Raw genomic sequence first — 101,971 nt, forward strand, 5'->3', positions numbered from 1 at the left:
ACGGTGCCGGTGCGCACCCAGACCACCGTCGCGACCAGGCTGGGCGCGTTGCCCGAGTGGGCCCTGGCCCTGATGGGAGTGGTGGCGGCCGGTGCCGCGTGGAGAGGCAGGCGGCAGGACGACCCGATGAGGAATGACTGATCATGGAGACTCTCGGCCGGGTGCTCGTCATCGTCCCGACCTACAACGAGCGTGACAATCTGCCGGCGATCGCCGAGCGGTTGCGGGCCGCGCTGCCGGAGGCCCACCTGCTGGTGGCCGACGACGCCAGCCCCGACGGCACCGGCGACGTCGCCGACGAGCTGGCCGCCAAGGACGACCACGTCCACGTGCTGCACCGGCCGGCCAAGCAGGGGCTGGGCGCCGCCTACATCGCGGGCTTCCGATGGGGCCTCGACGAGGGCTACACCGTGCTGGTGGAGATGGACGCCGACGGCTCCCACCAGCCCGAGGAGCTGCCCGGCCTGCTGCGGGCGCTGGAGGAGGGGGCCGACCTGGCGATCGGGTCGCGCTGGGTGCCCGGCGGCAAGGTGGTCAACTGGCCGGCCTCGCGCGAGCTGCTGTCCAGGGGCGCCAACATCTACACACGGATCATGCTCGGCCTGCCGGTGCGCGACGCGACCGCGGGTTTTCGCGCCTACCGGGCGGCGACCCTGGAGAAGGTGGGCCTGGCCGACGTCCAGTCGCAGGGTTACTGCTTCCAGGTCGACCTCACGCTGCGCACCTCCCAGCACGGGTTGCGGGTGGTGGAGGTGCCGATCACGTTCGTGGAGCGGACGGTCGGCACCAGCAAGATGAACGGCCGCATCATGGCCGAGGCGTTCTGGCGGATCTTCGTGTGGGGGGTCACCGGCCTGCCCGGCCGGTTGCGGGGCAGCAGGGCCTGATCCGGAACGGTTCGGCCGCGCCGGGCGTTGTTCCTGCTGTACGCACGTGTGCGGAATCGAGGGAAACGATGCGGCTGCTGCTCTTTCTGGCCTTCCTGGCCATCCCGGTGCTGGAGATCTGGCTGCTGATCCAGGTCGGCTCGGCCATCGGCGGCTGGACGACCGTGGCGGTGCTGATGGCCGTCGCCGCGTTGGGCGCGTGGCTGGTGCGCCGCGAGGGGCGCCGGGCGTGGCGGGTGCTGCAGGAGGCGCTGCAGACGGGCCGGATGTCGGACCGGGAGCTGTCCGAGGGCGGTCTCGTCCTGGTGGGCGGCATGCTGCTGATCCTGCCGGGCTTCCTCAGCGACCTCGTCGGGCTGGCGTTCGTGCTGCCGTTCACCCGGCCGGCGATGCGCCGCCTGGGCGCCTGGTTCTTCGAGCGCCGGGTCAAGCGGATGGCGGCCGCCTCGCCGTACACCCATCTGTTCCCGCCGCAGGGCGGCGGCGCGCCGGACCACGGGCCGCGGGGCGGCCGGGTGGTGCACGGTGAGGTGATCCGCGACGACCGTGACCCCGGCGGTGACCCCGGTCGTGACTCCGGCCGCGAGGAGCGCGCCTCGGGACCGGCGGCGATCCGGTCCGACCACGGATCCGGCGACCCTCGGTAAGCGGGCGGAGCCTCGGTCGCGGCACTTCAGGCACAGCGAAACCCCCGGGCGACCGCCCGGGGGTTTCGTACCGTGAGATGTGTCAGGCGCTCTTGCGACGCTGGGCCCGCAGGACGGCCAGCCTCTCGTTGAGCACCTCTTCCAGGTCCTCGATGGACCTCCGCTCCAGGAGCATGTCCCAGTGTGTCCGCGGGGGCTTGGTCTTCTTCGACTCCGGTTGCTCGCCGTCGACGCGTACGGCGGTGACGCCGCACATCCGGCACTCCCAGGTCGAGGGAATCTCGGCCTCGGCGGCAAGCGGAACCTCGAAGCGATGGCCCTTAGGACAGGTGTAGGGCACCTCCTGGCGTGGGGCCAGATCCGTGTTACGGTCGTTCTCGTAGCTGGTTGCCCCGAGCCGGGTGCCACGAAGTGCGCGCTCGCCCATGTCTAAATGCCTCCTACAGGGCCCCCATGCGTAGGGGGTCTGTCTCCCACGGTGTCTAACGCTTGGTACCGTGATGGGATTCCCACCCGCGGCGTGATCCAATCGCTTCGGCCCCCAGGAGTTGACGCGGAAGCGGCGCCACCCTGGTAGGCGGGTCGCGAGCGCCGAAGGTTCAGGCGGCGCGTGAGCGCCACACCCCGTAGGCCAGCCACAGACCGCCGGCGGCGATCAGCGCGCCGTGCGCGATCCGCAGCGGATACGGCCCGAAGAACTGCGGAACGAACAGCACGAAGCCGAGCGCGAGCGGGGCCGCGCTCCACGCGGGCAGTACGCCGGAGCGCCCGACCGCCACCGCGGCCATGACCGTCCCCACGCCGAGCAGCACGAGCCCGGCGGCGAACATGGACACGGCCACCGGCCCGTAGCGGAACTCCTGGGCCAGCTCCATCAGCGCCGGAGCGTCGTCGCGCAGGGACCGGCGGGCGATGACACTGAGCCCGAAGTCCTCCGCGCCGTAGTAGGGCAGGGTCAGCCCCGCGCCGATCCAGGTGACCACGGCCGCCCGGAGGGACAGCCGGTCGCCGAGCAGCCCGTGCAGGCCCAGCAGGCCGAGGGCGAGCAGGATGAAACCGATCATGGCGGCCAGATGGCCGGTGATCCAGGCCGTGGAGGCCATGGCGGCGGCGTCGTCGCCGGAGGGCCGCACGGCCGGGTAGACGAGGAACAGCACGCCGCCGGCCGCGAGGGCCAGGGAGGTGAGTCGGGGGTTCATGGCGCTCCATCGGATGGGAATCATCGCTCTGATATGTGAGCAATGCTCTCGCCAGAGAGTGCCGATGTCAAGAGCGGTGCTCTCTCTTTAGAGCTGCGACCACTCGACCCGGGCGTCCTCCGAGTCGTCAGGCGTCGAAGCGGCGGCGGGCGCCCTCGATGTGACCGAAGTGCTGGTGGGTCCAGTCGCAGATCAGATCGACCGTCGCTCGCAGGGCCCGGCCCGGCTCCGTGAGGGTGTACTCGACCCGCGGCGGCACGGTGGGGTACACCTTTCGCTCGGCCAGGCCGTTGCGCTCCAGCATGCGCAGGTTCTGGGTGAGCATCTTGTGGCTGATGCCCTCGACCTCGTTTCGCAGCTCACTGAAGCGCAGGGTGCGCTCACCGAGGACCTCGATGATCAGCAACGCCCACTTGTTGGCGACATCCGAGAAGATCTCCCGCGCCAGGGAGTCGGCGCGCCTCAGGTCCGCTTCGTCGGACGAGCCGGTGAACTGCTTGATCGCCATCGCGTTCCCCCCTCACTGAAAGTGCGTTCTGCCACGTCAGCGAACACTCTTCTATGGTTTCTGAGTCACCACAAGAGAGTAGTGGTCTCTCCGGGGCCCGGATCGGACAGTGCGCGGCCGGGCCCCCTCCGGCGGTGAGTCAGATGCGCTCGGGCACCTCGTTGCCGGCGGCGCGGATCGCCTTGGGCAGGTTGACCAGCGCCAGCAGCACGAACCCCAGGACGAAGAAAATGATCATGGAGACGATGGCGATGCGGTAGCTGTTGGTCAGCTGCAGCGCGATCGTCACCGTCAGCGCGCCGATGAAGGCCGAGCCCTTGTCGCTGATCTGCAGCAGGCTGAAGTACTCCGCCTCCCGGCCCTTCGGGATCACCTGCGAGAACAGTGAGCGCGACAGCGCCTGGGTGCCGCCCAGCACGATGGCGATCGCCAGCGCCAGCAGGTAGAACTGGACCGGCTCGCCCTCCTCGACGAACAGGGCGCTGACCACGATCACCGTCCACACGACCAGGCTGCCGAGCACGGTGCGCTTGGTGCCGAACCGGCGGGCCAGCAGGCCGAGCAGCAGCGCGCCGAAGAACGCCACGAACTGCACCATCAGGATCGCGCTGATCTGCACGGTCCGGTCCAGCTTGAGGGCCTCGGAGGCGAAGGCCGCGCTGTTGCCGATGACCGTCTGGATGCCGTCGTTGTAGACCAGGTACGCCACCAGGAACAGCAGCGTCAGCGGATAGCGGCGCAGCTCCCTCAGTGTGCGGCCGAGCTGGCGGAAGCTGCCGCCGACCGAGCGCAGCGCGGTGGTCTCGTGCGGCGGGACCGGCCGGTTGCGCAGGCGCAGCAGCGGGATCAGGGTGAACGTCGCCCACCACAGCCCGGCCGACATCATGCAGATCCGCACCGCCATGCCCTCGGACAGGCCCAGGCTCTCGTGCTGCAGGTAGAGCACCAGATTGAGGGCCAGCAGCAGCCCGCCGCCCAGATAGCCGATCGCCCATCCGCGCGAGGAGACGCCGTCGCGCTCGTCGGGCGTGGAGATCTGCGGCAGGAACGAGTCGTAGACCACGACCGACGACCCATAGGCCAGGTTGGCCAGCACGAACAGCACGCCGCCCAGCAGGTAGCGGTCGCCCTCGACGAAGAACAGGCCGAGCGTGGCCAGCGCGCCGAGGTAGGCGAACCCGCCGAGCAGCTCGCGCTTGCGGCCGGTGTGGTCGGCCAGCGCGCCGACGATCGGCAGGAAGACGATCTGTAGGAACACCGCCACGGTCAGCGTGAGCCCGAAGAACGCGGCGGGCCGGATGTCGGCGCCGAGCACGTCGACGTAGCCGAGCCCCGGGTTGGCGGCGACCAGCGCGTCGAAGTCGTCCGCACAGGTGGCGGCGGCGACCGAGGGGAAGTCGGTGGCGCACGCGGAGGTCTTGGCCACGGCGATCAGGTAGGGGCCGAGGAAGACCGAGACGATCGTGGTGTAGAAGGCGGAGTTGGCCCAGTCGTAGAAGTACCAGGCCCGTTGCTCGCGCCTGCGGGCGACGGGGGAGTCGTGGGCGGGGTCGTCAGGAACCGCGGGGGGTGCGGGTACGGGCATGGTGTCCAGTCGCTCCTAGGCGGCCAGGTGGCCGGGATGCCACAGCCCGCGACGGTCGAGGACGTCGCGCAGGCCGGTGACGTTGTCGGTCATGATGCCGTCGACGCCGAGATCGAGCAGGTGCTCCATGCGGGTGGCGTCGTTGATGGTCCAGACGTGCACCTGCATGCCGATGGCGTGGGCGGTGCGGATCAGGCTGCGGGTGGTGACGCGCAGCCCGCGAAACCCCACCGGCACCTGGGCGCACGGGACGCCGGCGCGCGACAGGCGGGTGAGCAGCCGGCCGTAGCCGGAGGTGGAGGCGGCGGCGCGCAGCGTGGCGACGCCGCGCGGGCCGAGCGCGGAGCAGACCTCCCGGCCGACCGCGGCCCTGGCCAGCATCAGCCGCTCCTCGGAGAAGGAGGTCAGGCACACGCGGTCGTGGGCGCCCGTGCGCCTGATCGCGTCGGCCAGCGGGGCGATGGCGCCCGCCTCCTTCACGTCGATGTTGAAGCGGTGCTCCGGCCAGGTGCCGAGCAGGTCCTCCAGCAGCGGGATCTCGTGGACGCCGCCGATGCGGGCCCGCCTGACGGCGCTGTAGGGCAGCTCGGAGATCCGGCCGCGCCCGTCGGTGACGCGGTCGAGCGTGTGGTCGTGGAAGGCGAGCAGCACGCCGTCGCAGGTGGCGTGGGCGTCGGTCTCCAGGTAGGTGTAGCCCAGCCGCACGGATCGCTCGAAGGCCTCGGCGGAGTTCTCGGCGCCCTCGGCGGAGCCTCCGCGATGGGCGAAGGCCAGCGGGCCCGGATGGTCGAGGAACGCGAAGCGGCGGCTCAGCACGTCCTGAAGTATGCCTTTCGTGGATGCACGATGAGGTTACGAATCGGGGAGATTCTGCCATTCCTGGCGTCGGGCCTCGGCCAGCGCGATCGCGGCGGCCACCGAGACGTTGAACGAGCCGACCCGTCCGACCTGGGGGATGTAACAGACCCCGTCGGCCGCGTCGAGCAGGGCCGGTGAGCAGCCGTGGTCCTCGCTGCCGACCACCAGGCACACGTCACGGCCGAGGTCGGCCCGGTGCAGCGGCACCGCCTCGGAGGTCAGCTCGATGGCCAGCACGGTGTAGCCGTCGGCCTTGGCGGCCTTGACCGCCTCGCCGGCGGGCACCGCTTCGTGCCAGGTGACCAGGCGTTCGGTGCCGAGCGCGGTCTTGCCCGCCTTGGGATTGGTCGGCGGGGTGGCGTTGCCGGCCAGCCAGATCTGGTCGACGCCGAAGGCGGCGGCGGTGCGGAAGATCGAGCCCACGTTGAAGGGGCCGGTCACCGACTCCAGGATCAGGGCCAGCCGGTTGCCGGTCTGGCGGCGCCAGGTGCGGTTGAGGCGCTTGACATCGGTGGGGCGCAGCTGCCGTCTCATCGCTTCACTCTCAGAATCCGGTAGGCGGCCCGGGAGGCCTCGCGGGAGGCTTGCCAGCCCTGCTCGCCGAGCCAGCGCTGCAGGGAGTCGGAGCCGAGGTGTTTCTGCACGACCAGGTAGGCGACCCCGCCGGGCGCCAGCCGCGTCAGCCAGCGGGTGAGCATCTCGTGCAGCGCCGGCTTGCCGATGCGGATGGCCGGGTTGGACCAGATGGCGTCGAACGTCACCTCGTCGGGGACCTCGTCGGCGTGCATCGCTCTTACTTTGTAAAGGCCCGCGGCCTGGGCGTTGCGCTCCGTGAGCTCCACGCTGCGCCGGTTGACGTCGACGGCCCACACGGTCGCCTCCGGGGCGCGCGAGGCCATGGTGAGCGCGATCGGGCCGTAGCCGCAGCCGAGGTCGAGCAGGTCGCCCTCGGCGGGCGGCGGCGGGACCGTCTCCAGCAGGACGCGGGTGCCGAGGTCGATCCGGTCGGGGCTGAACACGCCCCTGTCGGTCTCCAGCCGAAGGTGCAGGTCGGGCAGCACGAGGTCGACGACGCCCGGCCGGCTCGACGCCCCCGGTCGCTCGGAGAAGTAGTGGGCCACGGGCCGCAACGTTACGGGATCCGGGCACCGAACAGGACCGCGGCACCGGCCACCAGCAGCCCGCACAGGATCGCGGCCACGATGAACCACTGGGTGATCTCCTGGTCGACCAGCTTGAAACCGAGCGAGGTGCCGATCTGCTCGTAGACGTCGCGCAGCTCGTTGCCGGACTCCGCCGAGTAGGCCCGGCCGCTGGTGCCGTCGGACAGCGACTGCAGGGTCTGCTTGTTGACCGGCACGTTGACCGGGCGGCCGTCGATGGAGACCGTGCCCTCCTGCGTGCCGTACGCGATCGTGGAGACCGGCACCGCCGCCTGCTTTGCGGCGTCGATGGCCTCGTTGACCGAGCGGCCGGAGGTGTTGTCGCCGTCGGACAGCAGCACGATCGCCGCGGGCGGCGGGTCGGTGGCGGCGTCCTGGTCGAAGGAGCGCACCGAGTCGAGCGCGTTGAACACCGCCTCGCCGATCGCGGTGCCGGGGCGGGTCGACAGGTTGCCGATGGCGGTGACCACGGCCTGGTGGTCGGTCGTGGGGGAGATGACGACGTTGGCCGAGCGGGCGAAGGAGACCACGCCCACGTTGAACCGGTCGGGCAGCTCGCTGACGAACGCCTGGGCGGCGGCCTTGGCGGCGGTGATGCGATCGGGCTGGACGTCGTCGGCGTCCATCGACAGCGACACGTCCAGCGCGACCATGATGGTGGCGCGGTCGCGCGGCACCTTGACCTGGTCGGCGGGTTTGGCCGCGCCGATGACCAGCAGCGACATCATGGCCAGGAACAGCAGCGGGGCCACGTGCCGCCGCCAGCCGGGCCCGGCGGGGGCGACCAGGTCGAGCAGGGCCAGGTTGGTGAAGCGGACGGTGTAGCGGCGCCGCGCCAGCTGCGCGGCCACGTAGCCCGCGATCAGCAGGGCCAGCAGGAGGAACAACCACAGCCAGGCGGGGGCGAGGAACGTCATGACGCCTCCTTCGTGGCCACGTCGCCGGGTCCGGTGGTCGCCTCGGCGCCCTCGGTCACGTCACCCTCCGGCGGGCGAGGTGGCCGATGCGGCGCTGGCGTAGCACGAACTGTGCCACATCGAACACCCAGTCCCGGTCGGTGCGCAGCACGAGGTGCGCCACGCCGGCCCGGCGCAGCGCGGCCCTGGTGCCCTCCCGCTGCAGGGCGGCCGCCTCGGCGTAGTCACGGCGGACTTTGGGCGAAAGATGCACTTCGCGTACTTTCCCGGTCTCGGGGTCGGCGAACGCGACCCGGCCAACGTCCGGCAGTTCGAGCTCGCGGGGGTCGATCACCTCGACCGCCAGCACCTGGTGGCGGGACGCGAGCCGGCGGATCGGCCGCTCCCACGGGCGTTCGGCGTCGGGGTCGAGCTCCGGCCGGGCGTCGAGGAAGTCCGACACGATCACCCGCATGCCGCGCCTGCGCCGGGTCGCCGCCAGCACCTCGATGCCCTCGGCCAGGTCGGGAGGGTCGGGCACGGGCCGGCCGCGCGGCGCGTCCATCAACGAGTGGAGCAGCCCGTACAGCGCGGGACGGCCGGTGCGCGCGGGCATCCGGTGCAGGAACTCGTCGTGGATCACCAGCGCGCCGAACCGGTCGGCCATCCGGCTGGACAGGAACCCGATCGCGCCGACCGCCGACACCACCAGATCGCGCTTGTCGGTGTCGGCGGTGCCGAAGTCCATGCTCGGCGACAGGTCCGCCAGCGCCCACGTCTCCAGCTCCCGGTCGGCGATCAGATCCCGCACGTGCGGCACGGTCGTGCGCGCGGTCACCGCCCAGTCCATCCGGCGCACGTCGTCCTCGCCCGGCACGTACACGCGGCTGTCGCCCGACTCGCTGCCCGTCCCGGGCAGCAACCCCTGGTGCGCGCCGTGCAGCAGGCCGTCCAGCTTCCTGGTGACCAGCAGCTCCAGCCGGCGCAGCGCCTGCTCCGCGGTGGCCGTCAACGGCTCTGGTTCCAGACGACGAGAGGCGGCGGCACGGCCTGCAGGATCTGCCGGACGACCTGCTCGGGATCGACGCCGTCGGCCAGCGCGTCGAAGGTGAGCATCAGACGGTGCCCCATCACGTCGACGGCCACGTCCCGTACGTCGTCGGGCAGCAGGTAGTCGCGGCCGCGCAGCAGCGCCAGCGCCCGCCCGGCGGCGACCAGGCCGAGCGTCGCGCGCGGGCTGACGCCGATCTCGATGGTCTCGGCCAGGTCGGGCACGCCGTACTCGGCCGGGGCCCGGGTGGACATCACCAGCCGCACCACGTAGTCGGCGACCAGCTGGTGGATCGAGACCTGCTCGGCGGCCTCCTGCAGGGCCATCAGCCGCTGCGGGTCGAGCACCCGCTCCGGCGAGGGCGGGGTGACGCTCATCCGGTGCAGGATCTCCAGCTCCTCGTGGGCGCTGGGATGCGGCACCCGGACGCGGAACAGGAACCGGTCGCGCTGCACCTCGGGCAGCGGGTAGACGCCCTCGGACTCGATCGGGTTCTGGGTGGCCAGCACGATGAACGGCCTGGGCAGCTCGTGCGTCACGCCCGCCAGCGTGACCTGGCGCTCGGCCATGACCTCCAGCAGCGCCGACTGCACCTTGGCCGGGGCGCGGTTGATCTCGTCGGCGAGCAGGAAGTTCACGAACACCGGGCCCAGCTCGACGTCGAACTTCTCGTTGGACGGGTGGAACACCCTGGTGCCGACGATGTCGCTCGGCACCAGGTCGGGGGTGAACTGGATGCGGGCGAACGTGCCGCCCACCACGGTGGCCAGGGTGGAGGCGGCAAGGGTCTTGGCGACGCCCGGGACTCCCTCCAGCAGGCAGTGCCCGCGCGCGAGCAGGGCCACGATCAGCCTCTCGACCATGTGGTCCTGCCCGACGATGACCCGCCGGACCTCGTCGAGGGTCTGACGCAGCACGGCCGCGTCGGTTCCGCCTGGCAACTCTTCGGCGACGCTCATGACGCCCATTCCACCAAACGTGCCGCAAACGTGCACGACGCCACGTCTGTGCTTTCATGGCAAACGTGGCAGTTCCGCTGCAGTACGGCGATCCGCCCCGGCTGGGGCCCTTCCTGGTGCAGGCGCGTCTGCACACCGGCTCGGCCGGCTTCGTGTACCTCGCCCATGCGGCCGACGGGCGCGCGGTCTCGCTGGCGGTGCTCACCCGGGGGGCGGCGCTGGACGCGGCGGCGCGCGAGCGGTTCGTCACCGCGATCCGGGAGGCCACCGCGCACGGCGGCGTGCGGGGCTGGCTCGAACGGGCCACCCGGTCACGGGCCGCCGTGCTCGACGGGGCGCCCCAGGTGCTCGCCATGGACACCGGCCGGGCGCCCTGGGTGGCGGTGCCGTACGTGCCGGGCCGGCCGGGAGCCGAGTGGTTCCTGGAGCCGGTCATGGTCGGCGGGACGTTCATCGGCCTGGCGCACGGCCCCGACTTCGTCCCCTACTGGCTGACCGACCGCTCGCCCGCGCTGCCCGCCCCGCCGCCGGGCCGGCGCCCGCTGACCGAGACCGCGCGGCGGGTGCTGTTCGCCGCGCTGGCGCTCGCCGTGCTGGTGCTCCTGCTCGTGACGATCCTGCTGTTGCTGCTGCTGGGCCGGCAGGACGCCGACCCGATGCCCAGGCCGCTGCCGCCGACCAACTTCGAGCCGTCGCCGCCGCCGAGCCCCGCCAGCCCGGAGCCGCGCCAGCCCTCGCCCAGCCCCACGCCGTCGCCCACCGACAGTGGCGGGGGCACCCCCGGCCGCTCTCCCGGCGACGATCAGGGCGACGAGCCGCCGCTCTGACCCTCACCCTTTTCGATGGGCGCCTTTCTCACATTCGTCTTCGCCTGTCGACGGTTATTCGCTCACGGAAGAATGCGCCTTTAGAGAAATGCGCCCCCAGCGAAAAGGCGGGGTCACGCGTACGGCCCGGGTCTAGCGTCGGAGAAATAGTCCGGGAGAAAGGCGATCCGTGAGCGAAACCACCCGCACCCAGTGGCCCGACCAGCTCAGTCAGCGGCTCATGAGGGAACGAATCCTCGTTCTCGGCCAGGAGGTCGACGACGACATTTGCAACCGGCTCTGCGGCGAGCTGCTATTGCTCGCGGCCGAGGATCCCAAGCGTGACATAACGCTTTACATCAATTCGCCGGGCGGTTCGGTGTCGGCCGGCCTGGCACTGTACGACATGATGCAGTTCGTCCCGTGCGACGTGGCGACGGTGGCGATGGGCTTCGCCGCCTCCATGGGCCAGATGCTGCTGTGCGCCGGCGCGCCGGGCAAGCGCTACGCCCTGCCCAACTCCCGGATCGTCATGCACCAGCCGCTCGGCGGCATCGGCGGCTCGGCGGCCGACATCCAGATCCAGGCCGAGAATCTGCTCTACACCAAGCGCCGGCTGGCCGAGCTGATCGCCCATCACACCGGCCAGCCGCTGGAGCGCATCCAGGCCGACTCCGACCGCGACCGCTGGTTCACCGCCCAGGAGGCGCTGGAGTACGGCTTCGTCGACCACATCGCCGAAGGGCTCAACTGAGATGAGCGGACGTTACGTGCTGCCCTCCTTCACGGAGCGCACCTCCTACGGGATCAAGGAGATGAACCCGTACAACAAGCTGTTCGAGGACCGGGTCATCTTCCTCGGCACCCCGATCGACGACACGTCCGCCAACGACGTGATGGCGCAGCTGCTCACGCTGGAGTCGATCGACCCCGACCAGGACATCAACATCTACATCAACTCGCCGGGCGGGTCGTTCACCGCGATGGCCGCCATCTACGACACGATGCAGTTCGTCCGGCCGGAGATCCACACCGTCTGCATCGGGGAGGCCGCCTCGGCGGCGGCGGTTCTGCTGGCGGCGGGCACCCCGGGCAAGCGGGCCGCGCTGCCGCACGCGCGGGTGCTGCTCCACCAGCCGGCCACCGAGGGCGCGCGCGGCCAGTCGAGCGACCTGGAGATCCACGCCCGCGAGATCCTGCGCATGCGCGACCAGCAGGAGGAGATCCTGGCCCGGCACACCGGGCGCACGACGCTGGAGATCAGGCACGACCTTGAGCGCGACCGCATCTTCACCGCCGAGCAGGCCCGCTCCTACCGGCTGATCGACGACATCTACGCGTCGAGAAAGCGCACCCTGGTCCCGGCCCGCTGACGACCTGAGGTGGCGCGCCGGGGTTCCACCGGCGCGCCACCGCCGGCCGGCCGGCTGACCGAGGGATCCCCACGGTCGCCGGCCGTTCGGCTGACGGACGAATCCCCGTGACCGCCGGCCGTTCGGCTGACCGCGGGATCCCTACAATGGCGGCATGCGCGCCAGCCGCCTGCTCTCGCTCCTGCTGCTCCTGCAGACGCGCGGCCGCATGACGGCACCCGACCTGGCCGAGGAGCTGGAGGTGTCGGTCCGCACCGTCTACCGCGACGTGGAGGCGCTGTCGGCGGCCGGGGTGCCCGTCTACGCCGACCGCGGTCCGGCCGGCGGCTACCGGCTGCTCGACGGCTACCGCACCCGGCTCAACGGGCTGACGGCCGAGGAGGCGTCCTCGCTGTTCCTGGCCGCGCTGCCCGGCCCGGCCGCCGAGCTGGGGCTGGCCGAGGTGGCGGCCAACGCCGAGCTGAAGCTGCTGGCCGCGCTGCCGCCCGAGCCGCGCTCCCACGTCTCCCGGCTGCGCGAGCGGTTCCTGCTGGACGTGCCGGGCTGGTATCGCGAGGCCGACGACGTGCCGCGCCTCGGCGAGGTCTCCGAGGCGGTGTGGGAGCGGCGGCCGCTCCGGATGACCTACCGCCGCTGGGGCGGCAAGGAGGTCGAGCGGGTGGTCCACCCCTACGGCCTGGTCCTCAAGGGCGGCTCGTGGTATCTGGTCGCCGCGCCCGAGGGACAGAACCCGCGCACCTACCGGGTCTCGCGCGTCCTGACGCTCGAGACGCTGCCCGGCCGCTTCGACCGGCCCGAGGGCTTCGACCTGGCCCGGTTCTGGCGCTCCTACTCCCAGGAGTTCCGCGAGCGCATGTACACCGCCGAAGCCGTCATCAGGCTGGCCCCCGGCCGCGACGGCCTGCTCGCCTACACCATGGGCAACGACGTGGTGGCCGCGGCTCTGGCCGCCGCCGGCGAGGCCGACGCCGAGGGGTGGCGCACGCTGACCGTGCCGATCGAGTCGGTCACCCACGCCCGCTGGCTGCTGCTGCGCATGGGGGCCGGCGTGGAGGTGCTCGGGCCGCCCGAGCTGCGCGAGGCGATGGCGGAGACGGTCGCCGAGCTCGGGAAAATGTACGGGTGATCGCGGCAGACTTCTGCCACCATTCCGGTCATGTACCTCATAGCGTTCATCGGGGCCTGCGTCCTGGTGGCCATGGCCCCGGGCGTGAGCACCGCGGTCATCCTGCGCCAGACCGTCCGCGCGGGCAGGGGCTCCGGCATGGCGGCCACGCTCGGCAACGAGACCGGCATCCTGGCATGGGCACTGGCGGCCGCCTTCGGGCTGTCCGCGATGGTGCTGGCCTCGCAGCTGGCCTACGACGTGATGCGGATCGCCGGCGCGGTCGTCCTGGTGGTGATGGGCGCGCAGTCGCTCTGGCAGTCCCGCCAGAGCGCGCCCCGGATCGAGCCGGCGGACGCGGGCGTCGACGGGTGGCGCCGCTCCTACCTCACCGGGCTCGGCACCTGCCTGGCCAACCCGAAAGCCGCGGTGTTCGCGATGTCCTTCCTGCCGCAGTTCGTGCCGCCCGGGCAGAACATTCCGCTGACGCTGGTCGTGCTCGCCGTCGTCTGGGTGCTGGTCGACACGCTCTGGTACGGCCTGCTCGTCTGGGCGGCCGGCGCGGCCAAGGCGTTCCTGGCGAGGCCACGGGTGCGGAGACGGCTGGAGCGGTTCTCCGGCGTCGTCCTCATCGGCCTGGGCGTCCGGCTGGCGGTGGAGTCCCGATGACGATCTGGTACGAAGAGGCGGGCTCGGGCGATCCGGTGGTGCTGCTGGCGTCGAGCGCGGCCGACGCCGGCATGTGGGACGGCCAGTGGGAGGCGCTGGCCGGGCGGTTCCGGGTCATCCGGGCCGACTACCGGGGCTTCGGCCGCACCCCGTACGAGGCGGCGGAGCCGTACAGTGACGCGGGCGACGTGCGGGAGGTGCTCCGCCTGCTGGGCGTGCGCCGGGCGGCGCTGGTCGGCTCCTCCTACGGGTGCCAGGTCGCGCTGCAGCTGTCGAGTCTGGCCAGCCGGCTGGTGCTGCTCAACCCCGGTTCGGACCTGCCGGCGACGTCCGACCTGAAGGAGTTCGGGGCGGAGGAGAACCGGCTGCTGGAGGCGGGTGACGTGGCCGCCGCCGCCGAGCTCAACGCCCGCACCTGGCTCGGGCCCGAGGCCGACGCGGCCACCCGGGAGCGGCTGGTGGCCATGCAGGCCCACGCGTTCGCCATGCAGCTGGCCGCCGACCCGGAGCCGTCGCAGTTCGAGCCCGACTACACCCTGGCCGCCGTCGAGGCGCCCGCGCTGGTCGTCGGCGGCGCGCACGACCTGCCGTACTTCCAGCGCAGCGCCCGCCACGTCGCCGCCGGACTGCCACGGGCCGAGCTGCTGGAGCTCGGCTGGGCCGGGCACCTGCCGGCCCTCGAACGTCCGAGGGAGATCGCCGCCCTGCTGCTGGACTACCTTTGACCTATGACGAACGACCTGGCGACCCTCATGAGGCAGGCTCAGGACGACGATCCGCTGCGGGCTCTGGAGGCCACCACGGCGCTGCGCCGCGAGCTGGAGCGGATGGAAGCGGTACAGGTGCGCCGGGCCCGGGTGGCGGGGCTGCCCTGGGCGCAGATCGCCCACGCCATCGGAGTGAGCAAGCAGGCCGTGCACAAGAAGTACGGGCGGGGCTGAGCGAGGCTCAGGACCACTGGCGGGCGTACCATCCGAGCGCGATGTTCCACGAGTAGCCGCGCCTGATCCGCCCGGCCACGCCGGGCGGCAGCGTGTCGAGGCCGCGGTGCTCCAGCAGCACCTCGGTGCCGTCGCCGACGGGCGCGAAGGCCACCTCGATCTCCATCCGGCCGGTCGGGTTGAGCAGGTCGGCCCAGACGAGGCGACGCGGCGGGTCCCAGATGAGGATCCGGCCGGTGTCGACGTGACCGCCGTCGGACCACAGCTCGCGCAGGTAGCCGTCCTGGAACCGGATGCCGGACGCGCGGGCGGGGTCGACCCAGCTGTGCGGTCCGCGCACGTACCAGCTGTCGATCTCGTCGGTGAAGATCCGGAACGCGGTGGCGGGGTCGACCGGCACCGTGACGCCGGCCCGCACGGAGGAGCTCACCGGCCGCGCTCCACGTGGTCCTTGAACGAGCCGAGCTGCTCGGCCCAGAACGCCTGCACCTGGTCGAGCCAGGCCTGAAGGGCGGTGAACGGCTCGGGGCGCAGGGTGTAGAGCCGCAGGCGGGCGTCCTCGCCGCCCGCCTCGGCCTGAACCAGCCCGCCGGCCCTCAGCACCCGGAGATGCCTGCTCAGCGCGGGCGGGCTCATCTGGACGGCCTGGGCCAGCTCGCCGGCCGGCCGGGGCCCGTCGCGCAGCAGGTCGATCACCTTGCGCCGGGTGGGGTCGGCGAGCGCGGCCAGTGTCGCGTCCACATCGTTCATGTTGGCGTTAATCTTTAACCGCTTTCGTTATACTCTGACTCGTTAACGATAGCGCTGATTATTGCGGAGGTTCGCCGATGGTTGTCCAGCTGGGTTACTACACGCTGTCCGTCCGGGACCTCGACCGCGCGGCCGCCTTCTACGGTGCGCTGTTCGGCTGGGAGTTCAGGCGCGAGCACGAGAGCTCCCTGCACGTCACCAACACCGCCGTGCCGATGGGCCTCACCTCGACCGGGCCGTCGTCGCAGCCCAACCTCTACTACCGCGTCGACGACATCGGCGCCGCCGTCAAGCAGGTGCGCGAGCTGGGCGGCACGACCGGGGAGGTGATGGACAGCAAGTCGGGACGCAGTTGTGCCTGCGTCGACGACCAGGGCACCGAGCTCAGCCTGTGGGAGCCCGCTCCCGGCTTCGACTGACCGCGTTCGCCGAGGCCTGACCGTGGCGGTGCCGTCGCCTCCCTTCCGGCGGGCGCCCGTCAGTCGGGAGCCTTGACGGTGGCGATGCCGAGGGTGCTGGTCATCGGCAGCAGGCCCGCCTCGAAGACCGCGCCCATGAACGGCAGGACGAGCCGCGCCAGCAGCTCCGCGCGCTCCTCGCCCAGCTTCCGCCACGGCTCGGCGGCCAGTTCGTCGGTCATCCGCTCCACCTGGTCGCGCAGCTCGCGGCCCGCCTGTGTGGCCTGGCCGTCGGCGCCGACCAGGCCGCGCGAGGCCAACCGGTCCCGGGCGGCCGCCCACTCCTGCTCACTCCACTCGCGTCCGGCGAAGCTCGCCACGGGAGCGGCGCCGACGGCGGCGAACGACACCAGCGACTCGCACGGGTCGAGCCCCGCGGCGAGCAGCGCCGTCAGGTGCCCGTCGCCGCGGTGCTCGCGCAGCACGGTGGCGGCCTGCCAGAGCGCCAGGTGCGGCTCGTCGGGCCAGGGCAGGTCGAGGTTGGCGGCGGCGAACGGCCGGTGCGCCACGGTCACGCTCTCCGCGGCGCGCTTGGCGAGCTCGGCCGCCTCGCTCACCTCGGGGGCCGCCACCTTCTCCCCGAGCAGGTCGCGATAGGTCCGGTCGACCGCCCGCGACCGGGCCGCCAGCACCTGCTCGGGGGAGGCGGTGTCCCAGATCGCCGGAATGTGCTCGGCGATCATTCCGGGCGCGAAGCTGTAGTAGGTGGCGGTGGCCAGGCGTGAGCCCACCGCCCCCAGCGGGGCGGTGCGGTAGGCGAAGTAGCTCGGCCAGCGTGACTCCACGTCGTAGCCGAGCGCCGCGGCCTCCTCGAACCCCTGGGGTGAGAAGTACAGCGCGGCGTGGACGGGCTCAAGGTGGTGCCACAGGTGACGGGCAAGCTTGCGATAGGTGGACATGTCGTCGAGATCCTCACTGTCTAGATAAGGTACGACGGTGACGATAGACCCATGGCGCATCACTGGTCAATCTCAAATAGACAGTTATGTCGGGCGGTGGGTGGAGATCGCCGTGCTGCTGGTGAACACACTGGCCGTGGACCGTGCCCACGGCCGTCCCGTATCTCCGCCCGCGGACGGCGCCGACCGGCTCAGCCACCTGCTCGCCGCCCTCCCCCCACCCGCCGGGCCGCTGACCGCCGACGACGCCGACCGGCTGGCCGAGGTGGCGGCCGAGCTCCGGCCGCTGTTCGCCGACGGTCCGCCGCCGGTCACCGGCCTGAACGAGTCGCTGGTACGGCACGGCGCGGTCCCCACCCTGTACGGCGATCCGCCCAAGCTGGGCTTCCATCGGCCGGAGGCCGGCCTGGTCGACGCCTGGGCGGCCGACGCCGGCACGGCCCTGGCCATGGTGATCGGGGTGGGGCAGGGGACGCGGCTCCGGTCCTGCCAGGCGGACGGCTGTGACCTGGTGTTCTTCGACGTCACCCGCAACGCCTCGCGCAGGTTCTGCGGGCTGTCGTGCCAGAACCGCGCCAAGGCCAGCGCCTACCGCGCCCGCCGCCGCGGCTGACCCCCGGGTCACAGGGTGACGGTCACCTCAAGGCCGCCCTCCGGGAGAGGACGGACGTTCAGAGCGCCGTCGTGGGCCTGGACGATGGCGGCCACGATCGACAGGCCCAGCCCCAGACCGTCGCCGTCGGCCCTGCGGCGCGTTTCCAGGCGCTGGAAGGGCTGCAGGAGCGTGCCGGCCCGGTCGGGCGGGATCACCGGGCCGCTGTTGGCGACCCTGAGAGTGGGACGGCCGGACCGCACGGCGGTCGACACCGAGATCCAGCCGCCGGGCACGTTGTGCCGCACGGCGTTGTCCAGCAGGTTCGAGACCAGCCGCTCCAGCAGGGCGCGATCTCCCGAGGCGGGGGCGGGGCCGAGTGCGCGCTCGACGTTCGGGTCCTGGTTCGGGTCCTCGGGCGGGGGCTCTCGTTGATCGAGGGCCTGCGCTGTGATCAGTGCCAGGTCCAGGGGCTCCCGGTGCTGGAGGCCCTGCTGGCTCCGGGCCAGGGTGAGCAGCGCCTCGATCAGCCGTTCCTGGTGCCGCCCGGCGGCCAGCAGCCGTTCCAGGACGGCCCGCAGCGCTCCGGCGTCGGCCTCCGGATCGCCGAGCGCGACCTCGGCCATGGCCCGCTGCAACGTCAGCGGCGTGCGCAGCTCGTGGGAGGCGTTGGCGACGAACCGCCGCTGCGCCGTGAACGCGGCCTCCAGCCGGTCCAGCAGCTCGTCGAAGGTGTCGGCCAGCTCCTTCAGCTCGTCGTCCGGCCCCGGCGCGGCCAGCCGCCGGTCGAGCCGGTCGGCCGTGATGCGCCGTACGGTGGCGGTCATGTCGCCCAGCGGCCGCAGCACCCGCCCGGCCATCAGCCAGCCCAGGAGCATCGACGCGAAGGCCATGACCACCAGGGCGATCAGGGAGTTGACCAGCAGCCGGCGCAGGCTCGCGGCCTGCTCCGCCTCGATCCCCGGCGTCGTGACCGGAGGTTCGAGCCCGTCGGGCGGGCTGAGCGGGCTGAGCGGGCTGGGCGGGTCGGGCGGGTCGGGGGCGGTCGGCGGGCCGGGGAAGGGGGAGTGCTCGACGAGGAGATAGATGAGGGCGACCAGCAGCGCCCCGGCGACCAGGAACAGCCCGCTGTAGAGCAGGGTCAGCCGCAGCCGGACCGTCCACCTCATGCAGACTCCTTGACCGGGGCGGCCATCAGATCCGGTATCCGGCCTGGGGGACCGTCTCGATCAGCGGCGGGTCGCCGAGTTTGCGGCGTAACCGGCTGACCGTCACCTTCACGGTCTGCGTGAACGGGTCGGCGAACTCGTCCCAGCCCCGTTCCAGGAGCTGTTCGGCGGAGACCACGGCCCCCCGGGCGGACAGCAGCAACTCCAGCACGGCGAACTCCTTGGGGCTCAACGGCAGCCGCTGCCCGTCGCGGGTGGCGATCCGGGTGGCCGGGTCGAGCCGCAGATCGCCGTGGACCAGCACCGGAGGCAGGGCCGGCCGTGAGCGCCTGGCCAGCGCCCGGATCCGGGCGACCAGCTCGGCGAACGCGAACGGCTTGGGCAGGTAGTCGTCGGCGCCCATGCCCAGCCCGGTCACCTTGTCGTCGATGGTCGCGGCGGCGGTGAGCATGAGCACCCGCGCCGGGTAGCCCGCCCTGGTCAGCGCCCCGCACACGTCGTCACCGTGCAGGCCCGGCAGGTCGCGGTCGAGGACGACGACGTCGTAGTCGTTGACCGCCGTGCGATCGAGCGCGGCCTCACCGTCCAGCGCCACGTCCACGGCCATGCCCTCGCGGCGCAGCCCCGTGGCCACGGTCAGGGCCAGCTCCTCGTGGTCCTCGACCACCAGCACTCTCACGATCCCCCAGGATGCCCCGCGCCCGGTAACAGCGGGGTAACCACCGCCGTTCCCGCCCCGTAACCGGCTCCCGGCTTGTCTGGCTGCCACGACGACCTGTCGGCAGAGAAGGAGAATCACCATGGCAACCGGAAAGATCAGCAGGGCGATTCTCGCCGCCACGGTGCTCATCGTGGCGGTGGGGGCGGCCGGATCGGCGGACGTGCAGGTTCCGCTTCCGGTGCCGCCCCCGGCTCCGGCGGCGCCCCCCGCCCCGGAGGCGCCACCGGCTCCAGAGCTCCCGTCCTGACGCGCGTCAGCGGGTCAGGACGACTTTGAGCGCTCCCGTCGCCGCCGGGTCGGAGAAGGTGTCATAGGCGGCGGACATCTCGTCCAGGGGGAAGCGGTGCGTGACGAACTTCCCCGGGTCCAGCCGCCTGGCGGTGATCATGTCGAGCAGCGCCGGCGTGGAGTAGGTGTCGACCAGGCCGGTGGTGATCGTGACATTGCGGATCCACAGATCCTGCAGACGCAGGGGCACCGACTCGCCGTGCACGCCGACGTTGGCGACGTGGCCGCCGGCCCGGATCAGCCGGGTGCACTGCTCGAAGGTCTCGGGCACGCCCACCGCCTCGATGGCGACGTCGGCGCCCAGCCCGCCGGTCAGCTCGGCCACTGCGGCGGACGCGTCGTCACCGGCGCCGGCCACCACGTCCGCGCCGAACTGCTTGGCGGCCTCCAGCCGCGACTGCGCGAGGTCCACGGCCACGATGTGGCTGGGCGTGAACAACTGGGCGGTGGCGATCGCGGCCAGGCCGATGGGGCCGGCGCCCACGACGACGACCGTGTCGCCGGGGCGCACCCGGCCGTTGAGCACGCCGACCTCGTAGGCGGTCGGCAGGATGTCGGCCAGCATCAGCGCGGCCTCGTCCTCCACCCCTTCGGGCAGCAGGTAGGTCGAGGTGTCGGCGAACGGCACGCGTACGTACTCGGCCTGGGTGCCGTCGATCAGGTGCCCCAGGATCCAGCCGCCGCCGCCCAGGCACTGCCCGTACATGCTCTCGCGGCAGTAGCGGCAGCGCCCGCACGCCGAGACGCACGAGACCAGCACCCGGTCGCCCTCCTTGACGGTGGTGACGGCGTCGCCGGTCGCCGTCACGGTGCCGACCGCCTCGTGGCCGAGGATCCGGCCCGGGGTCACGGCCGGCACGTCGCCCTTGAGGATGTGCAGGTCGGTTCCGCAGATGGTGACCGCGTCCACGCGAACGACCGCGTCCGTCGGCGCGGTGAGCCGCGGCTCGGGAACCTCTTCCCAGGAGCGTCGCCCTGGTCCGTGATAGATGAGTGCCTTCATCGTGGCCTCCTCGTGGTTCTCCTCCTTCCCACGCTCTCCGCTGCCGGCCGGGGCCGGGTAGGGGCGAAGGTCCCACCGCACGGGTACCTTCGCCTCGGGGCGGGCGGGCCCGAGCCGCGGCGACCGAGGACTTTGGTCCCACCGATCACGGACTTTGCGCCCCTGCGCGGGGCGGGAGGCGGGGCCTAGCCTGTCGTGGCCGTTCCGTCCACGAGCGGGCTGTCACATGCCCGCCGGACCAAGCCAGGCCGGACGAGATTCGCCGGGCCGGAAGTGAGGCGCTGGATGCCACCCGTCGAGGTGATGATCGGAGCCAGACCGGAGAACCGGCCGCCCGTCCCGCCCGCGCGTTCCCGTGCCTCGTGGCACGTCCGGGCGAACGCCGTCGTGCTCGCCTGGCTGGCCCTGACCATCGTGGCCGCGCTCGCCCAGGGCGAGCTGCCCGCGCCCCGCTGGCTGGTGGTCCACGTCTTCCTGCTCGGCGCGATCAGCACCGCGATCCTCATCTGGAGCGAGCACTTCGCCACGGTGCTGCTCCGCGCCCGGACCCCGGAGCCGCGGGGCGGCGTCGCCCGGCTCGGCGCCCTCAACGCCGGGACCGTGGCCGTGCTGTACGGCGTGGCCGCGGGGCCGTGGCCGGTGGCGGCGGCCGGGGCCGCCCTGGTCGTGGCCGCCGTGACCTGGCACGCGGTCGTGCTCGCCGGAATGGTCAGGCGGGCGCTGCCCGGCCGGTTCGGTCATGTCGTCGGCTGGTACCTCGCCGCGGCTGGCGCGCTGGTGGCGGGCGGCGTGCTGGGCGGCCTGCTCGCGGCGCAGCCCGGTGGCGGCGCCCTGCACGAGCGGGCGCAGGCCGCGCACGCCCAGGCGAACCTGCTCGGCTGGGTGGGGCTGACCGTGCTCGGCACGTTGTTCACGCTGTGGCCGACGGTGCTGCGCACGCGGATCTCCGAGTTGACCCGGCGCTGGTCGCGCGCCGCGCTGTGGCTGTCGGTGGCGGGGCTCGCGGTGACGGTGGCCGGACTCCTTCCCGGCCTGCGCTGGGTCGCCGTCGCCGGGCTCGTGACGTACGCCGTGGCCGTGGCCGTGGCGCTGGCCCCGCCGGTCGAGACCCTGCGGCGGCGCCGTCCGCACACGGCGGCGTCCTGGACGCTGGCGGCCGGCGTGGTCTGGTTCGAGGTCGCGCTCGTGGCCGAGGTGGTCGTGGTCGCCACGCGTCCCGTCGAGCGGGTGGCGGCCGGGCTGGAGCCGCTGCTGCCGCTGATCCTCGCCGGGTTCGCCGGCCAGGTGCTGGTCGGCTCGCTCACGCACCTGCTGCCGGCGGTGCTCGGCGGCGGGCCGCCCCGGTTCAAGCGCAACGCCGCCCTGGTCGAGCGCGGCTGGGCGTACCGGCTGGCGGCGACCAACCTCGGCGTCCCGCTGCTGGCGCTGCCGGTGCCCGGACCGCTGCGCCTGCTCGGCTGGGCGCTCGTCCTCGCCCCGGCGGCGGCCTTCGTCGTCCTGGCCGTGACCGCGCTCGCCAGCACGGTGTCAGCCGGGAGGAGCGCCGCCGACGCGGGCCCGTCCGGGACCGGAGCAGCCCGAACGGGGCCGGCCGCGCGCGGAGCGGACGCGGGCCCGCCGAGCGACGGCCGCCGGTCGCGGGTGTCGCCCGCCCACGTCGGCGTGCTGATCGGGTGCCTGCTGACCGCGCTGGCCGTGGTGGGCGCGATGTCCGGCGCGGGCGGCCCGGCGCGCACGCGGGTCGCGCCCGGCGCCGAGCGGACGGTGGAGGTCACGCTCAGGGGCATGCGCGTGCAACCCGGGGTGATCGAGGCCGAGCCGGGCACCGTGCTGACCCTGAAGGTCGTCAACGCCGACGCCCAGCGGCACGACCTGAGGCTGTCCACCGGAGAGCGCACCCCGGAGCTGGCGCCCGGCGAGAGCGCCGTGCTCAAGCTGGCCCCGCTCGCCGGGCCGGTGGACGGCTGGTGCACGCTCGCCGGGCACCGGGCCGCGGGCATGACCATGCGGATCGTGCCCACGACCGCGGCGGCGGCAGCGCATTCCGCACAGTCCTCGCCGCCCGGCGGCGACCACGCGCACACCCCGGGCGCGCGGCTGGATCCGGCCGCGCCGATGCCCTCGGGCTGGAAGCCGTTCGAGGCCGCCCTGGCACCCGCGCCCTCCGGGGCCGAGCACCACGTCGAGATCCGGGCGCAGGAGACCGACCTGGACGTGGCCCCCGGGGTCCGGCAGCGGATGTGGACGTTCAACGGCACGCTCCCCGGCCCGGTCCTGCGCGGCCGGGTGGGCGACCTGTTCGTGGTGACGTTCGTCAACGACGGGGCGATGGGGCACGGCGTCGACTTCCACGCGGGCGCCCTCGCCCCCGACGAGCCGATGCGCACGATCGACCCGGGGGAGCGGCTCACCTACCGCTTCCGCGCCGCCCACGCCGGAGCGTGGCTCTACCACTGCTCGACGATGCCGATGAGCCAGCACATCGCCAACGGCATGTACGGCGCGGTGATCATCGATCCGCCGGGCCTGCCGCCCGTGGACCGCGAGTACGTGCTCGTCCAGGGCGAGCTCTACCTCGGCACGCCGGACGCCAGGGCCGCCGCGGTCACCGAGGGCCGCCCGGACGGCTGGATGTTCAACGGCGCCGTGGCGGGCTACAGGCACGCCCCGCTCACCGCCGAAGCCGGTGAGCGGGCCCGGATCTGGGTGGTGACCGCCGGGCCGGGCACGGGCACCGCGTTCCACGTGGTGGGCGCCCCGTTCGACACCGTCTACAAGGAGGGCGCCTACCTGCTGCGGGAGGACGACCCGGGCGGCGCCCAGGTGCTGGACCTGGCGCCCGCGCAGGGCGGCTTCGCCGAGCTGGTGTTCCCCGAGGCCGGGCACTATCCGTTCGTGGACCACCACATGCGCAGAGCGGAGACGGGCGCCTCCGGGATCTTCAAGGTGAGCGCGCCATGACGTGGTGGTCGGTCGTCAGGTTCCTGCACGTGCTGTCGGCGGCCCTGTGGGTCGGCGGGCAGCTCACGGTGTCGCTCGTGGTGCTGCCGCTGGCCCGCCGGATGCTCGACACCGACCGGCGCGCGGACGTGCTGCGGGCGGTCGGCAGGCGGTTCGGCATGTTCACCGGCGCGGTGTTCCTGCCGGTGCAACTCGCCACCGGGGTCGCCATCGCCGTCCACAAGGGCGTCACCTGGGCGTCGCTGGCCGAGCCCGGCTACGGCCGGACCCTCGCCGCCAAGCTGCTGCTGTTCTGCGTGGTCATGGCCGCCGCCGCGCTGCACGGGTGGGCCACGGGGCGGCGGCCTGGTGTCGCCCGGGCACTGGCCGTGATCTCCCTGGTGGGGTCCGTGGGGATCGTCCTGCTGGCGACCGCTCTGCCCGCCACCTGAGCCCGATCTTCGGGCGCCCGGCGGTTCAGGGCTCCGAGGGAACGGTTTAGGGCCCAGAAAGAGGGGACCAAAGACCCTTAAAGGATCACCCTGATCCCCACAAAGCTGGCAGGGCCCACGTACGGCACGAAGGGATAGGACCTGACGATGGCTGCCGTTCCCCTGACCCGCGAGCAGACCCGTGGCCGGACCACGGCACTCGCCCTGGCGACCGCGGCTTTCGCGGTGAACTTCTGGGCCTGGGCGCTGCTGAGCCCCCTGGGCCCGGTCTACAAGGAACTGCTGGGGTTGAGCGCGTTCGCCGTCTCCCTCCTGGTCGCGGTCCCGGTGATCGTCGGCTCGCTCGGCCGGATGGTGCTCGGCGCGCTGACCGACAGGTACGGCGGACGGCTGGTGTTCGGCGTCTGCAGCCTGATCGGCGTGCTGCCCGTGCTCTTCCTGGCCTTCGCCGAGAGCTACCCGGCGCTGCTGGCCGGCGGCCTGCTGCTGGGCATCACCGGCGCGACCTTCGCCATCGGCGTGCCGTACGTCAACGGCTGGTTCCCGCCGGAGCGGCGCGGCCTGGCGCTGGGCATCTTCGGGATGGGCAACATCGGCACGGCCGTCTCCGGGTTCGCCACCCCGTGGCTGGCCACCGAGTTCGGCCGGCCCGCCCCCTTCTTCGCGGTCGCGGTGGCCCTGGTGGCCGTTGGGCTGGCCTTCCTCACGATGGGCCGCAATGCCCCCGGCACGCAGGCGGCCACGGAGCCGTTCCTGACCAGGTTCACCGCCGCCGCCCGGCTGCGCGTCACCCGCGAACTGGCCGCGATGTACGCGCTGACCTTCGGCGGTTTCGTCGCGTTCGGCGTCTATCTGCCGTTGTATCTGGGCGCCGTCTACGACCTGACCGTCGCCGACGCGGCGGCCCGGACCGCCGGATTCGTGGTGCTGGCCACCCTGGCCCGCCCGGCCGGCGGCTGGCTGGCCGACCGGGTGGGCGGGCCGCTGGTGCTGAGCTGGGTGCTCGCCGCGGTCTTCGGCTGCGCGATCGTCGTCTCGTTCGCCCCGGGCATGCTCCTGGCCACGGTCGGCTTCCTGGCCATGGCCGCCGCGCTCGGCCTCGGCAACGGCGCGGTCTTCGCCATCCTGGGCCGGTCCGTGCCCGGCACGATGGTGGGCAGCGCCACCGGCGTGGTGGGAGCCGCCGGCGGCCTGGGCGGGTTCCTGCCGCCCATCGTGATGGGGCTCATCTTCCAGGCCACCGGCTCCTACTCCATCGGCCTGATGCTGCTGGCGGCCATGGCGCTCGGCGCCTTCGTTTACTGCTGGTTCGTCCTGCGCGCACGCGACTGAACCACCGATCGAGAAAGAAGGACCCTACATGTCGGGTATGGATGGACCTGTCAGTGACGCACTGCTCCAACTGGGCAGGCACCTGCGTCCCGGCCGGGTCTCGGACGACCTGCGCACCCTGCACCAGATCGGCGGCCGGCAGGGCGACGCCTTCTACCGCGACCGGTGGAGCCACGACAAGGTGGTGCGCTCCACCCACGGCGTCAACTGCACCGGCTCCTGCTCCTGGAAGGTGTACGTCAAGGACGGCGTGATCACCTGGGAGGCGCAGCAGACCGACTATCCCAGCGTGGGCGGTGACCGGCCGGAGTACGAGCCGCGCGGCTGCCCGCGAGGGGCCGCCTTCTCCTGGTACACCTACTCGCCCACCCGGGTGCGTTTCCCCTACGCGCGCGGCGTGCTGGTGGAGATGTACCGGGAGGCCAAGGCCAGGCTGCGTGACCCGGTCGCGGCTTGGGCGGAGATCACCTCCGACCCGGTCAGGCGGCGGCGCTACCAGTCGGCCCGAGGCAAGGGCGGGCTGGTCCGGATCACCTGGGACGAGGCGACCGAGATCATCGCGGCGGCGCACGTGCACACCATCAAGGAGTACGGGCCCGACCGGGTGGCGGGCTTCTCGCCGATCCCGGCCATGTCGATGGCCTCGCACGCCGCCGGCTCCCGCTTCGTCTCGCTGATCGGCGGGGCGATGCTGTCGTTCTACGACTGGTACGCCGACCTGCCGGTGGCCTCCCCGCAGGTGTTCGGCGACCAGACCGACGTCCCGGAGTCGGCCGACTGGTGGGACGCGTCCTACCTCATGCTGTGGGGCTCGAACGTGCCGGTCACCCGCACCCCCGACGCGCACTTCATGGCCGAGGCCCGCTACCGGGGCCAGAAGGTCGTGGTGCTCTCGCCCGACTACAGCGACGCGGCCAAGTTCGCCGACGAGTGGCTGGCCCCGCGTCCGGGCACCGACGGCGCGCTGGCCATGGCGATGGGCCAGGTGATCCTCAAGGAGTTCTTCACCGACCGCCCGACGCCCTACTTCACCGACTACGTCAAGCGTCACACCGACCTGCCGTTCCTGGTGCGGCTGCGCGAGCACGAGGGCGGCTCGTACCTGCCGGACAAGTTCCTCACCGCGGCCGACCTGGGGCAGGAGGGCAAGGAGGAGGCGTTCAAGACGGTCGTGCTGGACTCACGGACCGGCGAGGCGGCGGTGCCCAACGGCTCGCTCGGCTTCCGCTTCGCCGAGCAGGGGCAGGGCCGCTGGAACCTCGACCTGGGCGACCTCGACCCGGCCCTGACCGTCTACGGCGGCGAGGCCGTCACGGTCGCGCTGCCCCGCTTCGACACCGGCGACGACGGCGGCGTGCTGGAGCGCGGCGTCCCGGTCCGGCGGATCGGCGGCCATCTGGTCACCACCGTGTACGACCTGATGCTCGCCCAGTACGGCGTGGCCCGCGAGGGCCTGCCCGGCAGGTGGCCGGCCGGCTACGACGACGCGGACGAGCCGTACACCCCGGCCTGGCAGGAGCGCGTCACCTCGGTCCCGGCGGCCCAGGCGATCCGCATCGCGCGCGAGTGGGCCCGCAACGCCGAGGAGTCCAACGGCCGCTCCATGATCATCATGGGGGCGGGGACCAACCACTGGTTCCACTCCGACACGATCTACCGCTCCTTCCTGGCGCTGACCACGCTGACCGGCTGCCAGGGCGTCAACGGCGGCGGCTGGGCCCACTACGTCGGCCAGGAGAAGTGCCGGCCGGTCACCGGCTGGGCGCAGCTGGCCGGCGGCCTCGACTGGTCGCGCCCGCCCCGGCAGATGATCGGCACCGCCTACTGGTACCTGCACACCGACCAGTGGCGCTACGACACCTACTCCGCCGACGTCGTCTCCTCCCCGCTCGGCGGCGGCGCGTTCGCCGGCAAGGCCACCGCGGACCTGCTGTCGCAGTCGGCGCGGATGGGCTGGATGCCGTCCTACCCCACGTTCGACCGCAACCCGCTCGACCTGGCCGACGAGGCCGCCGCCGCGGGGCGCGAGGCCGGGCCGTACATCACCGAGCAGGTCGCCTCCGGCGGCCTCGGCTGGGCCTGCGAGGATCCCGACGCGCCCGCCAACTGGCCGCGCGTGCTGACCGTGTGGCGGGCCAACCTGCTGGGCTCGTCGGCCAAGGGCAACGAGTACTTCCTGCGCCACCTGCTGGGCACCGACTCGTCGGTGCGGGCCGAGGAGGCGGGGCCGGAGCAGCGGCCCGAGAGCCTCGCCTGGCCGGAGGAGGCGCCGAGGGGCAAGCTCGACCTGCTGCTGTCGCTGGACTTCCGGATGACCTCCACCACGCTGTTCTCCGACATCGTGCTGCCCGCCGCCACCTGGTACGAGAAGCACGACCTGTCGTCCACCGACATGCACCCGTTCGTGCACGCCTTCTCCCCGGCCATCGACCCGCCCTGGCAGACCCGCACCGACTTCGCCGCGTTCCACGCCATCGCCGCGTCCTTCAGCGCGCTGGCCGAGACGCACCTCGGCACCCGCACGGACGTCGTGGCCGTGCCGCTGCTGCACGACACGCCCGACGAGCTGGCCACCCCGCACGGGCGGGTGCGCGACTGGCGGACCACGGGCACGCGGCCGACCCCCGGCGTCGACTTCCCCAAGCTCGTCACCGTCGAACGCGACTACGGCGCCGTCGCGGCGAAGATGGCCTCGCTCGGGCCGCTGACCGAACGGCTCGGCGCCACCACCAAGGGCCTCACCTTCGACTTGGCCGCCGAGGTCGAACGGCTGGGCCGGACCAACGGCACGACGGCGGACGGGCGGCCGTCGCTGGCCACCGACATCGCGATGTGCGAGGCCATCCTGGCCCTGTCGGGCACGACCAACGGCCGGCTGGCCGCCCAGGGCTTCGCCACGCTGGGCCGCCGTACCGGGACGTCCTTCGACGGCCTGGCCGATGAGCACCGGCGCATCACGTTCGCCGACACCCAGGCGCGGCCGGTGCCGGTGATCACCTCGCCCGAGTGGTCGGGCAGCGAGACGGGCGGGCGGCGCTACTCGGCGTTCACCACCAACGTCGAGCATCGCAAACCCTGGCACACCCTCACCGGCCGCCAGCACTTCTACCTCGACCACGACTGGATGCAGGAGGCGGGTGAGGCGCTGCCGGTCTACCGGCCGCCGTTGAACATGACCGCGATGTTCGGCGAGCCGGGCGTCGGCGAGTCGGGGGCGGACGGGATCACGGTGCGCTACCTCACCCCGCACTCCAAGTGGTCCATCCACTCTGAATACCAGGACAACCTGCTCATGCTCACCCTGTCACGCGGCGGGCCGACCATCTGGATGAGCCCGGCGGACGCGGCCAAGGCGGGCATCGACGACAACGACTGGATCGAGGCGGTCAACCGCAACGGGGTCGTCGTCGCCCGCGCCGTCGTCTCGCACCGCATGCCCGAGGGCACCGTGTACATGTACCACGCGCAGGAACGCGTGGTGGACGTGCCCAAGACCGAGGCGTCCGGGCGGCGCGGCGGCATCCACAACTCGCTCACCCGCCTGCTGGTCAAACCCACCCACCTGATCGGCGGCTACGCCCAGCTGTCGTTCGCCTTCAACTACCTCGGGCCCACGGGAAACCAGCGCGACGAGGTCACCGTCATCCGGCGCCGTTCCCAGGAGGTCGACTACTGATGAGAGTCATGGGCCAGCTGGCCATGGTGATGAACCTGGACAAGTGCATCGGCTGCCACACCTGCTCGGTCACCTGCAAGCAGGCCTGGACCAACCGGGCCGGCACCGAGTACGTCTGGTTCAACAACGTCGAGACCCGTCCCGGGCAGGGCTATCCCCGCACCTACCAGGACCAGAAGAAGTGGAAGGGCGGCTGGGAGCTGAACGGGCGCGGCCGGCTGAAGCTGCGTGCCGGAGGCCGGCTGCACAAGCTCCTCACCATCTTCGCCAACCCGCTCATGCCGTCCATCGGCGACTACTACGAGCCGTGGACCTACGACTACGACCGGCTCTTCTCCGCCCCCGCCACCGAGGACACGCCGGTCGCCCGGCCCAGATCGCTCATCAGCGGCCTGCCGACGAAGATCACCTGGAGTGCCAACTGGGACGACAACCTGGCCGGCGCCCCGCAGCTGGCCTCCGCCGACCCGGTGCTGCGCAAGCTGTCGGACCAGGTGAAGCTGGAGTTCGAGCAGGCGTTCATGTTCTACCTGCCGCGCATCTGCGAGCACTGCCTCAACCCGTCATGCGTGGCCTCCTGTCCGTCCGGCGCGATGTACAAGCGCGCGGAGGACGGCATCGTGCTGGTCGACCAGGACCGCTGCCGGGGCTGGCGGATGTGCGTGACCGGCTGCCCGTACAAGAAGGTGTACTTCAACCACCGCACCGGTAAGGCCGAGAAGTGCACCTTCTGCTATCCCCGGGTCGAGGTGGGCATCCCGACCGTCTGCTCCGAGACGTGCGTGGGCCGGCTGCGCTACATCGGCCTCATCCTCTACGACGCCGACCGCGTCATGGACGCGGCCTCGGTGCCCGACGAGAAGGACCTGTACGAGGCGCAGAAGAGCGTGCTGCTGGACCCGGACGACCCCGAGGTGATCGCGGGCGCGCGCGCCTCCGGCATCCCCGAGGACTGGCTGGACGCGGCGCGCCGCTCGCCCATCCACAAACTGATCTTCGAGTACGGCGTCGCGCTCCCGCTGCATCCCGAATACCGCACGATGCCGATGGTCTGGTACATCCCGCCCCTGTCGCCGATGGTCGACGCGCTGGCCGGCACCGGCCACGACGGCGAGGACGCGGGCAACCTGTTCGGCGCGATCGACTCCCTGCGCATCCCGGTCGAGTACCTGGCCGAGCTGTTCACGGCCGGCGACCCCGAGCCGGTGCGGGCCTCGCTCCGCCGCCTGGCCGCCATGCGCTCCTACATGCGCCGCCTCAACCTCGGCCAGAGCCCCGACGAGAGCATCGCCGCGTCGGCCGGCCTGACCGGCGAGCAGGTCGAGGGCATGCACCGGCTGCTCGCCCTGGCTCCCTACGCCGAGCGTTACGTGATCCCCAAGGCGCACGCCGAGCAGGCCGGGGAGCTGGAGGAGTCGTTCGCCGGGTGCAGCCTCGACTACGAGGGCGGCCCCGGCATGGGCGGCCCGTTCGGCGAGGGGAGCGGCGTGCCCGCGCCGGTGGCGGTGGAGAACTTCCACGCGCTCAAGGACCGCCAGGGGAGCGGCGCCCTGGTCGATCCGGCCGACCGTTCCGGCCGCGTCAACCTGCTCAACTGGGACGGCAAGGGGATGCCCGACGGCCTGTTCCCCAAGCGCGAGGAGAAGTCATGAGCGACCGCGCGGTGCACCTGACGGCCTCGGTGCTGCTCGGCTACCCCGACGAGCGGCTGGCCGGGGCGGTGCCGCTGCTGGCCGAGACCGTGGCCGGGCTGCCTTCGGGCGAGCCGGCCAGGCGGCTGACCGCCTTCCTCGACCACCTGGCGGTCACCCCGGTGGCCGAGCTGGCCGAGCACTACGTGGCGACGTTCGATCTCAAGCGCCGCTGCTGCCTGTACCTCAGCTACTACGCCTACGGCGACACCCGCAAGCGCGGGATGGCGCTGCTGCGGTTCAAGCACGCCTTCCGGGAGGCCGGGTTCGAGCTCGCCGACGGCGAGCTGCCCGACCACCTGGCCGCCGTCTGCGAGCTGTCCGGCCGGGGCGCGACCGAGCAGGCGACCCGGCTGCTCCGCGAGCACCGGGCGGGCCTGGAGACGCTGCTGGCCGCCCTGCGGGACGAACGCTCGCCCTACCAGGACGTGGTCGCCGCCGTCCTGGCCACCCTGCCGCCGCCGACCGCGCGCGAGCGCGCCGCCGTGGCCCGGCTGGCGGCCGAGGGGCCGCCGGTCGAAGAGGTCGGCCTGCAACCCTTCACGATCCCCGGAGACTCCCGATGAACGCGCTGGACCTGCTCCTGTGGGTGGCCGCCCCGTACGTGGCCCTCACCGTGTTCGTGCTCGGCCACGTGTGGCGCTACCGCTACGACAAGTTCGGCTGGACGACGCGCTCCTCCCAGATGTACGAGTCGCGGCTGCTGCGCGTCGGCAGCCCGTTGTTCCACTTCGGTCTCCTGGTGGTGATCCTCGGCCACGTCGGCGGCCTGGTGATCCCGAAGTCCTGGACGGAGGCGGTGGGCGTCACCGAGGAGGCCTACCATCTGGCGGCCGTCGCGCTCGGCACCGTGGCGGGCGTGTGCACGCTGGCCGGCCTCGCCATCCTCGTCTATCGCCGCCGCACCGTGGGCCCCGTCTTCACCGCCACCACCCGCAACGACAAGCTCATGTACGCCGTCCTGGTCCTGGTGATCGTGCTGGGCCTGGCCGCGACCGTCGCCGCCAACGTCATCGGCGGCGGCTACGACTACCGTTCCACCATCTCGCCCTGGTTCCGGTCGGTCTTCGCCTTCCAGCCGAAGGCGGAGCTCATGGCCGGGGCGCCGCCGCTCTTCCAGGCCCACGCGCTCAGCGCGCTCCTGCTCTTCGCGATCTGGCCGTTCACCCGGCTGGTGCACATGCTGACCGCGCCGATCGGCTACCTCACGCGCCCGTACATCGTCTACCGCTCCCGCGACGACCGGCCGGGCCGCCCGGCGCGAGGCTGGGAGCCGAGCAACCGGCCCTGAGCCCCGCCGCACTCCGCGCCCCCGCCGCCCACCCCGCGCGGTCAGGCCGGCGCGGGCGCGGCCGGCAGCAGCCCGGCCCGCCGCAGGTGCGCGCGGGCGTGCTCGATGGCCTCCGGGGTGCCGGGGTGCCTGCCGCCCGCCTGGTCCAGGGCGCCGACCGAGTCGAACACCGGCACCTGGCCGGGCCGCAGGCCGGAGACCAGCACGAGGATGCCCCGCCGGTGCAGCCGGTCGACGGCGTCCTTGAGCACGAGCGCCCCCGTGGCGTCCACGGTGGTCACGCGGGACATCCGCAGGATGACCACGCGCACGTCGGCGACCTCGGACAGCTCCAGCAGGAACCGGTGGGCGGCGGCGAAGAACAGCGGGCCGTCGATCCGGTAGGCGACGATGTGCTCGGCGAGCAGGGCGTGCTCCTCGTCGCCGTGCTCGCCGGGCAGGTCGGGCTTGAAGTCGACCTGGTCCAGCCGGGCCTGACGGGCCACGGCCCGCAGCGCCAGCGCCCCGGCGATGACGAGGCCGATGATGACCGCGTAGACCAGGTCGAGGACCACCGTGGCCACGGCGGTCAGCACCAGCACGAGAGCGTCTGAGCGGGTGGCTCGGACGATCGCGCGCAGCGAGCCGACCTCGACCATCCGGATCGCGGTGGCCAGCAGGACCCCCGCCAGCGCGGCCAGCGGGATGTGCGAGACCAGCGGCGCGGCGGTGTAGACGATGGCGGCCAGCACGGCGGCGTGGGTCAGCGAGGCCAGCCGGGAGGAGGCGCCGCTGCGGACGTTGACGGCGGTGCGGGCGATGGCCGCGGTCGCCGGGACGCCGCCGAACAGCGGCGCGGCGATGTTGGCCAGGCCCTGCCCGAACAGCTCGCGGTCGGGGTCGTGCCGCTCGCCCACGGTCATGCCGTCGGCCACCGACGCCGACAGCAGCGACTCCAGCGCGGCCAGCGCCGCCACCGCGATGGCGGGCGTCAGCAGCGAGCCGATCGCGGACAGGTCCAGGAAGGCCAGCGAGGGGGCGGCCAGACCCGCCGGCAGGGCGCCGATCGGGGTCGCGTCCAGGTCGAGCAGCGTCGCCGCGACGGTCGCCGCGACCACGGCGACGATGGAGAACGGGACGGCCGGCCGCAGCCGGGCTCCGCCCAGCATGATCACGGCCACCCCGGCGGCCAGCGCGATCGCCGTCCAGTCGGGCGCCGCGGCGAAGTCCAGCACGGCCTGCCAGGCCACGGCCACCGCCTTGTCGCCCTCGGGTGGGGGCACGCCCAGAGCGGAGGGGACCTGCTGCAGGGCGATCACGCAGGCGATGCCCAGGGTGAAGCCCTCCACCACGGGCGCGGGGACATAACGCATGTATCGCCCGACCCGGGCCACAGCCAGGGCCAGCAGGATGACGCCGGCCATCAGGCCGACCGTCAGCACGCCCCCGGGACCGTACTGGGCGACGATCGGCACCAGCACCACGGTCATGGCCCCGGTGGGGCCGGAGACCTGCAGGTTGGAGCCGCCGAACACGGCGGCGACGGCGCCCGCGACGACCGCGGTGGCCAGCCCCGCCTCCGCGCCCAGCCCCGAGGAGACGCCGAAACCGAGCGCCAGCGGCAGCGCCACGATCGCGACCGTGAGCCCGGCCAGCAGGTCGCGGCGCGGGTGACGGCGCATCGCGGCCAGGTCGCTCCGGGCGGGCAGCAGCGAGCCGGCCGAGCCCCAGGCCCGGTGGAGCCACCGGCTCACGGGGTGCCGACCTCCGACGAGCGCAGCTCCTCGAGCAGGTCGTGCTGGTCGGTGAGCATGGCGGTCAGGATCCGGCGCGCGGCGCGCATCAGGTCGGCCACGTCGCCGCCGGCCAGCTGGTAGACCACGCTGGAGCCCTCGCGGGCCGACGTGACGATGCCCGAGCGCCGCAGCACCGCCAGATGCTGCGACAGGTTGGGCGGCTCGACGTCGATCGCCGCCAGCAGGTCGCGCACCGGCACCGGGCCGTCCTGCAGCAGCTCCAGCACGCGGATGCGGACCGGGTGCCCCAGCATCCGGAAGAACTCGGCTTTCGCCTGGTACAGGGGGACCGGCACGCCGTCTCCGCCTTTCCGTGAGAGCCCGTCGCGGCCGGCCGGCCGGCTTCCCGCGAGCTGATGGCTCAACTATGTAGGCAATTGCGAATATTCGCAAATCCATAGGGACCAACGGCACCCGGATCGGGGACTTCGTCCTCCGGATTCCGGCCGCCCATTTCGGAAAGGTGGAGGTGGAAGGGCCCATCGTGGAGGAGAGCGTGATGGCCGGACGGATCGTGGTGGGGGTGGACGGCTCCGCGCCGGCGACGGCGGCGGTGGAGTGGGCCGCCGCCGACGCGCGGCACCGGGCGCTGGGACTGCGGATCGTGCACGTGTGCGAGCCCTGGCACGCCGACGGCGCGACCGAGCACTGCGCCCGCACCCTGGAGACGGCCGCCGCCCACGCCGGCGACCTGGCGCCGGACGTCGAGCTGAGCACCGAGTTGCTGCACGGGGGAGTGGCCGGCGCGCTCGTCGCCGAGTCCGCGACCGCCGACAGCGTGGTGCTCGGCAGCAGAGGACACGGCGGGTTCGCCGGAATGGTGCTCGGGTCGATCGGCATGGCCGTCGCCGGGCACGCCGCCGGACCGGTCGTGATCGTGCGCGGACCCGCCGTGGTGACGCATGGCCGGATCGTCGTCGGCTATGACGGCTCCGAGCCGTCCGTGGCGGCCATGGCGTACGCCATCGAGCAGGCCCGCAGCCGCGACGCGCAACTGCACGTCGTCTACGCCTGGCAGTTGCCGGTCTACTCGCCGTACGCCGTCGCCTTCAGCGACCTGCTGCAGGAGGCCTTCCAGCAGCAGGCCCAGGCGGCCCGCGAACGGCTGATCCCCTGGCGGGAGGCGAACCCCGACGTCCTGATCACCGACGAACAGCTCTGCGAACACCCCGTGTCCGCGCTCATCAAGGCCGCCGCGACCGCCGACCTCGTGGTGGTCGGCTCGCGCGGCCTGGGCGGGTTCGCCTCGGCGGTGCTCGGCTCGGTCAGCCACGGTGTGCTGCACCACGTGAGCCGCCCGGTCGCGGTGGTGCGGCCGCGAGAGGAGGCGTCATGAAGATCGAGGACCTGACCGCCCGGCACGTGATGAGCCGGGTCCTGGTGGCGATCAGGGCGGACGAGTCGCCGCTGATGGCCTGGGAGCTGATGCGCCGGTCCGATGTCCACCACCTGCCGGTCGTCGAGGGGAGACACGTCGTGGGCGTCCTCACCCGCGAGGACGTGGCCGTCACCTGGTCCGGCGGGCCGCAGGAGCAGTCCGACCGCCAGGTCGGCTCCCTGCTGGGGCGCGAGCCCCGGCCGCGCGTGGGGCCCGACACCCCGCTCACCCGCGTCGCGGCCGTCATGGTCGACAGCGGCTGCGACGCCGTGCCCGTGGTGTCCCGCGGTGGCCTCGTCGGGCTGGTCACGGCCCGCGACGTCCTGTCCGCCGTGGCCGGCCGCACCGATCTCCGGGAGGAGGGGCCGGGCGAGATCGTCACCGGGATGTTCCACCTGGAGCCCATCCTGCCCGGCCACGGCTGACCCGCCCCAGAAAGAGGTGTGTGATGTACGCGCTGATCGTCTACGAGTCCATGTACGGCAACACCGGGCAGATCGCGCAGGCCGTGGCGGAGGGACTCGCCAGGGCGATGAGGACCGAGGTCGTCGAGGTCGCCGCCGCGCCGGTGTCACCACCGGAGGAGGTCGCGCTGCTGGTGGTCGGCGGCCCCACCCACGCCTTCAGCATGAGCCGGGAGTCCACCCGCAGGTCCGCCGCCGAGCAGGCCCGGGAACCTCTGGTGTCGCAGGGGCCCGGCATCCGCGAATGGCTGGCCGCCCTGCGGGTGGCGCGCGGCACGCCCGTCGCCGCCTTCGACACCCGCGTCGCCAAGCCGCACCTGCCGGGCTCGGCCGCCCGCGCCGCCGCCAAACGGCTGCGCCGCCTCGGCCTGCGGCTCGTCGCCCCCGCCCAGAGCTTCTTCGTCACCGACTCCCGGGGCCCGCTGGCGGGCGGCGAGCTGGACCGCGCCCGCCGCTGGGGCGAAACCCTCGCCGGTCGCTTCGCCATCCCCACGAGCTGACACCCGCGCGGCAGCCCTCGCACGCCACAGGTGACGATCGGTGCGGTCCCGTCACACCCCGCAGGTGACGGTCGGCGCGGGCCTCCTGTCGCCCCCAGGGGACGATCGGCGCCATCGCCGATCGGAGTGGGACGAAGGTCACAGCGGACAACGGCCTTTCGGCTCCCGCGACGCGGGTGTCTTGGATGATCTGATGGGGCCATGGACGCGATCACGGATGCCCGGCGGGGGCTCGGCGACGACGAGGCGGCCCGCCTGCTGACCGAGCACGGGCCGAACCGGTTACCAGAGCCCCGGCAGCCGTCGATCCCGCTCAGAGCGGTCCGCCAGCTGGCCGATCCGCTGTCGATCCTGCTGCTGGTCGCCGGCCTGGTCACCCTGGTCGTGCTGGGCGAGGCGCCCGAGGGCGCGGCCATCATGGCGATCCTGGCGGTCAACGTGGTGATCGGCGTCACCCAGGAGGTCAAGGCCGAGCGGGCCGTCCGCGCCCTGCGGACGCTGTCGGCGCCGATGGCCAAGGTCCGCCGCGACGGCGTGGTCCGGCGGATCGCGGCCGCGGAGGTGGTGCCCGGCGACCTGATCGAGGTGGCGGCCGGAGACCGGGTGCCCGCCGACGCCCGCGTGCTGGAGGCGGTCTCGCTGGCCGTGAACGAGTCCATGCTGACGGGCGAGTCGAACTCGGCCGGCAAGCGGGCGGAGGGCACGACGCGGGGGCCCCTGGGAGACCGTGACGGGCAGCTGTTCTCCGGCAGCATGGTGGTGCGCGGCTCGGGCGTGGCGGTGGTGGAGAGCACCGGTGCCGGCACCGAGATGGGCCACATCGCCTCCGCTCTGCAGGGCAAGGTCAGGGGGCCGCTGGAGGTGGAGCTCGCCACCGTCTCCAAGCGCATCGGCCTGCTGGCCCTCGCCGCGGGCGTGGTGATGGTGGCGCTCGGGCTGGCCCGGGGCGGCATCGAGCCGCTCGACCTGGCGCTCGCCGGGGTGGCGCTGGCCATCGCGGCGGTGCCCGAGAGCATGGCGGCCGCCGTCACCACCGCCCTGGCGCTCGGCTCGCAGCGGATGGCCCGGCGCGGGGTCATCGTGCGGCGGTTGCCGGCCATCCAGGCGCTCGGCGCCACCACCGTGATCGCCTCGGACAAGACCGGCACCCTGACCACCGGGCGGCTGACCGTCGCCGACCACGTCGCGGTGCCGGGCGCGGACGTCTGGCGGGCCGCCGTACGCTGCAACGACGCCCACGACGGCGTGGGCGACGCGGTGGACGTGGCGCTGCTGGCCGCCGCCGCCCGCCACGGGACGACGCCCCACGACGGCGGGGCCAGGCTGTCGACCAGGCCCTTCGACGCCGACGTACGCTCGATGGCGGTCGTCACCGAGGGGCCGGTGCTGACCGTGAAGGGCGCGCCGGAGGTGGTACTGGCCCGGTGCGCCCCCGGCCCGGAGGTCGACCGGCTGGAGCGGGCCGTGCCCGAGCTGGCCGGCCGGGGGCTGCGCGTGCTGGCGCTGGCCGAGCGCGACACCGACGACCTCGACGCGACCGGGCTGCGGCCGGTCGCGCTGCTCGCGCTGAGCGACGAGATCCGCGAGTCGGCGCGGCAGGCCGTCGCCGACTGCCGGCGGGGCGGCATCCGGGTGATCATGGTGACCGGCGACCACGCCGGCACCGCCCGGGCCGTGGCCGAGCAGGTCGGCATCGAGCCCGACCCGGTGGTGACCGGGGCCGCGCTGGACGGCGAGGACCGCGAGGAGCGGCTGCGCGAGGCGAACGTGCTGGCCCGCGTCGATCCGGCGACCAAGCTGGACCTGGTCCGCGCGCTGCGCGCGGGCGGCGAGGTCGTCGCGATGACCGGCGACGGCGTCAACGACGCGCCCGCGCTGCGGCACGCCGACGTCGGCATCGCCATGGCCGGCGACGAGGGCACCGACGTGGCCAGGGAGGCCGCCGCCGTGGTGGTCACCAACGGCGAGCTGGGCACCATCGTCACCGGGGTGCGGCAGGGCCGCCGCCTGCACCACAACGTCGAATCCATGATCGGCTACCTGCTGGCCGGCAACCTGGCCGAGATCTTCCTCGTGCTCGTGGGCCTGTTCGCCTGGCCCGACCTGGTCATCCCGCTGCTGCCGGTGCAACTGCTCTGGATCAATCTGGTGCTCGACGGCATCCCGGCCATCGCCCTGGGCGTCGACCGGCCGGCCGGCGACCCGCTGACGGCCAGACCGCGCCGCGACGGGCTGCTGTCCGGCGCCGTGCTGGCCCGCATCGGGATCCGCTCGCTCATCGTCGGGCTGCTGGTCTTCGCCACGGTGGAGGTCGCCCGGCGGCTCGGCTGGGACGAGGCGCAGGTGCGCACCCAGGCCGTGCTCGCCCTCGTCTTCGCCCGGCTGACCCTGGCCTACGTCGCCCGGGCCCGGCGCTGGACCTTCGAGCGCGGCTGGTGGCACGGCCGGGCGGTGCTGCTCGCCGTCGTGGCCGCGGCCGCGCTGCAGGTGCTGGTGACGCTGGTGCCGGCCCTCGGCACGTTCCTCGCGCTCGCGCCGGTCCCGCCGCTGGGCTGGGCGATGGCCGTGGGCGCCGCGCTGCTCACGCCGGTGCTCTGTGACGCGGCGCGGGCCCTGCTCCGGCTCGGCGCGGGGCGTGCTCGCCGGGAGCGGGAGTGACCTCGCGCGCGGATCGTCAGAGCCCGTGGACGCGGCGGCCGGTGATCCGCTGCGGCACGATGCGGATGTACAGCTCGCGCTCACCGCCCGCCCAGGGGGTCACGCCGGAGCCGATCACCCGCTCGATCTCGTCGGGTGGCACATGGTGGGCCGGCCCCTGGATGAGCACGCTCCAGCCCTCGCGCCTGGCCTCGTCGATCCGGTCGACCTCGAAGCCGATCTTGATGTCCATGCCCTCCACGCCGGTGCGCAGGTCGCGGTCCATCGGGCCGCCGTGGGCCGTGCGGAAGACGATCGCGCCCTCGTGCAGCCGGTAGTTGACGGGCAGCACGGTGGGCCCGTACAGGCCGCTGAAGGCGACCCGGCCGACGCCGCCGGGCGCGACCAGGCGCAGGCACTCGTCACGGTCGAGGGTCTCAAGCATCGGATGGGCGGCCGCCGGGCCGCGTCCCGGCGGCCGGTCGAGGCCGCCGCCGAGCAGGCTCTCGACGGTCGTCTCCAGGGCGGCCGCGAGCCGCCCCAGCGCGCCCGTGGCGAGCGTCTCGGGGTTCTCCTCCAGGTACTTGACGTAGCCGGCGGCCATGCCGGTGCGCTCGGCGAGCTGCTCGCGGGTCAGCCCGAGGCGTTCGCGGTGGTAGATGATGCGGCGTCCGAGGTCGCCCGTCGCGGCCATGCTGGTCCCCCCTTGATCGCTCGTGAACGTACGGCTGGCGCCGCACCTGAGCATGTTGTCGTTGATCCACGCGCTCTCGCGGTCGGCGTCGATGAAGAACCGCGCGCCCCGGTAGCGGATCGTCAGCGACATCGTGCCCAGCCGGTCGGGCAGCACCGGGTTGAGACGCAGCCCGTCGCGGCGCAGCTCCATCCCCAGGTAGCAGCGCTGCAGCAGGTCGAGCGTGCCCGCCATGGCGCCGAGGTGGATGCCTTCGGCGGTGGTGCCGTGCTGGACGTCCTGGATGTCGCTGATCAAGGCCTCGTGGAAGAACCGCCAGGAGCCGGCCCGGTCCGATCGGGCGAGCACCCAGGCGTGCACCACGGCGCTCAGGGTCGAGCCGTGGCTGGTGCGCGCGAGGTAGTAGTGGATCGTGCGGTGGATGAGGCCGGGCTCGCACGGATAGCCGAGCCGCAGGAGCAGCGCCAGCAGCTCGTCGGCCGTCAGCAGGTAGAAGAGCATCAGCGTGTCGGCCTGCTTGGACGCCCGGTAGCGGTTGACGTCGTCGCCGGCGGCCTCCAGCGCCCGGTCGAGCCGCCGCACGCCGCGATAGCGCTCCCAGTCGAGCTCCTCCAGGCCGGCGTAGCCGGTGAACTGGCTGATCACGCCGTCGTGGAAGTCGACCCGCATCCGCCGGGTGATGTCGTGCCAGCGATCCGCCTCCTCGGCCGTGCCCTGGAATTCGGGGAACAGCTCCAGCGTGTCGGCGGCGCGCAGCAGCAGCCAGACGGTCATCACGTTGGTGTAGGCGTTGTTGTCCAGGCCGGGGGACTCGGCCCCGGGGTAGCCGTCGTGATACTCGTCGGGGCCCATGACGCCCCGGATCTCGTAGCGGCCCGACTCCGGGTCCGCCTCGGCCAGCGAGGCGAAGAACCTGGCGATGTCGATCAGCAGCTCCGCGCACCACGGCCGCATCGTGCCGGTCGCCAGGTAGTGCTGCCAGATGTTGTAGGCGATGGCCAGGCCGGCGTGCCGCTGCAGGTGGGAGTGGTCGGGCAGCCAGCGGCCGGACTCGGGGTTGAGATGCAGGGTCTGGGTCTGCTCAGTGCCGTCGCTCGCGCTCTGCCACGGGAACATCGCGCCGGCGAACCCCGCGGCGCGGGCCGCCGCCCTGGCCTCGGGCAGCCGCCGCCACCGGTAGCGCAGCAGGCCGAGGGAGATGTCGGGAAAGCGGAGGTTCAGCCATGGCATCACGAACAGCTCGTCCCAGAACACGTGCCCCCGGTACGCCTCGCCGTGCAGGCCCCGCGCGGGCACGCCCGCGTCGATGTCGGCCGTGTGCGGGGAGAGCGTCTGCAACAGGTGGAAGACGTGCAGGTGGACGATCTGTGAGGTCTCCGGCCCGTCGACGTCGAGCCGGGCGCGCTCCCACAGGCGGTCCCAGGCGGCCCGGTGCCGGGCCAGCAGCGTGTCGAAGCCCGGCGCCAGCCGCACGGCCCGCACCGCGGCGGAGCGGGCGTCGCTGATCGCGGGGTCGCGCGAGGTCACCAGGGCGACGACCTTGGACAGCGTCACCGGCTCGCCTTCGATCAGGTCGAGCCGGTACTCCGCGGTGATCCGGTCGGGTTCGCGGGTCGCCTCGCGGGCGGGGAAGGCGCAGTCGGTGCGGGCCGCGAAGGCGACGGTGATGCCGGAGGAGCGGGTGGTGGCGGTCAGCCAGGCCAGGTCGTCCTCGATGCCGGTGGCGTGGCCGGTCAGATGGTCGCCACGCAGCTCGCGGTAGCGGGCGACCCCCCGGTTGGCCACCCGGCCGTCGAGTACGGTCCGCACCCGCATCGGGCCCGACCAGTTCTCCGGGACGAACTCGGTCTCCAGCGCGGCCAGGCGCGGGTCGGCCATGGACACCAGGCGGCGCTGCCGCACCCGCGTGACGCGGCCCGCCGCGTCACGCCAGCGCAGCAGCCGCAGCAGCACCCCGTGACGCAGGTCCAGCTCGTGGCGGTAGTCGAGCAGGCCGTCCGTCGCCGGGTCGAACCAGTCGGAGCCGGGCGTGGCGAAGGCCACCGGCAGCCAGTCGGGCAGGTTGACCATGTCCTCGTTGGACACCACGCGCCCGGCGACCGTGGAGTCGAGGCGGTTGAAGCAGCCCGCCGCGTAGGTGCCGGGTGTCCGGCCGGCGCCGTCGGGCGTCGCCCCCCGGGTGGCGAACCGGCCGTTGCCCAGCGTGCACAGCGCCTCCCGGAGCCCTTCGGCCGCCGGGTCGAAGCCCTCGAAGTCCAGGGTCCACGGGTTCACCGGCGGCTCACCGGGACGGCTCGCGCGCTGCGGCGCGTACTCCGGGCGGGTCCAGGGATCGATGACGGCCATGCGCACGAGCTACCCCCAGGTCACCAGGGCAGACATGGCCCTTGGCCCTGCCCGGACGGGACCTACGGCCCTGCAGGCGACCCGGTGCGAAGAGGTCCCATAGAGGTGACGAAGGAGGAGGAGACATCATGATCATCGTGGGTGTGGACGGCTCGGTGGCCTCGCGGGCGGCGGTGGAGTGGGCGGCGAACGACGCGTTCCGCGCGCACCAGCCGTTGCGGATCGTGCACGCGGTGGACCACTCGCCCTATCAGATCGCCAGGTTCCCCAGCGACGACTGGCCGGACGCGCTCGTGCGCACCGGGCACCGGTTCCTGGCCGAGGCGGTCGCGCTGGCCCACGAGCGCCAGCCGGACGTCGAGGTGACGACCGAGCTGGTCGAGGGTCCCGCCGCCGTGGTGCTGCGCGAGCAGTCCAAGGACGCCACGGAGGTCGTGGTCGGCAGCCGCGGGCTGGGCGGATTCGCCGGCGCGCTGCTGGGCTCGGTCAGCGTGAACGTCGCCGGGCACACGCGGTGCCCCGTCGTGGTCGTGCGCGGCGAGCGCCGTGAGACCTTCGGCGAGGTCACCGTGGGCGTCGACGACTCTCCCGAGTGCGAACCGGCCCTGGCCTACGCCTTCGAGCAGGCCAGGCTGCGGGGCGGCACGCTGCGGGTGGTGCACGCCTGGCAGCTGCCGGTGCACGCCTTCGCGCCCGACATCCCGTACGACATGGACGAGGTCCGTAGGGCACAGCACCAGCTCGTCACGGACCGGCTGGCGGCGTTCCGCGAGGAGTACCCGCAGGTGACGGTCGTCGAGGACGTGCGGTCCGCGCACCCCGTGAACGCGCTCGCCGACGCCTCGGACCGGTCCGACCTGGTCGTGGTGGGCTCACACGGCCGCGGCGTCATGGGTTCGGTGCTGCTCGGCTCGGTCAGCCGGGGCATCCTCCACCATGCCCGCTGCGCGGTCGCCGTCGTCCGCTCGGGCCCCGCGTAGCCGGCTCGCCCGCCCGGAGACCGGACGAAGATCCGGAACCGGGCGGGCGAACCGCCAACCTGGGTGGGCAAGTGGTCTCCGCTGATGCGAGACTGCTCGTATGACGGAAGGCGAGCGCAACCCGTTGATGCCCAACATGCGGCTGGACGAGTTGCTGGCTGAGCTCCAGGTCCGCCTGAACGCCGTGCTCGCCACGCGGGACCGGGTGCACGCGCTGCTCGAGGCCGTGGTCTTGGTGGGCAGCGACCTCGATCTGGAGACGGTGCTCGGCCGCATCGTGGAGACCGCCACCAAGCTGGTCGACGCCAGCTACGGCGCGCTCGGCGTGATCGGCCAGGAGCGCACTCTCATCCAGTTCATCCCGGTCGGGCTGACCGAGGAGGAGATCGCCAAGATCGAGCACTGGCCGCACGGTCTCGGCCTGCTCGGCCTGCTCATCAAGGACGCCCGGCCACTGCGCCTCGGCCGCATCGCCGACCATCCCGAGTCCTACGGCTTCCCGCCGGGGCACCCGCCCATGGGCACCTTCCTCGGCGTCCCGCTCCGGGTGCGCGACGAGGTGTTCGGCAACCTCTACCTGACCGAGAAACGCGGCGGCGGCGAGTTCGACGAGGAGGACGAGGCGATCGTCATCGCGCTGGCCACCGCCGCCGGCGTGGCCATCGAGAACGCCCGCCTGTTCGAGGAGTCACGACGGCGCGAGACCTGGCTGCACGCCTCCTCCGAGGTGACCACGAGCCTGCTGTCCGGCGCCGACCGGAGCGAGGTGCTCACCATGATGGCCGGGCGGGCCCGGCAGATGGCCGACGCCGACCTGGCCAAGGTCCTGCTGCCCGACCGGTCGGGTGAGTGGCTGACGGTGGAGTTCGCCGAGGGCGAGCACGCCGACGACGTGAGCGGCCTGGTCTTCCAGGTGGGCGCCACCGCCGTCGGGCAGGTGTTCAGCCGGGGTGAGGCGATGTCCGAGCGTGACCTGCCGGCCGCCGACTCCCCGCTGCGCGAGCTGGGCTTCGGCCCCGAGCTGCTGCTGCCGCTGGGCGCCGGGCATTCCGTGCGCGGCGTGCTGGCCCTGGCCAAGAGATCGGGCCGGCTCCCGTTCAGCCTGGCCGACATGCGGATGCTGGAGTCGTTCGCCGGCCAGGCCGCGATCGCGCTGGAGCTGGCCGACACCCGCAAGGACGCCGAACGCCTCGGCCTGCTCGAAGACCGCGACCGGATCGCCAAGGACCTGCACGACGTCGTCATCCAGCGGTTGTTCGCCATCGCGATGACGCTGATGAGCACGGTCCGGCTGGTCGAGCATCCCGAGGCCTCGGGGCGGCTGCAGCACGCGATCGACGAGCTCGACGAGACGATCCGGCAGATCCGCTCGACCATCTTCGCCCTGCAGGGCGCCCACCAGGCCAGCGGCCCCAGCCTGCGCGCCCAGGTCGTCGAGCTGGTCGAGGGCGCCCGCGGCCACCTCGGCTTCATGCCCGGCCTGCGGATGGAGGGGCAGCTCGACAACCGCGTCCCTGAGGCCATCGCCGAGCACCTGCTGGCGGTCCTGCGCGAGGCCCTGTCCAACGTGGTGCGTCACGCCAGGGCGTCCAAGTCCGAGGTGTCGGTCGAGGTGGCCGGCGAGATCCTCACCCTCATCGTCCGCGACGACGGCGTGGGACTGTCCGCCGACGGGCGCCGCAGCGGGCTGCGCAACCTGGAGGAACGCGCCACCGGGCTCGGCGGGTCCTTTGAGATCACCACTCCCGACACCGGCGGCACCACGCTCCGCTGGCAGGTGCCCATCTGATCACGCGGCCCCGCCCACGCGCGGAACTCCCCGGCGGAGGAACCGGCCGGGCATGTGCTGGACCGGCTGCTGGCCCAGGCCGTCCCGGGTCTGTGGGAGCGCCGCTCATGTGGCGAGGGCACCAAGGGGCGACGCGCCTACGACTGGGCGACGGTCGCGGCGGCACCCGCGGGGCAACTCCCCGCTGACGGCCACACGCATACCCTGCTGATCCGCCGCAGCGTCAGCGATCCCGCCGACGTCGAGTTCTTCCTGGCCCACGCCCCGGCCGGCACGCCCGTCACCGAACTCATCACCATCGCCGGGCTACGCTGGAAGATCAAGGAGAACAACGAGACCGGCAAGGACCTGCTCGGCCTGACCGAGAACCAGGTCCGCAAATGGGACGGCTGGCACCGCCACGTCACCACGGCCATGCTCGCCCTGGCCTTCCTCGCCGTCAGCCGCGCCCACCTGGACGGCCAGAGCGCCCCCGAGCCGGTCCCACCCGCCGCCGATCAGGGAAAGACCCGCATCACCAGGAGATTCTCAGCTGAATGCAGGCCGGCTGATCCGGCCATCGATGGCTGAGATCCGCCGTGTCTTCGCCCGCCTCATCGTGCCCGCCGCCAGCACCATCGAGCACGTCCTGGCCTGGTCCAGATTCCGGCAAACCCACCAAACCCGCGCCCTGATCAGCAACTACCGACGAGGCGACCCATTACCGCGCGATCTACGATGTATAGTGCCTGAAAGGCATAGACGGCAAAGTTCATTACGGTTGATTCTCGCACTAGTCCCCCACGGGACCCCTTATCGAAATCGGCGACCAATACACCTGTCGGAGTTCCGACCCGAGACCAGTCATGCCGTCAATCAAACAGAAGGGGAGCTACAAAATGAGGCGACTGACCAATTCGCTCGCGGTCGCAGCACTCGCTGCCGTCTTCTCTCTCACGGGCGCTTCCGCGGCCCAGGCCGGCACCCTCGCCTGGGACTGCCCCGCAGGCTACTCCTGCTACTACGACAACAAGGAAGGAGGAAACAGGATCTGGATCGCGCCCAGTGCGGGCTGCTTCGACCTCGGACGCATGAACCCGCCCCTCAACGACCGGATCTCCTCCGTCAACAACGGCGGCAACGGACAGGTTCATCTCTACAACTGGGAGGGCCATTGGGCGTATCTGGAGAACATCTCGCGCGGCGCCAAGTGGAACACGCGCTACCAGAACGTGGCGGACATGGTCTGCATCGATCAGCGTTGAGAGCTGTTTCTTAGATCTGCTGACTAATCGTGGTGATGTTGTCACGATTGGTTTATGGGCCGTGGTGATCTGACCAACGCGGAGTGGGAAACGACTCGAGCCGCTGCTGCCTGAGGGTGGCCGGCGGGGTGGGCGGTGGAATGACCATCGAAGGACGATCGACGGCGTGTTGTACCGAGCCCGTACCGGGCTGCCATGGCGTGACCTGCCCGAACGGTTCGGCTCCTGGATCACGGTTACAAACGGCACCGCCGCTGGTCGGCTGATGGCACCTGGCAGATGCTGCTGACCGCGATCCAGGCCGAGCAGGACGCCGAGGGCCGGGTGGAGTGGGACATCGCCGTGGACTCCACCACGGTCCGGGCGCACCAGCACGCCGTAGGCGCCCCCCGCACACCACCCCCGCCCGCGCAGGAGCGGCAAAAGAGGGACGCCGCCAGGACAAACCGGGGCGATCCGGTGCTGGCCGCGCTGGCCGCCCGGCTGGCGGAGGCGGTCAGACTGGGGAGTGCTTAGGCCGTTCCCGCGGCGGGTTCACCACCAAGATCCACCTGTCGGCGGACGGCCGCTACCGGGTGTTGTCGCTGGTGCTGACACCGGGCCAGTACGGCGACAGCCCGCAGTTCCGGCGAGTGCTGGAGGCCATCCGGATCCCCCGGCTAGGGCCGGGACGTCCCCGCACCCGGCCCGACAGTCTGGCCGCGGACAAGGCGTACTCCTCCCGTGCCAACCGTGTCTACCCGCACCGCCGCAAGATCCGCCGTACCATCCCCGAACCCCGCGATCAACGCGCCCACCGCCGCAGGCGCGGCTCGAGCGGCGGACGGCCCACCGGCTTCGACACCGAACGCTACAAAGCGCGCAACGTTGTCGAACGGGCAATCAACCGGCTGAAGAACTTCCGGGCCGTGGCCACGCGCTACGACAAACGCGCCTACATCTTCTCGGCACCGTCACCCTGGCCGCCCTGGTCATCTGGCTCCGCACCTGATCCAAGAAACAGCTCTTAGGTCGTCGACCTCCTGAGGTGGCGGCGTCGCAGCCGGATCAGCTTTCCGCGGAATGTCGCCGCAGTGCCTGCCTGACCTCGGCGAACAGGTCACTCGCGGTGTCGGTGACGACCACCCCGTACGCGGAGATCTCCTCGTACGCGGTGAACAGCACGGAATTGGAGGTGTAGAAGACCGGTGGGGGCCGCCGGCGACCCGAACGCATCTCGCGCAGCAGCTTCAGGCCCGCCCGTGGCTCCTCGGTGCCGTCCTCGACCCGGTGCATGTCGGAGATGACGAGGTCGAATCTCTGCGAGTCCAGGGCCTTCACCGCCTCGCGGAGACGCTGCGTCTCCAGAAGACGATCATGATGGAGGGCGGCTCCCTTCCCGGCGCGGGTGTACTGCTTCGCCCATGCGGGAGGCGACAACGACAGCGTGGCGCGGGTCGGCGCCGTCTCCCGGATGCTGCCAACGGATGGCCTGTGGCAGGGGGCCATGTACGCCTTCCAGGACCAGGGCCTGGCTCCGGATTCGGGGCCTCCCCGTTCCTGAGCCAGGCCCCGCTCACCACCACCTACCTCGCCTGGGCCGGCCTCTGGGTCGTCCTCGTACTAGGGCTCGCGGGGATGGCCTTCCAGCGCCGCGACCTGTGAGCTCAGCCCTGCCGACCACGATCACGTTGAGGGATCCGGCCAACCTCTCGGGTCATGACCGGTTGTGCGGTCATGAGGCGGGCTCTGGCTCCGGACACGACGTCACTCACCGGCTATCTGCACGCTTCGGCGGCGGGCACGCGGGTGATCATGCGGCCGGTCAGTTGCTCGGCCTCGACCACGATGTAGTGGTCGCGGCTGCCGGGCGCCCACGCGGCCAGCGGCAGCTCGGACAGCCGGCCGATCTCGGCCGGGTCCTGCACCGCCCGCGCCTTGCCCACCGCGGTCACCGACCAGCCGGTGCGCAGCTCGGTGTCGAACTCGTCCACCTCGAACGCCACCACCGCGTGCCGGGTGGCCGCCGCCAGTTTGGACCCGACGCCGGTGCGGATCACGATGGTCTCGCCGTCGAGGGCGAACGTGACCGGCTGCACCGCGGGCAGTGCCCGGTCGGTGAAGACGATCCGCCCGATCGGCGTGACTGACAGCAGGCGCAGGCACTCCTCACGATTGAGAACCCGCAGGCCAGACGAATCCAGTTGCATACGTCCAGCATCGCGGCTCGGCCGGTGGGCCACCCAGGGCCGAAGGTCCCGACTATTCGCGCCGATCTGCCCTCAGCCGCGCCGACAGGGCCGCCGCCTGGGTGCGCCGCTGCATGTTGAGCTTGGCCAGCAGATTGGACACGTAGTTCTTGACCGTCTTCTCCGCCAGGAACAGCCGCTCGCCGATCTGCCGGTTGGTCAGCCCCTCGCCGATCAGCTCGAGAATGTGCCGCTCCTGGTCGGACAGCGCCGCCAGAGGGTCCTGCCGGGCCGCCTGGTCGCGCAGCCGCTGCAACATGGCGGCCGTGGTCTGCGGATCGAGCAGCGACTGGCCCGAGGCGACCGTGCGCACCGCGCCCACCAGGTCGGAGCCGTGGATCTGCTTGAGCACGTAGCCCGAGGCACCCGCCATCACCGCGTCGAACAGCGCGTCGTCGTCGGCGAACGAGGTCAGCATCAGGCACGCCAGGCCCGGCAGCTTGGAGCGCACCTCCCGGCAGACGTCCACGCCGTTGCCGTCGGGCAACCGTACGTCGAGCACCGCCACGTCCGGCTTGAGCGCCGGAATGCGGGCGATCGCGGACTCGGCGGTGCCCGCCTCGCCGATCACCTCGATGTCGTCCTCGGACCCGAGCAGGGCGGCGACGCCCCGGCGGACCACCTCGTGATCGTCAAGCAGGAACACACGAATCATGACTCTGACCGTATCTCGGTTCGCGCCATGCTCGGAAGGGTCCCGTTGGTCCAACCCCAGCACAGGCGGGGTGCGGCGGGACCCCTCGGACCCGCCGCACCGTCTCGGGGTCAGACTCCGGCGGGGTCGTAGGGCGCCGGGGTCTGGTACCAGTGAATAACGTCGTAGAAGTTGCCGATGGTGCCGTTCTCGAGCTGTCCGGGGACCTCCAGCAGCCCGGTCGCCAGGGCGAAGCGCTGCTGCCGCGCCCCGATCACCACGAACTGGTAGGTGCCGGCCTCGGCCACCCGGTCCAGCTTGGCGAAGCGGATCAGCGTGGTGTGGCTGTGCTCCTCGTAGAAGGGCTCCCTGAGCGTCGGCGGGACGCTGATCAGCTTCCCGCTGGGCGTGGTGATCAGGATCTGCGGGAGGTGGTGGTTGGGGATCGTGTTCTCGGGGGCGAGGTCGGGCATGATCGCCTCGAAGTACAGTCGCTGCCCGGCCGTGAAGGTGAGCTTGAACGACCGTACGTCGAGCGGCTTGTTCATCCAGCCGTAGAAGGCGAAGGAGACGGCACCGTCGACGACCCGGGGCGCGTTGCCCGGGGTGTTGGCCTTGGTGAGGATCACCGTGTGATGAGCCCACGCCGGCAGGGCGACGATCATCGCCAGCAGTGTGGCGATCGTCACGGTGAGGATCCGAGACAGCTTGCGGGAGGGGGGACGTAGCATGGGCGGGCCTTCCTTCGCGAAGGTTCTGGCCGTGAGAGGGGCTGCATCCCTCTCACGGCCGTTTCTCTATCCCGCCGCCCGGTCGAGGTCGTCGGCCTGGCGGGCGTACAGGCGGGCGTAGGCGCCCTGGCGAGCCAGCAGTTCCCGGTGGGAACCCTGCTCGACCAGCCGGCCGCGATCCATGACGAGGATGCGGTCGGCGTCGGTGACCGTGGCCAGCCGGTGCGCGATGACCAGCAGGGTCCTGCCCTGTGCCAGGTCGTCGATCTGCCGCTGGATCTCGGCCTCGGTGTGCACGTCGAGTTCGGAGGTGGCCTCGTCCAGGACGAGGATGGGGGCGTTCTTGAGCAGCGCGCGGGCGATCGCCAGCCGCTGACGCTGGCCGCCCGACAGGCGCTCGCCCATCTCGCCGACCACGGTGTCGTAGCCCTCGGGCATCTCCATGATCGTGTCGTGCAGGGCGGCCTGGCGGCAGACCGCCTCCAGTTGCTCCTGGGTGGCGTCCGGCCGGGCCAGCCGCAGGTTGGCGGCGACGGTGTCGTTGAACAGGTAGGTGCGCTGGCCCACGACGGCGATCAGGTCGCGCAGGTCGTCCAGGCCGAGCCGGTCGACCGGGGTGCCGCCCACGCGCACCGTGCCGGACTGCGGCTCCCAGAACCTCAGCAGGAGCGAGACCAGGGTGGACTTGCCGGAGCCCGAAGCGCCCACCACCGCGTAGCGGCTGCCGGCCGGCACGGTGAAGGAGACGCCGGACACCGCGGGCGGGCTCTGGCCGGGGTAGGCGAAGGTGACCGAATCGAAGCCGATCGAGGCGGTGGCGGGCCGGGGCTCGGGCGCGGGCGGGTCGGTGACCAGCGGCGGCCGGTCGGTGATCTCCCAGATGCGGCGCGCGCCGGCGAAGGCCTGCTCCAGGTCGGCCATGAACTCCTCGACGCCCAGCACGGGCCCGAAGGTCGCCAGCCCGATCGCCACCGTGACGGCGATGTCCTGCCAGGACAGCCCCTGTCCCCAGCCGGTGAACAGGACCGCGATCACGCCCGCGCCGACCAGGAACTCGTTCAGGCCCCGGCGCATGGAGATCAGCGTGCCCAGGCGGCCGATCGCCGAGGCACCCGACGAGCCCAGCGCCTCGAGTTCGGCCAGGCGGCGGGTGCCGTAGCCGAAGGCGAGCACCTCCCTGACGCCCTGGACGCCGTCGGTGAGGTGCTGGGAGATCTCGCCGCGCGCCCGCCGCAGATCGGTGGCGGCCGTCGCGGCGGCGCGGTGACTCAGCCACGGCACCACGACGCCCACGCCCAGCAGGAAGGGCGCCAGCACGAGGGCCACCACGGGGCTGTATTCGGCGCCGAGCACCGACAGGGAGATCACCGGGACGATGATGGCGGCCAGCGACGGCGCGATCGTGTGCGCGTAGAACACCTCGATCCGGTCGATGTCCTTCATGACGCGGGCGAGCAGGTCACCGGTTCTGCTGCCCTCGATCCCCGCCGGGGCCTGCGGCTCGATCCGCTGGTAGAAGTCGTCGCGGAGCATGGCCAGCAGCTTGAAGGCGACGTAGTGGCCGGCGTACTGCTCGACGTAGCGGAACAGGCCCTTGGCGAAGGCCATGACCACCATCGCGACCGCCACCGGCATGATCACCGACGGGTCGCCGGACGCGACGTGGACCACGCCCCACGCGCCGACGCCGTACAACGCGATGCCGAGGCACATCTGCAGCACCCGGAAGGTGACCGAGACGGCCAGCGGCGTCATCAGCGGGCGGCCGAAGCGCAGCAGGCGCAGGCTGATCTGGGTCCGGGTCATCGCGTCTCCACCTCGGTCCGCCGGACCGCGCGGGCGTAGTGCCCGCCGCCGGTCATCAGTTCGTCGTGGGAGCCCTGCTCGGTGACGAGGCCGTCCTCCAGGACCACGATCCGGTCCGCGTCGCGCACCGTGGACAGCCGGTGCGCGATCATCAGCACCGTACGGCCGACGGTCAGCCGGTCGAGGGCGGCCAGGATCGCCGCCTCGGACTCCAGGTCCACGTTGGAGGTCGGCTCGTCGAGCACGAGGATGGGTGAGCCCTTCAGCACGGCGCGGGCGATCGCGGTGCGCTGCGCCTGCCCGCCGGACAGCATGAGGCCCCGCTCACCCGTCGGTGTGTCCAGCCCCTCCGGCAGTCCCCGGACGAACTCGTCCAGGTTGGCCGTGCGCAGCGCGTCCCACAGCCGTTCGTCGTCGGCGTCCGGCGCGGCGACCAGCAGGTTGTCGCGCAGCGTGCCGGTGAACAGGTAGGTGCTCTGCGCCACGACGCTGATCTGCTCGCGCACCCACGCGGCGGGCACCGAGGTGATGTCGTGGCCGCCGACGCGGATCACGCCCGCGCCGGGGTCGAGGTTGCGCTGGAGCAGCGCGGCAACGGTGGTCTTGCCCGAGCCCGACGGCCCGACCAGCGCGACCTTCTCGCCCGGGGCGATGGTGAAGCCCACCTCCCGCAGCACCGGCGTGTCCGGCAGGTAGGCGAAGCTCACGCCCTCGAAGGACACATCGGAGCCGGCCCGCTCCGGCGCCTGCGTCTCGGGGTCGGCGACGGTGGGCACCTCGGCCAGCTGGGCCCTGATCTCCTTGGCGGCCGCGGCGCCGCCCATGCCGACGTAGAAGAACTGGCCGACCTTGTCCAGCGGCTCCACGAGCTGCGTGGTGAGCAGCACGAGGGCCACCGCCTCGCCGGCGTCGATCGCGCCCTCGCGCATCCGGACCATCGCCAGCACGGTCGCCGTGGTGATCATGCCGAGGGAGAACACCGTGTCGACGACGAACAGGATGACCTGGTTGCCGGCGAGCAGCCGCATGATCGCGCGGCGCAGCTCCTCCGAGGACTTGGCCAGGGCCCTGCCGTGCGCCGTGCCCTGGTTGAAGAGCTTGAGCGTCGACAGCCCCTGCAGGGCGTCGAGGAAGCGGGCGGCGAGGTGGTTGGCCGTGTCGCGGTAGCCGTCGCTCACCTTGGCGAAGCCGCGCTGGAAGACGCCGACGGTCAGCGGGATGGCCGGGACCACGATGGCCAGGATGAGCGCCGTCCACGGGTCGACGAACACCCCGATGGCCACCAGCACGAGGATCGGCACGGTCATCGAGGCGAGGATCGGGCCGAGGAAGGTCGCGTAGTAGGTGGAGACGAGCTCCACGGCCTCGGTGCCGGTGGAGACCAGCCTGCCGGTCTGCTCCCGCGAGCGCAGCGGCGCGCCGAGCCTCAGCAGGTGGCGGTAGATCCGGTCGCGGAGCCCGACCTCCAGCCGGCCGCCCGCGCGGACGGTGATCGCCGGAACGGCGGCGGCGAGCAGCGCGCGGGCCGCCGCCGCCGCGAACAGTCCCGCGATCACCGCGGTCTCGGGGGCGCCGCCCCGGTGGATCTGCCCGATCGCGGTCCCCACCAGCAGCAGGAGCGCCGTGGTGGCCAGTGCCTGGAGCCACGTGCCGAGCACCGACAGCAGGACGGGGCCGCGTATGGGCCGCATCAGCGACTCCAAGTGATCCTCCACGGATGTGCCTCGGACGGATGTTCCTCAGAATGAAACGGAGTTTCCACAATCAATCATCTGAAGAGCTGTTCAGTCAATAACGTCTTCGTCCGGGTGAGCCGCCAGACTCCCACGGCGAAGGCCGTCCAGGTGAGCGTGTTGAGCGACTCCTCGACCCATTGCAGGGCGATCGTCTGCTCGGGCTGCCCGGCCAGGATGCCCATCGCGTACGTCCCCAGCAGGTTGAAGCCGAACAGGAAGGTCGCCGCGACCTGCTGGGCGCGGCGGGCGAGCAGCAGCAGCCGCACGCCGAGGATCGTGGCCGAGACGGTGGTCACGATCAGCAGCGGCCAGGTGCCGCCCAGGGCCGCCGCGGCGGCCAGCCCCGCCGCCGCGAAGGCGGCGAACGCCCAGAGCGGCGGCCGTCTTCCGGCCGTGCTCAGCGCCGTGCTCACCAGGGCCCAGGCCAGCAGCGTGAACCCGGGGCCGAGGAGGAAGAACTGGGCTTTCGCCATCCACACGATGTCCGGCCCGCCGGAGGCCACGATGAGCTTCCAGACGGCCTTGAGCGCGCCGCCGAGCACCGTGAGCGCGCCGCCCGCCAGCGCGGCGGTGGCGATCGCGGGTCCGGCGGTCCGGCGGACGAAGGGGACGAGCAGGCTGATACCGGCGGTCATGGCGAGAACCGGCAGGAAATCGACGAGCGCCAGAGCGAGGGGATAGTCCACCGACGGGGCCTTCCGTGTGGGAAACGTCGTTTTCGTCAAGGTAGAGCGGAGATCCATTGACGGGAAACGCCGTTTCCATAACGATGTGCCCAACCGCGCAGGAGCATCTCGGAGCGGGAAAGGCCGTCGCGGTCGTCGATCGACTCGAGGAGAGCGGATGACCACGGACGAGCATGTCGAGGTTCAGATGGCGGGGCGGCCGCCGCTGCGGGTGCGGCTGAACGCCGCCGCGCCGTTCGGCTGGTGGCCCGCGCTCTGCATCGCCCTGGTCGCGCTCATCGACCGGGTCGAGTACAACCTGATGGCCGGCGCGCTGCCGGCCATCCAGCGCGAGCTGGGCTTCGGCGACACGGCCGGCGGGGCCATCGCGACCGCCGCCGCGCTGGCCGGCGTCATCCTGCTGATCCCGGCCGGCCGGCTGGCCGACCGGGGCCGCCGGACCTGGGCGATGGCCACCGTCGTCGCCGTCTGGTCGCTGCTGACCCTCGGCAGCGGCCTGGTCATGTCGTACGCGATGCTGTTCGCCGTCCGGGTGCTGCTCGGCGGGGCGGGGCTGCTCTACAACCCCGCCGCCTCCAGCCTGCTGGCCGACTACTTCCCCGGTGGCAGCAGGTCGCGGGCGTTCTCCCTGGAACGGTTCGGCTACTTCGCTGGCCAGCCCGTCGGCATCATCGTCGGCGGCGCCCTGGCCGAGGCGTACGGCTGGCGCACGATGTTCTTCCTCATCGCGGTGCCCGGCATGATCGTGGCCATGCTCTGCCTGAGCCTGCGTGAGCCGGTGCGCGGCACCGGCGACCGCATCGAGCTGCTCCGCACCGGCGAGACGCCGGCCGCGACGCCCGTGGCACCCGTGGCACCCGCGGGGGCCGCGCCGCCGCGCGGCCCGGTGCTGAAGGAGATGCGCGACCTGCTCGGCATCAGGACGCTGCGGGCGGTCGTGGCCGGTCTCGGCACGCTGTTCTTCGGCCTCGGCGGGCTGATGTTCTGGCTGCCGACGTTCTACCAGCGCACCTTTGACATGCCCAGCGGCATGGCGGCGGGCCTGGCGGGCGGGGTCGGGCTGCTCGGCATGATCGTCGGCAGCCTGCTCGGCGCCCGCCTGGGCGACCGGGGGCACCTGACCCGCCCCGGTTGGCGGGTGGCGCTCGGCGCCGGCGGGCTGATGGTCGGCGGCCTCAGCCTGGCCGGCTCGGTGGCGGTCCTGATGCTGCCCGTCCAGCTGGCCTGCCTCGCCGTGTCGTCCATCGCGTTCCTGGTGGCCATCCCGGCGCTGACCGCGGCCACCGCCGACGTGGTGCCCGCCGCGCGCCGGGGGATGGGGTTCGCGTTGCTGCAGTTCCTCGTCTCGCTGGCGGGCGCGGCGGGCCCGCTGCTGGTGGGCGCCTTCTCCGACGCCACGGGCTCGCTGCGCGCCGCCTACGCCATCCTCGCCGTCCCGCTGCTGGTCGGCGCGCTGCTGGCCTACCGGGGACGGACGAGCTTCGACGCCGACCGCCAGGCCGCGCTGGCCCAGCGGTGACGCGTGGCGCCGGCCGGCGCCGCCCAGCATGGCGCGGCAGGCGGCCGGCGCCGATCAGCCTGGACGGGACACGTCGGCGCCGATCAGCCCGGACGGGACACGTCCCGCGCCGATCAGTGCTCGCGCAGCAGGCGGCCGGCGCCGTAGACCTTGTCCTCGATGCCGTTGTCGCGCAGCGCCATCCACCAGGTGGCGGCGTTGATCGCGATGACCGGCTTGCCCAGCCAGCGCTCGGCCTCGTCGGCCAGGCCGACCATGGACAGGTTGGTGCCGCACTGCACGAGCGCGTCGACGTCGGGGGAGTCGACCTCGATCAGGGCCTCGCGCAGCTCGTCCTCGGTGACGTGCGCGATCGACACCGCCGTCGGGCACTTCAGCCCGCGGATCGCGGCCACCTCGAAGCCGATCTCGGTGAAGAAGCGGACCACGTTGTCGTCGCCGACCGGCTGGTAGGGGGTGACCACGCCGATCCGCCGGGCGCCGTACAGGTTCAGCGCCCGCTCGCAGGACTCGGCTCCGGTGGCCACCTGGAGTCCGGTGAGGTCGTGGATCTGCCTGACGAACTGCCGGTTGCCCTCCACGCCGCCCCAGAACGTCTCGGCGGACATGCCCATCACCATGTAGTCGGGCTCGCAGGTGAGCACTCGCTCGCAGGCGGCGCCGATCTCCTCACGGATCTGATCGAGCAAGCGTTCCATGCCCTCATTTCCGGACATGTTCTGATCTCTGATGTGAATCCGGCTGAAGTGCGAGGTGACCCCCGGCACGGTCATCCGGTAGAAGTCGGGCTCGACGATCGTGTTCGTGGACGGGGCGATCACTCCGAACTTACGGCGCCAGCCGAGTGCGTCGGTCACGGGAGCACCTTCCTCTTGGTGAAGGGGGCGGTGGCGAACCGGGTGAGGATCTTGCCGCCGGTGAGCCAGCGGACGTGGGCGCCGTTGCCGACACGCCGCACCGCCTGGTCGGCCAGCCACGGCGTGACGGTCTCCACCCGGTCGGCCAGGATGTCGAAGATCCGCCGCGACTCCGGGCTGACCTCGTCGTGCAGCAGCAGGTCCGTGACGACCATCCCAGGGCTGAGCAGCCCCACCGACACACCGTCCGGCACCTCCTTGGCCAGCGCCCTGGTCAGGTAGTGCAGCGCCCGCTTGGTGGAGCCGTAGACGGCCAGCCCGGGCACCGCCCGGCCGTCGCTGCCCAGGCCCTCCATGTTCCACACGTGACCGTGACCCTGAGCAGCCATGCCCGCCAGCGCCACCGCGCAGCCGTTGATCACACCGGTCAGGTTGACGCGGACCACCTCGGCCGCCTCGGCCTCGGGCAGCTCCCAGAGCGGCCGGCGCGCGTGCGAGATGCCGGCGTTGTTGATCCAGATGTCCACCCGGCCGAACCGCTCCACCGCCGCGTCCCACAGCCCGCGCACCTGCTCGCGGTCGCCGACGTCGGCGACCACGCCGAGCGCGCCGTCCAGCGCGGCCTTCTCCACCGATTCCGTACGGCTCCCGCAGAACGCCACCTCGTGGCCCGTCTCCAGGAACCGGCCGACCAGCCCGTGGCCGATGCCCCGGGTGCCGCCCGTTACGACGATGACCATCGAAGCACCCCGTGCACCACGGCGCCCAGCACGTTGCCGTCGAACAGCTCGTAGGCGACCGCCAGCTCCGTCCCGGCGCCCATGCCGGGCGTCGCGTCGAGCATGAACTCCCGGCCCTTCAGCTTCCATACGTCGGCGAAGTGCAGGCTGGGATAGTTGGCCCGGCCGAACGCCTGGGCGTTGCCCCACGCGTCCGGCCCCTCGTAGAACGAGCGGAAGCCGTCGCGCCGCGCGTCCACGGTGTAGGCGCGGTCCAGCGCGCCCGACCAGGTGACCCGCTGCCGGGTCCGCAGCAGGTCGAGCGGCTCCAGCTCGATGGTGACCTGGACGGTGCCGCGCGGCTTCTGGTCGGCGCCGTAGACCTCGCACTCGCCGCTGAAGGCGCCCGCGGCCTTGGTCGGCAGGATGTACGGCACCGGCCCGTTCCTGGTCTCCTCGGCCAGCCAGCCCTCCACCTTGGCGGGGTCGCGGGTGTAGAGGCCGTTGAAGCAGCCGACCACGGCCGGGCCCTGGAACAGGACCGAGGAGTAGACCTGCGTGTCGCGGTCGGTCAGCACCTGGTTCCAGGTGTTGAGGTCCACCTGCCAGCCCGGCCCGTAGTAGTGGGCGTCGACGAACGACCCGTACGGCTGGCCGGTGCCGTAGAAGTCGGGGCCGGTGTAGAGCCGGCTCGCGTCGGAGTCGACCACCCCGAACGCGAACGGCGCGCCCAGCCGGAACCGGCCGGCCATCGGTCCGCCGCCCTCCAGCCCGCCGTCCATGTAGTAGGTGGTGACGCCGTCCTCGAAGACCGACGAGCGGCGGATGTCCTCGTACCCCTGCCAGGTGCCGGTGGCGTCGAACAGGGAGGGCCTGCCGAACCATTCGCCCTCGATGCGTCTCTGCCAGGTGCTCGGCTCGCTCAACGCAGCAGCTCCCCTCGTACGCGTTCGGACTGCTCCTCGCCGAGCAGGCGGGTGACCTGGTGCCAGACCGGGTCCACGTCGGGACTGAACAGGTTGTCCCGGTTCGCGGCGTCACGGGCGGCCAGGTCGGTGTCGCCGGGATCGGGCACGCCCGCCTCGGTCAGGGCCAGCCAGTGACCGAGGTAGGTGTCGACGGTCTCGCCGAGCTTCTCGAACGCCTCCTCGCCGGCCCGGCAGACCAGCATCCAGGGGGACATCATCGCCTTCTGGCGCGGGCCGATGTCGGCCGCCGAGAGCCCGTCGAGGGTCCAGGCCTGCTCCAGCGGCTCGGTCAGCGGCAGGTAGCAGGCGTCGAGGTAGGCCAGGTGGGTGGCCAGCTCGACGCGGGGGATCAGGTCGAGGTGCATGGCGTGGTAGGCGGGCGTGGCCACCGCGTCGAGCGTGAAGTGCGGCACCGCCGACCCGGCCGGGGTGAACGCGAAGATCATGTGGCTGTCCAGCCCGATCATCGGCACCACCAGGCTGACGGCGACCACCTTGTCGACCTGGGCGTCACCGGCGCCGGCGCCGCGCAGCACCCGCAACCGGCCGACCGGCTCCGGCGACATCTGGCTGGTCAGCGGCACGTCCGCGCCGGCGGTCAGGTCCAGGGCGGTGACCAGCCGGTCCAGGGTGCGGTCACTCAGCGCTGTGGGCAGGCTCATTGAGGCTCTCTCCTCGGGTCTTGTGCACCCAGGCGCGGGCGAGGTCGGGGTTGTCGCGGCGGGCGGGGGAGGCGATGACAGTGGCCTCGCGGCGCGGCACGTCGCCCGTCACGATGTCGTCACCGCCGACCCACCAGCCCCGGTCGATGAGCTGCTGACGGCGCCGCCGGTAGGACACCTGCAGCGCGTCGCTGCGCAGGTGCAGCTCCGCCGACAGGTCGAAGGGCAGCAGTTCGGGCCGCTGCGACTCGACGACCAGCCGGTCCTGCTCGAAGATCCGGGTGATCCGCTTGGCCGCGTTGGCGTCGGCCCACTTCCCGGTGAAGAAGTTGCGGTAGCCGAGGATCTTCACGTGGGTCCGGTTCTGGCTGACCGGGATGTTGAAGTCGTACAGGATGAGGTCGCCGAACGGCAGCCGGACGTGCAGCTTGACGATGTTGGGCAGGTACCAGCCGTTGGTGACGATCACCGGGTCGATCCGCGCCTTGGCCAGCATCCCCCACAGGCCCTTCGGGGGCGGCGGGTTGAGCAGGATGTCGGCCTCGGCGTACCAGTCGGTCTGGGTGATCTCGTAGTCGGGGATCTCGGGCTTGTCGGGGTTGCCGAAGGCGGTGCCGTGCACGAACGGCGTGTGCGCCGCGTCCACGACGTTCTCCAGCGCCCGCTCGTAGTTGGCCTCCAGCGTGGTCTCCCAGTGGATGACGCGGAAGGCGGGGTCGTCGTGCTGCGGGATGTACGGGATCGGCGGCCGTTCCTCCTCGGCCAGGTCGCCGAGGAAGGTCCACACCATCCCGTACTTCTCGACCACCGGATAGGAGTCGATCCGGGCCTTCTTCGGGATGCCCCGGCCGGGCGGGTTGGCCGGGATCTTGACGCAGCCGCCGTCCGGCTCGTACTCCCAGCCGTGATAGGGGCAGACGACCCGGTCCTCGATCACCGTGCCCAGCGACAGCGCGCCGCCGCGGTGCACGCACAGGTCCGACAGGCACGCCACCTGCCCGTCGCGGCGGCGCCAGAGCACGAAGTCCTGTCCCAGGCAGGTCACCTTGCGTGGCCGCCGCCCGACGGCCTCGCTGAACTCGACCGCGTACCAGAAGTTCTTGAGCATGTCTCCTCCTAACGGCGCCGGATGTCCGGCAGGCCGTCCAGCACGGTCCGCGCCCGCGCGTCCTCGTGCAGATGCGTGCCCAGGAAGGCCGTGATCAGACCGGCCAGTTCGGGGCGTGGTTCGGCGGTGGCGGGCAGGTCGAGGAAGGCGCGCGCGGCCGTCCGGTCGACCGGATCGGCGATCGTGAAGTGGTTGGCGCCCTCCAGCACGGCCAGCAGGTGCTCGCCGTCCCGGTCGGACAGCGCCTCCTCGAACGTGCGGGTGACCGGGTCGCGCTCGTGGCTCTCCTGGCCGTAGCGGTCGGAGCTGCCCATGATGACGCCGTCGCGGGTGCCGACCGACAGCAGCACGGGGCAGTCCACCTGGGCGGGCAGCACCGTGCCGGCCGGCCAGCCGAGCATGGTCGCGACCATCGTGTGCGCGCCGTAGGCGAACACCGCCTTCACCGACGGGACGTGCGCGGCCGACTGCAGGGCCAGCGTCCCGCCCGCCGAGTGGCCGCCGAGCGCGACGCGGTCGAGGTCGAGGACGCCCTTCAGCAGCTCGATCTCCGCCAGCGACGCGAGGATCGCCGGGATGGCCGGGCAGGTCGCGCGGGTGCCGTACGTCTGCGGCCGGGCCGCGTCGAGGTCCACGCCGGGCGTCAGCCCGTACTCGCCGCCGAACAGCTCACCCACCCGGTCGAACGTCACGCAGACGAACCCGGCCGAGGCGATCTCGACGGCCAGCCACCGGTAGGCGTCCTGGCCCACGTTGATCCCCGACAGGAACAGCACCACCGGGTACGGCCCGCCCTCCGGCGGGAAGACCCCGGTCAGCCGGTCGCCCTGCTCGGCGGCCGGGTAGTGGACCTTCAGATGGGAGGTGCCGAACGGCGGCTCCCCGCCGGTCGCGGCGGCCCACCACAGGGACCTGATCACGCCGGCCTCGGCAGTGTCCGGTCGCCGCCCCAGAGCCCGCGAACGAGCCGGTCGGTCAGCTCCTGGCCGAAGTAGCGCACGCCCATCACGTTCGCGGGGTCGCGCTCGGCGATGTTGCGGCGGATCGCCAGGTCACCCGCCGCCAGCGCGGGCCGCTCCTCGGCGGGCACGGGCTCCGCCTCGTCCACCCAGCTCAGCCAGCGGTCCACGCGGGCGTGCAGCAGCTCGCGGACCGTGTCGATGTTGGGCTGGGCGCGGGGGAAGGAGTAGCAGTAGGCGTTGGGCGACAGGCTCGCCCGGATGAACCCGGTGCGGCTGGTGAACCAGGTGAAGTCCGGGTTCTTCTCCTTGAAGGCCAGCCAGTCGGCGTCCAGCGGCGCGTAGTGGCGGTCGAAGTAGTCGCCGTCCTGGACGAGGCTCGCGCGGGGAATGAAGTCCTGGTAGAACCAGCCCTCCGGCCACACCAGCAGGGCGATGCCCAGGTGCGGCACGTTCACCTGGGGGCCGAGCCAGACCGTCAGGTGCAGGTTGGCGAAGCTCGCGGAGGGGTTGCCCAGCCACGAGTGGACCATCCAGTCGATCTCGGGGCCGGAGTAGGCGTCGAGCCGCCCGCCCGGCCCGTCCGGGTGGGTTCCGTAGTCGCCGGGCGCGCTCGGCTCGGGGGTCAGCTCGAACCTCGCGTCGATCTTGGCCTTGAGCTCCGCGAGTATGCTCCGCAGCTGCTCGAACGTCTCGGTGACGTCGATCACCGGCGATTCGTCGAGCATCTGCTCCACGTGCTGCAACGTTTCCTTCACTGGGGTCCTTCCAGGAGTGCTCCGGCCAGTCGCCACGGCCTGCCGCCGACCAGGTCGGTGCCCCGGGACACGAACCTGTTGACGCTCTGGGCGGGCGACACCGTGCCCAGCACGAGCGTGTCGGCGTTCTTGACGGGCGTGATCACGGGATGGCTGATCTGCCCGGTGAACGGCCCCTTCCAGGCCGTCCACAGGGTGAAGTCGGAGGGCAGGTCGAGGATCGCGCCCGCCAGGCCGTCCGGGCCGTCGGGCCCGGCGGCGACGATGTTGAGCCGGTTCTCCGCCGCCCGCTCGGGCAGCCCGAGCCGCAGCTCCCAGGGCTCGCGGGCGGTGAAGGGCACGGCGACCACGTCGGCGTCGGCCAGCGCCGCCAGCCGGAACTCCTCGGGATGCCGGGAGTCCTCGCCGGCCACGATCGCCAGCCTGCCCCACGGGAGTCGGTGCACCTCGCGCGGCGGCAGCTCGCCGTCCGGCCCGACCAGCGCCCCGGTGCCGAGCACCACGTGCGCCCCGCCCTCACGTGCGTCCGGAGCGGCGCCCTGTACGGCGGCAGACGCCTCCTCCGCGGCCGGAGCGGCGTCCCGTAAAGCCTGGGCGGCCTCTTCGGCCGTCACCGGCGAGCCTTCGGGCAGCACGATCAGCCGGGCCCCTTCGGCGACGGCCCGGCGCAGCAGCGAGGCGTCGCCCCGCACCACCGCGACCGGGAGCGACGGCGCCCCGGCCGGAGCGGTGCGCTCGCGGGGCTGCCGCGCGATCGGGCCGTAGCGTTCCGGCCTGCGGGTCGCCAGATGGCGGGCCCGCTCGGCGTCGGCGGCCGACGGGTCGATGTCGGCCACCACCACCGCCTCGCCGGTGCGCGGCGCCCTGGCCACGACGGTGCCGTCGGGGGCGACGATCTGGCTCTCACCGGCGCCGTGCAGCCACTCGGGTGGCACGCCCAGCGCGGCGCCGACCTCGCGCAGCCGGTCGGCGGGGATCAGCGGGCCGACCTTGTTGGCCGCGACCACCCACACCTTGTTCTCGGCCGCGCGGACCGGGATGTGCAGCGAGGCCTCGTCCGTGGCGAACGAGTTGAGGCTGTTGAGCAGCACCTGGGCGCCGCGCAGCGCCAGCCCGCGGGTGATCTCGTTGATCACGCCTTCCATGCAGGCGTACAGGCCGAGGCGCCCGGCCGCGGTGGCGACCACCGGGCCCACGCTCGTGGCCGGGTCGAGATGGTCGTTCTCGGCTCCCATCAGCACCTGCTTGTCGGCCTCGCCCAGCAGGGCGCCGTCCGGGCCGTAGAGCAGGGACGCGCCGGTGGTGCGGCCGTCCTCGCGGGCCAGTGTCACCCCGATCTTGACGAGTACGCCGTGCCGGGCGGCGCGCCCGGCGACCGCGCCCAGGAAGGCGTCACCGTGGCGGCAGGCCAGCTCCCGGGCGTGTTCGCGGTCGCGGTACCACGACAGGTGGTTGCAGAACTCGGGCAGCACGACGAGCTCCGCCCCCTGCCCGGCGGCCGCATCGATCATGCGCAGGCTGGTCGCGAGATTGGCGGTCACATCCTGGCCCACCTCGAACTGCACCGCCGCGACGCGCGCCATGCGGCCTCCGTTACGTCTGGAGAAACAGCGTTTCCAAGAACTAGGATCTCGCGAAACAGGAGCGGATGTCCATAGGAGGCGGTCGTGCTGACGCACGTGGTGCTGATGAAGTTCTCCGACCCCGGCGACGCGCCGGAGGCCAAGAAGCTGCTCGAAGGGCTGAAAGGAAGGGTCGAGCAGATCGGCGACCTGTCCGTCGGCCTCGACGTGATCGGGTCAGAGGTCTCCTACGACCTGTGCCTGACCACCACGCACGCGTCGGCCGAGCAGTTGCGCGGCTACCAGGAGCACCCGGCTCACCTGGAGGTGGCGGCCTGGCTCCGGCCGAGGCTCGCCGCCCGCGCGGTCGTCGACCACCTCACCTGACCGGGCCGCCGGGCGTCGATCTCGGCGAACAGGTCGTCCATGCTGTCGAAGGCCCGGGGTGCGCCCCTCACGGGCGTCGGCGTCGGCTTCGGCGGACTGCCTCGCCGGGTCGGCCGGCCCTGAGACGGGCTGGTCAGCCGGTGCCCGGGTAGGCGCCTGGGGCCATGCCCTGGCCGCCGGACCGGAAGGCGGCCGGGGCGTGTACGACCTTGGTCTGGACGTACTCCAGGAGCCCCTCCTCGCCGTACTCGCGGCCGTAGCCGCTGCGTTTGACGCCGCCGAAGGGGGCGCGCAGGGACATGCCGGTGCGGTTGTGGGTGTTGACGAAGACGAACCCAGCCTCCAGCCGCCCGGCCAGCGCGAACGCCCGCTCCTCGTCGGGCGACCAGACCGAGGCGCCGAGGCCCAGCTCGCCGGCGTTGGCCCGGGCCAGGACCTCCTCCTCGGTGTCGTACACGAGCAGCGGGACGGCGGGGCCGAACTGCTCCTCGGCCACCAGCGGAGCCGCGTCGTCCAGATCGGTCACGAGCACCGGGGTCACGAAATATCCGGCGTCGGGGTCGTGGCCGGGCGCCACCTGTCCGAGCGGCACCGCCGTCCCGCCGCGCTCGGCCGAGGCGGCCACCAGGGCGCGGATCCGGTCGGCCGCGGCCGCGGAGACGACCGGGCCCATGGACACCCCGGGCGTCAGCGGATCGCCGGTCACCAGGACCCGCTCCGCCGCCGCCACGTACGCCTCGGCGAACTCCACCGCCCGCCCGCGCGGCACGTACAGCCGCTTGGCGGCCATGCACACCTGCCCGCTGGTCGCGAACGACGCCATCACCAGCCGCTCGTAGTCGGCGGCGGTCAGCGAGAAGTCCGGCAGGAACACGGCCGGGTCGTTGCCGCCCAGCTCCATGACGGAGGGCGTGAGCATCGCCCCCGCGCTCGCCGCGATCTCCCGGCCCGCCACGTCGCCGCCGGTGAAGGCCACCTTGCGCACCAGCGGATGAGTGGACAGCGCCCGGCCGGTCTGCGCGCCGCCGTGCACGGCGAACACGACGGGCAGGGCGCCGGCGACCTCGCCGACCGTCAGCGGCGCGAGCGGCGACGGCTTGAGCACCGCCGTGTTGCCCGCCACCAGCGCGGGAGCCAGCTTGAGCAGCGCCAGGATGACCGGCGCGTTCCACGGCGTGACACACCCCACCACCCCGTACGGCTCGCGGCTCAGCACGAGCCGGCCCGCCCCGTCGTCCACCTCGGAAGGGGCGAGCACGCGGGGAGCGTGGTCGCACACCCAGCGCAGGTAGGCGAGCGCGAACCCGATCTCGCCCCGGCAGTCGGCCAGCGGCTTGCCGGACTCGCGGGCGAGCAGCGTGGCCAGCTCCTCCTGCCGCGCGGCCAGGGTCTCGCCGCACTCGCGCAGGATCTCCGCGCGGGCGGCGACGGGCAGGGCCGACCAGTCGCGGCGTTCCGCGTCCGCCCGGCGGACGACGGCGTCCACCCCGTCCGGGCCGGTGACCGGTACGTGGCCGACGATCTCGGTGATCCGGGCGGGATTCTCGCGGGAGATCACTTCGGCTCCCGGAGCGAGGAGATCAGGCAGGCGCGCAGCAGGTGGGTCCTGGCGGCCTTCGGGTCGGCGGCCAGCGCGCGCAACTCGGCATGGTGGGCGGCCGGATCGGACGAGCGCAGCTTCTCCCAGTTGCCGTGGCTGATGGCGCCGACGTGGTCCAGCGCCACCCGCCGCCGCCGGGCCGCGACCTCCGGCGGCGAGCCGTCACCGAGCGGCGAGGAGCCGGGCGCGGGGGAGCCGGGCGTGGGGGAGCCGGGCGTGGGGGAGCCGGGCGAAGGCGAGCCGAGCAGGGAGGCGGCAAGCAGGACGGCGTCGTGGATGCCGCTGTTCATGCCGAGCCCGCCGAGCGGGTTGTTGACGTGCGCGGCGTCGCCGGCGAGCAGCACCCGGCCGGTCGCGAAGGTCGCCGCCACCCGCTGGTGCACCCGGTAGAGCGAGGCGTGCGCCACCTCCCAGTCGCGCCCCGGGTCTGCCACGGCGCGCAGCCGCGCGGGCAGCCGGGCCAGCTCCGCCTCGTCGGAGGTGCCGGGGGGAGTGGGCAGCAGCACCCGCCAGTGGTCGGGCGTGCGCAGCAGCACCAGCCACTCTCCGGGGTCGAAGACGTAGTTGATCGGCTCCAGCCCGGGCAGCAGCCGCTCGACCGGCTCGGTGGTGGAGGCGACCAGGAAGCGTTCGGGGTAGGTCAGGCCCTCGAACGGGATGTCCAGCGCCCGCCGCACCGCCGAGTGGGCGCCGTCCGCGGCGATCAGCCAGTCGCCGGTGAAGGTATCGCCCGCGTCCGTCGTCACGGCCACGCCGCCGGCGGATGCCGGCATGCCGGTCACCCGCTGCCCGAACAGCACCTCGCCGCCGTGCCGCCGCAGGTGGTCGAGCAGGATGGGCGTGAGCTTGCTCTGCTCGCACTGCACCCGGAACGGATAGGGGGTGTCGCCGGTCAGCACGCCGAGGTCGAGAGTGGCGATCGGGCCGCCCGACCGGTCGCGGTACTGGAAGGTCCGCGCGACCAGGCCGCGCTCCATCAGCTCGTCCAGCACTCCCAGCCCGGCGAGCATCTCCAGCGTCGGCGGGTGGAAGGTGGAGGCGCGCGACTCGGCGGCCAGCTCCGGTCCCGCCTCCAGCACGGTGACCGGCACGCCGCCGCGGGCCAGCGTCAGCGCGGCGGTCAGTCCGACCGGCCCCGCCCCCGCGATCAGGACGCGGCTCACAGCCCGCCCTCGACGCCGACGACCCTGGCCCCGGTGAAGAACAGGATCGTCTCGGCCGTGCCCTCCTCACCCAGCCCCGACAGCCCCCACGCCGGACGCGGCGTGAACAGGTGCAGGCTGAGCACGCTGGAGCCGTTGACCTTGACCTCGCCCGCGCGGATCCGCCGGGCGACCGAGAGTGCCCGCTCCTCGTCGCCGCCCACGACGTACCCCTCCAGCCCGTACGGGGTGCCGTTGGCCAGCGCCACGGCCTCGTCGACCGTGTCGTAGGGCACGACGGCGGCGACGGGGCCGAAGATCTCCTCCGCCAGGTCGGTCCCGGTGATCAGGGTGGGCGCCAGGAAGTTGCCCTTGTCCGGCACGCTCCCGTACGCGGTGGCCAGGCCGCCCGCCGCTTCGGTCGCCGCCCGGACCCGCCGCAGGTGGGCGGAGTGGACGAGCGGCCCGAACTCGGTGTCCGCCGCCAGCGGGTCGCCCACGCGCAGGGCGGTCAGCCGCTCGCCGACGGCCTCCACCAGCTCGGCCAGGCGGGCGCGGGGCACGAGCAGCCGGCCGAGGGCGCGGCACCACTGGCCGTTGAGCGAGGTGAGCAGCTCGGCGGCGGCGCGGGCGGCGGCCCCGGTCTCGGCGTCGGGCATGACCAGCAGCGGGTTGTTGCCGCCGAGCTCCAGCTGCGCGGGGCGCAGCGTGGTGGCGCAGGCCGCGGCGACGGCCCGGCCTCCGGCCAGGCCCCCGGTGAAGGAGACCGCGCGGACGCGCGCGTCGGCGGCCAGCCGGGCGCCCGTCTCCGCGCCGCCCTGCACCAGCTGGAAGACGCCGGATGGCAGCACCTCGGCCAGCGTCTCGGCCAGCAGCTGAGTGCCGTACGGGGCGTACTCGCTGACCTTGAGGATCACCGGGCAGCCGGCGGCCAGTGCGCTCGCGGTCTTGTGCGCGGCCATCGGCGCGGGGGCGTTCCACGGCGTCAGGCAGAGCGCGGGCCCCCACGGCAGCCGGTGCACCTCGACCGGGCGGCCGTCCTCGCGGGTCGCGGTGCGCAGCAGCAGCCCCTCGCGCAGCTGGGCGGCGGCCAGCGCGAACGCGCCGTGCACGATCACGCCGAGCGGGCCGGTCTGCCGGATCGGCACGCCGGTGGCGAAGGACTCCAGGGAGACGATCTCCTCGACCCGCCTGGCCAGCGCGGCGGCGGCGGCGTCGAGCAGGCTGGCGCGGTGCTCGGGCGTGGTGGCCGCCCACGAGGCGGCCACGCGGTCGGCGGTGGCGAGCGCCGCCTCGATCCGCCCGGCCGCCGAACCCCGGGCGCGGCTCGCCGCCTCGCCGGTGGCGGGCGCCTCCAGGTCGAAGCCGAGGTCGTCGGCGCACGCCGCCCAGCCGCCGTCGACCAGGTCGGCCGGCTCGGGGAGCCGGATCACGACGACCGCTCCGCGGTGGCGAACAGCTCGTTCTGCCTGGCCTCCGTCACCAGCTGGGCGACCTCCAGCCGGCCGCGCTCCGCCGGGAACGTCATCACCAGGCCCATCGCGAGGTCGCGCAGCGCCCGGCCGATGACGCCGCCCATCATGGCGCCGGAGGTGCCCGAGGCCTTGAACGCGCCGAGCGCCACCTGGAAGCACGCCTCGGTGACCGCCCCCTTGCCCAGCCGCCACTGCCGGAAGACCTCCGGCTTGGGCCGCAGCGGCGGCTCGGAGGTCTCCAGCAGCAGCTGGCGGCGCAGCCACAGGTAGGCGGTCTCCAGGTCCTTGGTCATCTCGCCGATGAGCACCTGGTGCATCGGCGAGGAGGCGATCGGCCGGCCCGTGTCGGCGAACGTCCTGCGGGTGAGCTGCTCGATCACGACGTCGTAGACGTTCTGCGCGCACCCGGTGTAGACGGCGGCGATGGCCAGCTGGTTGCCGACGAAGCTGCCTCGGCTCATCTGGAGCATCCGGGTGAACGCGCCGGGGATGGTCATCGCCTCGTCGTCGGGGATGAACACCCCGTCCAGCCGGATGCCGTTGTTGGCCGTGGCCCGCATGCCGAGGCCGTCCCACGGCGCGCGCACCGAGACGCCGGCCGCGTCGCGCGAGACGAAGAACGTGGCCAGCCCCTCGGCGGTCTCGTAGCCGTCGAGCTTGGCCGTGGTCAGGTAGTGGTCGGCCACCCCGGTGGCGCAGCCGAAGGACTTCTCGCCGTCCAGGATCCAGCCGCCCTCGGTACGGCGGGCGGTGGTGGCGATGGTGATGTTGGCGCTGGAGCTCTTGACCGACTCGGAGGCGAAGTTGGCCAGCCAGGTGCCGGACGCCATCCGGGTCAGCACCTTCTCGGCGAACGCGCGGACGACCGGGATCTCGCCCTCGTCGAACAGCCCGGCCTCGATCGCCTCCAGCGGGAGCAGGCCGCGCGAGGCGCTGGTGTTGTGGAAGAAGTAGGCCAGCGCCGTGGAGGGGCAGGCGGTGCCCATCGCGAAGGTGGCGGCGGCCAGGTCGCGCAGGGTGCCCCCGAGGCCGCCGTGCTCCTCCGGGACCACCAGCCCGAGCAGCCCGGCGTCGCGCAGCAGGGCCACGTGCTCGACGGGGAAGCGGGCCTCCTCGTCGGCCTTGGCCGCGGCGGCGCGCAGCGCGGGCAGCACGGACTCGACGCGTTCGGCGCGGGCCCGCTCGGCCGGAGTCATGTCGTCGACGAGACGCTCGCCGGTCAGTCGGTCGGTCACGTTCATCCCTTCAGCTGGCGAATCCGCAGGTGTGCACGGGCAGGAGGTCCAGCCGGGCGGCCCCGGCGATCAGGGTGTCCCGGTCGACGGCGCTGGCGACGTCGAGCTGCCCGGCGAGCATCAGCACGTCCTCGGCGGGCAGCGCGCCGTCCACGCCGCCCAGGGTGGTGTCGAAGTGGCGCACCCCGCTCTTCATCGCGACCAGCGCGTTGACCAGGCCGATGCCGCGGCGTTCGCGCAGCGCGACGCGGACGGCGGCCGGCTCGGCGGCGGCGCAGGCGTCCTGGAGCAGGTCGCGGACCCGGACCGGGGTGGCGGGCTGGGGCCCGTCCCGCAGCCCGATCTCGTCGCAGCCGAGCTCGGCCAGGCGGGCGGCGGCCGTGAGCGTCCGGCCGGTGTGCTCGGGGGCGAACGCGTCGGGCAGGTAGCCGACCGTGGTCAGCCCGGCCCGCCGGGCCGCCTCCAGGATCGGGGCGGCCCGGTCGGCGGAGTCGCCGACGGCGAACTCGGCCACGCCCACGCCGGCCTCGGCCACCGTCGTCACCTGTGCGGGGTCGGTGATCAGCGCCGAGGCGGTGGCCGGGTCGAGGTCCTCGGGTGGCGGCGGCTCGCCGTACCCGTCGAACAGGCGGACCCTGGTCCCGGCCGCGCGCAGCATCCGGGCGGCGCCGGCCAGCGTGGCGCCGCTGGCGTCGCGGGCGCGCAGCGCGGCGAGCAGCCCGATGTCGGCGACGGTGATCCGGTCGGGCAGCGGGTCGGCGAGCCGGCTCCAGGTCCGCGAGTGGAACAGGACGGGGGCCACCCGGCGAGGCGTGGCCGCCGCCAGCACCTCGCCGACGAAGATCGTGTGGTCTCCGCCGGGATAGGCGTGCTCCACCCGGCAGTCGAGCCAGCCGATGGAGTCGGCCAGCACGGGCGAGCCGGTCGGGCCCGGCTCCCACCGCGCGCCGGCGAACCGGTCGGCGGCGTCGCCCCGGCCGGCGAACCGGCGGCCGATCGCGGCCTGGTCCCTGCCGAGGATGCTGACGGCGAAGGCGCCGTGCTCGCTCACGAGCCGGTGGGTCCTGGTGTCGCGCGCCAGGCAGATCAGGACCATCGGCGGGTCCAGGCTGACGCTGGAGAAGGAGCTGGCCGTCATCCCGTGCCAGCCGTCCCCCGCTCCGGTGGTCACGATCACCACGCCGCTGGGCCACTGGGCCAGCACCGCGCGGAAGGTCTCGCCGTCAGTCGCCACTGCTCCTCACTGTTCCATTCATGGAAACACTGTAACGCTGAAGGTAACGACCTGGTTGTGTCGTGTCAATGTGACGTTGTTTCCCGTGGGGAAATGCCGCGCCCTAGACTGGCTCTGACAGGGAACGTTCACCTTGCGAGGGGGCCAGGTGCCAGTTCAGGCGGAGTCCGAGACCCAGAGCCGTTCCATCGCCGCAGTGGAGCGGGCGATGGACGTTCTGTTGCTGTTCGGCCGCAGCACGCGAGCCGATCTGGGGGTCACCGAGATCGCCACCGAACTCGACCTGACCAAGGCCGCCGTGCATCGCATCCTCACCGCCCTGCGCAGCCGCGAGCTGATCGCGCTCGACCCCGTCACCCGGCGCTACTCGCTCGGCCACGCGGCCATCGCGCTCGGCCGCGCCTACCTCGCGCGCACCGACCTGCGCGCGATGGCCGGCCCCGAGCTACGCCGCCTGTCCTCGCGCGTGGGGGAGACCGCCACCCTGTCCGTACGGCGCGGCGACACCCGGCTCTACGTCGACCAGGTCGTCCCCGACCAGGAGCTGCGCATGGAGGTCTCGCTCGGCATCCCCTACCCGCTGCACGCGGGCAGCTCCTCCAAGGCGATCCTGGCCTTCCTGCGTCCCGACGACATCGAGGGCTACCTGCTCAGGCACGGCCTCGAACGCCTCACCGAGCGCACGATCACCGACCCCGCCAAGCTGCGCGCCGAGCTGGCCGCGATCCGGCGCAGGGGCTACGCCACCTCGTTCGGCGAGCGCCAGGAGGGGTCGGTCTCGATCGCGGCGCCCGTCTTCGACCACGACGGCCTGGTGATCGCGGCCGTCAGTGTGTCGGGGCCCGGCTCCAGGTTCAAGCAGCGGCTGCAGGAACAGGCGCCCCTCGTGGTCGAGTCGGCGGCCCGGCTGTCGGCCCAGCTCGGCCACCACGGCTGAGGCGGCTCACAGCTCGGCGGCCACCTCCCGGGCCAGCGCCCGCAGCTCGGGGTCCAGCCGGTCCAGCCGCTCGTCCAGGTCGTCGGCGAACCTCAGCCGCTCGATCGACGGGTCGTGCGGCCGGGCCTCCGGCATCCAGGCGGCGTGGATCATGAAGGGGATCACCGTGCCGGGTGCGGGGGCGAGCGTCGCGACCGGCCCGCGCGACACGTCGGCCGCGTCGAAGAGCTCCACCCGGAACCTCGCGTCGTTGTGCACCACCACGGCCAGGTAGCCGTCGTGACCGCCCGGCTCGGACCCGGCGTATCTCGACCTGCCCGGGCCGCCCGGCGCGCGGGGCACGAAGATCGGCGAGGTCGGATAGTCGTCCAGCGGCCAGGCCCACTCCGCCAGCGGCTTGAGCGAGTCGCGGTCGAGCGAGGCGAGCACCGACGGAGTCTCCTCGCGGGGGAACAACGACCGGTCGATCCGGTCGCCGTAGTTGCGCAGCAGCCGCGCGCTGATCGCCTCGGGGTGGAAGCCCTGGAAGACCAGGTGGTGGCGGGTGGGCCGGAGCTGCCCCTCGAAGGACCAGTCGATGGCCGACAGCTCGGCCTGCCAGTAGCGGCCCGGGTCGCGCAGCCGGGCCACGTCGGTCACCGTGCCGGCCTCGGGGGCGAACTCCATCACGGTCACCACGGCCGGGCTCGCCCCGTGGCAGTACATGCCGCGCAGCACCGGGTCGACGGGCCTGCCGAAGACGTCGACGTCGTCCTCGCGCAGGTAGAGGCCGATGTCGACGCCGGGAGAGTGCTCCATGACGACGCGGACGCCCGCCGAGTCGTCGTAGGTCGCGTAGAAGTGGTTGACCTCCGGCGCGATCCGGAAGACGGTCCCGTGGACGGCCGTGCCGGGCCGCGTCGCGTCCAGCGTGTCCTTGCGCACCAGCAGCAGCGGCCCGTCGGGGTTGTTGGTGACGGTCCGGTCGCCGGCGCCGAGCACCTCGTCCAGATCCACCTTGTACGCGGTGTCGGCCAGCACCAGCCAGTCGCGGGTCTGCGTGATGGTGTGCGTGGCCTGCGGGAAGACGGCGCCCTCCACCGGCCAGCGGCGTACGTGCCCGCCTTCGCCGTCGTAGCGGACCACCGACAGGACGCCGGTCATCGGGTCGCGGGTGACCGACCACAGGCAGCCCCGCTCGGGGTCGATCACCGGGTGGGCGGTGCTCAGGATCGACGGCAGCACCGGGGCGTCCAGCACCGGCGCCCAGTCGTCGCGGTGACCGACCTCGGCGACGAAGCCCAGCGTGACCGGGTCGACCTCGACCGGCCGGCCGGCGTCCCAGGTGGCCAGCAGCCGGTCACCCCACGGCAGCGGGGCCGTGTTGGCCGCGTTGACGGCGCCGAACGGGGAGTTGGTGCCGACCGGGCCGGCCGTGAACAGGTCGGGCCGGCGGCGGCGCAGCCGTACGGAGGGGGAGTCGATCACGTTCGCCTGCCAGGCGAACCGGCCGCCGGGGCCGGGCGTGAGCGAGAGCCGCACCAGCACGCCGTCGCCGAAGAAGGCGTGCACGGGGTGGGTGCGCTGGTCGGAGCTGCTGATCACCATGTGCCCGGAGACGTCCGACGGCCAGGCGCCCTGAACGACGCTGAGCTCCAGGTCGGACGGATCGGCCTTGGTGAGGATGGAACGCGGAATCGGCATGGGGGCCTCCCTCTGTCATCCCTGTCTCTTACAGGATCGCACCCGGTTTGAGCACTCCGAGGACGGCCGCGGCCAGCACGCTGCCCCAGATCGTCCAGACGTAGGGCAGGCAGCCGTCGACCGAGCGGCGTAGCGTCCGCTCCACCTCGGGCGTCGAGCCCGAGGCCACCAGGGTGCCGAAGGCCGGGCCGAACGGCCGCAGCGTGAGCCGGATGCCGAGCCCGGCCGCGATGGCCAGGGTGTAGAGCGCCAGCTTGCCGCCCAGCCAGCGCGGGTTGGTCTGCACGCCGAACGGCTCCGCGGCCAGCAGCGTGTAGCCGGCCGACACGGCGAGGGCCGCGATCAGCGCGATCCGGATCGTCCAGTCCGCCTTGCGCATCAGCGGGAAGCGTCCATGGGTGCGGTGGTCGGTCACGGTCAGCGCCAGCCAGCAGAGCGCGAAGGCCCACACCAGCAGCACCGACCAGAGCGGGAAGAGCGCGACGCCGAGGAAGGTCGCGCCGTGCGGGTCCAGCGCCATCAGGGTGACCCCGCTCGGCAGGAACAGCACCAGGCAGATCTTCGGGCCGAGGTCCAGGCCGCTCATGACGCCGAGCGCGGTGGCGCGGGCCTGGGGGGTCAGGTCGGGGCGCAGCACGAACCTGCTGGAGTAGTAGACGCCCAGGTCGCCGCCGAGCCAGAAGACGAACAGCACCAGGTGGAGGACGATCCACCAGCCGTGCGGATGGGCTCCCAACGCGTGCCTCCACTCACCCGAAGATTTGTGGAACGACGTTACACTGTCCGAAACAGCGTCGCTAGGCGGGAGACCGTCGGGCGAAACCGCGTTCCGAACGGTTGAGCCGGAAGCCGTCGAGCCGTTCGAAGTCGAGTTCGCAGGCCGAGACGGCGTGCCCGGCCCGGCCGGTGAAGTAGCCTTCCGCGTCCGGCGGGCACGGGTCGGCGAACCCCGTCACCCCGGCGCACGGCTGCCCGTGATAGGTCACCTCGTGGTGCCAGTCGCTCACCGCCACGTACGTCATGAACTCGTAGGCCCTGGCCACGCTCATGTGCTGCCACAGCGCGCGGGCCGGCCCGGGAGTCGGCCACTGGGTCACCGAGAAGGCCGGCACCAGCACCGCGTCGGCGTGCTGGGACAGGCTGGCCGAGTACCACAGGTCGGCACAGAGCAGCACGAGCAGTCGCCGCCCGTCCCGCTCGAAGGCGGCGCCCCCGGCGCCCGGCAGCACGCCGTCCCGCGCCTCCACCCCGTACGGGTGCCGTTTGTCATAGCGGGCCACCACCTCACCCGCCGGGTCCACGACCGCGCCCCGGTTGACCGTGCCCGAGGCCGTCACGTCGTAGTGCGAGCCGCCCACCACGGTCGCCCGGGACGCCGCGGCCAGGCCGCGCAGCCTCTCCAGGTACGCCCCTCCGGGCAGGCTGGACCCCACCAGCTCCGGCAGCAGCACCAGGTCGCCCGGCGCGGGCGGCTCGGCCGCCAGCATCGCCTCGACCTGGTCGAAGTTCGCGTGACCGTCGGGGGACCAGCTCCGGGGCTGGACGAGTAACACCCTCACCCGTCAATCGTGCCAGATCATGACATTCGCCCCGGGTGGGGGTGGTGGATCGGCCCCCGTCCGACGTGCCCGCGGGCGGGCCCCGGCATGTCCCCCGGAGGCTGGGTAGGTCTGGCGGATGAGCAACCCACGAGAGAAGACCGGTTTCGCTCGGACCCTGCTCGGCACGGCGACGGCGGTCACCGCCGCCGCCGTGACCGGAGGGATGGCCGGCGACACGGACTCCACCTGGTACCGCAGGCTGCGCAAGCCGCGCTGGCAGCCGCCCGGCTGGGCCTTCGGCGTGGTGTGGCCGGTGCTGTACGCCACGATCGCCTACGCCGGGGCCCGCGCCCTGGCGGCCTCCGACGACCGGCCCGGCGTGACCCGAGCGCTGGCCGTCAACCTCGCCCTCAACACCGCCTGGACGCCGTTGTTCTTCCGCGCGCACGCCCCCCGCCTGGCCATGGCGGACCTGCTGGCGCTCAACGCCTCCAACGCGGTGCTGGTGAGCCGGTGCCTGCGCGCCGACCGGGGCGCGGGGCTGACGCTGCTGCCGTACGCGGGCTGGACGTTGTTCGCCACGGCGCTGAACGGGTGGATCGCCGCCCGCAACCCCGGGGACTGACACCCCGCGCCTGAAGTCGGGGTTGAGGGGATAACGGCGATATCGGATGTGTGCTCCGGTATGGGGGATCGTGCTCTAAGGTGATCGAAAATCGACACACGCCTCAAGCGCTTCCCGAACGGAGCCCTCATGGACGACGAGACCGCCCAGTCCGCGTGGGATCGCGTCGACACGACCAAGCCCCACTCCGCCCGGGTGTGGGACTACATGCTCGGCGGCAAGAACAACTACCAGCCGGACAAGGAGGCGGGCGACACCATCCTGGCGTTGTTCCCCGCCTTCGCCCAGGTGGCCCGACTGCAGCGGGAGTTCCTGATCCGCTCGGTCCGCTTCCTGGCGGGCGAGGCCGGCATCCGCCAGTTCCTCGACATCGGCACCGGCCTGCCCACCGCGAACAACACCCACGAGGTCGCCCAGGCCGTGGCGCCCGAGTCGCGGATCGTCTACGTCGACAACGACCCGCTGGTCCTGGTGCACGCCCGCGCCCTGCTGACCAGCACGCCCGAGGGCGCCACCGACTACCTCGACGCTGACGTGCGCGACCCCGAGACCATCCTGGAGGGCGCGGCCAAGACGCTCGACTTCAGCCGGCCCATCGGGCTGACCATGCTGAGCATCGCCGGCCAGGTCACCGACGCCGACGACCCCAAGGGCATCGTCCAGCGACTGGTCGACCGGCTCCCCTCGGGCAGCTACCTGGCCCTCAGCGACGGCGTCAACACCGACCCGGCGCTCGTCACGGCGGTGGCCAGCTACAACGCCAACGCGGCCTTCCCGTACAACCTGCGCAGCCCGGAGACGATCGCGACCTTCTTCGAGGGGCTCGAACTGGTGGAGCCCGGCGTGGTCCCGACGCCGCACTGGCGGCCCGAGGGCGGTGTGATCAACCCCGCGCTCCCGCTGAGCGCCGTGTGCGGGGTCGGCCGCAAGCCCTGAGCCTCCGTACGGCACGGCCCAGGTCGCCCTCTTCAGCGGTGGGATCACGCGTTTGACCTGGGTGGACGTGCTTTCTCCCGGTGTCGCCGGACATGGGTGACGCGGCACCGGGGGGCACGTGCCGTAGCGCGGCGTACGTGTTAGCGTGGAGTGGTTGCAGTTGTGGTACCCATGAACATCGGTGCACCTGACGGGACGTGACCTCAGGTGCATTTGTTTTTGCTGGTCATCTCCGGATGGGTTCATCACGACCGCGCAGAGGCCGCACGGTGCGGCCTCGGCTCAACCAGAGGAGATCGGCATGGCCACCGGAACCGTGAAGTGGTTCAACGCTGAAAAGGGTTTCGGCTTCATCGAGCAGGACGGCGGCGGCGCCGACGTCTTCGCCCACTACTCGAACATCGCGACCCAGGGCTACCGTGAGCTGCACGAGGGCCAGAAGGTGTCCTTCGACATCACGCAGGGCCAGAAGGGCCCGCAGGCCGAGAACATCGTGCCCGCCTGACACAGCGCACACCGCGAGCCGGGTCCCCCGCGGGGGCCCGGCTCGTGGCATGTCTGGGGAGGGTTTGCGACCTTTGTCAGCGCCACAGGCAACTACATGGGGTTAGGCGGGAATACTAACCGTGACCGGGGCGCGAGCCCCGCGACCATGTCAGGGCGATGCCAGGCCGACAAGGGGGCTTCAGGCCATGAGCGCTGCCAAGCCGGATACCGCGCTGGACGAGGTCCACATTCTGTGGACCTCCGAGGGCATGAGCTGCGACGGCGACACCGTCTCCGTCACGGCCGCCACGCTGCCGAGCATCGAGGACGTGCTCCTCGGTCTCGTGCCGGGCCTGCCGAAGGTCCACCTGCACAACAAGGTGCTGTCCAAGGAGAACGGCGCCGAGTTCATGACGGCCTTCCACGAGGCCGCCGAGGGACGGCTCGGCCCGTACGTCCTGGTCATCGAGGGTTCGATCCCCAACGAGAAGATCAACGGTGACGGCTACTGGACGTCCATGGGCAACGACCCGGTCACTGGCGACCCGATCACCTTCAACACCTGGATCGACCGGCTGGCGCCCGGAGCGTGGGCGGTGGTCGCCATCGGCACCTGCGCGACCTACGGCGGCATCCACGCCATGGCCGGCAACCCCACCGGATCCATGGGGCTCTCCGACTACCTGGGCGCCGGCTTCCGCTCGGCGGGCGGCCTGCCGATCGTCAACGTGCCCGGCTGCCCGGTGCAGCCCGACAACTTCATGGAGACCCTGACCTGGCTGCTCTACCAGGCCGCGGGGATGGCTCCGATGATCCCGCTCGACAAGCAGCTCCGGCCCACCTGGCTGTTCGGCAAGACCGTGCACGAGGGCTGCGACCGGGCCGGCTACTACGAGCAGGGCGACTTCGCCCAGGACTACAGCTCGCCGAAGTGCCTGGTGAAGATCGGCTGCTGGGGGCCGGTCGTCAACTGCAACGTGACCAAGCGCGGCTGGATGGACGGCGTCGGCGGCTGCCCCAACGTGGGCGGCATCTGCATCGGCTGCACGATGCCCGGCTTCCCGGACAAGTTCATGCCCTTCATGGACCAGCCTCCTGGAGGCATGGTCTCCTCCACGATGACCACGGCCTACGGCGCTCTGATCCGCAGGCTCCGCGCCATCACCAACAAGACGGCCAACGCCGAGCCGAAGTGGCACCACAACGGTCCGAAACTGACAAGCGGGTACGACCCCCGCTGGAGTGGCTAGAGGGGGAACGTCGACGTGACCGCGCGTATGGAACAGGCGCAGGAGACCCGCCAGCTGGTGGAGATGTCGTGGGATCCGATCACCAGGATCATCGGCAACCTGGGCATCTACACCAAGATCGACTTCAACAACAAGGAGGTGGTGGAGTGCAAGAGCACGTCGTCGCTGTTCCGCGGCTACAGCGTGTTCATGAAGGGCAAGGACCCGCGTGACGCGCACTTCATCACCAGCCGCATTTGCGGCATCTGCGGCGACAACCACGCGTCCTGCTCGGTCTACGCGCAGAACATGGCCTACGGGGTCAAGCCTCCGCCGCTCGCCGAGTGGATCCTCAACCTCGGCGAGGCCGCCGAGTACATGTTCGACCACACCCTCTTCCAGGACAACCTGGTCTTCGTCGACTACTGCGAGCAGATGGTCAAGGAGACCAATCCCAGCCTGCTGCGCCGGGCCGAGACCACCGAGGCGCCCCGGGGCGGCGTGCACGGCTGCCGGACGATCGCCGACGTCATGCGCGCGTTCAACCCGTTCACCGGCTCGATGTACCGCGAGGCGCTGCAGGTCAGCCGGGTCACCAGGGAGATGTGCTGCCTGATGGAAGGGCGGCACGTGCACCCCTCGACGCTCTATCCCGGCGGCGTCGGCACGGTGGCCACCCCGCAGCTGTTCACCGACTACCTGTCCCGCCTGCTCAGGGTCCTCGACTTCATCAAGAAGGTCGTCCCGATGAACGACGACCTCTTCGACTTCTTCTACGAGGCGCTGCCCGGCTACGAGGAGGTCGGCCGGCGGCGCGTCATGCTGGGCTGCTGGGGCGCCTTCCAGGACCCCGAGGTGGTCGACTACGACTACCGGCACATGGCCGACTGGGGCCGGCGGATGTTCGTGACGCCCGGCATCGTGCTCGACGGGCAGCTGCGCACCACCAGCCTGGTCGACATCAACCTCGGCATCAGGATCCTGCTGGGCAGCTCCTACTACGACGACTGGCAGAGCGAGGAGACCTTCGTCAGCCACGACCCACTGGGCAACCCGATCGACCAGCGCCACCCGTGGAACCAGACGACGCTCCCCAAGCCGCAGAAACGCGACCTGGAGAACGGCAACTACAGCTGGGTCATGAGTCCCCGCTGGTTCGACCCGAACTCCGGTGACCATCTCGCGCTCGACACCGGCGGCGGGGCGCTCGCCCGGCTCTGGTCGACGGCCCTGGCCGGGCTGGTCGACACGGGCACCGTCCGGGCCACCGGGCACAGCGTGGAGATCAACCTGCCCAAGAGCGCCGCCTTCCCGGAGATGCGGTTGGAGTGGAACATCCCGAAGTGGGCCAACACGCTGGAGCGCAACCGGGCCCGCATCTACTTCGTCGCCTACGCGGCCGGGATGGCGTTCCACTTCATCGACCAGGCGATGGCCGAGATCAGAGCCGGGCGGACCAAGGTCTTCACCGACTTCGAGGTGCCGGAGGAGGCGATCGGCTGCGGCTTCCACGAGGCGGTCCGGGGCGTCCTGTCGCACCACATGGTGATCCGCGACGGGAAGATCGCCAACTACCACCCGTACCCGCCGACCCCGTGGAACGCCAGCCCGAGGGACAGCTACGGCACCCCGGGGCCGTACGAGGACGCGGTCCAGGGCCTGCCGATCTTCGAGGAGAACGGGCCGGAGAACTTCAAGGGCATCGACATCATGCGGACCGTCCGCAGCTTCGACCCGTGCCTGCCCTGCGGGGTCCACATGTACCTCGGCGACGGGAAGGTGCTCCAACAGGTGCACTCCCCGACGCTCGGCACGAGCATCTCCGGTTAGGCCGCCATGGACGACCAGGAGCTGGCCGGCCGGTTGAGCCGGGTCGACGCCCTGCTGGACGAGGTGACCGACGCGCGCGGGGTCGAGTTCGTCGAGGCGCTGCTCGACGTGTACGGCGAGGCGCTGTCACGGGTGATGACGGTGGCTTCGGCGGCCGGGGAGGGCCTGGCCGAGCGGCTGGCCGCCGACGGGCTGGTCTCGCACCTGCTGCTGCTGCACGGCCTGCACCCGCTGGACGCGCGCACCCGCATCGAGCAGGCGCTGCGGGTGGCGCGCAAGCGGCTCGGCGGCGGCAGCGCGGACGTCGTGTCCGTCGAGCCGGACGTGGTCCGGCTGCGCCTGCGGCCCGCGCGCGGCGGCTGCCGGTCGTCGGCGGCGACGCTGACCGCCGCCCTGGAACAGGCGGTACGCGCCGCCGCGCCGGAGATCGAGGAGGTCGAGATCGAGGTCGAGGACCCGCCGGCGCCGCCCGTCGTGGTCCCCGTCGAGTCGCTGCGCCGCATCACCGGGCGGGACCGTCCCGGGACACCGGCGTCGTGACGCGGCAGATCGAGGGCGGTGCCCTGCACCGGCTCATCACCCGGCGCGCGGCGGCGTCGGCCGCGCAGCCCGGGCAGGAGGAGCCCGAGCAGGAGCAGGTCCTGGAGCGGTGCGAGCTGTGCGCCGGCCCGGTCCCGCCCGACCACCGCCACGTGCTCGACCTCTCGGCCCGCCAACTGCGCTGCGCCTGCCGGGCCTGCGCGGTGCTCTTCGACAGCCCGGCCGCCGGCGGCCAGAGTCATCGCCTGGTGTCGGACCGCCGGTGGCTGCTGGACGGCTTCGAGCTGGACGACGCGACCTGGGCCGGCCTGCGTATCCCCGTGCGGATGGCGTTCGTGCTGCGGGACTCGGTGGCGGGGCGGACCGCGCTGTTCTACCCCAGCCCCGCCGGGGCCGTCGAATCGCCGCTGGACGAGCACACCTGGCGGGAGCTGACCGAGGCCAACCCCGTGCTCGGCCGGCTCGTCCCCGATGTCGAGGCCCTGCTCGTGAACCGGACCGGCGGGGCCGCAGAGCACTGGATCGTGCCCGTCGACGAGTGCTACACGCTGGTCGGGCTGCTGCGCACCCACTGGAGAGGGCTCGCCGGAGGGGCCGAGGTCTGGGCCGAGATCACGCACTTCTTCACCGAACTACGCCGCCGGTCCACGACCGTGGCCGCGGCAGACGACCGGCTTCGCCGCTGAGTCAAGGGGGGACCAGGGAAATGGCCAGCAGGAAGAAGGACCAGCACATCAGGACCGGGCACTCCCACGTACGCCCGGACACCCCGTCGCACGTCAGGGGAGTCCACGAGGGCAACGCGGTCGGCAACTACGACAGGCAGCCCGGCCATCTGCCCGGCGGGCGCTCGACCGCCGCGCGCTCCACCGGCATCGCCCCCCACGACCGCGAGCCCATCGATCCCGACATGCCCAACCTCTCACCCGCCTGACCGGGGGACACACACGATGACATCCGGGCCGCCGGACCTGCGGATAACGGTCGACGAGGCGCGGGTGGCGGAGTTCGCCGCCCTGCCGACCCTGGAGTTCGGCCTCACGATCGACGGCGCGGACGGGGTCGAGGTGCGCTCCGTCGTGCTCGACACCCAGATCCGCATCGCCGCCACCCGCCGTACCTATGGGGGAGCCGACCAGGCGCGGCTCGCCGAGCTGTTCGGCGCGCCCGAGCAGTGGGGCAGGAGCCTGACGAGCCTGCTGTGGACGCGGACCGTCACGCACCTGCCCGCGTTCACCGGTGGCACCACCGCCGCCATCCCGGTGCCCTGCACCTACGACTTCGAGGTCGCGGCGGCCAAGTACTTCCACGGCCTCGAGGACGGCGAGATCCCGCTGGAGTTCCTCTTCAGCGGCACTGTCTTCTACCTGGCGGACGGCCTGCTGCAGGCCGCGCGCATCGCCTGGGACACCGAGGCGGAGTTCCGCATGCCGGTGCGGGTCTGGAAGGACCTGATGGACCACTACTTTCCGGCGAGCGCCTGGCTGCGGCTGGGACGTGACGCCTTCGACCGCCTGTACGCCTACCGGAGCAGCCACACCCTGGCCGGCTGGGACGACGTGGTCGAGTCGCTGCTGAGGACGGGCGGGAGCTGAACGATGGACCAGGCCGGACAGATCGCGCGAGCCGTGCTGTACGAGGGCTACCTGCTGTGGCCGTACCGCGGATCCGCGCTGAAGAACCAGCAGCGCTGGACGATCGGCGGCATCCACCCCGAGCCGTACGGCAGGGCGCACGACGGCAACCCGTGGCAGGCGCGGACCGAGTGCCTCGTCGAGGCGGATCCGGCCGACACGGTCGAGGTCCGCGTGCGCTTCCTGCACGCGGTCACCCGTGAGGTGGCCCGCGCGCGGGGCGCGGAGCTCGACCTGGTGCCGGAGCTGACCGCCGCCGGCCGGCGCCACCTGCCCCGGGAGGAGGCGGTCGAGCGGGAGGTCGCGCGGGCCGGGCTCGACCTCGGCGGCCTGGCCGAGCGGCCGGCCCGGATCGAGATCGACGTCCCGGCCGGTCAGGAGGCCGAATGGCTGGCCGACGGCGCGGGCGGCCGGGCCGGCGCCGTGCTGCGGAGCTGGCAGGCGCTGCGCGGCCACGTCGAGGCGCGGGCCGAGCCGCTGCGGCCGGGACTCTTCCGGCTCACCGTACGCGTGGTCAACACCACCCCCTGGGCGGGCGACATCCGCGCGGAGGCGATGCGGCACACCCTGATCTCGGCCCACACGGTGCTGCGCACCGAGGGCGGACGGTTCGTCTCGCTCATGGACCCGCCCGCCGAGCTGCGTCCGCTCGCGGAGGAGTGCCGCAACCTCGGCGTCTGGCCGGTGCTGCTCGGCGAGGAGGGCGACCGCCGCACGATGCTGGCCGCGCCGATCATCCTGTACGACCACCCGCGCATCTCGCCGGAGAGCCCCGGTGACCTGTTCGACGCCACGGAGATCGACCAGCTCCTCACGCTGAGCGTGCTGGCCCTGACCGAGGAGGAGCAACGGGAGATCCGCGACGGCGACCCGCGCGGGCGGGAGATCCTCGACCGGTGCGCCTCGCTCACCCCCGAGGAGCTCATGCGGCTGCACGGCATCGTACGGGCGGAGCCGGCCGGATGAGCGAGACGGACTTCTGGACCCGGATGGAGCGGCGCGGCCCCGACGAGGTGCTCGTGGGCGGGGTGCCGGTGCGCGCGGGCAGCCGGGTGCGGCTGCGGCCGTCGGCGGCCCGCGCCGACATCTTCGACCTCGTCCTCGCCGGCCGCGAGGCCGTGGTCGAGTCGATCGAGCAGGACGACGCGGGCGCCTTCCACGTCGCCGTCGTCCTCGACGACGACCCGGGGCGCGACCTGGGTGAGGCCCGGATGCCGGGCCACCGGTTCTTCTACGCGCCCGACGAGGTCGAGCCGCTCGGGCCGCCGCCTGACGCGCCGGGTGCCGCGCGGGTGCTCGTCGCCGGGATCGGCAACATCTTCCTCGGCGACGACGGGTTCGGCGTCGAGGTGGCGCGCCGCCTGGCGCGGGAGGAGCGGGCCGCCGGCGTGGACGTGGTCGACTTCGGCATCCGGGGCATGGACCTGGTCTATGCGCTGCAACGCGACTACGACACGGCGATCCTGGTCGACGCCGCGATGCGCGGCGAGCCGCCGGGCACGCTCACCGTGCTCGAACCCGACCTGCCCGGCGGGGGCGTGGTCGCCCTGGAGGGACACGGCCTGGATCCGGTGAAGGTGCTCCGGCTGGCCCGCGAGCTCGGCCGGGTGCCGGAGCGCGTGCTCGTGGTGTGCTGCGAGCCCGCCACCGTGCTGACGGGATCGCCGGACGAGGACGTGCTCGCCGAACTGAGCGAGCCGGTGCTGGCGGCCGTCGACCAAGCGGTGCGCCTGGTGATGGGCATGATTGCGGAAAGTGCCGGGCCTGGCTCCCGGCCTCGGAACAGGAATGAGGTGACATGACATGAGTAAGACGCGTGTAGCCGCGTTGATCGGGGCCTGCGGGGTCGTAACGGTCATCGCCCTGCAATGGCCGGATATCAAGCGGTATCTGATGATGAAATGGATGTAGCGCCGCATGCATGAGCACGGGATGTGCGAAGGACTGGTCGACCTGATCCGGCGAGAGGCCGGTGACCGGGGGATCACCGGCGCGCGGGTGCGCGTCGGCACCCGCCACGCGGTCGTGGGGGAGGCGTTCGAGCAGGCCTTCGCGCACGCCGCCGAGGGCACACCGGCCGAGAACGCCGTGCTCGACCTGGTCGTCACCCCGCTGACCGTCATCTGCCGAGACTGCGGCGGCCGGACGGAGTCACTGGACGTGCTCGCCGTCTGCCCGGTCTGCGGCGGCGACGACGTCGACCTCACGGGCGGCGACGAGCTGGTCCTCGAGTCCGTCAGCTACCGGGAGGAGCGGGGGCATGTGCCTGGGCATCCCGGGTGAGCTCGTCGGGACCGACGAGGAGCACGCCGACCTCGCCCTGGTGGACGTCAGCGGCGTGCGCCGCCGCATCAATGTCGGCCTGCTCGCCGACGAGGACCTGAAGGCCGGCGACTGGGTGCTCGTCCATGTCGGGTTCGCGCTGTCCAAGATCTCGGAGTCGGAGGCGCAGGCCGTCCTCGACTACCTGGAGGGGCTCGGCCAGGCCTACGACGACGAACTCGACGCGCTCAGACAGTCGGACATCGGATGAGCGGCACCACGATGAGCGATATCACGATGAGCGGCATCACGATGAGCGGCATCACGATGAGCGGCATCACGATGAGCGGCATCACGATGAGCGGCATCACGATGAGCGGCATCACGATGAGCGGCATCACGATGAGCGGCATCACGATGAGCGGCATCACGATGAGGGGGACGCGTGCGGTTCGTCGATGAGTACCGCGACGCCGGGAAGGCCCGGGTCCTGGCGGCGGAGATCGCGTCCCGGTGCGAGCCGGGACGGCGCTACACGTTCATGGAGGTGTGCGGAGGGCACACCCACACGATCTACAAGCACGGCCTGGAGGACCACCTCCCGGCGAACGTGGTGCTCGTGCACGGTCCGGGCTGCCCCGTGTGCGTGATCCCGATGGGCAGGGTGGACGACGCGATCCACATCGCCGCGCAGCCGGACGTGATCATGACGTCGTTCGGCGACATGACGCGGGTGCCGGGCGGCCAGGGTTCGTTCCTCGACGCCAAGGCGGCCGGCGCCGACATCCGGATGGTCTACTCACCGCTCGACGCGCTCCGGATCGCCCAGGCGAACCCCGACCGGCGCGTGGTGTTCATGGCCATCGGGTTCGAGACCACGGCGCCGTCCACGGCGATGACCGTCCTGCGGGCGGCGGCGGACGGCATCCGCAACTTCTCCGTCTTCTGCAACCACGTCATGATAATTCCGGCTATCAAGGCCATCCTCGACTCGCCCGACCTCCGGCTCGACGGCTTCATCGGCCCCGGCCACGTGTCGGCCGTCATCGGCTGCGAACCGTACGAGTTCATCGCCCGCGACTACGGCAAGCCGCTCGTCGTCGCCGGGTTCGAGCCGCTGGACATCCTCCAGTCGGTGCACATGCTCCTCGGCCTGCTGGCCGCGGGACGGGCCGAGGTGGCCAACCAGTACGCCCGGGTGGTGCCGTGGCAGGGCAACCGCACCGCGATGGAGGCCATCCGCAGGGTGATGCGGCTTCGGCCGCACTTCGAGTGGCGCGGCCTCGGCTTCATCTCCCAGTCCGCGCTCATGCTGACCGACGAGTACGCCGCCTTCGACGCCGAGCGGATCTTCGAACTGCCCGGCGTACGCGTCGCCGATCCCAAGGCATGCCAGTGCGGCGAGGTCCTCAAGGGCGTGCTCAGGCCCTGGGAGTGCAAGGTGTTCGGCACCGCCTGCACCCCGGAGACGCCGATCGGCACCTGCATGGTCTCCTCGGAGGGCGCCTGCGCCGCGTACTACAACTTCGGCCGCTTCAGTCGCGACCGCGTCAGAGAGGCGACCCGCGCGTGACCACCGAACGGACGGCGTCCGAGACGCCTGACCTCGGGCACGCCGTGCCCGGCACGCCCCACCCCGACCGCGAGCGGCAGGTCCTCGACCGCATCGCCCGCGCCAGGCGGCGCAAGGCGGTCGTCAGGGAGGAGCGGATCACGCTCGCCCACGGCGCGGGCGGCCGGGCGACCCACACGCTGATCGAGGCCGTCTTCCTCAAGGAGTTCGGCAACGCGCTGCTCGCCCCCCTGGAGGACGGGGCGACCCTGCGGCTCGACGGCGCGCGGGCGGCCTTCACCACCGACTCCTTCGTGGTCTCCCCGCTGTTCTTCCCCGGCGGCGACATCGGCGACCTGGCCGTCAACGGCACCGTCAACGACCTCGCCATGTGCGGGGCCCGCCCCGAGTACCTGGCCGCCGGATTCATCCTGGAAGAGGGCTTTCCGGTCGCCGACCTGCGCCGGATCGCCGCCTCCATGGCCGCCGCGGCCCGCGCCGCCGGCGTGTCGATCGTCACGGGCGACACCAAGGTGGTCGAACGCGGCAAGGCCGACGGCTGCTACGTCACCACCACCGGCGTCGGCGTCATCGAACGGCCCGTCAGCCTGTCCGCCTCCGGCGCCCGGCCCGGCGACGCGGTCATCGTCTCCGGGCCCATCGGCGAGCACGGCGCCGCCATCATGCTGGCCCGCGGCGACTACGGCATCGAGGCCACGCTCCGGTCCGACACCGCGCCCCTGCACGAACTCGTCTCCGGCCTGCTGGACGGCGTGCCCGGGCAGGTCCGGACGCTGCGCGACGCCACCCGGGGCGGGATCGCCACCATCCTCAACGAGGTCGCCACCGCCTCCGACGTGGCCGTGGTCGTCGACGAGGACGCGATCCCGGTGCGGGCCGAGGTGACGGGCGTGTGCGAGTTGCTCGGCATCGACCCGCTCTACGTCGCCTGCGAGGGGCGCTTCGTCGCCGTCGTCGACGGCGCGCACGCCGGCCGCGCGCTCGACGCGCTGCGCGCCCATCCGCTCGGCGCCGGCGCCGCCGTCATCGGCGCCGTCAAGGACGACCCGCCTGGCCTCGTCCTGCTCCGCACCGCCTTCGGCGGCACCCGCATCGTCGACGTCCTCGTCGGCGACCCCCTCCCGCGCATCTGCTGAGGGTGGTCGCCGGTCAGGTTCGGGCGGCGGCGACCGCCGCCTGGCCGAGGCTGACGCCGCCGTCGTTGCAGGGCACCGTGCGGTGGGTCAGCACCCGGAGACCGCGGCCGCGCAGGCCGTCGGTCACGCCGCCGAGCAGGACCAGGTTGCCGAACACGCCGCCCGACAGAGCGACCGTGTCGAGGCCGGTGGACTCGGCGACCACCAGGACCGCCCGCACCACCGCCGCCGCGAGCCCGTAATGGAACCTCGCTGCGATCACTTCGGACCTCGTGCCCCGGCGCAGGTCCCCGACGACGGCCCGGACCAGGTCGGTGCTCCTGATCACCACCACCGGAGGATCACCGCGCATCCCCACGGTTGAGGTCGCGTCAGCCTGACGTCCGCCGATCACGGGCGAGATCATGGCGGCAGGATGTCCGTCAGCCATGGACGAGGTCACAGTCACGGGATAGCCGTCCCGGACGGCGGGGTCCACGCGATGTTCCAGGGCCATCGCGGCCTGCCCTTCGTACGTCACGGCGTCGCGCAGGCCGAGCAGCGCCGCTACCGCGTCGAACAGCCGGCCGGCGCTGGAGGTGACGGGCACGCCGCGACCGCCGAGAGCGGCGAGCGCGGCCACCGCCGGCCAGCGGGCCGCGTTGCGGCGGGCCACGTCCAGCCCGTCCGCCGGCTCGGCCGCCGCGTGCAGGAAGGCGGCCGCCATCCGCCACGGCTGCCGGATGGCCGTGACACCGCCCGGCATCGGCACCGGCTCCAGGTGCCCGGCCCTGCGGAAGCCGGTGAGGGACGCCACCAGCAACTCGCCGCCCCAGACGGTGCCGTCGGAGCCGTGGCCCGTGCCGTCGAACGCGACGCCGATGACCGGCCCCGCCTCGCCGTTGTCGGCCAGGCAGGAGGCGATGTGGGCATGATGGTGCTGGACCTCGACGAGCTCCACCCCGTCGAGGCCGAGCGCGTACGTCGTGGACGGGTAGTCAGGGTGCGCGTCGTGGGCGACGACCTCCGGCTCGACGCCGAGCAGCCGCCGGAGGCGCTCGATCCCGGTCGTGTACGCGCGCAGCGTCTCGTGGCTCTCCAGATCGCCGAGATGCTGCGACACGAACGCGTGCCGGCCCCTGACCAGGCAGAACGTGCTCTTGAGCGCGGCTCCGCAGGCCAGCACCGGGCGCGCGGCGGCGAGGGGCAGGGTGAGCGGTTCGGGGGCGTGCCCGCGGGCCCGGCGGATCGGCAGCGCCGCTCCCCGGAAGGCCCGCACCACCGAGTCGTCGGCGGGCGTGTGGATCGGCCGGTCGTGGCACAGGAAGGCGTCGGCGATCGCGCCCAGCCGCCGCCGCGCGTCCTCGTCGTCGTGCGCGATCGGCTCGTCGGACAGGTTGCCGCTGGTCAGCACGTACGGCCGGGCGGACTCCCGGGCGAGCAGGTGGTGCAGCGGCGTGTAGGGCAGCAGCACGCCCAGGTCGGGGCCGTCGGGCACGACCGAGGGCGCGACCGGCGCGCCCGCCCGGCGGGGCAGCAGCACGATGGGCCGGCGCGGGCCGGTCAGCAGCGCCGCCGAGGCGTCGTCCACCTCGCACAGCTCGCGCGCGGCGGCCAGATCCGCGGCCATCACCGCGAACGCCTTGTCCGCGCGGCGCTTGCGGGCCCGCAGCGTCGCGACGGCCGTCTCGTCGGCGGCGTCGGCGGCCAGATGGTAGCCGCCGAGCCCCTTGACCGCCACGACCGCGCCGCCCGCGAGCCAGGCCGTCGCCACCGCGACGGGATCACCGGGCAGCCGAGCCCCGTCCGGTGTGCGCAGGGTGAGGGCCGGGCCGCAGGCGGGGCAGCACACCGGCTGGGCGTGGAAGCGCCGGTCACCGGGGTCCCGGTACTCCGCCGCGCACTCCGGGCACAGAGGGAAGCCCGCCATGGTGGTCGAGCCCCTGTCGTACGGCATCCCGGTGATGATCGTGAACCGAGGCCCGCAGTTCGTGCAGTTGACGAACGGATACCGGTAGCGGCGATCGGCCGGGTCGAACAGCTCGGCCAGGCAGTCGTCGCAGGTCGCCACGTCCGCGGGGACCAGCGTCCGCCGGGTCCCGCCGGCCACGCTGGGCGCGATCTCGAAGCCCCGGGCTCCGGTCGGCGCGACCGCGGTCACGCTGACGCGTTCCACCACGGCCAGCGCGGGCGCCCGCTCGCGCACCGCCTCGACCAGTGCGGTCACCGCGGCCGGCGGGCCCTCCGCCTCGATGAACACCCCGGTGGCGTCGTTGCCGACCAGGCCCGCCAGGCCGTACCGGGAGGCCAGCGCGTGCACGAACGGCCGGAAGCCGACGCCCTGCACGATGCCCTCGACCCGGATGCGCGAGCGGACCCGGCCGGTCACGCCCCGGCCGGTGAGCGCTGGACCAGCTCCCACAGCACGTGGCAGGCGGTGGTCTGGGCCTCCTGGACGCGGTGCACCGACGAGGAGGGGATGACGAACAGGTGGTCGGCGAGGCCCTCCTCGGCCATCCGCCCGCCACCCGACCCGGCGAAGCCGACGGTCACCAGGTCGCGGCGGCGCGCCTCCTCCAGGCCGCGCAGCACGTTCGCCGACCCGCCGCTGGTCGACAGCCCCAGCGCGACGTCGCCGCGACGGCCGAGGGCGGCCAGCTGGCGGGCGAAGATCACGTCGAAGTCGACGTCGTTGCCGAGCGCGGTCAGCAGCGCGGCGTCGCCGGTCAGCGACATCGCCGGCAGGCTCCGGCCGCCGGCGCCGGGCGTCAGGAACAGCTGGGCCACGGACTGCGCGTCGGTGCTGCTGCCGCCGTTGCCGAAGGTGTAGAGCCTGCCCCCGGCCCGGAAGGCCGCGGCGAGCACGTCCGCGCACGCCGCGAGCGCCGGGCCGAGCCCTTCGAGCACCCGCAGCCGCAGCGCCAGGCTCTCGCCGGCCTTCTCCACGCTGGAGCGGGTCACGTCCTCGACGGTGACCTGGCCGGTGCCGAGGAACGGGTAGAGCGTCCCGGTCACGCGCCGTCACCTCCGAGCACCGCGATGGCCTCCTTGGCGTGCACCAGCACCACGTCGCCGACCCGCGCCTCGACCAGCGCGACGCTGATCTCCTCGGTGCCGGAGCCGGTGTCGACCACGGCCAGCCCGCCGTCACGCACCTCGGTGACCCGCACCGGGACCGCCGTGTCGGCGCACGTGACGCAGCCGCCGTCGTCGTGGCAGGCGGCCGGCGTCAGGGAGAACACCGGATCCTCGTAGAACACGTGCACCAGCTCCCAAAGGACGTGGTAGATCGTGACGTGGATCTCCCGCGCGACCCGTGGGTCGCCGGTCCGCGCGGGCAGCACGTGATCGATCTCCAGGCCGCCCACGCCGTCGTCGTCCGAGCCGCCCGGTGCCGGGTGCCCGGCGCCCGCGAGCGCCCCGCCCGGCGAGGACGCCTCCCCGCCGGGCGGGGCGCTCGTGGTGAGGGCGACCGTCAGCATGCCCAGGTCGCGGGCGGCGGCGAGCGCGGCGCGCACGCTGCCGCACCCGTCGCCGGTGAGGAAGCCGACCGCGATGTCCTCGGGACGCCCCAGCAGGCGCAGCTGGGTGGCGAAGACGGAGTCGTAACCGCTCGCGGCGGCGATGCCGCTCACCGCCGCGGCGTCGTTGGCCAGCGAGATCGCGGGCAGCGCGCGCTTGCCCACGATCACCGGATGGGTGAACTCCACGGCCAGATGCCCGGCGTCGGCCGCCGCGGCCCCGTCGCCGAAGGTGAGCAGCCGGCCCTTGCGGTGGAAGCGCTCGGCCATGTCGAGAGCGCACATGACGATCCGCCCGGCGTCCGCCGCGAGCGCCCTGCCGGGGCCCGCGCGACGCGCGGCGGCCTCGTCGAGCGGGGCGGTCCCTGCCTGTTGTCCCATCGCCATCCCTGTCCGTCGGCGGCCCTTCCTCGCTCACAGGGTCCACCGGAGACGGGGCTCTGCCCGCGACTTTCCCGGCCGTGTCCCGCCAAGGTTGCTCCAAGGGTCAGCAGATGGAGAAAAGCGAAGACTTCGTAAGGAACTATCACAATACGTATCGAGGGTGTTGCGGCGGGTAGATGCGCTCGGGAGACCGGCCCCGCGCCACGGCGGGCAGCCCGAGACAGGAAGACGGCGAGTTGACCTCCTCCCCTTCGTGAACGAGGGGGATTCTCACGGTCGCCCGTGAGGTTTCCTGTTTCATCGCCGGTCGCCCGCCAGGAAAGGAACTTCCTTTGAGGTCTTACATCGGCTCCGCAGGCGTTTCAGCTCTCCGCCGGCCCGGCGGCGAGGATGTTCCTGGCCGCGTTGACGTCCCGGTCATGGGAGGCGCCGCAGGCGCATACCCAGGTCCGGACGTTCAGCGGCATGGACGGCTGGAGTGTCCCGCACACAGAGCACAGCCTGGAGGAGGGAAACCACCGGTCGACCACCACGAGCCGCCGCCCGTACCAGCGGCTTTTGTACTCCAGCATGCCGCGCAGTTCCCGCCAGGAGGCATCGGAGATGGCGCGCGCCAGGCTCCGGTTGCGGATCATGTTGCGGACGGTCAGGTCTTCCACGGCGATCACTTGAGTTTCGCGAACAAGCCGTGTAGTGACCTTGTGCAGGAAGTCGCGTCTGCGGTCGGCGATCCGCGCGTGCACGCGGGCCACCTGCAGCCGGGCCCTGGCCCGGTTGGCCGAGCCCTTCTCCTTACGGGCCAGCTCCCGCTGAGCACGGGCCAGCCGCCTGCGGTCGACCCGCTCATGACGCGGGTTGACGATCTTCTCCCCGGTCGACAACGTGAGCAGAGCGGTGATCCCCGCATCCACTCCCACCACCTGTGCGACCGGGGGCAGCGGGGCGATCTTCTCCTCGACCAGGATGGACACGAACCAGCGTCCGGCCGCATCCTTCGACACGGTCACCGTGGACGGCTCAGCCCTCTCAGGCAGGGGCCGCGACCACACGATGTCCAGCGGCTCGCCCATCTTCGCCAACGTCAGCGAACCGTCGCGCCAGCGAAAGCCCGAACGGGTGTATTCGGCGCTCAGCCGCGATTTCTTACGGGACTTGTACACCGGGTATCCGGCCCGTTTGGCGAAGAAACCGGCGAACGCCGCCTGAAGATGACGCAACGCCTGCTGCAACGGAACACACGACACCTCGCCCAGAAAGCGCAACTCCGCAGAGCGCTTCCACGCCGTCAGCAGCGCCGACGACTCCTCATAGGAGACACCGCGCCCCTCCAGCCGGAAGGCCCGGGTCCGCTCTTCAAGCGCCTTGTTGTAGACCAGGCGGACGCAGCCGAACGTCCGGGCAAGCTCGGAAGCCTGCTCGGGGGTCGGGTGGAAGCGGTACTTGTAGGCCCGCTTCACGATCTGCGCCACGCCGCACACCGTATCGCAAGATCCGCCAAATCTCGGACACCTGTTCGATTTGATGGCATTGTTCCGGCTTTCCTCCCCGCCCCGAAGGACGGGGTCTCCAGCCACAAGGAGATTCGATGAAGGCGATCACGGTGATTCCGGGCCGGCCCGACCAGGTGCGGGTCAGCGACCTCGACGAGCCGACGCCGGGCCCTGACGACCTGCTGGTGGAGGGCAGGCTCCTCGGCATCTGCGGCACCGACACCGACATCGTCGAGGGCCACGACTACGGCTGGCCGCCACCGGGCCGGGAGCGGCTGGTGATCGGCCACGAGTCGCTCGGGACCGTGATCCAGGCGCCGCCGGGCACCCCGTTCGCCCCCGGCGACCTGGTCGCCGGCATGGTGCGGCGTCCTGATCCCGTCCCGTGCGAACCGTGCGGGAACGGCGAGCCGGACTTCTGCCGCAACGGCCTCTACACCGAGCGCGGCATCAAGGAACTCGACGGGTACGGCTCGCAGCGCTGGGTGGTCGACACCCAGTACGCGATCAAGCTGAACCCCGGGCTCGGCGACTGCGGAGTGCTGGTGGAGCCCGCGTCCGTGCTGGCCAAGGCCTGGGAGCAGACCGAGCGCATCTTCAGCCGCGCCACCTGGCGGCCCAAGGTCGCCCTGGTGACCGGCGCCGGGCCGATCGGCCTGCTGGCCGCGTTGATGGGCGTCCAGCGCGGCCTTGAGGTGCACGTCCTCGACCTCCACGACCGGGGCCCCAGACGGCGGCTGGCCACCGACCTGGGCGCCGCCTTCCACGTGGGGGAGCTCGGCGATCTGGACGTCGTTCCCGACGTGGTCATGGAGTGCACCGGTCACGGGCCGCTCGTCTTCGGGCTGGCCGAGCGGGTCGCGCCCGACGCGGTGATCTGCCTGCTCGGCATCATGCCCGCGGCGCACCCGGCCGAGGCCCGGCTCGACGAGATCAACAAGCAGATGGTGCTGAAGAACACGGTGGTGTTCGGCTCGGTCAACGCCTCCCGCCGCAACTTCGAGCAGGCCGCCGACGCCCTGAGCAAGGCCGACCGCGGCTGGCTGACGCGGATGATCACCAGACGGGTCCCGATGCGCGACTTCGCCGACGGGCTGCACAAGCATCCCGACGACGTCAAGGTCGTCGTCGACCTCCAGGTCTGACCGCCACGCCCGCGGATGCGAGTCCCGCGCGTCCCTTCCGCCGCCGAGCTGTGGGAGCGGCTCCTGAAGGCCCTGGCCAAGGCCTGGCGTCGTCTGGTGGCGAACGCGTGGACGCTGCTGCAGCAGACCGCCGCCGCCACGCTCGCGTGGGTGATCGCGAACCGCCTCGGTGATCACCAGGATCCGTTCTTCGCGCCGATCGCCGCCGTGGTCGCGCTCAACACCGCGCCGGGGGAGCGCGGGCTGCAGTCCGTGCGCCTGCTCACCGGCGTGGTGCTCGGCATCGTGGCCGGTGAGCTGATGCTGGCGCGTCTGGGGAGCGGCTACGTGAGCCTGGCCCTGTCCATCTTCCTCGCGACGGCCACGGCCCGTGCCCTCGGCGGGAGCCGGCTGGTGGTCGGCCAGGCCGCCGCCGGCGCGATCCTGACCATCGCCTCGGCCGAGGCGATGATGGGGTCGAGCCGCCTCATCGACGCGCTGATCGGCGCCGGGGTCGCGCTCGTCTTCAGCCAGCTGCTGTTCGCTCCCGAGCCCGTCGCGCTGCTGCGGCGGGCGGAGGCCGAGGCGCTGGAGAAGATGGCCGACGGTCTCGAACTCACCTCCAGCGCGATGAGCGGCGACGGGGGCGAGGCCGGTGACCGGGCGATGAACCAGCTGCGCGACCTGATCGACCGGCTCGCCGAGGTGGGCAAGGCGCGGCACGTCAGCTCGATGGTGACGCAGTACACCGTGACCTGGCGGGTCCGGGCCGCGCCGTTGGTGCAGGAGCGGGAGAACGCCGGCTACCTCGACATGCTCGGCGGGAGCTGCTTCATGCTCGCGCGCACGGCGCTGGCCGCCGACCAGGACGAGCGTCTCGCGCTGGCGCCGAGCATCGCCCACCTCGCCGACATCCTGCGTGACCTGTCCGCGGGCCTCGGCAGCCGCGCCGAACGGCAGCACGCCGCCGACCGGGCCCTGGACGCCATCACCGCGCTCGACGTGGAACGCCTCGAAGCCGAGGCCAGCGGCCGGGACGCGGTCGCGGCCCTGGACATGGTCGCCATCGACGTCCTGGTGTTCGCGGGGGTGGAACCGGCCGAGGCTTCGGCGGCCGTGTATGAGGGCGCCAGGAGGTTGAAGGTCGCCAAGCCGCCACAGCCGCCCCGGGTGCCCGTCGTCACCACCCTGCTGCGCCGCTGGCGCAGGAGCCGGCAGCGCCGGGCCGGTCGCCGCGACGAGCGCCGGATCGAGCGCCAGGACCAGCACGAAGACCAGCAAGACCAGCACGGAGACCAGCACGGAGACCAGGAGGGGCGTTGAGAACGGGCGTCGTGCCTCATAGGGTCCATGGCCCTGGGTAGCACCCTGAAGGTCCGTCCCCTGGAGGAAAGGTCCCGTCCGTGATGACCAGCAGACTGGCGGAACTGTGCGGCTTCGGCGCCGAGGCGGTGGAGACGTTCTGGCGCAACGGGTTGCTGCGTCCCGAGCCGCCCGACAGGCTGGCCAGGATGATCGCCGCCTACCGGCGCTACGACGTCACCCCGGCCGCCGGAGTGGCCGTCGCCGCCGCTCGCTGGCCGGACCGCCCGGCCATCCTCGACGACGAAGGGCGGCTGACGTTCGCCGAGCTCGACCGCAGGGCCGCGGCGCTCGCCTCGGCGCTGCACGATCGGTTCGGCGTGCGGCCCGGTCACACGGTCGCGGTCATGTGGCCCAACCACCGGGGCTTCGTCGAGGCGATGGCGGCCGTCTCCCGCCTGGGCGCGGACCTGCTGCCGCTCAACACCGGCCTGGCCGGGCCCGCGCTGCGCGACGTGCTGGGGCGCGAGGGCGTCCACACGCTGATCGCGGCGCCCGGCCTGCCGCCCACCGGCTTCGACGGCCATCAGACCGGCGACCTGGACGAGCTGATCGCCTCCGCCGGGGCGGACGAGCCGCCGGCGCCGCGCCGGCCGGGCCGCCTGGTGCTGCTCACCTCCGGGACGACCGGCACGCCCAAGGGCGCCCCGCGACGGTTGTCCCTGACCGCGCTGGCCGAGCCGTTCATCTCGATGCTCGCCACCGTGCCGCTGCGCTCCGGTGAGCCGATGCTGGTCGCGCCGCCGCTGTTCCACGGTCTCGGGCTGCTCTGGTACGGCGTGGCGTTGGTGCTGGGCTGTCCCGTCGTGCTCATGCGGCGGTTCGAGCCCGAGGCCGTACTGGACGCGCTGGAGCGGCACCGGGCCGGCGCGATGGTGGCCGTGCCGGTCATGCTGGGGCGCCTGCTGGCCTGCGAACCGCGCCCGCTGCCGCACCTGCGCGCGGTGATCTCCGGCGGGTCCGCGCTGCGGCCCGACCTCGCCGAGGCGTTCACACGCGCGTACGGCGATGTCCTCTACAGCCTGTACGGCTCCACCGAGGCCGGCTGGGCGACCATCGCCACCCCCGCCGATCTGCGTGAGGCGCCGGGCACGGTGGGACGTCTCTCACGCGGGACCACGGTGCGCGTCGCCGGCCCCGGCGGCGAGGAACTCGCGGCGGGCACGGTCGGCAGGGTGTTCGTGGGCGGCGGCGTCACCTTCGGCGGCTACACGGGCGGCGAGGGCGGCGAGGCCGAGCCGTCCTTCGACGGGCTGCTGAGCACCGGCGACCTCGGGCACCGCGACGAGCAAGGCCGGCTGTTCATCGACGGCCGCGAGGACGACATGATCGTCTCCGGGGGAGAGAACGTCTTCCCGCAGGAGGTCGAGGACCTGCTCGCCCGGCATCCACAGGTCGCCGACGTGGCCGTGCTCGGGGTGCCCGACGACGAGTACGGCCAGCGCCTGGCGGCCTACGTGGTGCCGGCGCCGGACGCGACGCCCTCGGCGGACGAGCTCAAGCGGGCCGTCCGCAGCGAACTGGCCGGTTACAAGGTGCCGAGGGATGTCGTGTTCGTGCCGGCCGTGCCGCGCAACCCGACGGGCAAGGTGGACCGCGCCCGGCTGGAGGAGAGCCGGTAGCCCGGCCGATCTCCGGTAGCCGGTGACAGGTGCGCCTCGATCTGAGGGGTGAATCGGCCTCCCACCTTAAGAATCTACAATGTAAAGGGCAGTGGACAGGTGGTTTCGGTAGATTCGGCGTAAGAAGATCGCCGATTGTGAGGTACGGGTGTCGGTCGGACACGGTTCGCAGGAGACGAGACGAGGATCGCGGCCGTACGCGTGGATGCTGGCGCTGGCCGGGGTGGTGCTTCTGGCCGATCAGGCCGCCAAGTTCTGGTCGCCCGGCTTCGCCCAGGGCCATGTCGTCGACTTCATCGACTACGGCGGCCTGTTCGTCGGCAACGTCGCCGACATCGCCCTCACCGGAGGCTGCGCCCTGCTCATGCTGCTCAGCTTCCGTGGCATCCCCCTGGGGGACGTGGCCGACAAGGAACCCTCGTCCTCCTAGGGTGCGAGACGGCTCAGCGCGCGGGGATGCTGATGCCGAGCATGCGCGCTCCCGTCTCGGTGCGCGGCCGGTGCGTGCTGCCCGGAGCGAACACCACGTAACTGCCAGGCCCGAGCCGGTGCCCCCTGTCGACGAACTCTCCCGAGACGACGTAGTAGCGCTCCTCCCCGTCGTGCACGTCCACCTCCGGCCATTCGGCGCCCGGCGCGAAGTCGTACATCCAGCCGCGGGACCACTCGGTGGCGGGGAGCCGGCGCCGGACGATTCCGGGGACGATCTCGACGGCCTCGACGTCGTCGACGTTCAGGATCTGCATGTCGTCGTGTTCCATGACTCCCATCGTGGCCGGGGGAGACCCTCGGGCACAGTGACCGGATTGACATCCTCGGGTACTTTCCTGCCATGAGAGCTCACCGGGTCGTCGCGCTCGCGCTGCCGCCGCAGTCCACGTTCGAGCTGGCGTGCGCCGCCGAGGTCTTCGGGGTGCGCCGTCCCGGGCTGCCGGCCCCCTACGACTTCCAGGTCTGCGCCGAACACCCCGGCGCGGTGCCCACCCTGGCCGGCTACGACATGGCGGTGACCTCGGGGCTGGCGGCGCTGGACCACGCCGGCACCGTCGTGATCCCGGGCTGGCAGCGGCCCCTCGAGCCCGCGCCGCCGGCCGTCCTCGACGCGCTGCTCCGGGCCCACGGGCGCGGCGCCCGCCTGGTCGCGATCTGCTCCGGCGCCTTCCTGCTGGCCCAGACGGGGCTGCTCGACCACCGCCGGGCGACCACGCACTGGCGGATGGCCGCCGAGCTGAAAGACCGCTTCCCGCTCGTCGACGTCGACGCCGACAGCCTCTACGCCGATCTGGGCGACGTGGCCACCAGCGCCGGCACCGCCGCCGGCATCGACCTGTGCCTGCACCTGGTCCGCACCGACCACGGAGCCGCCTACGCCGCTCAGGTCGCCCGGCACATGGTGATGCCGCCGCACCGGGAGGGCGGCCAGTCGCAGTACGCCGCCGTGCCCCCGGCCGCCCGGCCGGCCGACTCGCTGGGGCCCCTGCTCGACTGGGCCGCCGAACGGCTGCCCGAGCCCCTCACCGTCGACCGGCTCGCCGCCCGCGCCGGGGTCTCCGCGCGCACGCTGGCCCGCAGGTTCGCCGACCAGCTCGGCGTCAGCCCGGGACGGTGGCTGCTCGCGCGGCGCGTCGCGGCGGCCCAGGCCCTGCTGGAGGAGACCGATCTGCCGGTCGAGACGATCGCCGCCCGCGTCGGCCTGTCCTCCGCGGTCAACCTCCGGCGCAGGTTCCACCGCGCCCTGGGCACCACCCCCGTCGCGTACCGGCGCACGTTCGGCCGCTGAGCGCCCGCGAGGCGGGGGCTGCTCGCCATCGGCGCCCGGCCGCCGTGGGGCAGCAGTGAGACGAGGCCCGGCCCACCCGGTCCGGAATTAGAGCGGATTCCCGCGTATCGCGGAAGCGAACGTTCCGCAATGGCTCCTAATGTTCGGGGTGAGGAAGGGAGCGACACATGTTGCGAGGACCGGCCACCATCAACTTCTGGGCCGACGACCTGGAGGCGGCCAAGAAGTGGTACACCGACTTGCTGGGCGTCGAGCCGTACTTCGAGCGCCCCGGCAACGGCCTGCCGGCCGGCTACTACGAGTTCCGGATCGGCGACCACCAGGCCGAGCTCGGCCTCATCGACCGGAGCTACGCCCCGCCGGAGCTGCCCAGGGAACCCGGGGGCGTGGTCATGCACTGGCACGTCGACGACGTCCAGGCCGCACTGGACCGGTTGTCGTCCATGGGGGCGACGCCGTACCTGCCGCTCACCGAGCGCGGCGCGGGGTTCGTCACCGCCGCCGTGATCGACCCGTTCGGCAACGTGCTGGGCATCATGTACAACCCGCACTACCTGGAGATGCTGGGCCGATGAGACTCTTCGCGGACGCCGCCCAGTGGGAGGCGTGGCTGGCCGAGCATCACGAGACCGAGGGAGGGGTCTGGCTGAGGATCGCCAAGAAGGGGTCGGCGCTCTCCACGGTCACGGTCGGGCAGGCGCTGGAGGTGGCGCTGTGCTACGGCTGGATCGACGGCCAGCGCAGGTCCCATGATCAGCACTGCTTCCTGCAGCGCTACTCGCGCCGCCGCAAGGGCAGCCCCTGGTCGCGGGTGAACGTCGGCCATGTCGAGAGGCTGTCCGCCGCCGGGCGCATGCGGCCGCCCGGCCTGGCGGAGGTCGCCGCCGCCCAGGCCGACGGCCGCTGGGCGGCCGCCTATCCCTCCCAGCGCGAGGCCACCGTCCCGCCCGACCTGGCCGAGGCGCTGGCGGACTGCCCGGAGGCCGCCGCGCGTTTCGGGGCGCTCGGCAGGTCGGACCGCTATCAGGTGATCCTGCCGCTGCTGACGGCCAGGACCCTCGCCGGACGCTCGGCCCGCCTGCGGAAGGCGATCGCCGGCCTGCTGGCCCCACCCGATGAATCTACAACGTAAAGGCGTTCGCCGGCGATACGCACCCACCGAAGCTCGATTCAGCTGCCGTGACGGCGGTCAGCGACCCGCCATGGTGACCGTGCCGCCGTCGCGGGCGGCCTGCCCGAACACCTCGTCCCTGACCCGGGCGAGTGCCAGGCCCATCGCGCCGGCCGGGCGGGCCGCCGGCCCGTCCCGGGCTACTCGGCGGTGTACGCCATCGTCAGGAAGCTCGACCCCGCACTGGTGACGCTCGCGCTGGAGGGTAGAAAAAGTACCGGGAGGTGTATGACCTGGTGCATCGTCGTGAAGCGGCCAAGCCGAACCAGATCTGACAGGCCGACCACACCGAGCTGGACATCTGGGTGATCGACGCCGCCGGCGAACCGGCCCGGCCGTGGCCGACGCTGATCGAGGACGACCACTCCCGCGCATGCCCGACTCCCTGGAACAGCTCGACCTGTTGCTGTCGACCGTCGCCAAACTCCGCAAGATCCACACTGACGGCATCCACTTCCTGACGTTGCGGTTCATCGACCCGGTCCTGGCTGACTACGTCGCCGAGCAGGTGACCGTCCGCAGACGGCTGCTCAGTGGCCGCTGGGCACGCGTGAGTGGTCGGGGATCTCCACGACGACGTTGGTGGACTTGATCACGGCGTCCGCCACCACTCCTGGCTCCAGGCGCAGCTCGTCGGCGGCCTGACGGCTCATCAGCGACACCACCCGGAAGGGGCCTGCGGCGATCTCCACCTGCGCCATCACCTCGTCCCTGATCACCTCGGTGACGATCCCGCGGAACCGGTTGCGCGCCGACGAGCGGCCGCTGTCGGCCGCGTCGATCTGGGATCGGGCGAAGGCGGCCAGGTCGGCGCCGCCGACCCGCCGGTGGCCGTGCTCGTCTCGCTCGGCCGGCAGGCGGCCCGCGTCGACCCAGCGGCGGACGGTGTCGGCGCTGACTCCGAGCAGTGTGGCGGCTTCGCTGATCCGGAACGTCGTCACACGCCTCACCCTATCCTCACGGCCGTTTGACCTCCGTCGGCCGTCAAGGACGTGGTTGGGGCCTTCCTCGGCCCGCATGTGAACGGCCGCTGCCGGCCCACGCCGGACCAACCGTCGTCACGCTCCCCCCAGGTCGAGCTCCGCGCCACGGACCGCGAGCTCCGCGAGTGACGAGCGGGGCGCGTAGGCTCGGGCCATGTCAGAGATGATCATCGCTGCGCACGGCGTCGAAGTGGAGCTGGGGGACACCCCCGTGCTGCGCGATGTCGGCCTCGTGGCCGCGGCGGGCGAGGTCGTCGCCGTGGTGGGGGAGAACGGCGTGGGCAAGTCGACGCTGCTGCGCTGCCTGGCCGGTCTGCGCCCGCCGCTTCGCGGCCGGATCGAGGTCCTCGGCGGACCTCCGGTCGACGCCGCCGGATTCTGGGAGCGGGTCGCGCTGGTCGCCGACGAGCCGGCCTGGTATCCGGGGCTGAGCGTCAAGGAGCATCTGGAGCTGATGCGCGCCGTCCACCGGGACGCCCGTCTGACGGTGGGGGAGGCGCTGGACACGTTCGAGCTGCGAGGACGTGCCGACCTGTCCCCGCTGACCCTCTCCACCGGGCAGCGGCAACGGCTGTCACTGGCGATGGCGCTGCTCCGGCCGAGCCGGCTGTTGCTGCTGGACGAGCCGGAGCGCGGGCTGGACACGGCGTTCCGGGCACGCCTCGCCGCGATCCTGAGGGGCTATGCCGGCGATGGGGGCACGGTGGTCATGGCGACGCATGACCTGCGGCTCGCGACGGCCACCGGGGCTCGCCTGATCACGCTGGAAGCCGCGTCGTGAATCCCGCGCGCGCCTATCTGCGTTCCCGCCGGGGACGGCCGATGAGCTGGTCGGATCGGTACGCCATGGTGTTCGGGGCGGCCCTCGCCGTGGCGCTGCTGGGTCGGCCTTTCGTCGCGACCGTGCGCGGGCTGGCGACCGGGGTCGATCCCGCGCGGCTGGGCGCGGCGCTCGCGCTGGTCATGGTCGCCTACGCGGGTTATCTCGCCCTGGCCCGTCTCCTGGGCCCCGTCGTGCTGCCCGCCGCCGACGCCGCCTGGCTGGTGCTGTCTCCGCTGCCGCGCCGCTCGGTGCTGGGCAGAGCGGTGGCGGCCCTGCTGGTGATCGCGGTCGCGGGCGGCACGGTGCTCGGCCTGGCCGCGCTGTCGGCGTTCGGCGCACCGGACGACCTCGTCCTCCGCCTGGTCGCGGCACTCGTGCTGGGCGTCGGCGCGAGCGCGGGAGGCATGGCGGCGGCGGTGCTCGCCCAGGCCTCCGGAGCGTGGGATTCCTGGCTGAAGGTGGCGATCACCGGCATCGTGCTGGTGGCCGTGCTGGTGGCCGTCCTGGGCGGTGGCGTTGCCCGGCAGGCCCTCACCGCCGTCGCCGGCGCGCCCGCCGGCCTGGCCGTTTCGGCGGCCGGCCTGGTGGCCGCCGGGGCGGCCGTGCTGCTGCGGCGGGCGTGGGCGGCGCTCGACCGCATCCCCGCTCGGCGGATCCTCAGCTCTTCGGTCAGGAGCGGGCGGGTGATCTCGGCCGCGGTCATCCTGGATCCCGGCGCGCTGACCTGGGCCGCGGAGGACGACCACTGGCGCGGACGGGTGCTGGGCTCCCGTCGCTGGCCCCGGTTCGCCGTCCTGGGCGGATGGGGAAGGGCGGTGGCGCCGGCCTGGCAGGAGTGGCGGCGGGCCAGGAGACGTCCGGGACGGCTGGCGGCGCTGGCCGGCTCCGCCGCGCTGCCCGCCCTGGCGGCGCAGGCCGCGGGAGGCCTGTCCGCGCTGTCGATCGGCCTCCTGCTGGGCGGGGCGCTGACAGCCGCCGTGGTGTTCGTCACCGGCGCGCGCCGGGACGGCGACAATCCCGCTCTGGCCCGGTTGCTGGCCGTGGACGGGCGAGCCCTGATGGCCGCGCGTGCGCTGCTGCCCGCCCTTACGGCAGGGGTGTGGTCCAGCCTCGCGCTGGCCGGCCTGGCGGTGGCCGGTGTCCTTCCCGGCGGTCCGTGGTGGCTGCTGGGCCCGGCCCTGGCTCCCGCGCTGGCCGCGGCGGCCCTGCGGATGGCCGGCCGACCGCCCGTCGACCATGCGCAGCCGGTCATCGAGACGCCGGCCGGCGCCCTGCCGACCGGGCCGGTGATCTGGGCGCTGACCGGCGTCGATCTCGCGCTGCTCGGCTGCCTCCCCACCCTGGCGGCGTTGACCGACCCGGCGGCTTCGCCGGCCATCTCCGTGGTCGTCCAGGCCGTCGTGGGAGGTGGCGTGCTCGCCGCCTTCCTGCTGCGCGGGGGCCGCCGGCCGGCCGCCTCCGGTGAGTAGAGCGCGAGGTCAGGCCGGCCGGGAGCCTCCGGGCCGAGGGGTGGCGGCGGCTAGAAGTCCATGTCGCCGCCGCCGGGCATGGCGGGAGCGGCAGGGGTCTTCTCGGGCTTCTCGGCGATGACGGCCTCG

General features: G+C 72.5%; 105 protein-coding genes and 3 pseudogenes (1 of these 108 only partly in view). 60 read left to right on the forward strand and 48 right to left on the reverse strand.

The window, feature by feature from the left end; translation table 11 throughout:
* The 3 genes from lnt to AC5L3X_RS17615 form a co-directional block, all read left to right on the forward strand.
* Positions 1 to 141, forward strand: the 3' end of a protein-coding gene (gene lnt / locus AC5L3X_RS17605) for an apolipoprotein N-acyltransferase (protein ID WP_494858052.1). It extends 1,548 nt beyond the left edge of the window; the window shows 141 of its 1,689 coding nt (coding positions 1,549-1,689); the start codon falls outside the window, past its left edge; the stop codon is at positions 139 to 141.
* Positions 142 to 143: 2 nt separating this feature from the next.
* Positions 144 to 887 carry a polyprenol monophosphomannose synthase gene (locus tag AC5L3X_RS17610; protein ID WP_189127549.1) on the forward strand — a complete coding sequence of 248 codons (744 nt, stop codon included), beginning with the start codon at positions 144 to 146 and terminating at the stop codon, positions 885 to 887.
* Between the two features lie 68 nt (positions 888 to 955).
* The gene (locus AC5L3X_RS17615) at positions 956 to 1,534 is read left to right on the forward strand and encodes an FxsA family protein (protein WP_494858054.1); all 579 of its coding nucleotides are present in this window, start codon (positions 956 to 958) and stop codon (positions 1,532 to 1,534) included.
* Between the two features lie 82 nt (positions 1,535 to 1,616).
* Here AC5L3X_RS17615 and AC5L3X_RS17620 read toward each other — a convergent pair whose 3' ends face one another.
* The 10 genes from AC5L3X_RS17620 to AC5L3X_RS17665 all read right to left on the reverse strand — a co-directional run bounded on the left by AC5L3X_RS17620 (position 1,617) and on the right by AC5L3X_RS17665 (position 9,753).
* A complete protein-coding gene (locus AC5L3X_RS17620) occupies positions 1,617 to 1,961 on the reverse strand; it encodes an RNA polymerase-binding protein RbpA (protein WP_189127551.1) in 345 nt (114 codons plus the stop codon).
* 172 nt (positions 1,962 to 2,133) lie between these two features.
* Positions 2,134 to 2,733, reverse strand: coding sequence for a hypothetical protein (locus tag AC5L3X_RS17625; RefSeq protein WP_189127552.1), 600 nt, complete (start codon positions 2,731 to 2,733; stop codon positions 2,134 to 2,136).
* Between the two features lie 127 nt (positions 2,734 to 2,860).
* On the reverse strand, positions 2,861 to 3,241 hold the full coding sequence (locus tag AC5L3X_RS17630; RefSeq protein ID WP_494858056.1) for a winged helix-turn-helix transcriptional regulator: 381 nt from the start codon (positions 3,239 to 3,241) through the stop codon (positions 2,861 to 2,863).
* Positions 3,242 to 3,380: 139 nt separating this feature from the next.
* Positions 3,381 to 4,826, reverse strand: a complete 1,446-nt coding sequence (locus AC5L3X_RS17635; protein ID WP_494858058.1) for an MFS transporter — start codon at positions 4,824 to 4,826, stop codon at positions 3,381 to 3,383.
* Between the two features lie 15 nt (positions 4,827 to 4,841).
* Complete coding sequence (locus AC5L3X_RS17640) at positions 4,842 to 5,642, reverse strand: glycerophosphodiester phosphodiesterase family protein (RefSeq protein ID WP_494858060.1); 801 nt, start codon at positions 5,640 to 5,642, stop codon at positions 4,842 to 4,844.
* Between the two features lie 36 nt (positions 5,643 to 5,678).
* Positions 5,679 to 6,218, reverse strand: coding sequence for a TrmH family RNA methyltransferase (locus AC5L3X_RS17645; protein ID WP_189127556.1), 540 nt, complete (start codon positions 6,216 to 6,218; stop codon positions 5,679 to 5,681).
* On the reverse strand, positions 6,215 to 6,805 hold the full coding sequence (locus tag AC5L3X_RS17650) for a class I SAM-dependent methyltransferase (protein WP_494858062.1): 591 nt from the start codon (positions 6,803 to 6,805) through the stop codon (positions 6,215 to 6,217). Before AC5L3X_RS17650 ends, AC5L3X_RS17645 begins: the two co-directional genes overlap by 4 nt.
* 11 nt (positions 6,806 to 6,816) lie before the next feature.
* A complete protein-coding gene (locus AC5L3X_RS17655; RefSeq protein ID WP_494858064.1) occupies positions 6,817 to 7,764 on the reverse strand; it encodes a VWA domain-containing protein in 948 nt (315 codons plus the stop codon).
* Positions 7,765 to 7,819: 55 nt separating this feature from the next.
* Positions 7,820 to 8,755: a DUF58 domain-containing protein gene (locus tag AC5L3X_RS17660; protein WP_225263665.1), complete on the reverse strand. Its 936-nt coding sequence runs from the start codon at positions 8,753 to 8,755 to the stop codon at positions 7,820 to 7,822.
* The gene (locus AC5L3X_RS17665) at positions 8,752 to 9,753 is read right to left on the reverse strand and encodes an AAA family ATPase (RefSeq protein ID WP_494858066.1); all 1,002 of its coding nucleotides are present in this window, start codon (positions 9,751 to 9,753) and stop codon (positions 8,752 to 8,754) included. Before AC5L3X_RS17665 ends, AC5L3X_RS17660 begins: the two co-directional genes overlap by 4 nt.
* Before the next feature lie 56 nt (positions 9,754 to 9,809).
* Here AC5L3X_RS17665 and AC5L3X_RS17670 point away from each other — a divergent pair, with 56 nt between their 5' ends.
* The 7 genes from AC5L3X_RS17670 (at position 9,810) to AC5L3X_RS17700 (ending at position 14,647) form a co-directional block, all read left to right on the forward strand.
* Positions 9,810 to 10,580 (forward strand): hypothetical protein, encoded by a 771-nt coding sequence (locus AC5L3X_RS17670; protein WP_494858068.1) that lies wholly within the window; start codon positions 9,810 to 9,812, stop codon positions 10,578 to 10,580.
* Between the two features lie 220 nt (positions 10,581 to 10,800).
* The gene (locus tag AC5L3X_RS17675; protein ID WP_494858208.1) at positions 10,801 to 11,313 is read left to right on the forward strand and encodes a ClpP family protease; all 513 of its coding nucleotides are present in this window, start codon (positions 10,801 to 10,803) and stop codon (positions 11,311 to 11,313) included.
* A 1-nt stretch (position 11,314) separates the two neighbouring features.
* A complete protein-coding gene (locus AC5L3X_RS17680) occupies positions 11,315 to 11,932 on the forward strand; it encodes an ATP-dependent Clp protease proteolytic subunit (protein WP_189127562.1) in 618 nt (205 codons plus the stop codon).
* Between the two features lie 154 nt (positions 11,933 to 12,086).
* Positions 12,087 to 13,058: a helix-turn-helix transcriptional regulator gene (locus tag AC5L3X_RS17685; protein ID WP_494858069.1), complete on the forward strand. Its 972-nt coding sequence runs from the start codon at positions 12,087 to 12,089 to the stop codon at positions 13,056 to 13,058.
* Between the two features lie 30 nt (positions 13,059 to 13,088).
* Positions 13,089 to 13,706, forward strand: a complete 618-nt coding sequence (locus tag AC5L3X_RS17690; protein WP_494858070.1) for a LysE family translocator — start codon at positions 13,089 to 13,091, stop codon at positions 13,704 to 13,706.
* A complete protein-coding gene (locus AC5L3X_RS17695; RefSeq protein WP_494858071.1) occupies positions 13,703 to 14,431 on the forward strand; it encodes an alpha/beta fold hydrolase in 729 nt (242 codons plus the stop codon). The genes AC5L3X_RS17690 and AC5L3X_RS17695 overlap by 4 nt, the downstream gene beginning before the upstream one ends.
* Positions 14,432 to 14,434: 3 nt before the next feature.
* Positions 14,435 to 14,647, forward strand: coding sequence for a hypothetical protein (locus tag AC5L3X_RS17700; RefSeq protein WP_189127566.1), 213 nt, complete (start codon positions 14,435 to 14,437; stop codon positions 14,645 to 14,647).
* A gap of 7 nt (positions 14,648 to 14,654) precedes the next feature.
* On the opposite strand, the gene AC5L3X_RS17705 is transcribed toward AC5L3X_RS17700, so the two are convergent.
* Both AC5L3X_RS17705 and AC5L3X_RS17710 read right to left on the reverse strand, forming a co-directional pair.
* Positions 14,655 to 15,077: an SRPBCC domain-containing protein gene (locus AC5L3X_RS17705; protein ID WP_494858073.1), complete on the reverse strand. Its 423-nt coding sequence runs from the start codon at positions 15,075 to 15,077 to the stop codon at positions 14,655 to 14,657.
* Complete coding sequence (locus AC5L3X_RS17710) at positions 15,074 to 15,397, reverse strand: ArsR/SmtB family transcription factor (RefSeq protein ID WP_358462042.1); 324 nt, start codon at positions 15,395 to 15,397, stop codon at positions 15,074 to 15,076. The genes AC5L3X_RS17705 and AC5L3X_RS17710 overlap by 4 nt, the downstream gene beginning before the upstream one ends.
* 77 nt (positions 15,398 to 15,474) lie before the next feature.
* On the opposite strand from AC5L3X_RS17710, the gene AC5L3X_RS17715 reads away from it, so the two are divergent.
* The gene (locus tag AC5L3X_RS17715) at positions 15,475 to 15,816 is read left to right on the forward strand and encodes a VOC family protein (RefSeq protein ID WP_494858074.1); all 342 of its coding nucleotides are present in this window, start codon (positions 15,475 to 15,477) and stop codon (positions 15,814 to 15,816) included.
* Positions 15,817 to 15,875: 59 nt separating this feature from the next.
* Here the strand turns inward: AC5L3X_RS17715 and AC5L3X_RS17720 are convergent, their stop codons facing one another.
* The gene (locus tag AC5L3X_RS17720; RefSeq protein WP_494858076.1) at positions 15,876 to 16,754 is read right to left on the reverse strand and encodes an SCO6745 family protein; all 879 of its coding nucleotides are present in this window, start codon (positions 16,752 to 16,754) and stop codon (positions 15,876 to 15,878) included.
* 112 nt (positions 16,755 to 16,866) lie between these two features.
* On the opposite strand from AC5L3X_RS17720, the gene AC5L3X_RS17725 reads away from it, so the two are divergent.
* Positions 16,867 to 17,367 carry a CGNR zinc finger domain-containing protein gene (locus AC5L3X_RS17725; RefSeq protein WP_494858078.1) on the forward strand — a complete coding sequence of 167 codons (501 nt, stop codon included), beginning with the start codon at positions 16,867 to 16,869 and terminating at the stop codon, positions 17,365 to 17,367.
* Positions 17,368 to 17,375: 8 nt separating this feature from the next.
* Here AC5L3X_RS17725 and AC5L3X_RS17730 read toward each other — a convergent pair whose 3' ends face one another.
* Positions 17,376 to 18,515 (reverse strand): sensor histidine kinase, encoded by a 1,140-nt coding sequence (locus AC5L3X_RS17730; protein ID WP_494858080.1) that lies wholly within the window; start codon positions 18,513 to 18,515, stop codon positions 17,376 to 17,378.
* Between the two features lie 25 nt (positions 18,516 to 18,540).
* The gene (locus AC5L3X_RS17735) at positions 18,541 to 19,194 is read right to left on the reverse strand and encodes a response regulator transcription factor (protein WP_494858081.1); all 654 of its coding nucleotides are present in this window, start codon (positions 19,192 to 19,194) and stop codon (positions 18,541 to 18,543) included.
* 121 nt (positions 19,195 to 19,315) lie between these two features.
* Between AC5L3X_RS17735 and AC5L3X_RS17740 the strand changes: the two genes are divergently transcribed.
* Positions 19,316 to 19,483, forward strand: coding sequence for a hypothetical protein (locus AC5L3X_RS17740; protein WP_494858083.1), 168 nt, complete (start codon positions 19,316 to 19,318; stop codon positions 19,481 to 19,483).
* Between the two features lie 6 nt (positions 19,484 to 19,489).
* Here AC5L3X_RS17740 and AC5L3X_RS17745 read toward each other — a convergent pair whose 3' ends face one another.
* Positions 19,490 to 20,527 carry a zinc-dependent alcohol dehydrogenase family protein gene (locus tag AC5L3X_RS17745; protein ID WP_494858085.1) on the reverse strand — a complete coding sequence of 346 codons (1,038 nt, stop codon included), beginning with the start codon at positions 20,525 to 20,527 and terminating at the stop codon, positions 19,490 to 19,492.
* A 285-nt stretch (positions 20,528 to 20,812) separates the two neighbouring features.
* Between AC5L3X_RS17745 and AC5L3X_RS17750 the strand changes: the two genes are divergently transcribed.
* From AC5L3X_RS17750 to narI, 7 genes are all read left to right on the forward strand, one after another.
* Positions 20,813 to 23,488 carry a multicopper oxidase domain-containing protein gene (locus tag AC5L3X_RS17750; RefSeq protein ID WP_494858086.1) on the forward strand — a complete coding sequence of 892 codons (2,676 nt, stop codon included), beginning with the start codon at positions 20,813 to 20,815 and terminating at the stop codon, positions 23,486 to 23,488.
* Positions 23,485 to 23,919 carry a hypothetical protein gene (locus AC5L3X_RS17755; RefSeq protein ID WP_189127575.1) on the forward strand — a complete coding sequence of 145 codons (435 nt, stop codon included), beginning with the start codon at positions 23,485 to 23,487 and terminating at the stop codon, positions 23,917 to 23,919. Before AC5L3X_RS17750 ends, AC5L3X_RS17755 begins: the two co-directional genes overlap by 4 nt.
* Positions 23,920 to 24,066: 147 nt before the next feature.
* Entirely contained in the window at positions 24,067 to 25,251 is a 1,185-nt protein-coding gene (locus tag AC5L3X_RS17760) for an MFS transporter (RefSeq protein ID WP_189127576.1), read from the forward strand.
* A 28-nt stretch (positions 25,252 to 25,279) separates the two neighbouring features.
* Positions 25,280 to 28,927, forward strand: a complete 3,648-nt coding sequence (locus tag AC5L3X_RS17765) for a nitrate reductase subunit alpha (RefSeq protein ID WP_494858087.1) — start codon at positions 25,280 to 25,282, stop codon at positions 28,925 to 28,927.
* Positions 28,927 to 30,579, forward strand: a complete 1,653-nt coding sequence (narH, locus tag AC5L3X_RS17770; RefSeq protein ID WP_494858088.1) for a nitrate reductase subunit beta — start codon at positions 28,927 to 28,929, stop codon at positions 30,577 to 30,579. The genes AC5L3X_RS17765 and narH overlap by 1 nt, the downstream gene beginning before the upstream one ends.
* Positions 30,576 to 31,184, forward strand: a complete 609-nt coding sequence (gene narJ / locus AC5L3X_RS17775; RefSeq protein ID WP_494858089.1) for a nitrate reductase molybdenum cofactor assembly chaperone — start codon at positions 30,576 to 30,578, stop codon at positions 31,182 to 31,184. Before narH ends, narJ begins: the two co-directional genes overlap by 4 nt.
* Positions 31,181 to 31,909, forward strand: coding sequence for a respiratory nitrate reductase subunit gamma (gene narI, locus AC5L3X_RS17780; RefSeq protein ID WP_494858090.1), 729 nt, complete (start codon positions 31,181 to 31,183; stop codon positions 31,907 to 31,909). Before narJ ends, narI begins: the two co-directional genes overlap by 4 nt.
* Positions 31,910 to 31,950: 41 nt before the next feature.
* Here narI and AC5L3X_RS17785 read toward each other — a convergent pair whose 3' ends face one another.
* Positions 31,951 to 33,570: a SulP family inorganic anion transporter gene (locus tag AC5L3X_RS17785; RefSeq protein WP_494858209.1), complete on the reverse strand. Its 1,620-nt coding sequence runs from the start codon at positions 33,568 to 33,570 to the stop codon at positions 31,951 to 31,953.
* A gap of 68 nt (positions 33,571 to 33,638) precedes the next feature.
* Entirely contained in the window at positions 33,639 to 33,980 is a 342-nt protein-coding gene (locus tag AC5L3X_RS17790) for an ArsR/SmtB family transcription factor (protein ID WP_494858091.1), read from the reverse strand.
* 173 nt (positions 33,981 to 34,153) lie between these two features.
* On the opposite strand from AC5L3X_RS17790, the gene AC5L3X_RS17795 reads away from it, so the two are divergent.
* From AC5L3X_RS17795 to AC5L3X_RS17810, 4 genes are all read left to right on the forward strand, one after another.
* Entirely contained in the window at positions 34,154 to 35,020 is an 867-nt protein-coding gene (locus AC5L3X_RS17795; RefSeq protein WP_494858092.1) for a universal stress protein, read from the forward strand.
* Entirely contained in the window at positions 35,017 to 35,487 is a 471-nt protein-coding gene (locus AC5L3X_RS17800) for a CBS domain-containing protein (protein WP_494858094.1), read from the forward strand. The genes AC5L3X_RS17795 and AC5L3X_RS17800 overlap by 4 nt, the downstream gene beginning before the upstream one ends.
* 23 nt (positions 35,488 to 35,510) lie before the next feature.
* Complete coding sequence (locus tag AC5L3X_RS17805) at positions 35,511 to 36,026, forward strand: flavodoxin family protein (RefSeq protein ID WP_494858095.1); 516 nt, start codon at positions 35,511 to 35,513, stop codon at positions 36,024 to 36,026.
* A 201-nt stretch (positions 36,027 to 36,227) separates the two neighbouring features.
* On the forward strand, positions 36,228 to 38,684 hold the full coding sequence (locus AC5L3X_RS17810; RefSeq protein WP_494858097.1) for a cation-translocating P-type ATPase: 2,457 nt from the start codon (positions 36,228 to 36,230) through the stop codon (positions 38,682 to 38,684).
* A gap of 16 nt (positions 38,685 to 38,700) precedes the next feature.
* Here the strand turns inward: AC5L3X_RS17810 and AC5L3X_RS17815 are convergent, their stop codons facing one another.
* Positions 38,701 to 41,703: a pyridoxamine 5'-phosphate oxidase family protein gene (locus AC5L3X_RS17815; protein WP_494858099.1), complete on the reverse strand. Its 3,003-nt coding sequence runs from the start codon at positions 41,701 to 41,703 to the stop codon at positions 38,701 to 38,703.
* A gap of 128 nt (positions 41,704 to 41,831) precedes the next feature.
* Between AC5L3X_RS17815 and AC5L3X_RS17820 the strand changes: the two genes are divergently transcribed.
* The 5 genes and pseudogenes from AC5L3X_RS17820 (at position 41,832) to AC5L3X_RS17840 (ending at position 46,707) form a co-directional block, all read left to right on the forward strand.
* The gene (locus AC5L3X_RS17820) at positions 41,832 to 42,683 is read left to right on the forward strand and encodes a universal stress protein (RefSeq protein WP_494858100.1); all 852 of its coding nucleotides are present in this window, start codon (positions 41,832 to 41,834) and stop codon (positions 42,681 to 42,683) included.
* A gap of 100 nt (positions 42,684 to 42,783) precedes the next feature.
* Positions 42,784 to 44,472 (forward strand): sensor histidine kinase, encoded by a 1,689-nt coding sequence (locus AC5L3X_RS17825; RefSeq protein WP_494858102.1) that lies wholly within the window; start codon positions 42,784 to 42,786, stop codon positions 44,470 to 44,472.
* Between the two features lie 39 nt (positions 44,473 to 44,511).
* Positions 44,512 to 45,042 (forward strand): annotated as a pseudogene (locus AC5L3X_RS17830) (transposase family protein); the annotation flags it as partial.
* A gap of 308 nt (positions 45,043 to 45,350) precedes the next feature.
* The gene (locus AC5L3X_RS17835) at positions 45,351 to 45,716 is read left to right on the forward strand and encodes a peptidase inhibitor family I36 protein (protein WP_494858104.1); all 366 of its coding nucleotides are present in this window, start codon (positions 45,351 to 45,353) and stop codon (positions 45,714 to 45,716) included.
* Between the two features lie 54 nt (positions 45,717 to 45,770).
* Positions 45,771 to 46,707 (forward strand): annotated as a pseudogene (locus tag AC5L3X_RS17840) (IS5 family transposase).
* A gap of 56 nt (positions 46,708 to 46,763) precedes the next feature.
* Here AC5L3X_RS17840 and AC5L3X_RS17845 read toward each other — a convergent pair.
* Positions 46,764 to 47,036: a hypothetical protein gene (locus tag AC5L3X_RS17845; protein ID WP_494858106.1), complete on the reverse strand. Its 273-nt coding sequence runs from the start codon at positions 47,034 to 47,036 to the stop codon at positions 46,764 to 46,766.
* Between the two features lie 153 nt (positions 47,037 to 47,189).
* Here AC5L3X_RS17845 and AC5L3X_RS17850 point away from each other — a divergent pair, with 153 nt between their 5' ends.
* Positions 47,190 to 47,360 (forward strand): hypothetical protein, encoded by a 171-nt coding sequence (locus tag AC5L3X_RS17850; RefSeq protein WP_494858108.1) that lies wholly within the window; start codon positions 47,190 to 47,192, stop codon positions 47,358 to 47,360.
* A gap of 113 nt (positions 47,361 to 47,473) precedes the next feature.
* Here the strand turns inward: AC5L3X_RS17850 and AC5L3X_RS17855 are convergent, their stop codons facing one another.
* The 6 genes from AC5L3X_RS17855 to AC5L3X_RS17880 all read right to left on the reverse strand — a co-directional run bounded on the left by AC5L3X_RS17855 (position 47,474) and on the right by AC5L3X_RS17880 (position 53,537).
* Positions 47,474 to 47,905, reverse strand: a complete 432-nt coding sequence (locus tag AC5L3X_RS17855; RefSeq protein ID WP_494858110.1) for a pyridoxamine 5'-phosphate oxidase family protein — start codon at positions 47,903 to 47,905, stop codon at positions 47,474 to 47,476.
* Between the two features lie 52 nt (positions 47,906 to 47,957).
* Positions 47,958 to 48,599, reverse strand: coding sequence for a response regulator (locus AC5L3X_RS17860; RefSeq protein WP_189127593.1), 642 nt, complete (start codon positions 48,597 to 48,599; stop codon positions 47,958 to 47,960).
* Between the two features lie 110 nt (positions 48,600 to 48,709).
* Entirely contained in the window at positions 48,710 to 49,309 is a 600-nt protein-coding gene (locus tag AC5L3X_RS17865) for a hypothetical protein (protein ID WP_494858112.1), read from the reverse strand.
* A 66-nt stretch (positions 49,310 to 49,375) separates the two neighbouring features.
* Positions 49,376 to 51,115, reverse strand: coding sequence for a thiol reductant ABC exporter subunit CydC (gene cydC, locus AC5L3X_RS17870; protein ID WP_494858114.1), 1,740 nt, complete (start codon positions 51,113 to 51,115; stop codon positions 49,376 to 49,378).
* Positions 51,112 to 52,806 carry an ABC transporter ATP-binding protein/permease gene (locus tag AC5L3X_RS17875; RefSeq protein WP_494858116.1) on the reverse strand — a complete coding sequence of 565 codons (1,695 nt, stop codon included), beginning with the start codon at positions 52,804 to 52,806 and terminating at the stop codon, positions 51,112 to 51,114. The genes cydC and AC5L3X_RS17875 overlap by 4 nt, the downstream gene beginning before the upstream one ends.
* A 77-nt stretch (positions 52,807 to 52,883) precedes the next feature.
* Complete coding sequence (locus AC5L3X_RS17880) at positions 52,884 to 53,537, reverse strand: hypothetical protein (protein ID WP_494858118.1); 654 nt, start codon at positions 53,535 to 53,537, stop codon at positions 52,884 to 52,886.
* Positions 53,538 to 53,694: 157 nt separating this feature from the next.
* Between AC5L3X_RS17880 and AC5L3X_RS17885 the strand changes: the two genes are divergently transcribed.
* The gene (locus tag AC5L3X_RS17885; protein WP_494858120.1) at positions 53,695 to 55,056 is read left to right on the forward strand and encodes an MFS transporter; all 1,362 of its coding nucleotides are present in this window, start codon (positions 53,695 to 53,697) and stop codon (positions 55,054 to 55,056) included.
* Between the two features lie 113 nt (positions 55,057 to 55,169).
* On the opposite strand, the gene AC5L3X_RS17890 is transcribed toward AC5L3X_RS17885, so the two are convergent.
* From AC5L3X_RS17890 to AC5L3X_RS17925, 8 genes are read right to left on the reverse strand one after another with little or no spacing between them, the layout of a single operon-like run.
* A complete protein-coding gene (locus AC5L3X_RS17890) occupies positions 55,170 to 55,913 on the reverse strand; it encodes a maleate cis-trans isomerase family protein (protein ID WP_189127599.1) in 744 nt (247 codons plus the stop codon).
* On the reverse strand, positions 55,910 to 56,653 hold the full coding sequence (locus AC5L3X_RS17895) for an SDR family oxidoreductase (RefSeq protein ID WP_494858121.1): 744 nt from the start codon (positions 56,651 to 56,653) through the stop codon (positions 55,910 to 55,912). Before AC5L3X_RS17895 ends, AC5L3X_RS17890 begins: the two co-directional genes overlap by 4 nt.
* Positions 56,638 to 57,558 (reverse strand): hypothetical protein, encoded by a 921-nt coding sequence (locus AC5L3X_RS17900; RefSeq protein ID WP_494858123.1) that lies wholly within the window; start codon positions 57,556 to 57,558, stop codon positions 56,638 to 56,640. Before AC5L3X_RS17900 ends, AC5L3X_RS17895 begins: the two co-directional genes overlap by 16 nt.
* Complete coding sequence (locus tag AC5L3X_RS17905) at positions 57,555 to 58,262, reverse strand: hypothetical protein (protein WP_494858125.1); 708 nt, start codon at positions 58,260 to 58,262, stop codon at positions 57,555 to 57,557. Before AC5L3X_RS17905 ends, AC5L3X_RS17900 begins: the two co-directional genes overlap by 4 nt.
* Positions 58,237 to 59,370, reverse strand: coding sequence for an aromatic ring-hydroxylating dioxygenase subunit alpha (locus tag AC5L3X_RS17910; RefSeq protein WP_494858127.1), 1,134 nt, complete (start codon positions 59,368 to 59,370; stop codon positions 58,237 to 58,239). Before AC5L3X_RS17910 ends, AC5L3X_RS17905 begins: the two co-directional genes overlap by 26 nt.
* An 8-nt stretch (positions 59,371 to 59,378) precedes the next feature.
* Complete coding sequence (locus tag AC5L3X_RS17915) at positions 59,379 to 60,290, reverse strand: alpha/beta hydrolase family protein (RefSeq protein ID WP_494858129.1); 912 nt, start codon at positions 60,288 to 60,290, stop codon at positions 59,379 to 59,381.
* The gene (locus AC5L3X_RS17920) at positions 60,287 to 61,087 is read right to left on the reverse strand and encodes an oxidoreductase (protein ID WP_494858130.1); all 801 of its coding nucleotides are present in this window, start codon (positions 61,085 to 61,087) and stop codon (positions 60,287 to 60,289) included. Before AC5L3X_RS17920 ends, AC5L3X_RS17915 begins: the two co-directional genes overlap by 4 nt.
* Positions 61,084 to 62,670, reverse strand: coding sequence for a nitrilase-related carbon-nitrogen hydrolase (locus AC5L3X_RS17925; protein WP_494858132.1), 1,587 nt, complete (start codon positions 62,668 to 62,670; stop codon positions 61,084 to 61,086). Before AC5L3X_RS17925 ends, AC5L3X_RS17920 begins: the two co-directional genes overlap by 4 nt.
* 84 nt (positions 62,671 to 62,754) lie before the next feature.
* On the opposite strand from AC5L3X_RS17925, the gene AC5L3X_RS17930 reads away from it, so the two are divergent.
* Positions 62,755 to 63,036 carry a Dabb family protein gene (locus AC5L3X_RS17930; protein WP_189127607.1) on the forward strand — a complete coding sequence of 94 codons (282 nt, stop codon included), beginning with the start codon at positions 62,755 to 62,757 and terminating at the stop codon, positions 63,034 to 63,036.
* A 133-nt stretch (positions 63,037 to 63,169) separates the two neighbouring features.
* On the opposite strand, the gene AC5L3X_RS17935 is transcribed toward AC5L3X_RS17930, so the two are convergent.
* From AC5L3X_RS17935 to AC5L3X_RS17955, 5 genes are read right to left on the reverse strand one after another with little or no spacing between them, the layout of a single operon-like run.
* Positions 63,170 to 64,594, reverse strand: a complete 1,425-nt coding sequence (locus AC5L3X_RS17935; RefSeq protein ID WP_494858134.1) for an aldehyde dehydrogenase family protein — start codon at positions 64,592 to 64,594, stop codon at positions 63,170 to 63,172.
* A complete protein-coding gene (locus AC5L3X_RS17940; protein WP_494858136.1) occupies positions 64,591 to 65,799 on the reverse strand; it encodes an FAD-dependent oxidoreductase in 1,209 nt (402 codons plus the stop codon). Before AC5L3X_RS17940 ends, AC5L3X_RS17935 begins: the two co-directional genes overlap by 4 nt.
* Complete coding sequence (locus AC5L3X_RS17945; RefSeq protein ID WP_494858138.1) at positions 65,796 to 67,211, reverse strand: aldehyde dehydrogenase family protein; 1,416 nt, start codon at positions 67,209 to 67,211, stop codon at positions 65,796 to 65,798. The genes AC5L3X_RS17940 and AC5L3X_RS17945 overlap by 4 nt, the downstream gene beginning before the upstream one ends.
* Positions 67,208 to 68,488, reverse strand: coding sequence for an acyl-CoA dehydrogenase family protein (locus tag AC5L3X_RS17950; RefSeq protein WP_494858140.1), 1,281 nt, complete (start codon positions 68,486 to 68,488; stop codon positions 67,208 to 67,210). The genes AC5L3X_RS17945 and AC5L3X_RS17950 overlap by 4 nt, the downstream gene beginning before the upstream one ends.
* A 10-nt stretch (positions 68,489 to 68,498) precedes the next feature.
* The gene (locus tag AC5L3X_RS17955) at positions 68,499 to 69,722 is read right to left on the reverse strand and encodes a flavin reductase (protein ID WP_494858142.1); all 1,224 of its coding nucleotides are present in this window, start codon (positions 69,720 to 69,722) and stop codon (positions 68,499 to 68,501) included.
* Between the two features lie 148 nt (positions 69,723 to 69,870).
* Here AC5L3X_RS17955 and AC5L3X_RS17960 point away from each other — a divergent pair, with 148 nt between their 5' ends.
* Positions 69,871 to 70,659, forward strand: a complete 789-nt coding sequence (locus tag AC5L3X_RS17960; RefSeq protein WP_494858144.1) for an IclR family transcriptional regulator — start codon at positions 69,871 to 69,873, stop codon at positions 70,657 to 70,659.
* A 6-nt stretch (positions 70,660 to 70,665) separates the two neighbouring features.
* On the opposite strand, the gene AC5L3X_RS17965 is transcribed toward AC5L3X_RS17960, so the two are convergent.
* The 3 genes from AC5L3X_RS17965 to AC5L3X_RS17975 all read right to left on the reverse strand — a co-directional run bounded on the left by AC5L3X_RS17965 (position 70,666) and on the right by AC5L3X_RS17975 (position 73,901).
* Complete coding sequence (locus tag AC5L3X_RS17965) at positions 70,666 to 72,342, reverse strand: carotenoid oxygenase family protein (protein WP_494858145.1); 1,677 nt, start codon at positions 72,340 to 72,342, stop codon at positions 70,666 to 70,668.
* 28 nt (positions 72,343 to 72,370) lie between these two features.
* Positions 72,371 to 73,078: a hypothetical protein gene (locus tag AC5L3X_RS17970; RefSeq protein ID WP_494858147.1), complete on the reverse strand. Its 708-nt coding sequence runs from the start codon at positions 73,076 to 73,078 to the stop codon at positions 72,371 to 72,373.
* A 61-nt stretch (positions 73,079 to 73,139) separates the two neighbouring features.
* Entirely contained in the window at positions 73,140 to 73,901 is a 762-nt protein-coding gene (locus tag AC5L3X_RS17975; RefSeq protein WP_494858149.1) for a carbon-nitrogen hydrolase family protein, read from the reverse strand.
* Between the two features lie 118 nt (positions 73,902 to 74,019).
* Between AC5L3X_RS17975 and AC5L3X_RS17980 the strand changes: the two genes are divergently transcribed.
* The 17 genes from AC5L3X_RS17980 (at position 74,020) to hypE (ending at position 86,134) form a co-directional block, all read left to right on the forward strand.
* Positions 74,020 to 74,508: a TspO/MBR family protein gene (locus tag AC5L3X_RS17980; RefSeq protein WP_494858151.1), complete on the forward strand. Its 489-nt coding sequence runs from the start codon at positions 74,020 to 74,022 to the stop codon at positions 74,506 to 74,508.
* A 129-nt stretch (positions 74,509 to 74,637) separates the two neighbouring features.
* On the forward strand, positions 74,638 to 75,444 hold the full coding sequence (locus AC5L3X_RS17985; protein WP_189127615.1) for an SAM-dependent methyltransferase: 807 nt from the start codon (positions 74,638 to 74,640) through the stop codon (positions 75,442 to 75,444).
* 301 nt (positions 75,445 to 75,745) lie between these two features.
* Positions 75,746 to 75,949: a cold-shock protein gene (locus AC5L3X_RS17990; RefSeq protein ID WP_189127616.1), complete on the forward strand. Its 204-nt coding sequence runs from the start codon at positions 75,746 to 75,748 to the stop codon at positions 75,947 to 75,949.
* 187 nt (positions 75,950 to 76,136) lie between these two features.
* Positions 76,137 to 77,180 (forward strand): NADH-quinone oxidoreductase subunit B family protein, encoded by a 1,044-nt coding sequence (locus AC5L3X_RS17995; protein ID WP_494858154.1) that lies wholly within the window; start codon positions 76,137 to 76,139, stop codon positions 77,178 to 77,180.
* A 15-nt stretch (positions 77,181 to 77,195) separates the two neighbouring features.
* On the forward strand, positions 77,196 to 78,989 hold the full coding sequence (locus AC5L3X_RS18000; protein ID WP_494858156.1) for a nickel-dependent hydrogenase large subunit: 1,794 nt from the start codon (positions 77,196 to 77,198) through the stop codon (positions 78,987 to 78,989).
* A 6-nt stretch (positions 78,990 to 78,995) separates the two neighbouring features.
* Positions 78,996 to 79,529, forward strand: a complete 534-nt coding sequence (locus tag AC5L3X_RS18005) for a NifU family protein (protein WP_494858157.1) — start codon at positions 78,996 to 78,998, stop codon at positions 79,527 to 79,529.
* Positions 79,526 to 80,215 carry a DUF5947 family protein gene (locus tag AC5L3X_RS18010; protein ID WP_494858159.1) on the forward strand — a complete coding sequence of 230 codons (690 nt, stop codon included), beginning with the start codon at positions 79,526 to 79,528 and terminating at the stop codon, positions 80,213 to 80,215. Before AC5L3X_RS18005 ends, AC5L3X_RS18010 begins: the two co-directional genes overlap by 4 nt.
* 20 nt (positions 80,216 to 80,235) lie before the next feature.
* On the forward strand, positions 80,236 to 80,463 hold the full coding sequence (locus AC5L3X_RS18015; protein ID WP_494858161.1) for a hypothetical protein: 228 nt from the start codon (positions 80,236 to 80,238) through the stop codon (positions 80,461 to 80,463).
* A gap of 16 nt (positions 80,464 to 80,479) precedes the next feature.
* Complete coding sequence (locus AC5L3X_RS18020; RefSeq protein ID WP_189127620.1) at positions 80,480 to 81,124, forward strand: DUF6084 family protein; 645 nt, start codon at positions 80,480 to 80,482, stop codon at positions 81,122 to 81,124.
* Positions 81,125 to 81,127: 3 nt separating this feature from the next.
* Entirely contained in the window at positions 81,128 to 82,129 is a 1,002-nt protein-coding gene (locus tag AC5L3X_RS18025; protein ID WP_494858163.1) for a hypothetical protein, read from the forward strand.
* The gene (locus AC5L3X_RS18030) at positions 82,126 to 82,965 is read left to right on the forward strand and encodes a hydrogenase maturation protease (protein ID WP_494858165.1); all 840 of its coding nucleotides are present in this window, start codon (positions 82,126 to 82,128) and stop codon (positions 82,963 to 82,965) included. The genes AC5L3X_RS18025 and AC5L3X_RS18030 overlap by 4 nt, the downstream gene beginning before the upstream one ends.
* A 1-nt stretch (position 82,966) precedes the next feature.
* Complete coding sequence (locus AC5L3X_RS18035; RefSeq protein ID WP_494858166.1) at positions 82,967 to 83,074, forward strand: DUF6893 family small protein; 108 nt, start codon at positions 82,967 to 82,969, stop codon at positions 83,072 to 83,074.
* Positions 83,075 to 83,080: 6 nt separating this feature from the next.
* Positions 83,081 to 83,446, forward strand: coding sequence for a hydrogenase maturation nickel metallochaperone HypA/HybF (locus AC5L3X_RS18040; protein ID WP_189127622.1), 366 nt, complete (start codon positions 83,081 to 83,083; stop codon positions 83,444 to 83,446).
* Complete coding sequence (locus tag AC5L3X_RS18045) at positions 83,424 to 83,696, forward strand: HypC/HybG/HupF family hydrogenase formation chaperone (RefSeq protein ID WP_494858169.1); 273 nt, start codon at positions 83,424 to 83,426, stop codon at positions 83,694 to 83,696. The genes AC5L3X_RS18040 and AC5L3X_RS18045 overlap by 23 nt, the downstream gene beginning before the upstream one ends.
* Positions 83,693 to 83,887, forward strand: coding sequence for a hypothetical protein (locus tag AC5L3X_RS18050; protein WP_494858171.1), 195 nt, complete (start codon positions 83,693 to 83,695; stop codon positions 83,885 to 83,887). The genes AC5L3X_RS18045 and AC5L3X_RS18050 overlap by 4 nt, the downstream gene beginning before the upstream one ends.
* Positions 83,871 to 84,998: a hydrogenase formation protein HypD gene (gene hypD, locus AC5L3X_RS18055; protein WP_494858173.1), complete on the forward strand. Its 1,128-nt coding sequence runs from the start codon at positions 83,871 to 83,873 to the stop codon at positions 84,996 to 84,998. The genes AC5L3X_RS18050 and hypD overlap by 17 nt, the downstream gene beginning before the upstream one ends.
* Entirely contained in the window at positions 84,995 to 86,134 is a 1,140-nt protein-coding gene (gene hypE / locus AC5L3X_RS18060) for a hydrogenase expression/formation protein HypE (protein WP_225263681.1), read from the forward strand. Before hypD ends, hypE begins: the two co-directional genes overlap by 4 nt.
* A gap of 13 nt (positions 86,135 to 86,147) precedes the next feature.
* Here the strand turns inward: hypE and hypF are convergent, their stop codons facing one another.
* The 4 genes and pseudogenes from hypF to AC5L3X_RS18080 all read right to left on the reverse strand — a co-directional run.
* Positions 86,148 to 88,502 (reverse strand): carbamoyltransferase HypF, encoded by a 2,355-nt coding sequence (gene hypF, locus AC5L3X_RS18065; RefSeq protein ID WP_494858175.1) that lies wholly within the window; start codon positions 88,500 to 88,502, stop codon positions 86,148 to 86,150.
* On the reverse strand, positions 88,499 to 89,128 hold the full coding sequence (locus tag AC5L3X_RS18070; protein ID WP_494858177.1) for a D-sedoheptulose-7-phosphate isomerase: 630 nt from the start codon (positions 89,126 to 89,128) through the stop codon (positions 88,499 to 88,501). Before AC5L3X_RS18070 ends, hypF begins: the two co-directional genes overlap by 4 nt.
* A complete protein-coding gene (locus AC5L3X_RS18075) occupies positions 89,125 to 90,015 on the reverse strand; it encodes a HypC/HybG/HupF family hydrogenase formation chaperone (RefSeq protein WP_494858179.1) in 891 nt (296 codons plus the stop codon). The genes AC5L3X_RS18070 and AC5L3X_RS18075 overlap by 4 nt, the downstream gene beginning before the upstream one ends.
* 277 nt (positions 90,016 to 90,292) lie before the next feature.
* Positions 90,293 to 91,487 (reverse strand): annotated as a pseudogene (locus AC5L3X_RS18080) (RNA-guided endonuclease InsQ/TnpB family protein); the annotation flags it as partial.
* Between the two features lie 116 nt (positions 91,488 to 91,603).
* Between AC5L3X_RS18080 and AC5L3X_RS18085 the strand changes: the two are divergent.
* The 4 genes from AC5L3X_RS18085 to AC5L3X_RS18100 all read left to right on the forward strand — a co-directional run bounded on the left by AC5L3X_RS18085 (position 91,604) and on the right by AC5L3X_RS18100 (position 96,046).
* Positions 91,604 to 92,653, forward strand: a complete 1,050-nt coding sequence (locus AC5L3X_RS18085) for a glucose 1-dehydrogenase (RefSeq protein WP_494858181.1) — start codon at positions 91,604 to 91,606, stop codon at positions 92,651 to 92,653.
* A gap of 15 nt (positions 92,654 to 92,668) precedes the next feature.
* Entirely contained in the window at positions 92,669 to 93,955 is a 1,287-nt protein-coding gene (locus AC5L3X_RS18090; protein ID WP_494858183.1) for an FUSC family protein, read from the forward strand.
* A gap of 83 nt (positions 93,956 to 94,038) precedes the next feature.
* Positions 94,039 to 95,616: an AMP-binding protein gene (locus tag AC5L3X_RS18095; protein ID WP_494858185.1), complete on the forward strand. Its 1,578-nt coding sequence runs from the start codon at positions 94,039 to 94,041 to the stop codon at positions 95,614 to 95,616.
* Between the two features lie 148 nt (positions 95,617 to 95,764).
* On the forward strand, positions 95,765 to 96,046 hold the full coding sequence (locus AC5L3X_RS18100) for a hypothetical protein (RefSeq protein ID WP_494858186.1): 282 nt from the start codon (positions 95,765 to 95,767) through the stop codon (positions 96,044 to 96,046).
* Positions 96,047 to 96,059: 13 nt separating this feature from the next.
* Here the strand turns inward: AC5L3X_RS18100 and AC5L3X_RS18105 are convergent, their stop codons facing one another.
* Positions 96,060 to 96,377: a cupin domain-containing protein gene (locus AC5L3X_RS18105; RefSeq protein WP_494858187.1), complete on the reverse strand. Its 318-nt coding sequence runs from the start codon at positions 96,375 to 96,377 to the stop codon at positions 96,060 to 96,062.
* Between the two features lie 71 nt (positions 96,378 to 96,448).
* Here AC5L3X_RS18105 and AC5L3X_RS18110 point away from each other — a divergent pair, with 71 nt between their 5' ends.
* The 4 genes from AC5L3X_RS18110 to AC5L3X_RS18125 all read left to right on the forward strand — a co-directional run bounded on the left by AC5L3X_RS18110 (position 96,449) and on the right by AC5L3X_RS18125 (position 99,159).
* Positions 96,449 to 97,396: a helix-turn-helix domain-containing protein gene (locus AC5L3X_RS18110; RefSeq protein ID WP_494858189.1), complete on the forward strand. Its 948-nt coding sequence runs from the start codon at positions 96,449 to 96,451 to the stop codon at positions 97,394 to 97,396.
* Between the two features lie 167 nt (positions 97,397 to 97,563).
* The gene (locus tag AC5L3X_RS18115; protein WP_494858190.1) at positions 97,564 to 97,971 is read left to right on the forward strand and encodes a VOC family protein; all 408 of its coding nucleotides are present in this window, start codon (positions 97,564 to 97,566) and stop codon (positions 97,969 to 97,971) included.
* Positions 97,968 to 98,528, forward strand: a complete 561-nt coding sequence (locus AC5L3X_RS18120; RefSeq protein WP_494858191.1) for a YdeI/OmpD-associated family protein — start codon at positions 97,968 to 97,970, stop codon at positions 98,526 to 98,528. The genes AC5L3X_RS18115 and AC5L3X_RS18120 overlap by 4 nt, the downstream gene beginning before the upstream one ends.
* 412 nt (positions 98,529 to 98,940) lie before the next feature.
* Entirely contained in the window at positions 98,941 to 99,159 is a 219-nt protein-coding gene (locus AC5L3X_RS18125) for a Mu transposase C-terminal domain-containing protein (protein ID WP_494858193.1), read from the forward strand.
* Here the strand turns inward: AC5L3X_RS18125 and AC5L3X_RS18130 are convergent.
* A complete protein-coding gene (locus AC5L3X_RS18130; protein ID WP_189127633.1) occupies positions 99,098 to 99,508 on the reverse strand; it encodes a TOBE domain-containing protein in 411 nt (136 codons plus the stop codon). The two genes, AC5L3X_RS18125 and AC5L3X_RS18130, sit on opposite strands and share 62 nt — an antisense overlap.
* 196 nt (positions 99,509 to 99,704) lie before the next feature.
* Between AC5L3X_RS18130 and ccmA the strand changes: the two genes are divergently transcribed.
* Positions 99,705 to 100,331 carry a heme ABC exporter ATP-binding protein CcmA gene (gene ccmA, locus AC5L3X_RS18135; protein ID WP_494858195.1) on the forward strand — a complete coding sequence of 209 codons (627 nt, stop codon included), beginning with the start codon at positions 99,705 to 99,707 and terminating at the stop codon, positions 100,329 to 100,331.
* 41 nt (positions 100,332 to 100,372) lie between these two features.
* Positions 100,373 to 101,842 (forward strand): DUF6297 family protein, encoded by a 1,470-nt coding sequence (locus tag AC5L3X_RS18140; RefSeq protein ID WP_494858196.1) that lies wholly within the window; start codon positions 100,373 to 100,375, stop codon positions 101,840 to 101,842.
* Positions 101,843 to 101,971: the final 129 nt, after the last annotated feature.

The sequence above is a fragment of the Nonomuraea sp. CX421 genome, from assembly GCF_059358955.1.

What these genes read in the sequence shown, in the direction of transcription:
- AC5L3X_RS17820 (WP_494858100.1), top strand. Translation starts at nt 41,832, where the DNA reads ATGATCATCGTGGGTGTGGACGGCTCGGTGGCCTCGCGGGCGGCGGTG.
- AC5L3X_RS17635 (WP_494858058.1), bottom strand. Translation starts at nt 4,826, where the DNA reads ATGCCCGTACCCGCACCCCCCGCGGTTCCTGACGACCCCGCCCACGAC.
- AC5L3X_RS17685 (WP_494858069.1), top strand. Translation starts at nt 12,087, where the DNA reads ATGCGCGCCAGCCGCCTGCTCTCGCTCCTGCTGCTCCTGCAGACGCGC.
- AC5L3X_RS17745 (WP_494858085.1), bottom strand. Translation starts at nt 20,527, where the DNA reads ATGAAGGCACTCATCTATCACGGACCAGGGCGACGCTCCTGGGAAGAG.
- AC5L3X_RS17715 (WP_494858074.1), top strand. Translation starts at nt 15,475, where the DNA reads ATGGTTGTCCAGCTGGGTTACTACACGCTGTCCGTCCGGGACCTCGAC.
- AC5L3X_RS17670 (WP_494858068.1), top strand. Translation starts at nt 9,810, where the DNA reads ATGGCAAACGTGGCAGTTCCGCTGCAGTACGGCGATCCGCCCCGGCTG.
- AC5L3X_RS17800 (WP_494858094.1), top strand. Translation starts at nt 35,017, where the DNA reads ATGAAGATCGAGGACCTGACCGCCCGGCACGTGATGAGCCGGGTCCTG.
- AC5L3X_RS17805 (WP_494858095.1), top strand. Translation starts at nt 35,511, where the DNA reads ATGTACGCGCTGATCGTCTACGAGTCCATGTACGGCAACACCGGGCAG.
- AC5L3X_RS17990 (WP_189127616.1), top strand. Translation starts at nt 75,746, where the DNA reads ATGGCCACCGGAACCGTGAAGTGGTTCAACGCTGAAAAGGGTTTCGGC.
- AC5L3X_RS17700 (WP_189127566.1), top strand. Translation starts at nt 14,435, where the DNA reads ATGACGAACGACCTGGCGACCCTCATGAGGCAGGCTCAGGACGACGAT.
- AC5L3X_RS17710 (WP_358462042.1), bottom strand. Translation starts at nt 15,397, where the DNA reads ATGAACGATGTGGACGCGACACTGGCCGCGCTCGCCGACCCCACCCGG.
- AC5L3X_RS18020 (WP_189127620.1), top strand. Translation starts at nt 80,480, where the DNA reads ATGACATCCGGGCCGCCGGACCTGCGGATAACGGTCGACGAGGCGCGG.
- AC5L3X_RS17695 (WP_494858071.1), top strand. Translation starts at nt 13,703, where the DNA reads ATGACGATCTGGTACGAAGAGGCGGGCTCGGGCGATCCGGTGGTGCTG.
- AC5L3X_RS17980 (WP_494858151.1), top strand. Translation starts at nt 74,020, where the DNA reads ATGAGCAACCCACGAGAGAAGACCGGTTTCGCTCGGACCCTGCTCGGC.
- AC5L3X_RS17985 (WP_189127615.1), top strand. Translation starts at nt 74,638, where the DNA reads ATGGACGACGAGACCGCCCAGTCCGCGTGGGATCGCGTCGACACGACC.
- AC5L3X_RS17625 (WP_189127552.1), bottom strand. Translation starts at nt 2,733, where the DNA reads ATGAACCCCCGACTCACCTCCCTGGCCCTCGCGGCCGGCGGCGTGCTG.
- AC5L3X_RS17665 (WP_494858066.1), bottom strand. Translation starts at nt 9,753, where the DNA reads ATGAGCGTCGCCGAAGAGTTGCCAGGCGGAACCGACGCGGCCGTGCTG.
- AC5L3X_RS18050 (WP_494858171.1), top strand. Translation starts at nt 83,693, where the DNA reads ATGAGCGGCACCACGATGAGCGATATCACGATGAGCGGCATCACGATG.
- narI (WP_494858090.1), top strand. Translation starts at nt 31,181, where the DNA reads ATGAACGCGCTGGACCTGCTCCTGTGGGTGGCCGCCCCGTACGTGGCC.
- AC5L3X_RS17730 (WP_494858080.1), bottom strand. Translation starts at nt 18,515, where the DNA reads ATGAGGTGGACGGTCCGGCTGCGGCTGACCCTGCTCTACAGCGGGCTG.
- AC5L3X_RS17645 (WP_189127556.1), bottom strand. Translation starts at nt 6,218, where the DNA reads ATGAGACGGCAGCTGCGCCCCACCGATGTCAAGCGCCTCAACCGCACC.
- AC5L3X_RS18030 (WP_494858165.1), top strand. Translation starts at nt 82,126, where the DNA reads ATGAGCGAGACGGACTTCTGGACCCGGATGGAGCGGCGCGGCCCCGAC.
- AC5L3X_RS17865 (WP_494858112.1), bottom strand. Translation starts at nt 49,309, where the DNA reads ATGCTACGTCCCCCCTCCCGCAAGCTGTCTCGGATCCTCACCGTGACG.
- AC5L3X_RS17630 (WP_494858056.1), bottom strand. Translation starts at nt 3,241, where the DNA reads ATGGCGATCAAGCAGTTCACCGGCTCGTCCGACGAAGCGGACCTGAGG.
- AC5L3X_RS17895 (WP_494858121.1), bottom strand. Translation starts at nt 56,653, where the DNA reads ATGGTCATCGTCGTAACGGGCGGCACCCGGGGCATCGGCCACGGGCTG.
- AC5L3X_RS17875 (WP_494858116.1), bottom strand. Translation starts at nt 52,806, where the DNA reads ATGCGGCCCATACGCGGCCCCGTCCTGCTGTCGGTGCTCGGCACGTGG.
- AC5L3X_RS17925 (WP_494858132.1), bottom strand. Translation starts at nt 62,670, where the DNA reads ATGGCGCGCGTCGCGGCGGTGCAGTTCGAGGTGGGCCAGGATGTGACC.
- AC5L3X_RS17655 (WP_494858064.1), bottom strand. Translation starts at nt 7,764, where the DNA reads ATGACGTTCCTCGCCCCCGCCTGGCTGTGGTTGTTCCTCCTGCTGGCC.
- AC5L3X_RS17905 (WP_494858125.1), bottom strand. Translation starts at nt 58,262, where the DNA reads ATGAGCCTGCCCACAGCGCTGAGTGACCGCACCCTGGACCGGCTGGTC.
- AC5L3X_RS18095 (WP_494858185.1), top strand. Translation starts at nt 94,039, where the DNA reads ATGACCAGCAGACTGGCGGAACTGTGCGGCTTCGGCGCCGAGGCGGTG.
- AC5L3X_RS17815 (WP_494858099.1), bottom strand. Translation starts at nt 41,703, where the DNA reads ATGGCCGTCATCGATCCCTGGACCCGCCCGGAGTACGCGCCGCAGCGC.
- AC5L3X_RS17690 (WP_494858070.1), top strand. Translation starts at nt 13,089, where the DNA reads ATGTACCTCATAGCGTTCATCGGGGCCTGCGTCCTGGTGGCCATGGCC.
- AC5L3X_RS17610 (WP_189127549.1), top strand. Translation starts at nt 144, where the DNA reads ATGGAGACTCTCGGCCGGGTGCTCGTCATCGTCCCGACCTACAACGAG.
- AC5L3X_RS18035 (WP_494858166.1), top strand. Translation starts at nt 82,967, where the DNA reads ATGAGTAAGACGCGTGTAGCCGCGTTGATCGGGGCCTGCGGGGTCGTA.
- AC5L3X_RS18005 (WP_494858157.1), top strand. Translation starts at nt 78,996, where the DNA reads ATGGACGACCAGGAGCTGGCCGGCCGGTTGAGCCGGGTCGACGCCCTG.
- cydC (WP_494858114.1), bottom strand. Translation starts at nt 51,115, where the DNA reads ATGACCCGGACCCAGATCAGCCTGCGCCTGCTGCGCTTCGGCCGCCCG.
- AC5L3X_RS17740 (WP_494858083.1), top strand. Translation starts at nt 19,316, where the DNA reads ATGGCAACCGGAAAGATCAGCAGGGCGATTCTCGCCGCCACGGTGCTC.
- AC5L3X_RS17765 (WP_494858087.1), top strand. Translation starts at nt 25,280, where the DNA reads ATGTCGGGTATGGATGGACCTGTCAGTGACGCACTGCTCCAACTGGGC.
- AC5L3X_RS18090 (WP_494858183.1), top strand. Translation starts at nt 92,669, where the DNA reads ATGCGAGTCCCGCGCGTCCCTTCCGCCGCCGAGCTGTGGGAGCGGCTC.
- AC5L3X_RS17755 (WP_189127575.1), top strand. Translation starts at nt 23,485, where the DNA reads ATGACGTGGTGGTCGGTCGTCAGGTTCCTGCACGTGCTGTCGGCGGCC.
- AC5L3X_RS17885 (WP_494858120.1), top strand. Translation starts at nt 53,695, where the DNA reads ATGACCACGGACGAGCATGTCGAGGTTCAGATGGCGGGGCGGCCGCCG.
- AC5L3X_RS18045 (WP_494858169.1), top strand. Translation starts at nt 83,424, where the DNA reads ATGTGCCTGGGCATCCCGGGTGAGCTCGTCGGGACCGACGAGGAGCAC.
- AC5L3X_RS17680 (WP_189127562.1), top strand. Translation starts at nt 11,315, where the DNA reads ATGAGCGGACGTTACGTGCTGCCCTCCTTCACGGAGCGCACCTCCTAC.
- AC5L3X_RS18105 (WP_494858187.1), bottom strand. Translation starts at nt 96,377, where the DNA reads ATGGAACACGACGACATGCAGATCCTGAACGTCGACGACGTCGAGGCC.
- AC5L3X_RS18115 (WP_494858190.1), top strand. Translation starts at nt 97,564, where the DNA reads ATGTTGCGAGGACCGGCCACCATCAACTTCTGGGCCGACGACCTGGAG.
- narH (WP_494858088.1), top strand. Translation starts at nt 28,927, where the DNA reads ATGAGAGTCATGGGCCAGCTGGCCATGGTGATGAACCTGGACAAGTGC.
- AC5L3X_RS18025 (WP_494858163.1), top strand. Translation starts at nt 81,128, where the DNA reads ATGGACCAGGCCGGACAGATCGCGCGAGCCGTGCTGTACGAGGGCTAC.
- AC5L3X_RS18120 (WP_494858191.1), top strand. Translation starts at nt 97,968, where the DNA reads ATGAGACTCTTCGCGGACGCCGCCCAGTGGGAGGCGTGGCTGGCCGAG.
- AC5L3X_RS17675 (WP_494858208.1), top strand. Translation starts at nt 10,801, where the DNA reads ATGAGGGAACGAATCCTCGTTCTCGGCCAGGAGGTCGACGACGACATT.
- AC5L3X_RS18140 (WP_494858196.1), top strand. Translation starts at nt 100,373, where the DNA reads ATGAGCTGGTCGGATCGGTACGCCATGGTGTTCGGGGCGGCCCTCGCC.
- AC5L3X_RS18085 (WP_494858181.1), top strand. Translation starts at nt 91,604, where the DNA reads ATGAAGGCGATCACGGTGATTCCGGGCCGGCCCGACCAGGTGCGGGTC.
- AC5L3X_RS17620 (WP_189127551.1), bottom strand. Translation starts at nt 1,961, where the DNA reads ATGGGCGAGCGCGCACTTCGTGGCACCCGGCTCGGGGCAACCAGCTAC.
- AC5L3X_RS18110 (WP_494858189.1), top strand. Translation starts at nt 96,449, where the DNA reads ATGAGAGCTCACCGGGTCGTCGCGCTCGCGCTGCCGCCGCAGTCCACG.
- AC5L3X_RS17835 (WP_494858104.1), top strand. Translation starts at nt 45,351, where the DNA reads ATGAGGCGACTGACCAATTCGCTCGCGGTCGCAGCACTCGCTGCCGTC.
- AC5L3X_RS17855 (WP_494858110.1), bottom strand. Translation starts at nt 47,905, where the DNA reads ATGCAACTGGATTCGTCTGGCCTGCGGGTTCTCAATCGTGAGGAGTGC.
- AC5L3X_RS17860 (WP_189127593.1), bottom strand. Translation starts at nt 48,599, where the DNA reads ATGATTCGTGTGTTCCTGCTTGACGATCACGAGGTGGTCCGCCGGGGC.
- AC5L3X_RS17720 (WP_494858076.1), bottom strand. Translation starts at nt 16,754, where the DNA reads ATGTCCACCTATCGCAAGCTTGCCCGTCACCTGTGGCACCACCTTGAG.
- ccmA (WP_494858195.1), top strand. Translation starts at nt 99,705, where the DNA reads ATGTCAGAGATGATCATCGCTGCGCACGGCGTCGAAGTGGAGCTGGGG.
- AC5L3X_RS17750 (WP_494858086.1), top strand. Translation starts at nt 20,813, where the DNA reads ATGCCACCCGTCGAGGTGATGATCGGAGCCAGACCGGAGAACCGGCCG.
- AC5L3X_RS17825 (WP_494858102.1), top strand. Translation starts at nt 42,784, where the DNA reads ATGACGGAAGGCGAGCGCAACCCGTTGATGCCCAACATGCGGCTGGAC.
- narJ (WP_494858089.1), top strand. Translation starts at nt 30,576, where the DNA reads ATGAGCGACCGCGCGGTGCACCTGACGGCCTCGGTGCTGCTCGGCTAC.
- AC5L3X_RS17785 (WP_494858209.1), bottom strand. Translation starts at nt 33,570, where the DNA reads ATGCGCCGTCACCCGCGCCGCGACCTGCTGGCCGGGCTCACGGTCGCG.
- AC5L3X_RS17615 (WP_494858054.1), top strand. Translation starts at nt 956, where the DNA reads ATGCGGCTGCTGCTCTTTCTGGCCTTCCTGGCCATCCCGGTGCTGGAG.
- AC5L3X_RS18075 (WP_494858179.1), bottom strand. Translation starts at nt 90,015, where the DNA reads ATGGGACAACAGGCAGGGACCGCCCCGCTCGACGAGGCCGCCGCGCGT.
- AC5L3X_RS17965 (WP_494858145.1), bottom strand. Translation starts at nt 72,342, where the DNA reads ATGCCGATTCCGCGTTCCATCCTCACCAAGGCCGATCCGTCCGACCTG.
- AC5L3X_RS17995 (WP_494858154.1), top strand. Translation starts at nt 76,137, where the DNA reads ATGAGCGCTGCCAAGCCGGATACCGCGCTGGACGAGGTCCACATTCTG.
- AC5L3X_RS17760 (WP_189127576.1), top strand. Translation starts at nt 24,067, where the DNA reads ATGGCTGCCGTTCCCCTGACCCGCGAGCAGACCCGTGGCCGGACCACG.
- AC5L3X_RS17910 (WP_494858127.1), bottom strand. Translation starts at nt 59,370, where the DNA reads ATGCTCAAGAACTTCTGGTACGCGGTCGAGTTCAGCGAGGCCGTCGGG.
- AC5L3X_RS17810 (WP_494858097.1), top strand. Translation starts at nt 36,228, where the DNA reads ATGGACGCGATCACGGATGCCCGGCGGGGGCTCGGCGACGACGAGGCG.
- AC5L3X_RS18040 (WP_189127622.1), top strand. Translation starts at nt 83,081, where the DNA reads ATGCATGAGCACGGGATGTGCGAAGGACTGGTCGACCTGATCCGGCGA.
- AC5L3X_RS18015 (WP_494858161.1), top strand. Translation starts at nt 80,236, where the DNA reads ATGGCCAGCAGGAAGAAGGACCAGCACATCAGGACCGGGCACTCCCAC.
- AC5L3X_RS18125 (WP_494858193.1), top strand. Translation starts at nt 98,941, where the DNA reads ATGCCCGACTCCCTGGAACAGCTCGACCTGTTGCTGTCGACCGTCGCC.